Raw genomic sequence first — 115,343 nt, 5'->3', positions numbered from 1 at the left:
GCTATGGCGTTGGGATGATAGCCCATATCCTCTATTGTTTTAATCACCTTTTGCTTGGTTTTATCGGAATAGCCCGTTAATCCATTTAGAACCCTGGAAACAGTGGCGATTGATACATTGGCTTCTCTAGCAACATCTCTGATTGTCGGTATCATAGACCATCCATCTCATTCCATGAAGTATTGCCCCGTCCCTTTTACGTAACCGGTTACCTCAAAGTATATGGCCCTGAAAAACTTTCTGTCAATCGCCTTGAAATAGTAAATTATTTACTTATTTTTTCTAGAGGTTCCACGCGGCCGTAGGATGCTGCTGCTCCGTGTATCGGCGCCGCCCAATTTACGGCATTTTTGATCACGTGAAGAATCTCCGGCTGATGATAAATCGGGAACGTTTCATGGCCCGGACGGAAGTAGAACAGCTTGCCTTTGCCTCTGCGGTAGCAGCAGCCGCTGCGGAATACTTCGCCGCCTTCGAACCAGGAGATGAACACCAGCTCATCCGGCGCCGGAATCTCGAAGCGCTCGCCGTACATCTCTTCCTTCGGAATCTCAATGTATTCGCCAAGTCCGTCCGCAATCGGGTGGCCGTGCTCAATAACCCAAAGCCGCTCCTTCTCGCCGTCATCCCGCCATTTGAGCGCGCCGGTCTTCGTGCCAAGCAGCTTCTCGAACACTTTGGACGCATGGCCCGAGTGGAGCACGATCAGTCCCATGCCCTGAAGCACGCGGTCTCTTACCTTCTCGGCAATATCGTCCCGCACTTCATGATGGGCCAGATGCCCCCACCAGATCAGCACGTCGGTGTTGTTGAGTACGTCGTCCGTGAGACCATGCTCCGGCTCGTCAAGCGTAGCGGTTCCAACCTCAAGGCCTTCAATGGTTTTCAGGTATCCGCCAATGGCATTATGAATGCCTTCAGGATAGATGCCTTTTACATGCTCGTTATGCTTCTCGTGGCGATACTCGTTCCATACGGTTACTTTAATTTGCTTCATGTTTGTTAGTGCCTCCTATTGTTGAATGGTGATCCAGCGTTCTTCGGTAAAAGATTGAATAATCGCGTCTACGGCCAGCTGATTGATATAACCGTCTTCTATCGTGGCGTCCATGCCGTCGCCTTGGCCGCTCAAGAGGCGAAAGAACGCCTGCATTTGACCTGTCCTGCAGTGATCCGGAATGTCGACCGGTCGAAAATGCTCATCGCCCTCCTCCTTGAACTTCACCTGAAGCGAGTCTTCCGCATCCAGGTTATAGACAAGAGCGCCTTTGGAGCCGTAAATCTCGATCCGCTGGTAATTGCCCCGCCCGTAAGCGAAGCGGGAGATCAGCATGGAACCCGATATGCCGCCCTCCATCCGGGAGAGGACATGGCAGAAGTCATCCACGTCTACCTCGCCTTGGCCGGAGCCGTCCAGCAGATCCCGCTGCTTGATAATCGTATCCGCATCGGCAATCACGCGCTGCGTATTGCCAACCAGGAAGCGGGTCAGATCAAGGATATGGCAGCCCAGGTCGCCAAAGGCTCCCGAGCCGGTAACCGACTGCACGAACCGCCATACAAGCGGAATATCCTCATGGATGCCCCAATCCTGCAAGTATTGGCTATAAACATGGCGGATCGGGCCCAGTCTTCCTTCTTCGATAAGCTGCTTGGCGTATCGGGCGGCTGCTTTATAGCGGTAGGAGAAGCAGATCATATGAGGCAGCGGTTTATTCTGCAAAGCCGCCCGCAAGGCGGCCGCTTCCTCCGCGTTCATCCCTACCGGCTTCTCCAATGCAAACGGCTTGCCGTGCTCGATGGCTGCCATTGCAATGGCGAAGTGGCTGACGGTTGGCGTGCCGATGGTGACGGCATCCACCTCCGGATTGCGAAGCAGCCCGGAATAGCTGAGGTAAGCACGATCCTCGGGAATATTCCACTGCGCGCGCCTTGCGGCAAGGCGCTTCTCATCCTCGTCGCAGATCGCCCAAATCTCGGCCTCCCCGCTTGCGAGTATGCCTTCGCTATGAAAGTCGGCAATGCCGCCAAGGCCGATAATACCGATTTTTAATTTACTCATAAGCACCATCCCAACGATTCCCGGATTAAAAACCACACCATCAGATTAGCCTGTGATAGAATGATTGAAAATGGCGGATCGAGACACTTTTTGTACAATAGCGACTTTTAGAAAAAGGGGAATGTTATGCTGGCCGTAAATATGGAGCTTGTCCCTACCGTTACGTTTCTCGGATTCGTGGCTTACACGAGCCCGTGGATTCACTTCAAACGGACCGTCGACGAATATATTCTGTACATCATCAAAAGCGGAGAGCTGCACATCGAGGAGAATGGCGAGCGTTACGTATTGCGCAAAGGGGACGTGTTTATGCTGGAGCCGAATCTGGATCACGAAGGATTCGAGAAGCATGTATGCGACTATTACTACATTCACTTTAAGCATCCGGATATTCAAACGGTTCATATCGGGGATATGGAAAGTTACGCGAGGAGCTTCTTCCTGGAGGATCAGGAACCGGAGGCCGGCTGCAGCCATGGCTTCCCGAAGCATTTTAACCTGGCTAACCTGAACGCGCGAAGTCAAGTGTACAATCACCTGAATGAGATGGGGCAGCTATACCAGCGGAAAAATTATAACCGCAGCATGACGGCCCTCAAGCTGGCGGAGCTGTTCGTCCAGTTGTCCCGCGCTTATCTCGCGGAGCATCTGCAAAGCGCAAGGAAACGGACCACCAAAGGGGAGGCTACCGCTTACGAGCTGCTGGATTACATCCACCAGCATTACCCGGACAAAATAACGGGCTCCGATATCGAAGCCCGCTTTGACTGCAATTTCGATTATTTGAACCGGATCTTTAACAAGATTACCGGCTGCTCTATCACGCATTATGTCAATAAAGTAAGGGTGAACCGGGCCCGGGAGCTGCTGGAGAAAACCCAAATGACCATCGGTGAGGTCGCCGAACTGGTCGGCTTTGGCGATATTTATTATTTCAGCAAAGTGTTCAAGAAATACGTTGGACTCTCCCCTGCTTATTACAAAGGGACAAGGTGAAACGGTTAAGATGTTTCGAGGCAAGCAACGGCTAGGCCTTGTCCCGGTAGATTCTCCGGTATGCGGCTGGCGTCAGGCTCTCGAACTTTTTGAACGTCTTGATAAAATAACCCGCGTCGGCGAAGCCAAGCTCGTCGCTGATCTGATTGACCGACAGCCCGGTTGTCTCGAGCAGCTCCTTTGCCCAGCCGATCTTCAGATGCGGGACAAACACCGAGAAATTCTCGCCCGTTTCCTTCGTAAAGATCCGGCTGAAATAACTCGGGCTGACATGGCATAAGGCAGCCATCTCCTTGAGGTCCGCATTCTCGTGCTTATGGCGGTAAATATAATCAAAAGCCGGCTGCAAAATAGAGTTGCCGGCCTGGTAGACGCCGGATGATTTCTTCAGCTTTTTCTCAATCAGCGTATTGGACAGTTCGCTTTGCAGCGCTTGAATGTGCTCATAAGAAGACTCAATCGTATGAACCGGAGCAGCCGTTAGGTTTTCCCGGGACAAGGAGTCACGGTACATCTGAAGCATGTCGCTCTTGCGGATCGCTTCCTCCACGATATAGTTGCACAGATGGAACAGCATATCCGCGATTTTCTCGACTTCCCCGTAAGACAACACCGGCAGCGACCGGTACTGCTCCCGCAGAGCGTTGAACTTTTTATCCGTCTCCGCATTGGGAGGCCTTGTCACGATCTGTTCAATCGGCACTTCGGGATCGCTCAGCTTCACCTGGCCCGCCATAACCGCGCCAATATATTGGTCATCCACCACAATCGGAATCGCTATATCGAGAATTTGAAAATGGCATTGATAAATATAAGGCTTGTTCGACCGGACTGCCTCAAGTCCCCCGCGCGCGTCGCATTTCTGGCAATAGGACGATAACGCGGGATCCTTTCGCACCTCGCGGCAGAAAGCCTGGCATTCGCTATGCTTGGAGACGGGGATACCCTTGTAATCGACCGTAATAATCGCCATCTTCGTTACAAGAGACATGGAATCCTGAAGCTTATGCCATTTGTCGATATCCATAATTTGTTTCAGATCGTATCTTGCGTTCATGGTGATCGCTCCAAACCTGAAAAGATAACTTTATTATACTAGAACTCCCCGCCAGGACAAAATAGTACAATTCCAGGAAGGATTGAGCATAAAAACACCATCGTAATCTGCTTTATTTTGCGCTTAAGATACAATGCTTCCTCCCTCCCCCTGATTTTATAATGAGAGTAGTCCGTAAGCTAAGGCTTACCATGGCTCATGCTTACGAAGTATGAATTCATTTCAGGAGGTATATCCAAGATGAGAAAAGCATTTATCAGCCCAAGCAAATACGTTCAAGGTGAAAACGAACTGCTTAACCTTGGCTTTTTCGTTCAATCGTACGGTGATTCCGCCCTTCTAATTGCTCATCCCGATGATGTAAAGCGCGTAAAGGACCAGCTGGACTTTACTTCTAATAAATTCCATATTACGCTGGTTGAAAGCGGATTCCGCGGCGAATGCTCCCGCGAGGAAATTGCCAGGCTGAAAGAGCTTGCCCGCGAGAAAAACTGCTCCTGCACGATTGGCCTCGGCGGCGGCAAGGCGATCGATACCGCGAAATGCGTAGCCGAAGGCGAAGCGCTTATTATCGTTCCGACGATTGCCGCGACCGATGCTCCAACAAGCCATTCCGCCGTTATTTACACGAATGACGGGGCTTTCGAGGATTACGCATACTTTAAATCCAGCCCTAGCGTTGTAATGATCGACACGACCGTTATTGCGAATGCCCCTACCCGCTTCCTCGTATCCGGCATGGGCGACGCGCTGTCGACTTACTTTGAAGCTAGAGCGACGTCCCGCTCCTTCTCCAAAGTAAATGCCGGCCTGCCTAACGGCGTGCATGCCGGCGCGGCGCCAATCGCCCGCGGAACCAAAGCGGCGCTTGCGCTTGCGAAGCTCTGCTATGAGACACTCCTCGAGGACGGCGTGCAAGCGAAGTTGGCGTCCGACAGCAACAAGGTGACAACGGCGCTTGAGAATATCATCGAGACCAACATTCTGCTCTCCGGTCTTGGCTTCGAAAGCGGAGGCCTTGCGGCAGCCCATGCGATTCATAACGGACTGACCGTGCTTGAAGGCACGCATCATTATTTCCACGGCGAGAAGGTTGCCTTCAGCACGATTGCGCAGCTCGTTCTGGAGAACGCGCCGAAGGGAGAAGTAAACGAAGTGCTTGCATTCTGCGCTTCGGTTGGACTGCCGGTATGTCTTTCCGACATCGGTGTAGACAGCATTACCGAAGAGGAGCTTGCACAGGTTGCGGCGCTTGCCTGCATCCCGGAAGAATCGATTCATGCTATGCCATTCCCGATTACGGAGGAAGCGGTAGCCGCTGCGATCATCGTTGCCGATCAGCTCGGCCAGGCTTTCAAACAAGGAAGGAAGTCGTAAGATGAAAAAGATCATCAATCAGCCGGAGACGCTTGTCCGCGAGATGTGTAACGGACTTGCGATGGCACATCCGGGTCTCGAATTCAACTCCAAATATAAAGTCATGAAGAAAAAAGACATTAACGCCGCCAAAGTGACGCTGATCAGCGGCGGCGGCAGCGGCCACGAGCCCGCTCATGCCGGCTTTATCGGCAAAGGAATGCTCGATGCGGCGGTCTGCGGCGACGTCTTTGCCTCCCCTTCGCAGATTCAGGTCTATCAGGCGATTAAGTCTACGGCAAGCGAGCAAGGCACGCTGCTTATTATCAAGAACTACAGCGGCGACATGATGAACTTCAAGAATGCCGCTCATCTTGCGGCGGAAGACGGCATTCAGGTTGATTACGTCAAAGTCGACGACGACATTGCCGTTGAGGACAGCCTGTATACGGTTGGACGCCGCGGCGTTGCCGGCACGGTGCTTGTTCACAAGATTGCCGGCGCGGCGGCGGAAGCGGGACGGAGTCTCGCCGAAGTAAAAGCTGCGGCGGAGAATGCGATTGCCAATGTCCGCAGCATCGGGTTTGCTTTTACCTCCTGTACCGTTCCGGCTAAAGGCACGCCAACGTTTGCGATTGGCGGAGACGAAATGGAATACGGCGTTGGCATCCACGGCGAGCCCGGGATTCGCAGAGAGAAGCGGATTTCCGCCGACGAGCTGGCGCGGCGCATGGTTACGGAGCTGCTTGCCAGCCTGGGCATGAGTGCCGGCTCCACCGAGGAAATTGCCGTTCTGGTTAACGGCTTTGGCGGTACTCCGCTTCAGGAGCTGTACCTGCTGAACAATGCCGTTATGCGCGAGCTGCACGAGAAAGGCATTGCCGTTAACAAGGTGTTTGTCGGCAACTACATGACCAGCATCGATATGGCGGGTGCATCCCTGTCCATCATGAAGCTGGACGAGCAGTTGAAGCAGCTGCTGAACGAAGAATGCGATACGCCTGCCTTCATCGTACGCGGCGGTGCCTCGGAAAACGTGTCCTACGTGGCATTGGAGGAACAGGCGACAAATGCAGAGAACGTGTCTTACCGCGTTGAAACCAGCGAAGAGTATGCCGTAGCCCGGAACGGAAAGCTGTCCCTCCGCAATATGACTTACCTCATTGACAAGATGAGCGAGATTATTATCGAGAACGAAGTGCCGTTCTGCGAGCTGGACTCCCATGCCGGCGACGGGGACTTTGGCATGAGCGTGGCAAAAGGCTTCAAGCAGCTGAAAGCGGAATGGAAGGATATCGTGGGCGAGTCCGAGGATATCGGCAGCTTCCTGCATGCCTGCTCCCTGATCATTATGGAGCATTGCGGCGGCGCGTCCGGCCCGATCTGGGGCTCAGCCTTCCGCGCGGGCGGCAAATATGCCGAAGGGAAAACGGAGCTGACTGTTGCCGAAGTAGCTGAGCTTCTGGATGCTGTAGTGAAGGGCATTCAGGCAACCGGCGAAAGATCGTTTGGCCGCGGCGCCGTTGTAGGCGACAAGACGCTTATCGACGCGTTGATTCCTTACGCGGAAAGCTGGAAATCCGCTGCGGAAGCGGGAACCGAGCTGAAGGCTGCCGGCATTGCCGCTGCCGAAGCAGCAGTCGAAGGCGCCAAGCAAACCGAGACGATCGTTGCCCGCATGGGCCGTGCCGGCACCGTCGGCGAACGCAGCATCGGTTATCCCGATGCGGGCGCATACGCGCTTGGGGTTATTTTCACGGGATTGTCGGTTGTGTTGAAATAGTAAGCGAATAATATAAAGCAGCAGCTTGGGATGAAATGCAATTCCCAGGCTGCTGCTTTGTTCAACACATCATTACGGGGCCTCGTAGTTTTTTAACGGTGTCCCTACATATTCCCGGAAAGAGCGGATCCTGTCTTCTTCATACTCAAACACGACCGCAAGCTCATTGAGATAAGGCTTTCCGTTTATAATGCCTTCAGCGCGGAATACAACAATCCCGTTGTCTTCGTTTTCTAGTACAAGGATTGGGGTGAAATATGCTTGCAATACGGAGCGCTCGAACCTAATCAGCTCCTCGAACCTCTCTTTGCCATACTGCTCGCTATTCCATCCCTCCAAAGGAAGTGGAATGCGGAAACAAAAATCCTCCGTTACCTTCTGAAGAAAATGTATGGTCTTTCCTGTTTCGAAAGCATGCTTGAAAGCATCAAATGCATCATACGTCCGGGTTATACGCGTACCTGTGGACTTATGCATGGAAGAGCCCTCCTTCATGTAATTCTTGCTTCACAGCAATTAGCGCGACAAAACCTGCAACTGGCCGGATATCGTTCCTAGGTGAATGGCTTCGTGAATAAGGGCGAAGTTGAATAATTCTCCGGCCGTGTTAAATTGAAACGGTCCAAATACATAAGGAGCTGAAAGCTTCTTTTCCAGCATTTCCGGCGTCAGCTCAGATAGGCGGGAAAACTGTGCCGTTAATAACTCTGCAAGCTCTTCCGCAGACGGAGGAACAATCGTCCAATCCGAAGGTCTTGTTCCAGAGTTAAACAACTCTTGATACGAGCTGGGAATAGACGAGGGGGTACCAAAGCTTAGAGAACAATACTTATCCATCCAATAGATGATATGACCGACATTCCAACGAATGGTATTGTTGAAGCCTTCCGGTTGCCTGTCATAATAGCCTTCCGTTATATCTTGTAGCTTGCCAATCACGATCTGATGAAGCATTTTACCGGTATTGATAATGGATTGTGTCATCGTTAATCGCCTCCTAATAAAGTTGACTTCATGTGGTTCGTTTTCTTATCCCAAGATTACCTCCACACGGAACTTTCCATCAATGCAGCAGGCGTTACCGAAACGTTAAGCATAAGTTAACAACAATATATTGACAGAAGCGGAAGATCGCGTGACACTATTCATTAATCAAATACCCGCATAGCGATGGAAGGCAGGTATGAGCTATGGAGTTCAAACAACTGCAGTATTTTATGGCGATATGCGAAGAGCTTCACTTTACGAGAGCGGCCGAAAAAATGGGAGTCAGCGCCCCCAACATTAGTCAGCAGATAAGGAGATTAGAAGAGGAATTAGGAGTCCTGTTATTCGATCGAATTGGAAAAACGATTGTCCTGACGGAAGCGGGAGCGATTCTCCGTGAACATGGCTCTGTCGTGCTCGGACATCTTCAACAAGCGAGCGACGCTATCGCTGACCTGAAGCAGATGCGAGGAGGATCGTTATCGATTGGGGTTTTGCCCGGTGATGCGGATCTCCTGTTTAACGCTTTGTTGCTAAGCTTCCACCAGACGTATCCAACCATCTCTCTATCTCTACTGGAATCTATGAAGGTAACCGAACAAGTACTGGACAGGAGCATCGATATCGGAGTAACTATTGGGCCTGTTATAGACGAACGGCTCACTTCAATCCCCTTGTTTCACGAAGAATTCTCATTGGCGGTAAGCAGGAATGATCCTCTTGCAACCGAGAGCATTATCCCTTTCAACAAGCTCCAAACCCTGAAGCTGGTCATGTTCCCGCCCGACCATCAATGCCGCATGCTGATCGACCGTTATGCCACGGACAACGGGTTTTCTTTGCAGCCTCATATGGTGACGACAACCTTATCATCCCTCCTCCAGATGGTGCAAAATGGGGTTGGCGCTTGCGTTCTACCGCGATTGCTGCTTGAAAATCTGCATCATCCCGATATTAAAGTCGTGCATTTAAAGAATCCCTCACCTTCCCAGGATATATGTCTCATTTATCGCAGAGACAAATATATTGGATATGCTATGCGCACATTCATCAAAACCGTAAGAGCCTACATCGAAAAAGCAATCGCTCCTCACAAAAAATAAAAGGCCGCGATTATCGCAGCCTTAAGTATAAGGGGCACTAGTCGTGCTTCAGCAAATCCCGCCTGATCGGCGTAAACGTATCCAGAAGCGCGGAAGGCTCCAGCGCCTTCGCGCCATGAAGGGCATTGCTTGGGATATAGACGCTTTCCCCTTGCTTGATCACTGTTACGGTTCCGTCAATCGTGAACTGCATCGTTCCTTTCAGGCAATAGGACATCTGCTCATGCGGATGTTTATGCTCATAACCCTCCGCGCCACGCTCGAAATGAACTTCCATCATCATCAGACTACCTTCGGCGCACAAAATTTTACGCTTCACGCCCGGCTCCGCCGCTTCCCATACTCCTAAGTTGCTCATGAAGTACAAGTCCCTCCTTCCCTCAGATCAATACGCTTTTGGCACTTCAATCATACGCGTTGTGCCGTTCTCGTTCGTGAGATACAAATGAATGCCGTGGTCCTGATCATCTATAAAATAGGAGACGAACCTGTCATCGCCTTTCTTCATCGGCACAAGCAGCGTGACGATACGGTGGCTCGAAGCCTCCTTCGTTTCCGCGCTCAAATGCCAATGATTCGCCAGCCCTTCATACTCCGACGGCTCCACATCCGTAAACCCGTCATGCTGGCTCAGCATCATTTCCCCGGAGGACACATATACAAACCGGCCATCCAGTTCTGCTTTTGTGCCGACAGCCCGGAAAGTCTGGCCTTTCAATTCCATCTGATGGAGCGTATGCATCAGCCAAGACACGCGTCCCGGCCGGTCAAGGTCAACGCTGTCTACGATGACGGCATACGATTCATCTAGCCAATGGACTTCGCGGACAAAACGCTTCAAATAAGGTACCGTCTCCCGGTAAGCCTCCGTTGCGTTCATGCGTACGCTGGCAAAACCGGGCTTCGAGACGACCTCTTCCACAACGCCGCTAGCCTCCTTGCACAGCACTTTGTCCGTACCGGCGTATTGGCCTTTACCATCGATGAGCAGGCTGTTTTTCGAAATGGTTTGTCTTCTCCAATTCCGGTGCATCGTACTTCCGAACGCAATATAATAACCGCTGTCGATGGCGAGCGGTTCACCGTAGGCATGCAGCAGGAATCCGTTCTGATCGCCGTGGCTATGGCTAAGCGATCCATAGGGACTGCTCTTCACGAGCAGCTGGATATGTTCCTCGGGATCGTCCATCCGGCGGTGAAAGGCTACCCAGCCGACATCGCGGAACCACTTGACGGGATCGATGTTTTCCGGCACGGGAACAACAGGCTGAACGGCCGGGTAATCATGAAGGTAGAGCAAATCGTCGAACCTGAAATCCCACCAGCCGTAATTATAAAATTTCGTTTCGGCATCCTTATCCTGCTCTTTTACCTGCTCGAAATACCATTGGTACAACCCGTTGCCTGTTAATCCCGCGAACTGGCGGATATTGTAGGCTGTCTTCAGGCTTGGCGGTTCTCCAAGCGTAGACTGATCCCCAAAACTGGCTCTTATCGTATCCGGGCTGTTTACATAAAGCGGAAAATCCCCCGTACTCTCGAAGAAAGGTCTCTTATACAGATCGATTCCGACATATTGGCGTATCAGATTAAAGGCGTCAATTAAGTAAGCAAGACCGGTCGTCCAATACATCGGGCCTTCCGCCCAGCCGCCGTCCTGCCCGCCCCATGGCGAGTACAGGCATGCGTAATATTCCAAGGTAAAGTCGAGCCACTCCCGTGCTTTCGGCTCCTCGTGCAGCATGGCGATACATGCCGGCACAAGCACGGAAGACAGCGAACGAACGGCATGGCTGTCATAAGGTACGTGGTGAATCCGGGATCTTTCAATAACATGATGGGCAACCTGCTCCGTGCGGGTAAATAAATTCGCTCGAACCGCTGCCCGCTCCTCATCCGATAAAATGCCGTACAGCCAGTCGTAACCCCATGCTACGGCACCAACAATCCGGAACGCAGCTTCATCGTTATAATCCCTTGAAGTTGTGCCCCTTGGATCCCAGGACACGACATGCAGCAGCCAGCGTTTTGCCTGTTTCAGAATATCGGCGTCCTCGAGCAGCACGCCCGCCACGCTCAGATGGCGAATAGCATACAGCGTTTCCTGGCAGTCCATATACATTTTACGCCATAGCTTCGCAACGCGTTTATTGTCCGGATACCGCTCCGGCTCCGCAATAAGCTCCTTTTCCATCCATGGCCTAACCGATTTCTCGTAGAAAACATCCCAGCCGCAGACGGAGGCATCCTCAAGAATACGATCCCTGAACGCTGAGACCCGATCGGGTTTCAGCCATAGCCGGGGATGCGAGACGCCCGTCCCCTCATATCTCGTCTCCCTCGCAGGCAGCGGTGTTGACGGCAGCTGTTCCGGTACAAGGAATGATCTAACCTGGCTCCAGCCGGATAACGCCCCCGTTTCATCCGTTAATGCGTAGCGCCAATAATACGTCCCCGGCTCAAATACATGACTTGGCGTAAAAAAGTTATATGGAAGCGGTCCAACCTGCTCCGTCAAATCCTCTTCAAATTCGGAGGAAGAAGAAATCTGCAGGATGTACCGGTCATCTTCGGGCTTTGCCGGCATCCAGGTGAATCTCGGCGGATTCTCCCTCAGCGCGGTGTTTCCGTTTGGTTCATAAGGTACGGTCAACAATCCGCTGACCGGTTCGAATAGCTTCCCCATCGCAATCCCCTCACTTTGCTCGTCAAAAATGGCTTCTATCGGTCGAACGGTTATCGCATAAACATACCGCCGTTTACTTCAATCGTTTCCCCGGTCAAATAGGCCGATAAATCTGAGACTAGGAACAGCGCCACCCCTGCCACATCTTCAGGCGTTCCTTCTCTGCCAAGCGGAATACCTTTAACCGTCGCTTCTCTCGCTGCCGCTGATGTAAAGGTGGCATGGAACGCCGTATTTCCAATAAATCCGGGCGATATGGCATTAACGCGAATGCCGCTTACCGCTTGCTCCTTGGCGAGCCCTTTCGTATACGCGATCACCGCGGCTTTACTCGCTGCATAGATAGAGGCGCCTGGTCCGCCCCCGTTATGGGCGGCGACAGACGTCAGGTTCACAATACAGCCTCCACCGGCTGCTTTCATGCCTGGAATTACCGCCTTCGAGACAAATACGGCGCTCTTCAGATTCACGTCCATAATACGGCTATAATGCTCTTCGGTCATTTCCTCGTTTGGTATCCGCTGCACAAGATGACCCGCATTATTGACGAGCAGTTCAACGGGACGGCCGAACGCCCGCTCCGCCTCGGAGACAAGCAGCTCCGCTTCCCCAGCTTTGGATACGTCGGCTTGAATCGCGACCGCTTCTCCTCCGTTTTGCCGAATTGATTCCACCGCCTCTTCGGCTGCTTCACGGCTATTCAAATAGTTAACAATAACCTTCGCCCCGGATGCAGCTAGAGCGGCTGCGATGGCTCGGCCAATTCCGCCGCTTGCTCCCGTCACGAGCGCAACTTTCCCTGTCAGATCAAAAGACATGCCTATCGCCTTCCCCTCATGTTTTTACGCGTTCATAAGCTCGAGCTCCGCCTTTGCTTGCGGAAGAACCTCGCTTGGCATTCTCAGAACAATCAATGTGCCGTTGCCAGGCGAGCTTTCGACACTAAGTCCAAATTCGTCGCCAAATACCATCTGAATCCGGCGGTGAACATTCACAAGTCCAATTCCTCTGCGCCGTCCATGAACCGTCGTCTCCTCTTCAACAAGCCGGTTGCGGTCCAGTCTTTTTCTTAATTTCGCGAGCCTTTCTTCCATCATGCCTACTCCGTTGTCCTCCACGATAACAAGCAGCTCGCCGTCTTCCAGGCGGGTATCGATCCTGATGTAATGCCAGGCTTCGAACCCGTCCGCAAACGCGTGCTGAAAGATGTTTTCGACGATAGGCTGAAGCGTTAGTCTAACCATTCTTGACAGTAGCAGCGAAGGCGGGGTAAGAACTTCGATCTCAAACTCGTGTCCGATCCGGTGTTTCTGGATCATCATGTAATGGCGTACATGATTCAACTCGTTCGCCAAAGTCACTTCTTCGAGGTTGGTCTGTATCGAGTAACGAAGCATAAAAGCCATTGCCTCGACCATCTCCGATATTTCGTTCGAATCTTGTACGATTGCATAACAATTGATAGTTTCCAGTGTGTTGTACAGAAAATGCGGATTAATTTGCAGCTGCAGCGCCTGAAACTCCGCCCTTTGCCTTTCCAGCTCGATGGCTTGCAGCTGAAGCTTCGTTTTCTGGCTGGTCAGCTCCGTGTTGTACACCTGCTCGATCATATCCGACAGCCGGCTCACCATGAGATTGTAGCTGTGAATCAATCCGCCAATCTCGTCGCTGCGCCGGTTATTCTCTATACGGGCCCAGTTGCCCTTCTCGGTCTGACGCATCCCGTTTTTAAGAGTCCGAATCGGGCCCACAATCGAGTTGCCAAACCGGAAAGCAAGAAATAAAGCAATCGCAAGCGTCGCGAGTCCAACGGTTATGGTCGTGGACCGGATGCCGGAGATAGGTTCCCGCAGTTCGTCTAAAGGCAAAGCCACAGCAAGACTCCAATCGGAGTAAGACGACTTATGAGAGACGATCAGTGAGTCCTTCCCGTTCACTTTCTCGATCAAGCGCGTATTCCCGCCTTTTGCAATCCGCTGCCCAAGTCCGGTGCTTTCCACTTCGCTCCTTGTGCTGCGGTCGGGCGTATATACGACCGAGCCTTCGGCGTCCAGAATGAAAAAGAAGCCGTTCTCGCCAAGATCCACATTGTTCCACAACGACGATAGCTCGCTTTCGTTAAGCTCAATGGCAAGAATGCCTTTCACTGCATAGGAGGTGTAGCCCCTAATTTTGCGGGCAATGGTCACGACGCGTTCATTGTTCATCAGCGCCGTGTTTAATATCGCGATTTCGCCGTTGTCCGGTGTCTTTGCTTTTAGCTCTTCGTACCTGGGCGACGGATCAACCGTCATGGAAGAGAAGCTTTGGTTCTGGTCGAAAATCGACAAGCCATGGTCGCCTAAAATATAGATCATGTGGATCTGAGTCGGATAGGTAATGAAAATTTTCTGAAAGACGTCCTGACGTATTGTTTTCGTAAAATAGTAATACTCGTAGCTATCCTTCGGATCCATATCCAGAAACTGTTTCACCGACTGCTGGGACAAGATTGAGTTGCTCACCCGTTCGAACGTTTCGAGTTGACGGTCTGTTTGCGTACCTGCGTTCTCGATAACCGTGGAGATATACTTTTCTACCTGCTTGTCGATCGCTGCAGATGATTTCAAATAAGTAAAGATTCCGACCGTGGACAAAGAGAGTAGAATGACGATCAGAAAATACAGAAACAGCTTCCTGGAGAGACTGGGCTTCATCATCCTTTAATCCCCAATGATTCCCGGTATTCAGAGGGCGTCAGCCCGTTGTACTTTTTAAACGTCTTCGTAAAATGCGGGTGATCGGCAAAGCCGACTTCCGCGGAGACATCCGTAATTTTATGATGAGGTATCGAGAGCAGCAGCTTTGCTTTCTCCATCCGCCGCTTTGTCCGGTATTGGACAAACGTTTCGCCCGTCATGTGCTTGAACAGCTGACTGAAATACGAAGGGCTGAGACCAAGCTTCTCCGCTACTTCCTCCAATGACAATTCACGGTTCAAATGCTTCTCGATATAGACCTTGGCCTCTTCAACCGGTTCTTTCAAGTTCCCTTTTCGCTTAATCCGCAATTGCTCCATCAGCCCCGCCGCGGTTTCGATTAGAGAGGAGAAAGGAGCGTTATCCCGCTTCGCCTGCCTTTGCGGAGCTTCGAAGGGATATACCTGACGCGCGTTTAAACGGTCCAACAGTTTGCTCGCCAAATCCTGCGACAATTCGCTGATCATTCGAACATCCAGCTTGCTAGCCATGCAGTACCGCTCCATGCCGGCTATTGCCGTCTTGATCGACTCGGGCCGTAGATGCCAAATCCCGTCCTGCAGTTGATTCAACCACTCTTCCGTCTTGGACAGCGGGATAAAAGCCGCTTGCCTCCGGGATTCCAGCCCGCTAATCAGCTTCGACACGGCTTTGTTCACCGCGGCCTTGGTTACCGGCTTAAGCAAATATTCTTTCACGCCAAACGACATGCATTGCCTGGCGTATTCGAAATCGCCATAACCCGAAATGACAACAATGGGCAAATCGGGATAACGCTCATTTATTTGCCGGCATAACTCGAGACCGTCCATCTTAGGCATTTTCATATCGGTAAATAGAAGATCGGGACAGCTCGCGGCGATTTTCTCCAGCGCGTCTACCCCGTTGTCCGCCGTCTCTGCATGGCAAATTGAGTGATCGGACTCGCCAATCAGCTTCTGCAGTCCCTTGCGGATCATCGGTTCATCGTCGACAACTAAAATGCGGTACATGGATTTGTCCTCCTCGTTTGCAGGCGGAAGCGATCACCGCTTCAGATGCAAATCGTTAATGGAGCAAGATGCTCTCCCGCCCGCAGGTATTCCCGGCAAGGAGAGCATCCCAATCTCTTACTGTCATTCTAGTCCATGCCGGCTGTTCTAGCGAGCATTATTCGAAAGCGCTTTCTTTGCTGTTATAACGAGCTGTTGCCTCTTCAATCACTTCATTCCCGCCCTTGGATAAGTACTCCTCGAGCACCTTGTCGTAGTTGTCAATCGGCTCTTTGCCGTACACCATTTTGAGCACATGCTCGAGTACGAGCGGCGGAAGCTGATCGGATTGAGGGCTCAGGTCCGGGTAGCTCACAAACGCTTCAAGTCGAGGATCAAACTCAATGCCGCCGCGGCCCTCCTTCGTCAACAGATTATCGAACGCATCGACCATTTGTTTGCCTGAATCCGTCAGCTCCGCAATACGCTTGTTGTAAGTCGTATCCTGCACCATCCACAGCCAGTAGTTCAGGAAGCGCTGCTTGTTTGTTCCTGCCTCGTCCGTAGGAGGAGTATAGGAGATCGTACCGCCGTTATTTTGATAGTCTTCGCCTTCGATTCCATAGCTGAAGAACAGCTCGGCTTGTTCGCTGAGCATCCAGTCGAAGAACTTCACAATTTCGGCCGCTTTGTCTTTAGCGTTTACGTTGATAAAGTATGAGCGCGTCACTGGATTGTAGTAGGCATAACCGCCTTTGCCGTCATCGCCTACGGGGGACGGAATAAGCGCAACCTTCGCGCCTGGAACATTCGCCATCAGCTGCGTGCCCCAGATCGGAAGCTCATTGGCGTTCATCGACCACATTCCGGCTTTGCCGCTCGTAATGATGCTTTTGAAGTCGGCGCTTTCGATCGTGGCAAATTCCTTGCTGATCAAGCCTTCGTCAAACATTGTTTTGTAAGTTCCGATTGCTTTTTTCATAGCGTCGGCATCAAAGAAACTTGGTTTTACCTTGCCGTCCGGGAATGCCTTGAATTGGTTCAAATAGCCAAAGACATCGTAGGAGCCGAAAAACGTGTCCGCGTATTTGAAGTTTTTGCGGCCCATATAAGGATTCTCGACACCTAGCTCCTTGAACGCGCGCAGCACGTCGAGGGTTTCCTCTACCGTTGTCGGGATTTGCTTGCCCGCTTTTTCAAGCAGGTCGGTCCTGATCCAGGTGGCGCGTCTAGACGGATTGCTGAGCACTTCGGGAATGCCGTAAATATTGCCGTTCTCATCGGTCAGCCGGTCCCATGCTGCTTTCGGCAGACGCTTCAGCAGGTTCTGCCCGTATTGCTCCAGCAGATCGTTCAGCGGCAGGAATACGCCGCTTTGCACGGCACCCGCCAGCTCCTGTCCGCTAATGCCTCCGCTTCCCTGGACAACGTCCGGAATATCGTTTGTCGCGAACATTTGAATCATTTTATCCTGGTATTCGTTGTGCGGAATAAGCCGGATATCCAGATCGGTATTCGTCATTTTTTCGAGCGCCTGCACGTACTTGTCTTTGTTAATGTCCGGATTCTGCTCCACGTAAGCCACGTTAAGCGTCCGCATGGAAATCGAGAATTTGGTTGTCTTGGCTTCTTCAGGCTTATTGCTGGCGTCCGCCGTGTTGGCCGGAGCGTTTGTCGCCTTGGACGGTTCGTTGTTGTTCTTGGAGCAGCCGGAAATCATCGAGACGGATAATGCGGCAATCGTGGCGAGTACGAACAGTTTTTTCATAAATCCCCTCATCCCCTCAAATCGTTCTATAAAGCGCTTTCAAAAACCTAGCCTCAGTATAGATAAACACGCAACACGGCCACAATGGAGTTTGTTTGGCTCCGCTTGTCATTTTTTTATATGGCGGACTTAAGATTTGATCGAACCGATCAGCATGCCTTTAATAAAATAACGCTGCATAAATGGGTACAGCATAATGATCGGAATCGTAGCCACCAGAATAACAGCCATCTGAACCCCTTGCACTGATTGCGAAGCGATGTCAAACGGCAAATTGCCTGTATCAACAAGATCGTCGTTAATGAGCAGCTCGCGCAGCTTTACCTGCAGCGGATAAAGCCTGCGGTCATTCAAGTAATACAAGGCGTCCATATATTTGTTCCAGTTGGTCACCGAGTAAAAGATACCGATTGTCGCAAGCGCGGGCTTGGACAACGGAAGCATCAGACTCCATAGTATCCTAAGCTCGCCGCAGCCGTCCATTCTCGCGCTGTCGATAAGCTCCGTCGGGATTTGAACGAAAAAGGAGCGTAGCACGATCAGGTTAAACGCGCTGATTGCCGTCGGAATCATAAGTGCCCATAGCGTGTTAATCAGATGGATTTCCCTCATCAGAATGAACTGGGGGATCAGCGGCGCAGTAAAGATCATAGTCAATAAAATAAACAGCAGCACGTATTTGCGCCCTACATATTCCGTTCTCGAGAGCGGATAAGCAAGGGACGAGGTAGCGGCCAAGTTAATAAGCGTGCCCAGCACCGTGATATACACCGTAACCCCAAACGCCCGCCAAATGGAGACATCGTCAAATACGTACCGGTAATAATTGAACGTAAAGTCAACGGGCCAGAACATGACATCTCCCCGGTCAATTGCCGCCGAACCGCTGAGAGACTGCGCGATTACATTCAAGAACGGCAGCAGCATCGTTAGCGACAAACCTGTCAGAAACAAATAATTGGCGATAAGAAAAAGCTTCCTGCTCCAATGCTCGCGCCTTATCACGGCCACCCCTCCTAAAATGAATGATCACCACAATGACCGTACTGCGATTATCGTAATGATTCATACTTCTAAAGCGTTCACCTAATACAACGATTCTCCGGTTGATTTGCGGCTTAATGTATTGGCGATCATGAGCAGGACCAAGCCAACGACGGATTTGAACAGGCCCATCGCGGTAGCATAGCTGTACTGCATCTGCTTTAATCCGGCCTTGTAGATATATGTGTCCAGAATTTCGCTGTTCGTAATGTTCAGCGGGTTCTGGAAGACAAATACGCGTTCGAAGCCGTAATCCATGAAGTCGCCGATTTTCAGAAGAAACAGTACCGTAATGACGGGCAGAAGCGATGGAATCGTAATCCTAAGCGTCTGTTTCCAGCGTCCGGCGCCGTCAATCTCGGATGCCTCGTACAGCTCGGGATTAATGCCGGTCAAGGCGGCCAAGTAGATAATCGTTCCCCAGCCGACATCGCGCCACAAGCCGGAGCCTACCAATATGCTGCGGATATAAGAGTTTTCGCCTAAGAAGTAGATTGGCTCGATGCCAAACCAGCCGAGGATAACGTTCACGATTCCCGAAGAAGGAGACAACATGCCTGTAAAAATCCCGCTGACAATCACCCACGACAGAAAATGTGGCGCGTATACAACCGTTTGAACGATTTTTTTATACAACACAAGCCGAACCTCGTTCAGAAGCAAAGCCAGAATGATAGGAGCCGTGTAAGCGATAAGAATGTCGAGCAGACCAAGTACAAGCGTATTTTTCAAGATGCGGATAAAATCGTAATGCTGGAACATTCGCTCGAAATGCGCAAAGCCCACCCACGGGCTGCCGCCAAAGCCGGCAAAGAGGTTGTAGTTCTGGAACGCTATAACCGATCCTAGGAGCGGCAGGTACTTGAAAACGATGAAATAGAGAATACCTGGAATTGAAATAAAATATAACGTCCGGTACTTCCAAATGAAACCGAACAAGCGCTTTCCCTCCTTCGCGATGAGCTTCCTTACTTACTCTCATCCTAGCCGTTAACGGGGGATACCCACAATGGAATCGCTTTCTTATCGCTTGTGTTTTTTTAAGGTCATACAAAAAGTTCGCTCACCGCACGTTGGGGTTCCTCCACAGAATGCAGGCTAAAATCTCATTACGCTGCTTGAAATCCAAGAAAGGGCGGCCCCGTAGTCATTTAATGACTTCGGGGCCGCCCTTCCAGCATGCAATATCTCATTTTTTATTTTTCTTTGAAGCCATCCAAAAGACGAGAATGACGACGGGAATAAAGATAAACCAAGGAATATGAATCGTGCTTTGGGTAATCACGGCGAGCACCAGCAAGCCTAATGCGCCAATAATAAGCCAGAGGCAACCTCTGCCGAACGTCTCCATGCCTACGAATCCTCCTCCCTCTTCGACTGCCTTCTTTAAGCCCATTGTATTAATCGGAACCCGATAATAAAACGGCGAAGGCAACAAAAAGCCGGAAGAAGGAAATGGTTATAGACGTTGCTTATTGGCTTTGTTTATTTTCAAGCTCGAGCTCCAAATACCATTCGTACCGGCCGTATCCGGGAATAACCGAGGTTTCTCCCTCGTCCCAGGCTGCGGACGCATCGTCGAGGAAGCCGGTTGCAGGCTCCAGCGCGACATGATACTGATTCAAATAACCGCCGTAATTCGCCCATACCGCCAAATAAGGTACCTGCTCCTTCGGGAATGTCATCGTAAGCATCTCCCCGCTGGCGGGATTATACAGGGAAGCCCGACCATCCGGCAGAGGCCCGTCAAAATAAAACTTCTCCGCGGTTTCCGCATCAGCCGCTTGCGCGATATTCAAGCTAATGTCCGGCAGCGGCCTTGGCCATGGCAGAAGCGTTCCCTTATCGCCTAGTCTGCGAATATGGGAGTAGGACACCGCGATTCGTTCCAGCCTTGCGGGTACGATAATTTCCATTCCTGCTTCGACTTGAAACAAGGGATGAGCCGCCCATAGAAACGGGAGAGGTTCGGCGCCTAGATTATGGGCGATATAATCGATCCTCAAACGGCCTTCTTCCGTAAACGAGCAGATCTTCTCCAACCGGTAGGGCAATCTGCGGCCTTCCACTTCGCAATGAAGCCGATCGTCCCGCAGGCCGCATTCCCAGGCCAGCGACCACACCTCGCCGTGATCGGGCAATTCAATGCCCACCCACGGCGATTGCCGCAGACGGCAAGAATCGACGGTCGGGAACATTTCGTCCCAGCCGCTGCCGTCGGCTTCCGCGAAAGAACTGGCATACCCCGCGTTGCCAAGCGGAAGCGTTGTGCGGGACAACCATTCCCGGCTGGCGGCAGCGTCCTTGAGCGATACGACCTTGCTGCCCAGCGACGGAATAAGCGTCAGCTCCAGCATGGAAGAACGGCCTCTCCATGCCTCGCAGCCCTCGAACAACACTTTCTCCCAATACATGCTAGTCATTGTCTTCAAGCACCTCCCGTTCTTAATGTAAAGCAGCTTCCGCGAATAAGGGAGCGCTGCGCAGTCCCGTCAGGACTGCACCCCGCTCCCGCGAAATTATGAAATATGCTCCACGGCCGAAGCCGGCAAGCTACGATGAATAGCGGCACCCTGATGGGTTGGCTCAAGCTCCAGCACCTCGCGGAAATGCTCTTCGGCGGCTGCCGCCTGCCCTAAGCCTAATTGACCAAGCGCTATCATGTAATGGCAATGAATGCGGTTCTTTTTGTCCAGATCCTCGTCGAAGACCAGGAAATCCGGAAGCGATACCGCAAAGTAATCGATCTTCTGCGGCTGGAACAAATGCTGCTCGCCGTAGTCGACCAGCTTGTTGAACCGGCTGCGGGCTTCCCGCACGCGTCCCAGCTCGCGCAGCGCCACGCCTTGGTAATAAATCATGTGAGGCGGCTGGTCGTTGTAGAACATGGCGCTGGTTGGTTCGTCCAGCCCTTCCGAAGCCAGCGACCAGAAGGCCTCAGCCTGCTCCGCGTCGCCGAGAATCCGGTACGCCATGCCGAGATAGTAATTGATATTGTTCTCTTGCGCGCCTTCAAGCTTGCCTTCGTTAATGGACAACGGATATTGCTTAGCCGCTTCCAGCTGTATGATGGCTTCGCCGGCTTGCCCTTGCTCCAGAAGCTGCTTAGCCAGCTCTACGCGGGCCAGTACGTATTGGGCCGGCACCTTTCCTTCTCCGCCTTCCCAAGGATGGAAGTTGCGGGCGAAGATGAGCTCCAGCGCTTCTTCATGACGGCCAAGCGAGTTGTGAAGCGTTACGTACTCGAGATACAAATCATCGCGAAGCTCTACCAGCTCCTTGTTCCGCTCCAAGACGGTCAGGCGCTGCTCCGCCGTGTAGGCCAGCTTCTTGTACAGCTGATCCAGCTCGTAGAAAATGCGGGCGTCGTCCGGCGCCAAGGCATGCGCTTTCTCAAGCGAAGCCAAGGCTGCTTCCGGCTTGTTCTGTTTATTGTAATAAGCAAGCGCGAGATTTCGGTGCACGGTTGCGTAATTGCCGTCGATGGCCGCCGAAGCTTCCCAGCTTGCCGCGGCTTCCGCATGGCGTTTCTTGTCATACAACAGATTGCCGAGATAATAGAACGCTCTTGCGTCATCGGCGCGTACCCGGGCCGCGCGAGTCAGAACATCGTAATCCGCAAGCGTATTCGGGAAGCAGTAAGCCGGATTCGCCTCTTGGCCAAGCGAGTAGCAATAGTTGCCTGCGGATTGGTCTCCCGCCTTATGATGGTAGTACCCCTGGTAATAATGGACCATCGGATAGACGCTGCCCGCCGTCCGTTCCTCGATCCGCCCCAGTACGTCTTGCGCTTCGGCGTACAATCCCGCATCCGCGTAATCTTGCGCCAGCGAGATGTAATTGTGGGCGTCGTCCCGCATAAGGCCGGCGAGAGCTTCCAAAGCTGCCGAAGCTTGCTCTTCCCTTCCTTCCAGCTCATGAATGCGAATCCATTCGTTGCGCGAGCCGAAGTCGATCGGATCATACTCGGATGTTTCCGCCGCCACCCGCCCCGCTTCTTCCAGGCGTCCCAATCTGCGCAGCAGAGCCGTTTTTAACAGCCGGGCCTTGCGGTTGCGATACTGCGCATCGATGGAACGATCGATTAACTCCAGCGCTTCCTCATATTTGCCGCTGCCCGAGGCCAGCTGGGCAAGGGCAAAGTATCCCGCGGCCTGCCAAGCTCCGGACCAGACCGATTTATAGAAGGCGGCGAACGCTTCCTCGTGACGTCCCTGCCACTTCAGCACCTTGCCCAAATGGAAGAACGGCTCCGCGTCGTATGGCCGCGCGTTATGCCGCGTCAGCGTCTCGATCGCGCGGCGGAAGTACGTCTCGCTCTCCGCGAATTGGCCGCGGCGCAGCAGCAGCAAGCCGTAAGCATTGTTCAGACGGATATCCCCCGGATCGCGCTTAAGTCCTTCCAAGTAGTAAGGATCAGGCTCGTAAGTTGCATGCCGGTACTGCTCCAGATGCTGCGCTGCGAGGAATAACGCCTCCGTACTGCGTAGCTCTTCCGGCTCGCCAATCGCTTTTGCCGGATCCGGCGTCTTCTCCAGCTGCTTCCGCTGGGGACGATAGCTGACCAGCTCTTTGCCGTTGTCCGCGAATACCGCAAGCTTCAGATTCTCCTCCAGCTCCCCTTCTTCAAGAACCACTGTTGCGGCAAAAACCTGGGATGGCGATAAATCCGCCGTTTGATCGATATAGGTGCGGGCTGCCCCCTTTAATACGATGCGGGCATTTGCGTAGACCGAAGTTGCGTACGCATTTACGCTAGCCTGCCGGCCTTCGACTTCCAGATTAACCGCGGCGTCGATCGTAGCGTTTTTCACCATGCCAACTTCCTTGTAAGGCATGAAGTATTGCTTGAAACTCTTCTCCTCGTAAGGCTGCAGCCAGGTGAAGTCCGGCTGGTTATCCGTATAAACGCCCGTCATCAGCTCGATGTATGGCCCATCCTCGTCCGTCAGGTTCCGGTCCCAGGCCTGGCCGAATTCGCCATGTCCCCAGGTCCATTGTTTTTTGCCGGGAGACACATGCTTGTTGGCAATATGAAGAATGCCCGCTTTCACATTGTGGTCATAGCCGCCGACAAAATCGTAATCCGACCGGTACGCCATATACGAGGTTGGCACCGGAATGTTGCGGTAACGGGAAATGTCGACTCCTTCGGAATAGTCCATTTTGTAGTACGTGCCGGTTGCGATCGGGAATTTGGATACATCCCGCTTGCCATGGTCAAAGACGGCGTGAACGTCGGGCGGAAATACGGACTGCGTATGGTCGTTGACCGCAACCGCCGGATTCGCCCACCACAGGAACGTCTGAGGTTCGGAGGTCCGGTTGTACAGCTGCGCGCTTATTTCCAGATAAGCCTTTCCTGGGAACAGGGTGAAGCCTGTCGTCACCTTGGTTCCGTACATCCGGTCGATTTCTCCGACCCATACCGTCTTGCTGCCGTCTGCATTCTCCCGAATATCGCATTCCACCGGTCCGTAGGTGTTCGGACGGTGATGCTGCGGCCAGTTGAACTCAATGCCGCCGGAGATCCAAGGACCGGCAAGTCCAACCAGAGCCGGCTTGATGACCTGATTATGATAGACGAAATCATAATTATTCGTCTTATCCACCGCCCGGTAGATCCGGCCTCCAAGCTCGGGCATCAGTTGAATTTGCACAAATTCATTTTCCAAAAAAACGATCCGGTAAGGCTTCATCACCTTCTCGTCGTAAATCTTGTCGATAACGGGATGCGGGTAAACCCGTCCCGAGCTCCCTTGATAGACGCGTTTCTCCAGAAACATCGGATTAGGGTCCGGTTTCCCGACTTCATAAGTGGGCAGCTCCACCGTCTGCTCCCATACTTTTACTTCTGCAGCCATTCTCGATTCATCCTCCCCGAGGTACGATAGTTATGGATTAATCGTACGCAATCGCGGCTAGGACCGCCATTGACAATCAAATGATTATAATGGACAATATGATGATTATTAGAGCATGCGAAGACCGATCTACAGGCATGATTGGAGGATATCCCGAGGCATGGATAGATTATTAAAGGAAGATGGCTTCCCTTCACAGAGACTGATCGTGCTTCCCGATCACATATTGGCCGAATATGCCGCCCATCCTCTTATCCGGCCCCTTCATATTACGGATATCGGCTGCTTCCCTTACGCGCGGCATCACTACCGCCGCCGTCCGGAAGGAAGCGAGGCCTATATTGTCATGTACTGCACGGACGGCTGCGGATGGGTCAAGCTGGACGACGAGCGGCGCCATGAGGTACGCAAAGGCGAGCTTGCCGTTATTCCCGCCGGTACGCCCCATGAATACGGATCGTCGGAAGAGGAGCCATGGACCATCTATTGGATCCATCTCAAGGGCGAGCTTGCGTTCTCCTTCTTCGGCGAGCAGGGGAAAGCAGCCCCGGTGCCCATCCCGTTGGAGCGTTCCTCGGCGATCATCGGGCTGTTCGACGAATGCTACGAAATGCTGCTGAAAGGCTATACGCTGGATCATGTCGCCTACGTCTCGCAGCTCGCCTGTCATCTGGCGGGCATGATCCGGTTAATTCATGCGCATCGCCAGGCTGCTCCAAGCCCGCGCAGGCAGCTCGACATCGAGAAGGCGATTCACTATATGACGGAGCATCTGGAGGATAACGTGTCGCTGGCGGAGCTGGCGGCGGAAGCGGCGCTGTCCGTGCCCCATTTTACCCAATTGTTCAAAAAAAAGACCGGCTATTCGCCGATCGATTATTACTTGCGTCTGAAGATTCAGCTGGCCAGCCAATACCTCGATCTGACGGATCAAAGCGTCAAGGCCGTTGGCATTCGCGTCGGCTTCCAGGACCCCTATTACTTCTCGCGGCTGTTCAAAAAAATAATGGGGAAGTCGCCTTCCGCGTACCGCAGCACGCATAAAGGATAACTTCCCCGTCGGAATACGATTATTGTTGTTCCCGAATATGGTACATCAGGCTGTCGAAGTCGCCTCTCAGCGGCAGCTCCACGCCGATCCGCATGAGCGACCGACCGCTGAATACGCCTTCGATACCTTTAATAGCGTACCGCTTGTCCGGGTTAAGGCCCTGCAAAAGCAAACGCGGGAAATGGTCCCCAAGCTTCTGGGAATGCAGGAAGGCGAACAGCACGCTTTCTTCTTCCCCGCTTTCGCCGATGCCGACGTATTGCACCGCTTCCACGCCTTTATGCTTCAGCGCGCGGAGTCGATACTGCCGGCCTTCTTGAACGAGCGGACGGATCGTTTTGTATTGCGCGACCAAAGCGCCCGCTTCCGCAAGCTGCTCCTCGCTCCAATGATTCAGGTTGGCCCCGATGCCAAGCGTGCCCGTCATAGCACTATGGAAGCGATACGGGATGGAAGTCACGCGTTTGTTCATTCCGCTTACCTCTTCCGTCACCCAGCAGGTCATCAGCTTCGGCGCGTACGCATAGGAGAAGCCTTCTTGAATGCTCAGCCGGTCGAAAGCATCCGTGTTGTCGCTTGGCCAGGCTTGCTCCGCATAACGCAGCATGCCGAAGTCGATGCGGGAACCGCCGCCCGCGCAAGTCTCAAACGCGACATGAGGGAATTTCTCCCGCAGCTCCGCCCAGATCTCGTACAAGCTTCGCACATGGCGGACCCACAGCTCCTTCTGCCGGTTTAGCGGATGGTTCATCATGCCCGGCTCGGTAATCGTCCGGTTCATGTCCCATTTCACGAAGGAGATATGATGACGTTCCAGCAGATCGGACATAAAGCCGATAATGTAGCGTTTTACTTCCGGCATGGAAATGTTGAGGACAAGCTGGTTTCTCAGCTCCGTCCGCGAGCGTGTCGGGAAATGGTAGACCCAATCCGGGTGCTGCCGGTACAGGTCGCTGTCCGGATTAACGGCTTCCGGCTCTACCCAAATGCCGAACTCCATGCCAAGTCCGCGAACCTTGTCAATCAGCTCGCCGAGTCCGTTCGGGAATTTCTCCGGATTAACGATCCAATCCCCAAGGCCCGCGCGGTCATGGTTGCGCTGCCCGAACCAGCCGTCGTCAATGACGAACAGCTCTACGCCAAGCTTCGCCGCACGCTCGGCAAGGGCCGTCTGGTCCTGAACGTTGACGTCAAAGTACGTCGCTTCCCACGAATTATACAGCACCTTGCGCAGACTCCTGCCCGGCGCTACGACTTCATACTGATACCGATGCAGCATTCGGCTCATCGAACCAAAGCCGCCGGAAGCGTAGCCTCCGACAAATACGGGCGTCTCGAAGCTTTCTCCGGGAGCAAGCGTCCATTCGCTGTCGAAGTCATTGATGCCGCCCGTTACCCGCACAAGGTCAAACGCCGTTTTCTCCGCTACGATCTTCCAGTTGCCGCTCCAGGCGAGCGCGCCAAACCATACTTCTCCGGATTCCTCCGTTGCTCTGCCGTTGTCGACCGCAAACCAAGGATTCGCGTGGGCGTCGGTAAAGCCGCGGCGGGACTCCAGCACCTTCTTCCCTTCCGACAGCACCGTCTCCCTCAGTTGAAACTCGCCGGCCCATTTGCCCGTTACATGCGTCAACCGGTAATTCTCGAGCGTTGGCATCGTCCAAGCTGCCGATTGGGCATTTTCCAGCACGATATTCTCGCTGCCCGTATTCACGATAACCGCGGACCGCTCAATCAAATCAAGCCCGGGCACTACCGTATAGATCAGACGGGCTTCAATCGGGTACGTCTCGTCCTTCAGCGTAACGGTCAGCGTCTCTTTGCCGCCCGCTGCTTCCGTTTGATATCCGTCATAGACAAGGCGCAGATCGCGCACGCCATCGTGCAAGCGAACCTTCAGCGTGGGCTCCATGTACGATAACCCGCCCCAGAAAGCGAATTCTTCCGCCTCGCGGTCAAGCGCGGCGTCAAACGAGCTATGCGAACGGGAACCCAGGAGGAGCCCGCAATCGGCTGCTTCAACGGGAGCTCCCCAATACAAATGCTGCAGGATTCCTTTATCGTTTAATCCAAACACGTAGGAGCTGTTTGCCGTCGAGATCGAAAATAACCGCAAATCGGAGTCAAATTGTATGTTCAAGAGAATCACCTCATGTATTTGATGCGCTTATCGTACGAAAAAACGAAGCCCGAATCCATAAACGATATACGGATTATGATGGACGATATGATGATTCAGCCAAGCAGGCAATCAAAACGATAAAAATCCAACCGCTATGCCAATGGCCTCTTCCCCGCAAGGCGGTATAATAAAGTCGCGGAAGATAATACCAGTCATTTGTCCTCCGGCGAATAGCCGTAATCCCGGTACTCCTGCGGAGTGACGCCTACCAGCTTCTTGAACAGGTAAGTAAAATACGCGGTTGTCTGAATGCCCACCTGTTCGGCAACCTCGTAAACTTTAATATTGGGATCCTGGAGCAGCTTCCTGGCCCGCTCAATGCGGGTATCCTGAACAAACTCGGAGATCGTCCGGCCCATTTCCCGCTTGAACAGTACGCTGAGATAGCTGGCGTTCAGGTTGAAATGCTCTGCCAATTGCTTCACCGTCCAATGCTCGTGAAGCCGCTCCTCGATGAACAGGGATACTCGCCGGATCAGGTTATGCTGCTGGTTCAATTGCGCCTTCTGCTCGGTATCCATGTACCGCTGCACGTAACCGGCCAGCAGCTCCGCCAGCTGCAGGGCGCTCCCGCAATCGAGCATTTGCCGCCACAGCAGAATGTTGGCTTCGCTCTCCGGCTCGTTCTTCCACTTCAAATGGCGGATCAGCTCTCCCAGGAAGCTCATGGCGAAGGCTTGCGCATAGGAGAAGGAAGCATTGCCGGTCGAGAGCAGCGCATCCTTGATCTTGTTCATGTATGCCGAGACCTGTTCCGCATCGCCGGAATCCAGCCGCTTAAGCAAGCCAGGGATAAATTCGTCATGCATCCGGTAGGCAGCAAAATCGCCCGGCTCTAATTCGCTCCCGCGTACGATCTGCCCGTCGGCGATCAGCCTCGCCTTGGTCATGCTGAACCGAATTTCCCGGTAGAGAAGCGGCGCGTCTTCCCATTCGGTGCCCTCGCGGCTGCAGCCGATTGTCACGCTTGCCCCGTACTGCTCGCTCATGATGGATTGAATAAACTGATATTGCTTCTCTCCCTTCGCGCGCGCTGCCGGCGACGGATTGACGTGGAGCGCGACAAATTCGTCAAACGAAGTCTGCGCAAGCCAGATGGAATCGTCTTGGGCGAAGGCGATTTCCACCGTTTTCTTAAAGCTGCTGCCGAGCAGCATCCGCTGCTTCGCCTCCTGCCCGGAGGAAGGATTACGGTCCAGGCTTAGCACGATAATCTGGTACCCGTGATCCAGTTCAGGCAGCGTCAACAGACCGTCCCACGAAGCAAGAAGCTCATCGACGGGAAGAGATTCGGCAATCAGGTCGTCCACGAATCTCTCTTTGACAAGCTTAACGCTGCCCGATACTTTTTTCTCCAGCTCCCGGGTCTGCTCTACGACTTCCTTCCTCATCTCGATGGCACTCCGGAAGCTCTGCAGCCGAGAAGTCACCTCTTCCGTCTTAAGCGGCTTCAGCACATAAGCCTGGGCGCCGACATGGATGGCATCCTGGACGAATTCGAATTCGTTATAGCCGCTAATCATTAGAATCTGAATATGGGGATGAAGCCGCTTCGCCTCCGCGGCAAGCTCGATTCCCGTCATGCCGGGCATGGAAACATCCGAGATCAGCACGTCAAATTCGGAGCCTTGAAGCAGCTCTACGGCTTCCTCTCCCGATTCCGCCGTCGACGGGGCCGCGTAGCCAAGCTTCTCCCATTCGATAAACCGGACGAGTCCCTGCACATGCGATATTTCGTCATCCACAATAAGTACGTTCAGCATCTCTATCGCCCCTTCTTAATGACTGGCTGCACCCGGCAGGCCGGAAAATCAATCGTAACCAGCGTCCATGCTCCCAAAGCGCTTTCTATCGTATAACGGGCATCGCCGCCAAAATACAGCGCCAGCCGCTCCTTAATATTCGTGGAGCCAAAACCGTTCCCTTTCCCTTCGTACACGCCATCGGCTAGCTGCCTGATCGTATCCCCGGAAATGCCCTGCCCGTTGTCGAACACCGACATCATGACCCGGTCATCCCTTCTATGAATGGAAATACGGATGAAAGCGTCCGGCTTGCGGACAATAGCGCCATGCTGGTAGCAGTTCTCCACAATCGGCTGCAGCACCGTCTTGATCGTATACAGGTCAAGCGCTGATTCGTCGATATCCCACACAAGCCGGACTTTGCCCGGATAGCGGAATTCGCAGATTTCCAGGTATGCCTTCACATGCTCTACCTCTTCCCTGATTCGGATAACGCTAATCTGATTGTTCAGCGTCAGCCGGTAGAAGGTCGTCAGCGCGTCGATAATCTGAATTTGCTCCTGATCCCTCGCATCCATGGCGCGCCAGCGGAGCAGTCCCAGCGAATTATAAATAAAATGCGGATTGATTTGGGCTTGCAATGCCCTGAATGCCTGCTCCTTCTCCTGCAAGCCGGCTTGCGTGATGTCTTCGACGAGTTTGCCTAGACGTTCGGACATCAGGTTAAACCTATTTTCCAGGTCGCCTAGTTCATCCTGCTCGCTGTAGCGGATGGCCGCTTCGAATTCTCCCCGGGAAAGATCGCCCATTCGGTTGCCAAGCTTTCGGATCCGCCGAACGATGTTCTGCACGACGGTCATCATCAAAGATACGGACAGCAGCAGAAAGAAGATCGTAATCCCGGCAATAAGAAGCAGGATCATGCGGTCCTGCGTGCTCAACTGCTTCATCGCGGTGGACGAGACAACGCTCCAACCGGAAGACAGCGGCTTAACGATGAGCAGCTCTTTGCTGTGCGTGAGATCCAGCCAATGAGCTTTATCGTTGATGTTGTCCTCCTGGAATTCCTCTTGCCACTCGCTTAGCGCAAGCCTTTTCCCGATCTGCTCCCGGTCGGTTGCCGCCAGGATGCTCCTGTTGTTATCCACGATGAACAAGCTTCCCTTATCGTTAAACGGACGGTCGACCCGCTCCCCGAATACAGCGTCATAGTCCAGCAATATATAAACGAGACCCAGCGGAGTCCCCGTCCTGTCTACAATCTTGTGCGTGATGACGACACGATCAGGGCTCCCCGGCACGCTGCTCCATTTAAGAGGCTCTGCGGCCGCCATGGTATCCCGATACCACGCGCTTTCCTTCTGGCCCGCAATGCTTCTCGATTCCGGGCGCCATAACAGCTGGCCGTCCTGCACAAGCGTATCGTTCGTATGATAAATGCGAAAATCCAAAATGCCGGGCAAATATTTGCCCGTAAGCAGGAAGGTGCGATCTACGTAATTGACGGTATCCACCACTTCCGTCATATCGTCGTAATGCCTGGAGAGACGGGAGATCAATTCCCCGTCGGTTGCCGTTCGGACGGCTAATAAATCATAGTTTCGTTTGCTGAAATCCGCAATCTGCGCGGTCTGAAGAACCGTCTCATCCACGGCGGACAAATAGCTGTTATGGAAGCCCCGGGCGACCAGATACGCGGAACCGCTCCCCAATAACAGCGTGGGCAGCAGCAGGATGAGCACGTATAGGGACAAAATTTTGCCGCGGAGACTCATGCCGCGGGTAAATCGGATAATCCATCGAGAGAGAGGAACACGCAAGACACCCCGCTCCTTTCCTGAAAATGCCCGGCCGCAGCCGACGGAAGGGAAGCCGGCATCCCGGCTTCCCTTCTCTCACGGCTTGAGCTGCGCCGTATCTATGTTTTTTATGCTCCCGGGAATTGCTTGGACAGCAGCTGATGCCATTCATCCTTCAGCTCGCTCCAGTGCGCGCGCTTCTCAAGCGCCGACTGGAATTCGGTCCATGCCGCTTCGAAGGCCTTGTCGTCCTTGGCCATCATCAGCTTGGCCTTGTATTCTTTTCTTACGTTTTCCAGCTCGGGCGAATATTTCTCCCACAGGCTGCCCGGTTCCGATTTGACCAGGTCATAAGGCTGAGCGACCCGAATGGCTCCCATTTTGCTGATTGCGTTGGTGAAATCGATCGTCTTCTGTCGTCCCGCTACGCTGTCGGTTGCCTCGTAGTTCCACCATGGATACCACTCGTTGCTGTACGAGGACGTTGCGTAAAGCTCAGGCGTTGTGCTAGCTTTTTTCGCCGCATCGCCGGAATCGTGAAGAGCCGTGTAATTCTCGTCGATATAATGCCATTTGCCGAGCGGCTTATCCACCCAATCCCAGAAGGTTCCCGCAGGTCCTTCATTAACGACTTGCTGCATTTCCGGCTTAGGCGTAAGCGTGTAATCGAAGAATTTGAGTATGGCGTCGAGATTTTTCGTGTTTTTGCTGATATACACGTCATCGCCCGGATTCGGATTAATGATGGTGTTGATGCCGACTTTGTCTACGCCGGCCACTTTAGGATACGGAATAGTCTGTAAATACCAAGCTGGTGCCGTCGGTCCATTGAGAGTTTCCCAGAGCGAGGCGTCCATGTTGAAGAATCCGCCAGCGTTCATCGCAATGCGTCCGGACTGATTTTTTTCCTTGTAGCGCTCTTTTTTGTCCGTGATCGCTTCTTTGTCGATTAGACCTTCATTGTACATTTTGTTCATCCATTTGTAAGCTTCCTTGTATTGCGGATTGTCATAGATGAACTCGTAGTCGTCGCCCTTCTTCTCCACCGGTACGACGCCGCCGCCGCTGGTCGATACGCCGAACGTGTTCAGAATGACGTTCTCGTCATTGGCATCCGACAGGAAGCCAAGCGGGATAAGCTTGTTGCCTGAGGCGTCCGTCTGCTGGCTTGCCGCCTTCAAGTATTGCTCCACGCCTTCAATCGTAGCCAAATCTTCTTTCTTCATGCCCGCTTTCTCCAGGACGTCCTCGCGCACGAACCACCCAAGAGATGCCCAGCCCGGCCATGGATCTTGCGGATTCTGGTCAAACCACGTCGGAATGGACCAGATATGTCCGTCCTTGTCCTTCATCGCATCCAGATATTGCTTCGGAATCGAAGCGAGTCCCGGATATTTGTCCGGCATGTCGAAGTATTGCTCAAGCGGCTGTATCGTGCCGGAGCGAACCATGGACGTATTGATAACGTCGCTCCGCCCGAAGATGGCGGCATCGTCGAAGCCGCCCGTATTCAGCTTCAGGTTCAGCGCGGTGGATGCATCGCCTTGCGTGGACTCGATCTGTACATCGACAAATGGTTCATTCTCTCTCCAATATTTTTGAACCATGCTGTCGTTGTTGACGGTGGTCGTCCATCCGAGCCACAGATCAAACTTTCCGCCTTGCTTGCCTCCCTCGGCCGTCTGCCCGGTCTGTTCGGGATCCTTCGATGGCGAGTTCGTCGAATTGCCGCCTCCGCCCGAGCAGGCGGTTAATGCCAGCATAAGCGCGGCCAGCGCGCCGGCCGTGGTAGACTTCGCGTAAAATGCGCGACTTTTCATGTTTTTTCCCCTCTCTGTCTAGCTATTTGGTATATGTGTTTAATCCTAATACCCTGCGATAACCTGCAACAAGATCGGAATGTCTTATCCTTTGACCGAACCGATTAGTACGCCTTTGACAAAAAACCGCTGAAGGAACGGATACACGCACAGAATCGGAATGGCGCTTACCATAACGGTTGCCATCTTGACGGACATCAGCGTCACTTGAGCCAAGTTTTGGCTGCCCCGCGCGAGCGCCTCCACGCTATTGTTGGAGCCCATCACCACCGAGATATCCTGGGCGGAGAGCAGCTGCTGCAGGAACGTTTGGACCGGAATCAGATTCTGGTCCGAGACGAAGAAGGCGCCGGCGAACCAGTCGTTCCAGTGCATAACGCCCGTGAAGAGACCAAGCGCGGCGAGCATCGGCTTGGATAACGGAATGATAATCGAGAACAGGACTCTTGGCGGCTTGGCGCCATCCATCTCAGCCGATTCGATCAAGGCTTCCGGTATACCCTGGATAAACTTCAGCATGACGAACATGTTCCAGGCCGAAAAGGCGCTTGGCAGAATGTATACCCAGAACGTGTTGATCAGCGACAGATTAAACAGCTGGATATAGAACGGAATGAGTCCGCCGCTGAACAGCATCGTGATCAGCACGATCGCGAGCAGCGCCTTTCTCGCCGGCATCTGCCTGTAAGACAAGGCGAACGCGGCAAGCAGAGTCACCAGAAGACCGCTTACTGTGCCAATGATCGTTCGCAGAATCGTAATCAGGTAAGAGTGCTGAATGACCTTGTTGCCAAGCACGATATGGAAGTTGGACCACGTGAATTGCCTCGGCCACAAATATACGCCTCCTTTGGCGGCGTCGCTTCCCGTGTTCAGGGAAATCGCCAGCATGTAAACGAAGGGATAGAGGACCGTCAGGCAGAGCAGCAGCAGGAGCAGGGTAATAACCGCCTGTCCGAACTTTTCGCCGGTTGAACGTTTCATCGGTTACCAGAGCCCCTCTCCGTTGATTCTTCGGGATATCTGGTTCGTGCTGAGAACCAGCAGCAGACTGATAACCGAGGACAACAAGCCTACTGCCGTCGCGCTGCCGAAATAGCCTTGCTGCAGACCGCTTCGGAGAATATAAGTATCCAGAACATCCGCAACCGGTTGGTTGGCTGGGTTCATCAGCGGATAAATCTGATCCATGCCGACCGCAATCAAACTTGGCATGCTGAGGATCAGGACGATGGAAATCGTCGGCAGGATACCCGGGAACGTGATGTGCCGGATTTGCGCCAGACGGCCCGCTCCTTCCACCTTGGCTGCTTCGTACAGCTGCGGATCGATGGACGTGATCGCGGCCAGATACAGAATCGTGTTCCAGCCAACCTCCTTCCACAATCCGCTGGCTACGATCATCGGCCGGAACCACTCGGTCGAGCCCAGGAAAAATACCGGATCACCGCCGAGAGACACGATCAGCTGATTCACTAGACCGTTGTCCAGAGTAAGCAGCGATTGCAGAATGTAAGCGACTACAATCCACGAGAAAAAGTGGGGCAGATAACTGACCGATTGAACGAATCGTTTGAAGCCCCCGTGGCTTACTTCGTTGATCATCAAAGCCAGAATGATTGGAGCGGGAAAACCGAATACGAATTTGAGCAACGCGATGTACACGGTGTTCTTCACCACCAGCCAGAATTGGCTGTCCTGAAGGAATGCGAAATTTTCGAAGCCGGTCCATGGGCTGTTCCAAATCGTATAGCCGATATGGAAGTCCTTGAACGCGACCTGTATACCGGCCATCGGCACGTAGCTGAACAGCAGAAGCAGCACGACGGCCGGCATGATCATGAGATATTGCCATTTGTATTTAAGTATGGCAGACATCGTATCACCTCTTTCTAGCTTAATTGTACGGCAGCGCCGGACTTTCGAACTACGCAACAACGATTGGTTTTCTATCGCTATGTTTGTCAATTTCAATTGGCTGCCCGAAGAGAAAGGACACACGCAAGAGGCTATTGCCGGACGTGTGTCCTCCTAATCCATGAAGAGCTCTATTCAAAAGTATCGTATAAGCTTGTAACAACTAGCTGCTCGCGGAACGCAGCCAGGCTAAGCGGCTCGGACAAGCCGTCCTTCGGTACCGTCACAACGGCCGGACGATCGGCAGAAAGAGCAAATACGTTGTTGCTCCAGCGGGCGTCGGCATGGCTCAGCTCCAGCAATACGAACGGCGCAAACGCCTGGCTGTCCAGCGTAACGACAAAACGGTCGTCTTCCTCCACAACCTCAGCGCGGATTTCCGGATTCAGCAGCTCAAAATGCTTCGGCTTCACGAACAGAGCCGTACCCTCGCTGATCGTCTCTTCGCCCCTGACAAATTCGTAGGCGAGATAGCTTTGGCTGAGCAGCTGCTTGGTCGTCAGCGTCTCCGAGAAATCAAGCGAGACGATCTCTTCCGAAGCGAGAGCGTCCAGCGTTACTTCGGTTTCGCCGAATTGGATCGTCTCCGACTTGCGGTCCAGCAGTCTCCAGCGGAGCTGCCCTTTGACCGTCTGCAGCGTTTCGTTGGTCACGTGAAGCGATACCGTCGTCCCTTCCTCTAGAGCGGATGCAAGCACCGGCGCAAAGAAACGCTTGGCGGCATGATGCGTTGCCTTCCATCTGCCGAAGTAATCCAGACTCGACCAGGACGCGCCAGGCCAGATGTCGTTAAGCTGCCAGTAGACCGCCCCCATGCATCTGCCGCGGTTGCGTCTCCAATGCTCCACGCCAACCCGCATGCCTTCGGACTGAATGAGCTGGGAAACATACAGGAGCTTCTCGAAGTTTCTCGGATATTTGAAATATTCGCTGATGTAATACATGATCTTTTCGTTGCCGGTGCCGTTCTTCTGATGAGCCTCCATCACCCGCGAGAAAATATTGCGGTCTTCGGGAAGCGTAAACGTCTCCACCGTCTTGATGGAAGGGAACGACTGCAAGCCGAACTCGGACATAAAGCGCGGATGCAGCGTCCGGTATTCCGTTATCGGCTTCCGTCCGTGCCAGACATCCCAATAATGCATGTCGCCGATATCTTCGTTATTCGGATCTTCGATACCGCCCTTGGAGGATGGCGAGGATACCAAATAAGAGGTGTTTGGATCAAGCGACTGCGACAGCACCGGCAGGAACTCTTCGAACTGCTTCAGGTAATCGTCGCGCTGCTTCTCGCCGTAACGCTCCGTCCAGCCCCAATACGCCCATGCATATTCCAGCTCGTTATTTCCGCTCCAGAGGCCCAGCGAGGCATGGTGACGAAGCCGCTTCATATTGTCGATCGTCTCGAGGCGGATATTTTCCTTAAACTCGTCGTTGAAATCGTAAGCTCCGCAAGCGTATAAGTGATCCTGCCACACGATCAGGCCGTGCCGGTCGCATAGGTCATAGAAATAATCGTCCGCGTAGTACCCGCCGCCCCAGACGCGGATGCAGTTGTAGTTAGCCTCGACGCAGCTTTGGATCAGCTGCTCCGTCCGCTTGTTGCTGCGCCGCCCAAAGATGTTGTCCTCCGGAATAAAATTGGCCCCCATCGCGAAGATCTGATGACCGTTAATTTCAAACGCAAACGATTCGCCCCATTGATCCGGCTGACGGGCGACATGCAGCGTCCGGAGTCCGATGCTCAGCGAGCGTTCGTCCAGAATCCGGTCTCCGCTCCGAAGTTCGACCCGCAGCCCATATAAAGGCTGGCTTCCGAGATTGTTCGGCCACCATAGCTCGGGATTCTGAACATCGATCACGAGGTTCGAGATGTCGCCAGCTTCGCTCACCGACGCCTCCAGCGTCCTTACATCCGGTGTCTCGATCGTAGCGTAAAGAGCAAGCGACTCGTCAGAGGACCAGCGCTGCAATTTCGCGGCGATATTCACCTTAACGTTATTGTCGCCATGCTGCTGCGTGATGTAGATATCATCGATTCGGCCCATATTGAAGCCGCATAGCGTTATATCCCGCCAAATGCCCATATCCGGCAGCTGCGGACCCCAATCCCAGCCAAACATGCTATGCGCTTTGCGCAAATGCGAGATGCCCGGTACGGCGTCGGCGCAGCTCGTCAGAAAAAGCTCCTTATCCTTCGCAAGCACGAAGTTCGTGGCCGAGCGGATAATAACATGAATGTCATTGCTGCCTTCGGTGAGCAGCCCCTTCACATCGGCTTCGTAGGTCCGGTGCATATTGTCCGTATTTAATACGGCTTGTCCGTTTACGTAAACCTCGCAGAGCGTATCCAGCCCTTCGCAGCGGAGCAGCACGCGGTCCATCCGCAGCAGCTCCCCGTCGACGAGGAAGCTCCGCCGGTATTCGTAATCGAACTTCGTCAGCTCCAATATATCGTATTCGTTATCGCGGTAATACGGATCTTCCATCTTGCCCGCAGTCATTAGATCATGGAATACGGAGCCCGGAACAATCGCATTGTTCCATTCCGCTTCATCCGTTCTTTTCATCGTCCAATTGCCGTTTAGCGTTACTGAGCGCATGCTTATCAACCTGCTTTCAAATGTATGGATTGTGCTGGAATGATGCCATTCCTTCGACATTAGGTTAGGAAGGATGCATGATTCGGCCCTATCGTAGCACTCGAAGCCATTTAACGTCTTGTTATGCAAATGCTTTTTTTGTGCTATATTAACATCACTATTTAAATCCAACGACGACAAGGAGGACGGCCTCCATGAACGTTAACATGCTGTACGCCGCGGCGCTGATCGATCCGCTGGTACAATCCAACTTCCACATCGTGCATTCGGTGAGACATGCTTATCCTCTGCACGGACACGACTTCTACGAAATCTTTATCGTCATTTCCGGCCAATGCACGCATTTGATCAACGGTGACGTCCAATTGCTGAAGGAGGGGGACATGGTATTCATTCGTCCCGACGATACGCACGGATACGATTTGCTGGAGGGAAAAGACTGTCAGTTCTTGAACGTCAACTTTTATAAAGAGGTTGTGGAGGGCGCTTTCGATTACATCGGACACGCGGCGTTTGCCCAGGCGCTCCGGAGTCCGCAGCTTCCGCCCGTCATCCAGCTGCCCGGAACGGACATGGAAGCTCTCATGAGAAAAAGCGAGCAGATTCAACTGTTTAACTCGACCGATAAGCAAAAGGCAAGAACGATGGCCCGCAGCTTCCTAAACGATGCCTTAACCCATTTCTTCCTCCACTTCCGCAATGACGGCACGCAGGCGCTGCCGCAATGGTTCGACCAGCTGCTCGCGCAGCTGCAGCGAAAAGAAAATTTCAGCGCCGGACTGCCGAGGTTGCGGGAATTAACGGACCGGAGCGACGGCCATCTTAACCGCGTATTCAAGCAATATCTCCGCATGACGCCAACGGCTTATTTGAACCACCTGCGGCTAGGCCATGCCAAAAACCTGCTGCTCACCACGCAGCTGCCCATCGTCGATATCGCTTACGACGCCGGGTTCGATAATTTAAGCCATTTCTACCATCTCTTTAAAGACGCCTACGGGATTGCACCGGGCAAAATCCGCAACTGGCAATAGCGGCAGGCTATACAAATAAAAGAGGCTGTCTCAAACTTAGATTGAGATAGCCTCTTTGCTTAGACCAGTAGGTTAAATTGCAAACTGCGCATTCGATGTTCTTCCGATCGCCATTGCTCGGGGATTCCCTTACATTCGTACGACTTGGGGGAAGAGGTCCTCTTGGTTCTGCTATTGGGATAGCTGAACTATTCTTGTGACGAAAAAAGCGGTGCAGGATTAGTCCTGCACCGCTTTGGGTCATTAAGTTATATTAACCGCGCGCGAAACCGCGCTCGTATTGTCTTGGAGGATTGATTTCTTTGTGGAGAACGGTCGCTGCTTCGAGGGCCCAATAAGGATTGCGAAGCATGCCTCGGCCGACGGCTACAAGGTCCGCATCTTCGTTGCCGATCACGGAGTTGGCAAGCGCTGGATCGTCTAGTCTGCCGACTGCGATAACCGGGATATCCAGTGCTTCTCTGATCGCTCTCGCGAGAGGCACCTGGTAACCCGCATGCGTACCCGGTCTGCCGGCAGCCGCGATCTGACCTTCGCCGCCCGCGCTGATATGGAAGAGGTCGACGCCAGCTTCTTTGAATTCTTTCGCGAAAGCAATGCTTTCGTTAATGCCATAGCCGCCTTCTACATATTCGCGTGCGGAAATCCGCATAATTAACGGCATATGATCCGGCATTTCGCTTTTTGCGGCTTTAATTACTTCTTTGCCGAATAGCGTCCGGTCTTGACCATATTTATCGTTTCTTTTGTTCGTCAGCGGGGACACAAACTGGTGAATCAGGTAGCCGTGGGCACCGTGAATCTCAATCGTATCTACGCCAGCCTGTACGGCACGGCGCACGGCAAGTCTAAATTTCTCCACCATTTGCTCTACTTCTTCGGTAGTCAAAGCGCGGGGCGTTTTGGAATTTTCGTCAAACGGAATAGCCGACGGGGCTACCGGCAGCTCCGCGTCTTCAGCTTTACGGCCGGCATGGGCAATCTGAATGCCTATCTTGGCCCCATGCTGATGGACGGCATCAACGATGCGGGCCAGCGCCGGAATATGATCATCCGACCACAATCCCAGATCATAATCGGTAATCCGGCCGTCCGGCTCGACGTCCGTCATTTCGATAATAATTAATCCCGCACCGCCAACCGCGCGGCTGACGTAATGCGCGTAATGCCAATCGTTTGCGATGCCGTCTTTGGCCGTTACCGAGTATTGGCACATCGGCGGCATAACGACGCGGTTTTTCAAGGACAAGCTTTTCATTTCGTACGGAGTAAATAAGTGCTTCAAAATACGATCTCTCCTCTATTCTATAGTTTCACGGTTCCAATTCGGTTACATCATAATGTACCCCGTTTCGGACAACTCATGAACAGGCATTTGTAAAGAAATGTTACAGAGCCCATTATACCCTTGTTCCGACAATAAAACTAATTATATAAATTGCATTAAATCATAAAAATATTTATAATTTGGTTTTACTTATGAACGATAGAGGATGAGGAATAAGATGGTCGATTTTGAATGGTACCGAAGCTTTATTGCTATCTACAAGCATCACTCCGTCTCCGAGGCCGCCAAGACCAGGATGATGACGCAGCCCGCTATGAGCCAGCATTTAGCCGCTTGAGGCCGAGGTTGGCGAAGCTTTATTCACGCGAGTATCGAGAAGACTTGTCGTAACCGAACGGGGGAAGGAGCTCTACTCCCGGGTTGCGCTGTTAGTCGAGTCCCTGGAGGAAACAACGGCCGGGCTGAAATCCACGTCCCTGCCGAACAATAAAGTGTTCCGCATCGGCTTGTCCCTGGAGTATTTCCAGGAGCTGTTTCTTCCCAAGGTAACGAATTCCGGCATGTGCAGCGTCTCTTACTTCGGGACCGCCGACCAATTGCTCGAGCTGTTAAAAGAAGATCAAGTGGAGCTCATTATTACTCCAAAGAAATTTATCGTGCCCGGCATTGAGTATGAACTGCTAATGGAAGAGACGTTTACGATCATAACGCCGGCTTCGCTCGAGATCCCCGATCTTCACCATCCCAAAGAAATCGAGGAATGGTTGTCCGCGCAGCGATGGATTTCCTACGGGCTCGAGCTCCCGATAATCAGACGTCTTTGGAGAGAGCATTTCAAGAGACGTCCTCTAATTAAGCCCAAGCACGTAATCCCTAATCTGCATGCGGTCATTAGAGCCGTAGAGATGGGAGCCGGAATCAGCGTGATCCCGACGTATCTGCTCGAGAATTCGAAGGCCGGTATCCGCACCTGCTTCGACAATCTGACTGTCACCAATGACCTGTTGATTGGTTATAAGAGCAAGAATAAGCATCTTCCCGAGCTGCAGGAGATAATCTCTATTATCCGGATATAATAAAAAAACCGCTTAAATGGCGGCTTTTTTGCTTATGCTAGCTGGTGAGAGAAAATAAAGTTCTTTATCGAAGTTCCAGTAAAATCAAGAGTTTTCAGGGGTTAAAAATCCACGACTAGTAATTTAAAGTTGTTTAACGAGATGAGATTCAACCAACAGTACGGCTGAAAATGTGAAAATAAAGTTGTTTACTCAGGACCAGTAATAAACCCTCATCTAAAAATAAAGTTGTTAAATGCTAAAAAACATCTTGAACTTCATGCTGACCAAAAAAACAAAAGTGCCTAACCTTGCAGTATTGCAAGGTTGGGCACTTTTTAAACTAGTGCGGTTATGACTATGCCGTATTTTTACTTTTTTCTAGTCATAATTGACTTCTAAAAAAAAATGGTTGAGCAGCTTTACGTTCTCTGCTCAACCATTTTTAATTAAATGCATCCGCTGCGCAGCGGAATCCAAGGTTCCCTGTCGAGCTATCTGGTGTATTCTGACTCCTTGCCGCTACCCGATACCGGTTGCAATATGACTTGTGACACAAATAAGATCCACCACGCATTACTCGGCTTGAACCAAAGGCCGGCCCAGTCGGATTATTAAGAATCCCCTTCCCAGCAGGCCTGGAGCTAAACCAATCGGAACACCATTCCCACACGTTTCCTACCATATTATAGAGCCCGTAGCCGTTTGGCGGATACGATTGTGCCGGGGCTGTGCCCTCGTAACCATCCGAAGCATTGTTTTTCAAAGGAAATTTCCCCTGCCAAATATTGCAGAGATGTTGACCATCCGGCTTTAATAGATCGCCCCATGGATACCGTTTCTGTACCAATCCGCCACGAGCCGCATATTCCCACTCTGCCTCCGTTAGCAGGCGTTTCCCGGCCCACTTCGCATATTGCGCCGCATCATTCCACGATACATGAATAACGGGATGATCCAGTCTTTTTTCTACCGAAGAGCCTTCACCTTCTGGACGATGCCAGGATGCACCGTTTACAGCGAGCCACCAAGGTGCTCCCGGCACCTGCCGCGCATTAATCTTCTTCACATTGTCGGATACGAATAAATGAAAAACAAAAGACCAGCCGAACTTCTCCGCTTCGGTTACATAACCCGTTGCCCTAATAAAATCAGCGTACTCGGCGTTCGTAACAGTACAAGGATCGATATAAAATGGCGACAATTGTACCGGACGAATCGGTCCTTCTCCATCCGCTGGAAAGCCTTCTCCATCATTGGTACCCATTAGAAATTCTCCACCGGGCAGATAAATCATCCCGGCAGGTCTTTCCTTATTCGACTTCTTTGGCTTGTATAATGCCTCAATATGTACAAACTGAGATTTTGTCCTGCTCTCTGAACGCTGATTTACACTACAGCAAGAGGGTTGTTGTTTCTGTTCGATTGTCATCTATCCGTTCCCCTTCCAAATTTATCAACGTCTAGGAATACATTTTATCAATACGAGGATAATCTGTTTCTGTTCGTATCGTCCAATTCAACAACCTTTCTAACAATTCGGAGACGACTTCCTTATTCTCAGACAGATGGGCTACGTCTCTGAGCTCTAGCGGATCATGAAGCAAGTCATACAATTCCTTGATTCCGTTAATACGGTAGACTAGCTTCCAGCGTCTGGTTCGGATCATTTTCGCCCGATAGATGGTCCATGGATATTCGACGATGAGCTGCTGCTTCCAATGATAATTAGGCTGTCGCTTCTTGTGATCCTCGCTGTCCAGCATAACTGTACGTGTCAATGCTGATTCTTCTACTCCGCCCTCGCAGAACACTTCCTCTTTGTGGCTGTCCGTCTCGCCCATAAGAAGCTTGTAAAGTGATTTACCCTGCATCCAATCCTGTGCATCCAAGCCGCATAATTCCAATAACGTAGGAGCAAGATCAATATTTTCCGTCATAGCATCGGTTCGACCTGCAGCAATCACCCCTGGCCAGCGAATGATTAACGGAACTCTCACCAAACAATCGTAGAACATGGTATCCCACTTCTCTACCCCCACATGCTCACCGGCAAAATCACCATGGTCTGAGGTAAGGATTAGAACGGTGTCCTCTGCGATTTGAGCGTTATCTATTGATTTAACCATTTTCTCTATCTGATCATCCACATAAGAGACCATACTATAATAGGCTTCAACTACCTTCCGCCAATCTTCATCCTTCAAATGTTCTAGATCATAAACTTCCCGATAAACCTGCAAGATTTGAGGTGCTGAGTTTATATCCGCTCTAACAGGCAATTTAATATTCCGTTCACGAATAATAGATATATACGGTTCAATATCCGCATAGGGCGGATGAGGGAAGAGATAATTCAATAGTAAAAAAAATGGCTGATCTTCTTGACTCCGTCGTTCAATAAAGTCTATTGCATCTCGTGTGGATAAAGTATCCGCCATCTCATCTATTTCACTGAATTCGCCACGGTAAAAAGCTCTGAACAAGGAATCATCCGTTTCGAATTCTCGACGATCTCTAGGCACGCCTTTCCCCCAACGAATACCTTTTTCGTCAAAGCACTCCGATAAAAATTCGCCTTCCAGCGTATGATTTTTACCAAAAATGCCTGTCGTATATCCAGCCTTCTTGAGTTCAAGTACCAGATTATTCTCACCTTTGCGCACTTCAAAACCAGGTAAAGTACGATGGCCTTCCACATGCGGATAGCGGCCAGTCATCAAAGCGGCCCTAGATGGCACGCACTTGGGAAATGTAACGTAAGCATGTTCGAACTGCCTCCCCTGTGAAGCAAGCCGATCTATATGAGGAGTATAAGCGTCCGTATTCCCATAACTCCCCAAGACATTCCACTTGCATTCATCCATTATAATCATTACGATATTAGGTCTCTTATTTGTTCCCAATGGAGTTCTCCCCTCCTTCATATTGATTGGTCATAAACAGCCTCATCTGGTATTGTGTTGCTGACATGCCATAGTATTTGCTGAATGCGCGGGAAAAAGAATATAAGTCTGGGTAGCCGACTGCTAGAGCAATCTCTGTCATGCTCAATTCCCTTAATTTGAGCAGTTCCACGCTTTTATTCATGCGGAGCTGAACCAAATATTGCATCGGGCTAAGTCCAATGACATTGCTGCATTCCTGATAAACCTGCGAACGGTGAACACCTGCTACCTCAACGACGTCGCTTACCGTGATTCCCTCCATGTAATGCTTTTCCATAAATTGAATACAGCGCTGCAGCCTGTTCGTACCCTCCCGCTTCAGCTGTTGTCCATCGGACTTACGGGACAACGAATCAAAGAGTTGATATAACTTAGATTGCATTAACATTTCATCATAACCATTAATGTTGCGCAGCAGATCTTGTATTTGAATCATAATCGACTCATGGCCTAACGCCCAACGATTGAATAAAAACGGCTGCTCTTTGCTGAATCCGATCCGCTCCAGCAAAGTTTCAGCATGATTTCCTTGGAAGACTAACCAGCACAGTCGAAGAACGGTATCTTCCTCAACCATCTGATAGCTGTAACGATGAGCAGGATAAGCGCAAAAAAGATCCCCCTCATGCAATAACACGGATTTGCTATCGTAATTTAAAACGATGCTTCCACTTCTTACTGCATGTACTGAGTAATATTCCACTACTCTAGGCCCAACCTGGTAGTGGAGTTTCGCTTTGCTCTGCCCGGCTCGAATTACCCAAAGTCCTCCGTTTTTTTCAAAATCAGATGGCTTATGTTCTAAATACTCGGCAACTAAATTCCCATATTTTTTCATAGACTCCCCCTCTTTGCCAAAGAGCTGGATTAGTTTAAATACGCAAAAAAAATAGACGTATCCCTAAATGCGCGCACATGGAATGACGTCTCCGGATTTCCGGTTGACTCAACAAAATATTTAATTAAATAATTCCAATCAGCTTACTCGGTTAATGAACATCTATAATTTTACCTTAGCTCCCTGTTTTTGTCAACGAATCCGTCCTCAGTATTCCAGTTGCCTGCTATCCACTCAGAAACTCGTTTCCTCACGGTAGAATCGTTTGGGACTCTGTTTCCTGTGATGATAGGTGCATTGCGATCAAGATAGGATGGAGAGGGGGCATCAAATAATAAGGTTTGTTGCAAAGCATGACGGCAGCGCGTGATGTGTTCCTCATAATCGGGATCATCGATTAGGTTATTTAACTCAAGCGGGTCATTCTGAAGATCGAAAAAGACGCATTTGGAATGATCTCTCGTCAAGATCAGCTTGTATCGCTCCGAACGAACCATATATTGCCGTCCTCTCGAATCTTCTCCTATGATAAATTCCCTCCCTTGCTCCTCGCTGCTCATCAAATTTATGCCTACCATCGATTTATCCTTGTTCACTCCGGCAGCAGCCAATATTGTAGTTGATATATCGATATTGTTGATAAGCTGATCCGAGCATTCGCCAGCGTTCACACCTCCCGGATATTTAACAAGCAGAGGGACTTTGGCAAGCGGCTCATACATGTAATTCGACTTTAGCAGCATATGATGATAACCCATATATTCGCCATGATCACTTGTATAAATGACCAACGTGTTATCATATATCCCTTTTCTCTTCAAAGCTTCCACGAATTGACCTGTCATATGATCAATGTGGCTGATCGCTCCATAATAATGGGTCATCGTACGCCGCAATTTCTCTTCAGTCAATCGTGTATGCTCGAAAAATCCCGGATGCATCCGTAAATCTCGTTCCAATGGTTGATCCGTCCAGCCTGGAAGCAGATGAAGCTCGGCCGGATTATACATCGAGCTCCATGGAACAGGCGGATCAAACGGGTGATGGGGTTTAATGAAGCTGACCATCAGCATCTCATTGTGCGTGCCCCAGTTTTCGATTGCAGTCAGAGCCTGATTCCCGATCCATGTCGTCGAATGATGCTCCTCGCTTAAATTGGATGCCTCTGTACCAAAGGTATCCCAATAGGACGGCGGAGCTTTCTCCCTATATTCCTTGACCTGATCCATCAGATCTAAGCGATCGAGCAGCCCTTGTTCCATCAAATAACGGTGATAGTCATCTTCATAACGTCCGTCGCCATTTTGTTCCGCTAGAATCATATCGTCAAAGCCGACATCCAGATAAGTCGGAGTCAAATGCATCTTGCCGACGGCCTTTGTCCTATAACCCGCTAGCTGCAACAGCTTCGGAAAAGTGGCGATGCCAGAAGGAATCGTGCTCAAATTTCCCCAACCTAAATGTTGGTGCGGGTAAAGCCCTGTAAGAAGCGAATAGCGGGAAGGCGTGCAAAAAGGCGAGCTGCAAAAGCTATTCTTATAAGTCACGCCGTCTTCGCTGAGCGCATCGAGGTACGGCGTCCGAATGTCCGGGTTACCATAAGCCCCCATGCAGTCATAGCGATGCTGATCCGAGACGATGAGCAGAATATTAGGCTTGTTCTGCTGATTAATAGGCATCATAATTCGTCTCCCACATATCCATCCGGCCGAAACCAACTGCTTTGCCCCACTGGGTCATATACTGAATATCCGATTTCTTCAAAGCAAGCTGCTCTCTTATCTGCTCTTGATTCCAATCCGCCTTCAACTTTTTCAAGAGTTCTTCCCTAACAGCATAATAGGCATTTTGTTCAAATAAATTTTGCTGCTCTAGCGGATCATGGTCCAGATCAAAGAGCTGGGGAGGAAAGCCATCATAATAGTTCAGCTTATATTGACCGGAACGGATCATACGGCTGCTTTGCCATTCACAGAATACAGGCCGACTGGTCCATTTTTGTTCTTGTTCGGGGTATTCTTCAGGATTTAATAAAGAGCTTAAATCCCAACCATCCAATCCAGGCATCTCTGGGGCTCCTGACAATTGAACGAGGGTTGGAGCAAGATCGACAAGGCTAACCGGCACGTCGACGGTTCTGCCTTGGGCAATCAGAGATTTAGAACCTTCGGTCAACGGGTACCAAATCATCGGTACGGCTGAGGAGCCCTCATAAAAACTTTGCTTCCAAAACATGCCATGATCGCCAGCCATTTCGCCATGATCGCTGACATATACGATAACAGTCTCGCCCGGCAGGGAGCGGGCAGCTTCCAGCACACGCCCAATGTAGGAATCTAGTCGTTGAACTAGCCCTGCGTAGCTGGCGCGAACCGTATGCAACCGTTCAGCGGTGACATCGTCGATCTTCAATCTTCTGAACCAATCGGCAACCCAAGGATGGAGTGGCTCCTCATCTCGTGGAATTCCTTGAATATCTCTCAGCGCAGCCGATGTTTGTTCATACACATCAGGCGGACATATAAAAGTGGGGTGAGGTCCATAAAAGCCAACCGTCAAAAACAAGCGCTGACTCGTTTCTTGCAAGTGGCGCTTAGCAAGAAACTGCTCGCAAGCTGTTATGACCGATTCATCATAACGAAGGACCGGGCTGTCTCCAGGGCCAGACAGCTCCAACGAATTTTTTCCTTGTCCTGCTGTCCCCTTGAGCCTTCCGTAGGGAGTAGTCGGCCCACCATTATAGGTCGGTGTAATGTCCCCCACGAGCCGCTGCCCATAGCCGTGACGTTGATCGGGTCCTTTGAAATGCATGCGGCCGCATAATACCGTTTCGTACCCGGCAATCCCAAGCGCGTGGGCAAAGGTAGGCATATCCGAAGAAAGAATATGCTCATTGTTATAAACGCCCGTTCTTGACGGGTAACGTCCTGTCATCATGGACATTCGCGACGGAACGCAAAAGGGCGAATTGCAGTAGGCTTCCGTAAAACGGACGCCGCCCTCCGCTAACCGGTCCAAGTTAGGGGTCTGCAGATAAGAAGCCCCCGCATTTCCCATCCAATCGGCGCGATGCTGATCAGACACAATCATAATGATGTTCGGCTGATTCATGAGTTACCTCCTCCTGATCGAACGGTTATAAGAAACGTCTTGATTTCAAAAGGCTGGAACCAGGATTGAAACTGGTGAGATTCGAACGTCTGAGGAGCATTCTCCCGCTCCAGCAGATTTACTTCCGCGACATGCTCTAAGGTAAATAAGCTTTCAAAAGAGACATTTCCTCGTTTGCCGGCATATTCATAGCACCGCACAATCCATGCATCGGAATCCTCGGCTCGTTTGATCGTGTCGACCACCACATGATCACTCCTACAGCTGAAGAAGCTTGTTTTCTCTGGCAGGCTGCCATGCTGTACATTTAAAAACTCCTTAGCTTCAGGCAATTCTACCACGTGAACGGGAGAGTTCAGCCTCTGAGCATGAATCAAGGTAGAAGCTGCAAACCAATCTCCTTCATGAGGGAGCAAGGAATACGTAAACGTATGAAGCCCTTGATCAGCTAATGGATCAGGTGCAATCGATGATTTGAGTAACGTCAGACGCATGACGTTATCTTTGACTTCATGACCATATTTGCAATCATTTAATAGGCTTATGCCAGCTCCGCGTTCCGACAGATTGATCCACTTCTGCGCACAAGTCTCGAATCTGGCGTAATCCCAGCTTGTATTCCAATGCGTCGGACGCTTCACATGACCATACTGAATTTCATACGTTGCCTCGACAGCACGGATTTGCAGAGGAAAGGCAACTTTAAGAAGCTGCGAACGCTCCTGCCAGTCTACTTTCGTCACGAAATCGATACGTGGATGATCCGGATACACGACCAGATCGTGCTCAATAACCGTCTCTCCATGCTTCCATTCAAATCGGATAACCGTTCTGAGCTCTCCTGATTCGATCAACTCGATTCGCTGGAGTCCTGTAATGGTCTCCGACTTTTCGTAATAAAACAGATCAATATCCCATGCATCGTTACGCAGCGGCTTATCTTCATGCAGGTCAAACCTGTTAGCCGCTTCGCCCGGCTCAATAAACTCCCGCTTTATTCGTTTGTCGTACAAACGAATAAGTTGCCCGAATTCGTTCCATCGAATCTCATAATAAGGCGTGTTCAGCCCATCGCTTTGAACTTCAATAAGCGGCTGCGGCTTCGCAGCAGCAAGCGTCTTGGAAGTTTCCACCTCATAACAAGATACCGTTGTATAACCAAATGCCGGAATATGCGGGACGAGCAATAACAGCTTCTCCTCGCCTGATCGAACACTTTTCTGCGAAATCAGGTCATTCCCTTGACTATCTTTCCATGCCACATCCGAATATGATGGGTGCCACGGAAGCTCAATTATTTCTGTACGTTCCCATTGAATCGTATTAAATATAAGATAACCTTCATGGTCGCAACTTGAACGCACAATCTGGCTTGCGATGCTGCTAACCCCTCGAGTAAGCGCATCTTGAGCTAATTGCTCCGCACGGTCGTAATCGGAATGACAATCCTCATACACCTCAGCGATGGAGGATCCCGGCAAAATATCATGGAACTGATTACGCAATACAATAATCCAGCTTTCATGCAGCGATTGGGAAGGATATTGCTTGAATCCCCGTAAAGCTGCGTTAATCGAATTGGCCAGCTCGGCGTCATGAAGCAATCCTTCCATCCGCCGATTCATTGTTTTCACATAAGCTTGTGAAGTGAACGTACCCCGATGGCGTTCGAGATACAACTCGCCGTCCCAGGTGTGGACATATCGGTCCGTTTCCCGTACCCGCTTATCCAGTTCATGAAAATAGCGGTCTGCCCGTCCTGTCACCACCTTTGGCATGCCAGGCATCTGCTCAAATCTGCGACGCATCTCTAGCATGTCGCGCGTTGGTCCGCCTCCTCCGTCCCCATGTCCGAAAGCAAGCAGAAACTCATCATTTATCTCTTTATCCTGATATTGCTCCCATGTGACAGCGAGTGTACGAGCGGCAATCTGTCCACTATAGCTATACTGGTAGCCCTGCAGATTCGGTGTTGTTATAAAATGTGTCAACAGCTTTGTTCCATCGATTCCCTTCCAATAAAAAGTATCATGAGGAAACCGGTTGTATTGGCTCCAGTTGATTTTTGTTGTCATGAAGGCACGAATGCCCGCTTTGCACAAAATTTGCGGTAATGCCCAGCTGTATCCGAATACGTCTGGCAACCACAGGTAAGTGCAGGATAACCCGAATTTTTCCTCGAAATAACGAATGCCATACAACAGTTGACGGGTTAATGACTCGCCAGAAGGAATATTGCAATCCGCTTCCAGCCACATCGCTCCTCCTGCTTCCCACTGCCCGGAGGCCACTCGGCATTGAATCTGCTCGAACAACGCTGGATAATCCCGTTCCAAATCCTCATACAGATGCGGCATCGTTTGCAAATAAACGTATTCCGGGTATCTCTCCATATAACGCAATACGGTCGAAAAAGTCCGCGCCGCCTTCTCCCGCGTATGCCTCAGCCTCCATAACCAAGCCACATCAAGATGAGAGTGACCGATAGCGTGAATCGTAATCGGATTGCTGCCAGCAGGTATCGCTTCCATTTCATGTTTCAAGCTGGTATTTGCCCGCAGCACACTTTCGTAGAAATCAACACTGCCCGGATGGCTCCAATCGATTTGTATAAAGGCACGATCCAGCGCCTTAATAAGTGCATTACGCTCCCAACGATCCTCTTTCAAATACATGAACGTTTGATAGACGGCGAGGCTGCTGTAATAGAAATCATCCGTTTCTTCCTGAAGCAAAGCTATCTCAGAGGTTTGAATCTGATGCTCTAGTTCCACCCGTTTCCCTGAATGCCCGTTTAATCCCGTCCATAATTTGAATAACAATTGAACTGTCGTACCCGCTGCACCACTGGGCAGGAAAACTTCACGGTGATTACCCCCTACCCCTTGATAAGGAACACCATTGACATAGAGCAGAGATTCGAAGCCGGAAGTATGTCCAGGTCCTGTTTTGCCAAAATCAAATAAGCCAATGATTGTCCGGCCCTGCCACTCCAGCGGAATGTGAACTTCGGTCTTCAACCAGACGATCGTATCCCAGCCTTGCCATCTATCACCGATTCCAATCGTTCCCCACTCGGCATTGTCCGGCGGCAGCACGCCAATCTCCGCTGTTGTATCTATCCAGAACTGATAGGTTGGAATTCGCCTTCTGTCCATATAGCGCCAAGACTCTACCTCTTGAATTCGCTTCTCCAGCTTACGTTCGGTTAAAAACATCACAATCCCCCTTATGACTCCTCTGGCGTCTTCGCCTCATCGTCTCCCTTTCCTCGCTTCAAGATGGTAGGGATCATAAGAAGAATATTGCCGGTTTCTTGGTGTTGGCACTTCCGATAATGGCACTTGACGGAGCTGCTGTCCGTCCTCCGACAACCCGCCCTTGTAGTCTTCCTGTTGGAAAAACTCCAGTAAGGCTGTTCGTAAAGTCTGCTTTGTTTCAGAATGAGACTCATCATTTTCGAGAGGAACCAACTCATCCGGATCAATCTCCAGATCAAACAACGCTTCCCTGCCTCCGTTTGGTGAATAGATATATTTCCACTTTTTTGTGGCCGCCATATAAATCGAGGAGATATTGACCACTTCTTCCCTTGGTATAACGCCGTATGGATTGGTAATAAGCTCCCCAAAAGTTATTTCGCGGGGCGTATCGTGGGATGACCTTAGCAGGCTGTGACCATCTAATACGATCTGCTCATCCAGAAGATTAGCTGCATCCAGCAGTGTTGGTGCAATATCACGGTGACCAACAAGCTGATCGCTTACCACTCCCTGCGGTAAGCTGCCAGGACAAGAGAGGATAAACGGAATTCTAGCTGAACCGTTATAGAAAGATCTCTTTCCCCACTGATAGTGGTCTCCTAGCATCTCGCCATGGTCGGAAGTAAATAATATAACCGTTTCTTCCCGCAGCCCTTGCCGCTCTAGCTCGTCTACAATTCTTCCAATCTGAACATCTATCTGAGAAATGCTGGCATAATAAGCCGCTTTGATGAGACGAGTCAGCGTATCGCCGGGCTGTTCCATCCACTTGGCGTAATTTTGCGCTTGCTGCAGCGGCCAGATTTCGTCCCTATCTCGTTCATTACGAACAGGAGACGGCAGCACTTCCGAATCATATAGATTTAAGTATGGGGTTGTCGGATCAAAAGGCGGATGAGGTTTGACAAAAGATGCAGTAATAAACCACGGCTTATCCTCCACCGATAATCGTTTGATCGTATCAACCGTCCGATCGCCAACCCAGGTCGTTTGATGGATCCGATCAGGTAATTGCGAGACCTGGGGGATATAGTAATATTCATGCCGGACGCCCATCGTTTCATAGACCCAATCAAAGCCTGAATCACGGACGTACCGGTTATAGTCATCCTGATCGGGATGCCCCATTTCCTCCGAGCGATAGATATCCTGGAAGCCCCAAGTATTATCCTTGGGGATGGCATGCATCTTCCCGATGTAAGTTGTCTGATAACCCTCATCATTCAACTTATAAACAAAAGTAGAGGACAGAGGATTCGTAAATCCGTTCCCCATATTCCCTGTGCGGTGCCCCCATTGGCCGCTGAACATTACCGCACGTGCGGGACAACATTCCGGCATTTCGCTATACGCATTCGAATAAAGCGTGCCGGTCTCACATAACCGATCCAAATTCGGCGTTTGAATATAGGCGTTGCCCGCTCTCGCTATCGTATCCGCACGTTGCTGGTCCGTTATGATCAGAAGCAGGTTTTTCCGTTGTCCCATAGGGATCACTTCGCTTTCAGCAACCAAGCGCTGCTGCCAAAGTGTAAGCAGAGCGCCCAGTCGCAATCTCATCATTTCATTAATGCGGGATTTCTATCGTTGTCTGACCTCTCTTAAACAACGTGCCGATGTTATTGCCAGGAATATTGTAATTCGAGCCGCCGTAAAACTCCTTGACGTAGTTCCAGCCGGAGCTGCCTCCGTTGTTTTTGCCCATATTGGCAATCGTAATATTGGTGTTGTCGTTCGCGCTGCTGGCTGTGTCATTCAACTTGAAAATCTCTCGGCCCGTCAATGGCTTCAGTACTCCCGAGTTGCCAATGATATTAATATTGTTCGAATGATTGATAACAAGAGCACTTGAGAACTGGTTATCCGGATTATTCGTTGTGCTTTCGAACTTCGCCGAGAAAATCGTAACATTGGAGCTGTCTTCAATAATGGCCTGTGGATTGTTATTTCCGGTTCGTGCATATTGCGAATGGAACATATAGAAGATCAAGGGCTGCGTAGTTCCTTCTACGCTTTGGATTCTAAAATTGTTATCCTTTGGTCCATATCTGCCGATGGCGAGGAGGTTATACCATTTCCCTCCGCCATTCCCTTCAACAACGACCCATTTCAAAGAAGGGTTATGCGGAGCATCCGCTTGAATATCGGCCGGTTTGACCCATATATCCTTCACAATGGAGTTCTTGCCTGCCTTCCAATCAATCGCGTAATAAAGCTGGTCTTGAATAGGAAGCTCCAGCTTCACATTTGCTAGTACCGGAGAGGCATTCGCATCATTCACAGTCGTAATGATCGGGGTATCCGCAGCAGGCTTGCTTGTTGGGCTTACCGCAATGACCGAAGCCGTCTTCGATACGCCAAACAACTGAGAAGTGCTTTTCAGTATCAATGAACTGCTAATGATGTATTTACCTTTAGGAAGAAATACTTTACCTCCCGTATTCAGTGCGCTTTGGATGGCTGCTGTATCATCTGTCGTCCCATCGCCTTGCGCGTTATAAGGTGCGTCTTTGACATTGATAACTCCCGTCTGGTCAAATGCCGTGAACTTCTCGCCGCCTGCCCACACATGCCTGGAGATCAGGTCAGAAGGAAGCCCCCCTGAACGGGTGTAATACGGACCGCTCACCGGATAAGTATGTCCGGTTAGATAACTGCCATCGACCAGCTTGGTCTGATTCGGCGTATAGCCCTTGTCGTAAGCATATTCGCCAATGTTGATCCAAGCATTCTGATCACCTGACGCTACAGCCAAGTCCGAGGATGGATCAGTGGAGTGACGGATAATATAACCTGCATTAATGGCATATACGTTACGCAAATAAACGGAGCGGTCCGTGTTCTGAATAATCGTTGCGTTGGACTGAAGCGTACTTAGCCTTACACTGCCATCGACCAAACTGATATTGCCGCTGCTTTCCGTACCATCGGCCTGTTTGCCTACGGTAATAACCGGTCCGGCAGGTTTCGTGATATGGAAGCCAACGACGGTGAGCGGCGATTTCCCGTTATAAAAAATCGCAGCTTCCGTCTGCTGTTCAAGCTTAATGCCCGTGATGAGCGGCGCTGGCTGCGAATTCTCCGCATAAATGCCGTATTTTCCGCCCTCAACCTCGATATTGGTAATGCTTCCTCCGCTCCCAATAATGTCGAATATACCGGCGAAAGCATTGGCCGCATTGATATAAACATCTTCAATTGCGCTTCCTTCACAGCTTTGATGGCGAAGAGCAACTGCGCCTGGATTCAAGCCCAGATCGAAATCAATACCCCGAATAACATTGTCAAAACTTTCATTCGGCTTCTCTGAACCCAGATCAACATCATCTTCCCGCCAGAAATGAATGACCGGTTTAATATGATGGCTGCCATCCACTGTAGTATAAGGTCCATTGACATCGTCAAAACCTGCGGAGTTGTCCTTCAGCTTAATAATCGGTCGCCCGCTGCCTGTTGTCGCGCCAACAAGGTAGTTGCCAACCCTTGCTTCTGTCATTTGGCCATGAGGAATATAAGCTTCAATGGTGTCAGATACCTTGTAGGTTCCTGCTGGGAAAAAGACCTGCATATTGTACGCGAATCCATCATTTACAGCGCTTTGGATAGCGGCAGTCGCATCGACCACTCCTGTAGGGTCAGCATTGTATGGAGCTGCAGTAACGTCCAGTAATCCGTCTAATGCATACGCATTAGACGGATTGACGCCGGGAGGAAACCCTGCCGCCTCTGCCTTTTCCGGCAGAGGCACTAGAATAATTGACGCCAGAATGACCATGATGAACAATATCGAATACCACTTTTTCACCCTTGCTCACCCCGTTCCCTCTGATTATTTGCTTGCTTTTTCGGTCTCTACAGCTTTATTGATTTCGTCTTCCGCTTGGCTTAGCGCTGTATTAATATCAACCTCACCTTTTTTAATCCCATCGAAAGCTTTGTTGATAATAGGCGAAGCAACATAATCATAGGTGCTTGGCGGGAGATCAGACAGCTTTTGTTTGAATGCGGCTTGCAAGTTTTTCCCTTCGAAGAAGGTTTGGTCAGCTCCAAGCTGAGCTTGAATCTCCGGATTGCTAAGCGGCGACAGGAATCCGTTACGTACCAACGAAGTTTGTACTTCATCTGACAGCAGGTACTGGATGACTTGGAAGGCTTCATCCTTCACTTTGCTGGTAGAAGTAATAGCGAAAGCTACGCCATCTGCCTGAGGATCTGTATTCGGAGCATCGGGGAACGTCGGGAACGTTACGATATCCCAGTTCAAGTCCGGCACTTCTTTGGCACGGTTGATCATGCCGAGCAATCCGCTTGCGAACATAGCTGTTGTCCGATCCTTCAGGAACACATCATAGCCGGAGGTTTCCCCTGTATTGCCAGGAATTTGAACAATGCTTTGAATTGTTCTTGCGATCGTTTGCCATTGCGGCGTTGTAACGACAGCTTTATCGTTGCTGTCAAGAAGAGGCTGGGCAAGCTGCCCGCGCATCAGGTTCAAATTTGTAAAATCCAGGCCGCGATATTGCACGCCGTTATCCTCTCTGGTCACCTTTTTGGCCAATTCAATCACTTGGTCCCAAGTCATGCCGTCAGTCGGATAAGGAACGCCGAACTTATCGAATATATCCTTGTTATAGACAAGGCCGTATAACGTTTTCTTCTCCGGCAAGCCGTATAACTCGCCATTACCGCTCAAATCTTGAATCGATTTCAGCAAAACCGGATCAAATCGTCCAAGGTCAACCTTATATTTCTGTACCAGCTCGTTCAGGTCCGTTTGCAGACCCAGGCGAATCACATTGGACTTGATCTCATCCTTCGGAACAGCCAGCAAATCCGGTGTATCGCCGGAAGCGATCAGCTGATCAAGCGGGGTATTTTTCTTGTCTGCTCCAAGCCTTTCAATCGTAATTTGCGGGTACTTTTTACTAAGCGGATCGGTAATTTGTGTTTTGAATTCGGAGTCCGGCATACCTGCATAGATTTTTAACGTAATTGGTTTAATCTCATCCGCAGGCTGTTCAACTGATTGGTTATCCGTTTGCTCAGGCTGATCGGATTGAACCGCTTGATTCGTCTGCTTATTTGGTTGACTAGTTGCCGTATTGTTATGGTTTGACCCTCCATTGCTGCAAGCGCTTAGGAGTAAAGTGAATAATAATGTGATTGAGAATATCGTTTTTATTTTCCATGCTTTCATTGTTTAACTCTCCCTTTTCTCATTGATTTACTCTGATTAATACTCATAATGACTCGTCACTCCAATCCAACACCCTATCCCCTTGCCTTAATCCACATCACCCACCTTCAAGCGCAGCCGCTCGAGTTCGGTCTTAAGCGCTGCGACAATAGATGAGTATTCATCTAAGGCATATACATTGTTTAATTCATGGGGATCTTTAACAAGATCGAACAATTCCCATTCCTTTGGCGTGGAAATATCCGTCGTCCCGCTTGCACCTAACGCCTCGCCGTAATAATAAATGAGCTTATACTTATCCGTTCGAACACCATAGTGGCTATAGACGCCATGCACGGGGTCAAGATGCATCCAATAACGGTAATAAACCGATGTTTGCCAATCCTGCGGTACGTGACCTCTCACAACTTCACGAATGCTGTCGCCTTGCAACGGTTCCGGAATGGGAATACCCGCGTAATCCAGGAAAGTCGGGGCCAAATCCACATTCATCACGAATGCATCTGAATCCACTCCCGCCGGGATTTCCTTTGGGTAACGCATGAGGAACGGCATCCGCAGTGACTCCTCGTACATGAACCGTTTATCATACCAGCCGTGATCACCTAGATAAAACCCTTGGTCGGAGGTGTAGATAACAATCGTGTCCTCTTCCAATCCCTCTTCCTTCAAGTAATCCAGCATTCGTCCCACATTCTCATCAATGGAAGTGACGCAGCGCAAATAATCTTTGATGAAATGCTGATACTGCCATTTCTTTGCTTCTTCTGGCGATAGCTCCTGCGGAGCTGTATACTTCGGAATCCGCTTTGGCAAATCCCGGTCAATTCTCATTTTGGCTGCTGCCGCCGCGCTTGCCCGATTGCTGTAATCGTCATAAAACGTAATCGGCACGGGAATATCTACGTCTTCGTAAAGCTCCGCATGCTTTTCATCCGGCTGCCAAGGACCATGAGGTGCTTTATAATGGCACATTAAGAGGAAGGGCCTGCTATTATCCCTGTCTTGCAGCCATTGCAAAGACAAATCGGTCGTTACGGTCGTGACATACCCCGGTATAGTGCGCTTCAAACCCATCTCAATAAACTCAGGATCACGATAAATACCTTGACCAGGCAAGATGTTCCAATAATCAAATCCTGTCGGGTCATGATCGCCCCCGTGTCCCAAATGCCATTTCCCAATCATTGCGGTTTGATAGCCGGATGCTTGCAGAAGTTTGGGAAAAGTCATCTGCCGTCCATCGAACGAGTCTTTCAATGTCTTTACTCCATTCACATGGCTGTACGCCCCGGAAAGAATAACCGCCCGGCTTGGTGCGCAAATGGAATTTGTGCAAAAACAATTGTTCAACCGAATGCCCTCATTCGCGATTCGATCCAAATTCGGTGTCTCGTTGATTCGGCTGCCGTAACAGCTCATCGCTTGATAGCCGTGATCATCGCTCATGATGAATAATATGTTCGGTCTCTTCGCGCTCACTATTCACCTCTACCTCCTCATTCCCAGATTGTGCAGCTTGCAACCGCAGCTTGAGTTGCGCAACCATCTTTGCTGTCCGTTCGTGATGTACGGAAGCTACATTGCAGAACTCCTGCGGGTCATTCTCCAGATCAAATAATTCAATTAATCCGTTCACATGTTGAATGAGCTTGAACTGTTTATCGCGCAGGCATTGAAACTGTTTGCCCGTACTCATAATGAACGAGCGATGTTCATTTGTTTCACCTTTCAGCAAGCCGGAGAAAGATATGGCATCAAGCCCTTTCGGTGTAGACAAACCTGCTAAATCGCTGACCGTCGGATTGAGGTCGATCAGCTCAATAAGGGCATCACTGACACGACCGCCTTGTATACCCGGTCCCGCTGCAAGCAGCGGAATATGGATGGAAGGCTCATAAGGAAGGTTCTTATTATAAAGCCGATGATCGCCAAGCATTTCCCCATGATCGCTAGTGAAAATGATATACGTATTATCCTCCATCCCTCTTTTCTTAAGGGCGTCCAAAATAAGGCCAATCTGATCATCGATAACCTCAACCGCTGCGCAATACTGACGCCGTGAAGCAGTGATTTGCTCCTCTGTGATATTCTTTTCTTGCCTCCGGCGTATCCATTCCGGTTTGGAACTTTCAACCGCTGAATCGAATGCCGCAGGCGGCATCGGCTCAAAGCGGTAACGATCCGCATATTGCGTAGGAGGGTCGAAGGGAGCATGCGGGCCAACGAAACTTACGAATGAAAACCAAGGATAATCATCGGGGACCGTTTCGATCCACTCAGCCGCTCTCCGTCCGATATAGCAATCTTCGAAAGCCTCCGTTGGCAGAGCAGAATCCCGGTACCAGTTCTCGTAGCTTTGTTTCTTATCCCGATTACGATAATCCTCATAAAAGGATTGCAGAAGATTAAGTTCCTCCAGATAGTTCGTATACGGTCCAATAGGTGTCCGTGAAGATCCGGCATGTGCCTTCCCTTCACACTGCTCGGGATGAGTGAAACCCCATCGGTAAGCATCCGGTCGATCTCCGTAACGTCCGTTGTAATGATTTGATTTGTTTAAATCCAGTTTGCCGACGCAATGTACCCGGTAGCCATTATCTCGAAATCGTTGATAAAGCGTAGGCAGCTGTGGGTCTAGCACATGCGAGTTATCGACCAGCCCAAGTCTTGCAGGCTGCAACCCCGTTGCTAGCGCGATACGAGCGGGTACACATAATGGAGCGTTAGTGAAGCCGTTCGTAAATCTGACGCCTTTTTCAGCTAAACGATCCAGGTTAGGAGTCCTGACAAAGCTGGCCCCCATGCTTCCCAAATAATCGAACCGGTGCTGGTCATCCATAATAAATAACACATTGGGTTTATCGATAGATGCTTTCAAAGACTGGCACCTCCATCCTTATTCGATTAATCCAGTACGTTCCACACTTTCGATAAACCATCTCTGCGTAAACAAATAGAGCAGCAATGGCGGCACAATAATCAGGAACGATCCTGCCATCTTGACGGGTTCATCAAAGATCGACGGACCCATCTCCAAAGCCTGTTCATTTAACTGCGAGGTGATTTGTGAGAGGCCAAGCGAGAGCGGCACTTCGGTTGCGCCGATCAAATAAGCACCAGGGGTATAATAGTCATTCCAAGTCCAAACAAATGAAAACAAAAAGACGACCAGGATCGCAGGTTTGGCAAGCGGAAGCATAACTCGGAAGAAGGTTCGCAGCAGTCCAGCCCCGTCCATACGAGCGGCTTCCTCCAGTTCCTTCGGCTGCGTAGCGAAAAACTGCCTATAGATAATGACGAATAAAGCTCCTTTCAGCCCATGCCCGAACAAGGCCGGAGCAATGATCGGCACGTAGGTCCTCATCAGGTCAATCTGGTTCGCCACAATAAGCTCCGGCAAAATAATAACCTGCTGCGGCACGACAAACGAAAGCAGTAAGCAGGCAAACCAGAACCTTTTAAACGGAAAATCAAGTCTTGCGAATGCATAACCCGCTACTGCACAAGAGAACGTCTGCAGGATAGATACGGCAAGCGATAGGGAGAGACTAATTCGGAAAGCTGCCGGAAAGTTGATCTTGTGCCAAGCATCCGACAGCGTTCCTGTAAATAGGGTATGAGGCACCCAGATGACCGCAGGATCAAGCAAATCTGCAGCATTTTTCACCATAGTCGTGATCATGTAGAGGACCGGACTCAAATAGATGAAAGCAATATCACTAAGCAGCAAGTAAATAAACAGCCGGAATAACAGACCTTTATCCGCCTCTTTGCCCAATAGCAGATGTCGAGTAACGGTCAGTCTCTTTCTTGGCCGAAGCCACTTAGTTAGATGATGAACCTCAACTTTGGGCACGAGTTATCCCTCCTTTCCTTACACATCGGATACCCGCGATTGACGGGACAAACGGTTAAATAACCAGAAAATAAGGCCAAGGAATAAGAAGATAATTGCAAAATAAATCCAAGCAAGCGCGCTCGATTTCCCGTAGTCTTTGATATTGACCTGCGTCAGAATCGGGTTAGACGGAAAAGTAAACAAATCGACCGTTGTATAAATAAAGTTGAGCAAAACAAACGGAATCATCGCTGGAAGGGTAATCTTCCAAAAGGTATCCCATGGGTTAGCTCCGTCAATGCGAGCCGCTTCATAGACCGAAGGAGAAATCGTCTGACGGCCTGCAAGAAAGATCAGAATCTGCACCCCGGAATACCACAAAATAAGGACGAAGGAATCCAGGATATTCGTAATCGGTCCCGCCCATGATGCCGGCAAATAGGTATTCGCCAAATCGGATAGATGATAGCTGGTTAGAAAGTCGATATTCCCTTGTCCCTGCCCAATTAATTCCGTCACCACTTGCCCGGTCGTAAAGATGACGGGAAGGAAAAAGACGGCACGGAAAAACGTCCTTCCCCAAAACTTCTGATTGAGCATAATTGCCACAAGTAATGAGAATACAACGATTACCGGCAGCATAAACAAAGCTTCGCGAAGAAAAGGGATCAGTTGATCATAGAGCAGACCGGCATTTTCGAATAAAATAAAGTTGTAATAGTAAAGACCTTTATACGTCGTATGAATCCCCGTCGCCGTAATCTTGACCTGATGGAAACTCATATAGAACGAATAGAGTAACGGAAGCGCCATGAATAGAACGAAGCCGATTATCCAAGGAGCGATAAACAAAGTACCTCCAAGCTTGCGGTACGTTGAATAGTGAAATCTCTTCATTCATTCGTACCTCCTTTGACAATGGCATACCCGCCAGGCGGAACAGTCACATCCCCGTGGGTATAGGCAATCGTTCCGTAGTTAACGACAATACGTTTGCCTCCTGAATAGGTGGTTTCCCTCACTTGATCGCTCAAGATTCGGTGGCCGACTATGAATTGATCCTGTACATCGCCAAGTGCCTCATTCCATTCCTTATACTCCTGCGCGGCCGTTTGCCCCCAGACTCGATACGCTGGACTAAATAGATGAAGATGCTCGGCATCTTTCCATTCCTCGGAAGCGGTATAGGTAAAGGTATAGGAAGGGTTGGCTCCATATTCAAGATCATGTAAAAACTCCAAATGAAATTGATCCCTGTCATTCGATGCCACGGAAGTATAAGGTACTAGTCCATGCAGCGCGATCTGCAGGAATGGAATTGCCGCATTCGAGAACAAATCATAGGAATAATCCTCGTTTAATCTAGCTATCCCATCCAGCCAAGGGAGGGCATAGAGATTACTTTCGTATCCAATGACTTTCCCGACGGAGTCTTTTAGCTTCTTGATCATATCCTGCTGCATGATGAGATTCTCCGCTCGGGTAGAGCCGTATTTGGAGTTATAGTCACTGGATAGAAACTGGCCGATTCCATCCAGTTCAACTCCGTCTATTCCTAAACTCTGGTAGTACTTTATATCCTTGTCGATGATTGTATCGTTCACAAACTTCAGGCTTGCAAGGTCCCCAATCGTAGTCCCTCCGTAGTCCCTTACTCCTTGTCTTCGTGAAGTAAATCCGCCAGCCCCGGTTGTGTTCTGCGAATAGTCAGCAGTCAAGTAGACCGGCACATGAATCGAGTGAGCATAATTAATGAATTGCTTCATTCCTTTATCGCCGCCTAGGCGTTGATCGACCTTGGCCAACCCTCCACTTGCCCCGATTCCGCCCTTTTGCCAGCCCCGGTACAATACTTGCATATGTTCGATGCCTAGCTGATACAATTGCTTCGTTATCTCCATAGCCTGATTGGTCGTTGTACCTTTGATATAACGATCCCACAGCAGCCCCGGCGCTTTATCGCCCCCCACGAGGACGATATTCATCGGAACTTTATCCGCGGCAGTTTTTATAGGCTCAAGATGCTCGGTTTCCATTAAATATTGACGGTAGCGTTCGGCCATACCAACGTAATCCGCTTTCGTGCTTTCAAGCAGCAAGTATCTCGTAATACGATCACCGTGGAACCGATTGTCCTTGTCATAAGTGATATAAAACTTTCCTTTGTCGCGGTTCGTTACCTGCTGATAGGAGCTCCGGTAATCCGCTTGGGAGGTGGCCCAGTTGTAGCTGCTTAACGCCCCGGCAGGCGAAGCCAGCACTTCGCTATATTCGGAGCCGCCCTCTAGCACCGCTAGAAAGGAGGTTTGGTTGTTCTTGATCCCGTAGACTGGCGTTGCTACACGTTGGCGAGAATCATAAGAGCTGTTCACGGTATAGGCAGGATCTGCTCCGTATACCGGTTCTCGATAAATTTGAGTGCCGCTGGTGCGGTAAGGATCGAAGTTGATCAGTGCACCTGAGCCATCCGGAATAAACAAATAGCCGTCTTGGCCAACGGATCTCTCCGCTCCGAAAAACGGGTATAATCGAATCCACAGCAAGCTAAGACTGCCTTCCTGTAATTCAGAATCGATAATACGAGTCGTAACGGAATCGTTCTCCAGCTTAACTTCGATCGGAATCGCGATTTGCTTCGATGGCATTGTGAAGGTAAGCCGAAACCCTCCGTCAATCTTATGAAGATTTGAGATCTTGCTATCCTCGTCGAGAAAATTCGAATCCTTTGGCTGAGCTTTGCTCGCATTCAGATCAATATATTGGAACATGACAGGTGATCGCAGATTCGTCCTCCAACTTCCCATTGTTGTCTCATCCGCCCATTGAGTTGGATCAGGATAAGATCGCCAGATTCGGCCGTCCCTTTTGTCCTCTACTAGGAAATGAGCCGTTTCCGGATCCAGCTTGAGACGATAATGTTCGTTTTCGCTGACCGTTTGGAAGTTTGCTTCAATCGGAAGCTCTTCTTGACCCTTCCCAGCTTTAACTGCGCGGGGCTTAGCTTCCGCTTGGACAGTTGGTTCCTCCCGGTCGAGTGTTTGAACTTGAAGGTGAGTAACGATAAAGGCAGCAAGGCCAACCACCAGAAGCAGTTGCAGCCATATTCGGAGTGGCATATGTTGCAGCAGCCGCTTCATCGGAACCTCACCTCCTCATAGATTTCATTCAAGAACGATACGAGATCACCGCTTAGACCGTATAAGATGAAGATTAGTAAAGCAGCCAGCAGAAAAGCCGCCGCTGTTGCTCCGATATTGACCATTGTCTCGCCGAACGTGTAATTTTGAATGGACTGGATATTCCAGATGACAAGTAATACGATCCAGATCACCATGCCGTTAAAGAGAAATGAATAAATCGGTTTCTCCGATAACGTCATGCCATTGGAGAGAATCGCAAGCGGAATGCCAACAATGGCCAAGGGCAGCAATACGTAACTGGAAGCAATAAATACGTCCTTGAATCTTCCCTCCCCTTGCAAAATCGAACTAACGAAATAGTGGCATAATACCCAGCCCAACCATATGGACGCAAATTCTGTGAATAGTAATATAAGATTAAGGCGCTGTGGATTCACAGGATTAAACAAATAACTGGAATAAAGTCCAAAAATCATGACAGCGCCAAATGCTAACGACAATAAGAAGAAGGCACTGAGATAACTTCCTTTTCGCTCATGCCGAATGGCAGTAAAACCATCGATAGGATGACGGATAATCGTAAAGATATGTCTTAGTTGAACACGAACAGAGTGAGTAGATTTGGGCCGGCTTCGCCATGCCTTCCCCCACCTGGTGTAAAGGGTTAAACGGTTGATCAAAATCCATGCAGTCGCCGCGATCAGCGCCGAAGTCGCAAGTGTGGAGAAATGGGCTTGAAACCAGGCATATCGGATTTGCCAGAAAGCGTTGGAGTAACCCTTTTTGCTGCCGCCTTCGTAGAAATAGGTTTTAGCCTGTTCATAATTCCCTTGCTGGTAAGCCGCTTTCCCGAGCCCTCGCAAAGCTGGAGCAAAAAAGACATTGATTCGCAGAACCTCTTGCCACGCGCTTTCGCTTTCTGCATAACGTCCTTGCAAGGTCATGGCGTTTGCTTTATTCACTAGAGCACCAAATTCCGTAAGACGGAATTGTTGAATAATTCCTTCCTGATCGTCCAGAACAAAGAGATCGCCGTTCGAACTCGAAGCAATTGCAATCGGGCTTTTCATCAGCCCAAGCTGAGTGGCAGAATCCGCCGAGAGTCCGCCCCAGAAGTAGAGGAGATCCCCATTGGCATCATATTGGCTTAGTACCTTGTACTGCTTATCGATGACCGTAATATTGCCGAACCGATCGACGGTTAGATCGGCAAGCTGAGGCTTTATGAAGCCTTTTCCTCCTGACTCATTCCGCTCGAAATGACTTACCTCGCCAAACACTTTGTTTCCGCTTTTTCCTGCCGAACCACCCTTTAGCAAATTGTCACCGCGGAAATTCAGTTTTTTGACTTGATTTCTCGAAATATCGCCGCTCGAAGTCGTATACAGGAGTCCGTTCGCGTCCATCGTTACGCTGCTGATCGAGACAGGCAGCTTGCTGACCTCGTTGTCGTACATCTGTTTCGTATAGAGCAGCCTCTTCACTTTATCGAGAACGCCAAGCCGGGTTTGATTAGAGCCAAAAAAGCTTTGAACCTTACCGTCCGGAGCCAGCTCCAGCAAACCTTGATAACCACCTAGTGTTACGATATAGAGATATCCCCTCTTGTCGACCGCCAATTTAACCGGATCGTAAATGTAAGTACTTGGTATGATAGGAGAATCCGGCTTCTTATACTCTTGCAACAGCTTTCCTTCGCTCGTTAACCTTACGACACGTTTGTTACCCGTATCCGCTACGTAGATATCGCCTTGTGCCGTGACGAATATTCCTTCCGGCTTGTTTAACGGACTATCCGGTACCGTAATGAAACGCTGCAGCTTGCCTTCCGGATCAAATTCGGCGATTCGGTTATTGCCCGTATCCGCTACATACATCACATCATGTTCGTCGATAAATAGATCTTTCGGATTCAGCATTGGAGAGGCTACTTTATTCCCCGGCTTATCTTTATCCGGCACCGTTAATCCCGAGCCTACAATACGGACGGGTTTATAGGCCGGTTGTGTCCATATCAAATCTCCGTTGCTGTCTTTGGAGTTCGTCATATACGGAACTTCCGCCGATGCTTCGTGAGGAGATAACGCCAGCATCACCATGACGAGCATTAAGGAGAGATATAATCGTTGTTTTTTCATGCTAGCCATGCTGAGTGCCTCCTTTCGTTTACTTAATTCCGGAGTGAGCCATCGTTGCAATGACTTTCCGCTGAAACAACAAGAAGATGATGAAGTTAGGCAAAAATAAGATAAGCGTTGCTGCCGCAGCAGCTCCTTGACGGGCAATATTGTTCGCAAGACCATTTGTTAATGTGGATAGAAAAAACGGAAAGGTCCTCATCGATTCCTCTTGCATGAAAAAGGAGGAGCTCTCTACATTTGCCCAGCTGTTCTGAAAGGATAGAATGGCAATCGTCGCCACCGCAGGCATGCATAATGGCATTAAGACACGCGAAAATAATGTCCATTCGCTTGCCCCATCTATTTTCCCCGCTTCAAGCAACTCATTTGGCACCTGATCGAAAAACTGTTTCATTAAGAAAACACTCACCGGTGCCGCAAGATGAGGCAAGATATGCCCCCAATACGTATTCATCAAATGCAGCCTTACAACGACTAGATAACGCGGGATAACAACCGTCTCCGGTGCGAACATAAGTGACAGCAAAATGATGGCAAAAAATAATCGATGCCCCGGGAATTTATGTTTGGATAACGGATAAGCGCATAACGAACTGACCATGATCATCCCCATTACGACGACTACCGCAACAAAGATGCTGTTGAATACATAACGTGACACCGGTACAAGTGAAGAATTAGAAATAAGGAATAGCTCCCTGAAATTCTGGAACGTTGGATGTTGTACAAAAATCGCAGGAGGGTAGGCAAACAGCTCGCTGTAAGGCTTCAAGGAATGGTTGAAAATATACACGATCGGAAGCAGCATGAAGAGTGAGAATAGAGTCAGAATGAGATACAACATCCACTGAAAACCGTCCGTGCGATTCATTCCGCTGCTCCTCCCGTATGAATGTAATCGCTTCTTCTCGATGGATATCCCTGCCATCATTCATCCCCCTTGTTGCCAAACAGCTTGAACCCTAAACGATTACAAACATACATTAATAGAAGCAAAAATACGGAAACAGCCGATGCATAGCCCATCTCAAACCGAATGGAGCCATAGTCGTCAATATGGTTAATGAGCAGCGTTCCCGCATATTGCGGAGTCGGGTTCTGGCCGGATAATTCGACGCCGATATGTCCTGCTTTGAACGTACCAACGATCGCCATGACCGCACCAAATAACATCTGCGGCTTCATGGAAGGAATGGTGATATACCATATCTCCTGCAGTCTGCTGCGGATGCCGTCCAATTTGCCTGCTTCATACAGCTCCTGGTTTACGCCAAGCAAGCCAGCGAGCATCGCCAGAAATCCAACTCCCATACTCGACCAGATTGTGACGGCCATCATTGAGTTCATCAAATACTTCTGGTCGCTCACCCAAAGAATAGGCTCGCTGATGAATCCAAGCTTTAGCAAAAAATTGTTCAAATACCCGATCCGATCTCCGCTTAATAATGGCAGCCAGATGACGCTCATGGATATTCCCGCCGTTAATGACGGGGTGTAGATGGCAAGAGCATACCATTTCCGGGCAAATGCCGGGAGCTGAACGATCAGCCAGGCAAGCAGGAAAGCCGCAATATAGCCGCTAGGACCAACGATAATCGCGAACTTGATTGTATTAGGCAGCGCATATTTCAAGAACACAAGATCCTGCGAGAACAAATACTGAAAGTTATGCCAGCCGATAAACCGCGGGCGTTCTATCGCATTGAAATACGTAAAACTAAGCAGGATCGCGAGTACAACAGGCACAAAAATAAACGCTGTAAAACATAAGGCAAACGGAGCTAGAAACAAATACGACAAACGATGTTTCCATATCTTCGTTATTGCTCTTGTCAGAAGCGGGAAGGGCGTCGCCTTCTTTGACTGTGGCCAGCTTGCTGTCAATTGTGCATCATTGCGGGACATACCGGTTCACTCCTTCCCATGGCGCTGTGATGAAAGGCACAGGCAACGTATGCTGCACCGCTCCTTTACTATCAACGAATCCGAACTCCTGCTCTTTCCGCATGATTTCTCGATTAATATTCGTTATCGCTTCTTCTAGTGACTCCCTATCGTTCATTCCTTCAATAACGGTACGATTCCATGCGTTGGTCAACTCTCTCTGTACCATATAGGAGCCTGGAAGATTCGGCGCTTCCTTCATCCATCTCCATTGATCCAAAATCACTTTCAGATCTTCTTTCTTCCATGGCAGCCGGCTGAACGCTTCGACGTTGGCCGTATTCCAGCGAAATGCTGTACCGTTGAAGGACTCTAGCTCTGATCCGTACAGCTCCTGAACGTCCGCTGACATTAACCATTTCAAAAACGTCCAAGCTTCTTGCGGATGTTTACTGTTTTTATAGATAAAACTCGACGTCTGACCGCCACCTGTCCATCGAACAACTGATCCATCCGCTTGTTTCGTTCCAGGAATCGGCGCGATTCCCCACCATCCTGTAAGCTCAGGAGCAGCAACCAGCATCTGAACGTACATGTTGTAATCCGCTATACCGATCGGCATATCTCCTTTCCGGAAATGCTGAAAGAAGCTAGGTACCGATTTCTCTATACCGTATATTGAAAACAAATCGGTCCATTGCTTGAAGCCCTTGAAGCCTTCCGGCGTATCCAGCGCTGATTTCATCCCGTCTTTCGTAAACAATTCCGACCCATTTTGATAAAAAAACGTTAGAAAATCACCCGGAGGCATATAAAAGTTATAACTGTTCTGAAGTAAGGTTGGCATCAAATCATAAACGTCATCCCATGTGTCCGGCACCTTAAGTCCAAGCTGCTGCAAAATATCTTTACGGTAAAAAAGCACTTTAAAAGACTGGGTTTCCGGCAACGCGTAATATCCGCCGTTGTACGCGTAAGGGAGCAGCGCTCCCGGTGCAAATTGATCCGCCTCTTGCTGGAAATCAGGGAAAGCATGAAGATCAAGCAGCGCATTTCTCATTGCAAAATCAGACGGTTTATCCTGTGGCTGCCCTAGCGCAACGTCTGGAGAAAGGCCTGCAGCATTGGATAGGACAAGCAGGTTCTCATTTTGCAACAGATTTACTTTAACTTTGATTCCCGTTTCCGGAGTGAATGAATGATTGGCAAGCTCTTGAAGAAGATCAACGTAATCTCTTCCCCTGTTCACCCATACATTCAACGTGTCTTCATCCACCTCATTGGTGTCCCGATGACGAGTGAAGCTATATACAAAGTTGTTGAACGTACCGGTAACTTTCTGCCCCCAATTCGCCTCCATAGAAGGAAGCTTCTTGCCAGCCGGTACGATATAGAATTGGTCCAGTTGAAGCGGCGATTTGACAAGTGTCTCTCTCATTCCGCCTATCTGCTCAATAATGTCCGTTAATTCGTCCATATGGTATGGAATGGTATTCGGATTTTTCAAATAACTGTTTAGTTCCTGTGCTGTCGTCTGGAGCATTTGCGTTGTGTTATCTGATCCATGGTTGGCAGCCTGCATGGCGTCCGACATTTGCAGCAGCTGCGTCCTCGCTAGCCCAAGCGTTTGCGGCAATTCTGGAAATTCATCAACGATATTCCATGACCGATTTTTATCCACCAGTCCACCAGTCATCGCGCGAATCTCCTGATCCGCTTTGCGAATCGTATTGGCCGCTTGCTCGCTAAGCGCAATCACCGATTGATACGGAGCTATACTTGCTGTTAAGGAAAGCGTATGAGTGCCTTTTTCCAAGTAAAATTCGTAATTCTCGCCAGATGAGCTGGTAAGCACCGTGCCTTTCCATTTGGAGAAGTAGGGAAAACGGTAGCTTAATAGTTCGCGGAACGGAACTTTGCCATCAATAGCAATCGTTCGGAATACCGATAAGTTAGAATTGAACCCTTGATAGGAACGCATGGCAATCCGATAAAGTCCGCTTTCTGGTACTTGGAATGTCCACGCCGCCGTCTGACCGCCGTTTTGCCACCGAATGCCGCCAAGCGTGTTGAGCGTTTGGTATCCGTTTGCTTTCGGTATCGTCAACGGATCTTGATCAACACTAAGCTGAATGGCAGGATCGTTTTTCCACACGGAAGCTTCGGCCTGAACAATCTGAGTTGCCGAGGAGCTTATTTCCTTCGTTTGCGGATAATGAGAAGCGACACTAGCATAATCAGGGATAGATGTCGGCGGCTGAAGCTTCAACTCTCCAATGACGATCGGATCGGCTCCCGAGAATCGCAGCGTATGTATGCCTTTCGTGAAATGCCATTGGAAGGGTTCATCATAGCTCCCCGAAGAATCGGTTAATGTCTCATTCAGCCATTCATTCTTCTCATTCGAACGTGGACGAATGTCGTCACCATATTCATTGGTTTTCATGGGCATTTCATCTTGAAATTTGCGCCATAAGGTTAGAGAACGTGCCTCCCGAAATGGGATCACTCCATCAATTTGCAAAGACAACACGGTAGGACGACGGCTGGCAGTTGTGGAAGATGTAGTAGAATTCGAATAGGAATGATAGGAAACATTCAGCTCATATAGGCCATCCGAAGGTATAGTCACCTCATATTCAATCCAATTGTCCTGCCCGCTTTTCCAAATAAGCACCCCGGATTCGCCTTCATAGTTTCCAGAAATGGACAAATTCTTATCGGACTTGCCTGATAAGTTTGCTCCCGGAAGCAAGACCGTTTCCGTAGCAGGCTTCAGCCCCTTCGCCTCCCAGTCCTTATACACGTTCAAATAAAAAGGGCCTGGATCATTTGCTGCTGGAGCTGACGGAATGTTAGACAGTTGCTGAGCATCCTGATCGGTATGTACGGATGTGGGGACGGACTCACCTTTGAATCTTGTAAAGATTAGGCTAGCGACAGCCAAAATAAGGATACAAGCAATCACTGCTCGCTTGTTTCTCATAAACGGTATTCCTCCTGCAGGCCGGTTAGTCTAGTAGCAAACACCTGAATCCACGTCGAAAAATAACGCTTTGCTCATGTTAATGGTTACTTGAATTGGAGTGTCCTCTTCATAACGATGAAAGGGATTAACCCGGACGATAAGATTATTCTTGCTTCCTATATTGAGGTGCAAGTATCGGTCGGCCCCCATTAATTCACTGTGCAACAAGGTACCGGTAACGCTCGATGAGGGAAAGCTATCTGGATTGGGCTGCTCTATACTTATATTTTCCGGACGGACACCAAGCTCTATAACCTTATTCACCCGATTGTTCGAACGCATCGTATCTTCTTGTTCACGAGACAGCTCAAGCATAAACCGTTTCGTCCGAAACTGAAGCCTCCCATTCTCCTCAACCACCCTGCCCTCTATAAAATTCATCGGGGGTGAACCGATAAATCCCGCGACAAACTTGTTAGCCGGTTTATTATAGATCTCTTCTGGTGTTGCGACTTGCTGAATCAGTCCATCCTTCATAACAACAATTCGGCTTCCCATCGTCATCGCTTCTGTCTGGTCATGCGTTACGTAGACCATCGTTACCCCGAGCTGCTTCTGCAGCTTTACAATTTCACTGCGCATATGTACACGTAATTGGGCATCCAAATTAGAGAGTGGCTCATCCATCAGGAACACTTGTGGTTCACGTACGATGGCTCGCCCAAGCGCTACCCTTTGGCGTTGCCCCCCGGACAATTGCTTGGGTTTGCGGCCTAGATAGGATTCAATTCCCAGAACTCTGGAGATCTTCTTCACACCTAAATCGATTTCATGCTTTGGGGTCTTCCGCAGCCTGAGACCAAAGGCGATATTCTCGTAAACGGACATATTAGGATAAAGAGCATAATTTTGGAAAACCATTGCGATATCACGGTCCTTAGGCGATAAATGATTGATAAGCCGATCACCTATATGTATCTCGCCTTGGCTAATATCTTCTAAACCTGCAATCATCCGAAGCGTCGTCGATTTGCCGCAGCCTGAAGGACCAACAAATACAACAAACTCGCTTGATTCAATTTCAAGATTGAAATCCGTTACGACCTGATGTTTGCCATAATATTTGAATACATGCTTGAAAGATATGCGGGACATCAGTTATACCCTCTTTCTTGTCATTCCCACTGTTTCCGCCCTTTTTTTATTCTTACTAAAAAGGTCGGGATTGTATTTTCATTTTATACGAAGTCATTTTGAGGGTAAATGTAGATATGTAGAGCTCAATTGTCATTTTGTCTAGTTGTTGTTCAGCATGGCATAACAAAAAAATCACCCACCTTCTTGATCCCACCAGCTGAACTGTAACCCGAAAGATGGACACTTTAAAAAGTGTCCATCTTTCGGGTTTTTGTGTTTTAATGAAAAATACTACAGTGAATGAGGGAACTACATCATGTCAAAACGTCTTTTCACAACGCAAATGAAAATGTTAGAGTCTAATCCTAATGTTGTTCAATTATCTGAAAAAGCAATAACATACAATCCTGAGTTTAAAGTACAAGCTGTTAAGCTATACATAGACGGTCATACGCCCCTGCAAATATAAAAAGCTCGATGCTCTCGAAGGCAGGCGAAGCGAAGGAAACTGTTGGGATAATGCCCCAATGGAATCCTTCTTTGGTCATATGAAGGATGAACTGGAGTAGAAAGATTGTCAATCCATTCAAGAGCTACGACAAAGAGTCAACGAATACATCCTTATGTACAATACGGAGCGATACCAATGGGGACTAAAAAAAATGACTTCCTGATGAATACAGGAGCCATCTTCTCACAGCCTAATATCTTTTTATTACGTGTCCAAAAATGGGATTACAGTTCAAACTTTAATAAAGAACTTTATTTGATCCACAATAATGACACAATAATGATGATTAAAGAACTTTATTTTCAATTAAAGAATTTTATTTTCCCACATCAGGCTAGCTAGATTGTCGAGAACCCCAGGATCATTTGTAATCTTCCTGTAATATTTCGCTCAGGTTCCTTTCATCATCGGCTCCTATAATAAGGGACATGACCCCCCTTTATATATTCTCTATTGTTGCCTGCGGCTGATTGCCGCAGGCTTTTTGTTGCTTCTTGCGCCTTATTCCCCTCAGTCTGCGACCTTAGCGCTTACCTTGATATCGTCAAAGTAAAGAGTAGTCAGCCCTTCAAAGCCTGAATCGGAGCCAATAAGAATAAAGATCTGGCCTTTGGCGTTAGCCGTCACCTTGGCGTTGTAGTCAAACGCAACACGCTGATACCCTTCCTTGTCCACATCCGGTTTAGCCGCATTGCCGATGACCTTGACATCCTTGCCGCCGGTTCCTTGGCTGCCGATGTCCACGTTCATTCTGTAATATTCTTCACCCGAAGAGGAGGTTGGCACGGACAACGGTTCATTGGACAGGATACCAGCCTTTAAGAAGATAGACTCCGCAGGCGAGCCGCCTATACCAATCGATCCTCCTCCCGCTTCGGTGTACATCGCAAATTTCAAATTAACGTTGTAAGAGGTATTGGGTTTGAAGCCTTCAATACCTTTGGAAAGATACATAAACAAATCATCGCTGCGATTATGCCCGGAAAGCTTCAAGCCGTAATTAGAAGTATTGTTCGGCACCGGAATCAAGCTGCGCGCAAAGTCGAGCTCGTAAATCTCTTTGTTATAGTTGGTCGGCATATCGGCAAAGCCGCCCTTCCATCCTTCCGTATCCTTCGTAAACGAATAATTGGAGTCCAGACTGGCAGGAGTATTCGCCTGACTGGTGAGAGTAACCGTATGGGCTGCAGGCTCCCATTGCAGGCGAGCCCCCAAAAGAGCCGCCAACGACCGGGCCGGAACAAATACAGTTCCCTTGGCCTGGCGAACCTGCTCGGGCAGCTTGATTTTCTCTCCCTTCGCATTTACCGCATAGGAAGAGTTCAAGGTGAATTTAATCGTTCCGAAGGCTTTCCCCGACAAGGTAATCATTCGGTCCTTGTTATTCCAGCTTATCGATGCGCCGAGAGATTCGGCAGCGGCTCTAACGGGAACCATCGTGCTTCCGTTACGAACATAAGGCGCTGCGAGCAAGCTATGCTTGCCCGTGTTATTGCTATAAAGAACATCGTTGATTTTGAAAGTAACCGCAGAAGCCGCGGCAGTTGCAGATTGGCTTTCTGCTCCGTGTGCTAGTGAAGCGCTGCCTGCCGAAATCGCGGTTGCGACAAGAAGACTGGACAGCATGAGATTTTTTTTACGCATATTCATATTCTTCCTTTCTGCTCAGATGTACTTTCTAGACGCAACGATGAAATTAAAGGTTACAGCCTTTACAATTCGGCAATTATTGGAACAAAAAAAGTGCCTAACCCTAATAGCAGTAAGGTTAAGCACTTTGGATGACGCTTAGGAATGCAATCCTAATTTTTTAAGCTGCTGAGATAATCCCGGAAATGCTTCTTCGTAATGGTCACGGGTCTATCGCCATTCGGAACGAGAGATTGATCATTCACCTCAACCGAACCGTAATAAAGCGCATTAGCGTCCGTAATCACCTGACGTTTATCCTGAGTTACGCTAAAGTATTGCCGAATGAATTCATCCATCGGAATCTGATCCGGACCTGCAACGTCAACAATGCCGTTAGCCGGCGCCTCAAGCGTAAAATCAGCTACCGCGGTTGCAACGTCATCCGAGGAAATAGGCTGCATCAGGGCGGAAGGCAAACGCACGGTATCCGCCTTTGTAGCCACATCGGCAATGCCGCCGACAAATTCGAAAAACTGCGTAGCGCGGACTATCGTATACGGGATTTCGGCATTCTCGATTAGCTCTTCTTGCGCTTTTTTAGCACGGAAATATCCGCTTTGGAGCAGGCGCTCGGTTCCAACGACAGACAACGCTACATGATGGCTTACGCCGGCATTCGCTTCGGCAGCGAGGAGATTCCGAGTCGACTTTTCAAAGAACTCCATAACCGCCTGATCCTCCCACGACGGCGCATTGGATACGTCAACAACAACTTGCGCGCCGCTAAGCGCGTTAGCGAGTCCTTCACCCGTGATGGTATTGACACCCAAGGATGGTGATGCCGGAACAACCTCATGACCGCGATTACGAAGGTTGCTTACAACTTTTTTCCCAATCAATCCACTGCCGCCAATCACAACAATCTTCATGTTAATCCTCCTGTTATTTACTGCTTTTATCTTTAACGACCTTACGTTAGATTAGACAATTGGCGGTAGTTATCTGTGACATGAAAATTTAGGCATGTTTCGAATTTTTCCCTATGTTGATCCTTTGTTATGCATGGGAATTAAAGGGTATAAACTCAACCGACATCAATCATACTAGGAGCATATTTCTTGTTATAAGACAGGCGGTGAAAATTATGATTCCCAATTTACTTCATGATTTGAAAGAAAGCACGAAGTCGGTTGATTTGCTGCAAACAAGCCTAATCATAAATAATAATCGCATCTATATGACTTATTTCGGTACGCTCATCAATCAAGAAAAACTTCACCATGACGTACTTTCATTCATTCAGCTTTCGAGAAACGAACTGGACCGTGTGCAAGATCTTCAAGCCCTAATTCCTCTTGAAGGGATGAAGATTTCGAATGATTTGGACGAGGTATTAAAAAGCGTGGTACGCGGTTCCATCTTTCTTCAATTGGATCCCCATTTACACGAAGGTCTAATCGTTGATATATCAGATCAAAAAACAGGGCATCGCGATCACAATGATACTGAAAATGAATTTAGCGTCATTGGTCCGAAGGTTGGTTTTGTCGAGAGTCTGGAGATCAATTTGACCTTGCTTCGAAGAGGGCTCGTTACCGAAAAACTCACCTTTGAAGAACTATCCATCGGTAAAATGTCCGAGACGAGAATCGTCATTGCTTATTTAGATGGCATTACGAATCCCGAGTACGTAAACACAGCCAGGCAAAGGCTTTCGGATCTTGATTTCGACATCGTGTTCGAAAGCTCTCTTCTGGAACAACTTATCACGGACAATTCGAATTCTCCGTTTCCGTTATTTCTGTCCAGTGAACGTCTGGACAGAATCATGTACTCGATGTTAAACGGAGAGGTAGCCATTCTTTGCGACGGTTCCCCTTTTGTGCTCACGGGGCCCACAAGCCTTTTCAGCTTTTTCGTTTCTCCCGAAGATTACTACTTGCCTTGGATTCTGGGATCGTGTTTTCGTCTTATTCGTTATTTCGGCGTTGCGTTTTCGATTCTTGCTTCTTCCTTTTACGTAGCTATTCTTACCTTTCATTACATCGTCATTCCCCGGGAGCTTTTAGGACCGATTATCGAATCGAGATCCAACGTGCCTTTCCCGCCTGTATTGGAAGTGCTTTTTTTGGAAATAACGATCGAGCTGCTTCGCGAGGCCGGGTCAAGACTGCCTTCTAAGGTCAGTCAAACCTTGGGTATAGTAGGAGGTATTATCCTTGGACAGGCTGCGGTGGCTGCCGGTTTAACCAGTAATATCTTGCTCATCATCGTGTCGCTTTCGGCATTGGCTTCTTTTACCACGCCAATCTTTAAAATCTCGAATACGATTCGATTTTTGCGTTTTCCATTGATTGTTCTAGCATCGTTATGGGGCGGATTTGGCATCATGATTGGATTGATGCTTATTCTAGGACATTTATTGCGTTTAAAATCGCTTGGCGCACCGTATATAGTGCCGATTTTCCCTTTCCGAAGCAATAGCTTCAGCGATAGCTTTATCCGCTCTTCTTTTACCCATTTGAATAATCGATTTTTCACGACTCGTCCGCTGTCAACGAAAAGATTCAACGTGAAAAAAAACAAGGATATCGGCGACGACTACAATAACGAATGATTAGAAAAGGCGGGGGAAATTGAAATCATGAAAAGGCATGCGGTAGTTCTCCTCTGCTGTTGCATCTTGCTGTCCGGCTGCGCCCAAGAACGGGTCGTCGACCAAATCAATATTCTCCAATACATGGGGGTGGATCTGGAAGAAGAGAAATTTAAACTAAACGCTTCGTATCCCGAATATATCAAAGCTTCGGGAGGGCAATCCCTTGTAACTACGGAGTCTAATGTGATCTATGGGGTCTACACGGCCCTGACCAGCAAATCTTCTCAACCCGTTGAAATGGGACAGATGCGTACGTTAGTCCTAAACGAAAATTTCGCGAGAAAATACATTGCCGAAATTGCCGATATCATCAACCGGCAATTCACGAAAAGCACCAAAGCTTCCATTGTGTTAACGGACCAAAGCACTTACACGATTATTGCCGAGGCTTCCAAAAAACCGCCTTTCTTCTTGTCCGAGCTGATCGATCAAAACATGGTTCACGGAAATACGCCAAATACGAATTATCATACTTTCATCAATCAATATTACGGAGAAGGCCAAGACATTTACTTGCCGGTTATCCGTGTAAATAAAGGCTTGTTTCAAATGGATGGCGTATCCGTCTTTAGGGGAGACGACTTAAAGCTGAGGCTGAATGCCAATGAAGGTTTGTATCTTAAACTACTCAAAGATAAAAAGCTGGCGGGCGAATACGATTTCATTGCCGGCGCCCACTCCATGTACTCTTTTATTATTTTGCACGGCAAGACCAAAATTAACGTTAAGGAATATGGCAGACAAGCAGCGATATCCCTTGCCTTATCTATTCAACTTAGAGAAACTCCGAAACAAATGAACATACAAAGCCAAGGCGATTTAAATGAAATGAAGAAGCAAATTGAAGAGAAGTTATCATCGGAGATTACGGCGTTGTTGATCCGTCTTAAGCAAAACAGGGTCGATCCGATCGGTTTTGGCGAGAAATACAGGAGGCAGCATCAAGCATTCAAAGAGAAAGAGTATTACGAGAAAATCTACCCGCATCTCCTTTTTGAAGTCAAGACGGACGTACATATATTACACGCAGGGGTTGGGCAATAATGCAACATCGGATAAAAGAAAATTACGCGATTTCCGGATACTTTGTATTTTTCTTAATTGCTGTTACCCAAGCTGCCGCGACGATATTTAATTTCCAGAGCCTTGTGCTTATGAATGCCGGCCAGGATGCTTGGATATCGATCATTCTGATGGGTGTGAGCCTTCATCTCATCCTCTGGATGATCTATAAAATGCTCGGTAATCCAGCCAAAGATGTTATTGACGTCCATCAATCGGTATTCGGCAAATTCATTGGCAATGCTCTTTCTTTAATCGTTGTTGGATACTACTTCTTAATGGCTCTATTCTTTCTCCGTTCTTACATGGAAATCATTCAGGTATGGGTATTTCCTTCGCTCCGCACATGGGTGATTGCAGGTTTATTTATCTGCGTAATCTACTATGTCGTTTCCGGCGGGTTTCGGATTGTTGCCGGGTTCAGTTTTTTTTATTTAGCGCTGATTCCCTTGCTTTTCTGGTTGTATTTGCCTGCCCGGCAAGGTGATGCCGGATTATTGCTGCCTGTTCTAAATCATTCTTTACTCGATGTAATAAAAAGCTCAAAGTCATCGTGCATCTTCTTCTTCGGGCTTGAACCTCTGCTTATCTACTTGCCCTTCTTAAAATCTGCTCAAAAGAATGCAAAATGGGCCCATTTCGCCTTAATGTTTTCTACTCTCAAATATGCTGCAATTATTATTGTAACCTTGATGTTTTTCAGTCAAGGTCTATTAAGGCATACATTATGGCCAACCATGTCCATGACGCAAATCATTGAGTTTTCTTTCATTGCACGATTCGAATACGTTTTTATATTTTTGTGGCAGTTGATTATTATTCCGACGGTTTGTATTCCCATTTGGTGCTGCACAAGAATTATGAAAAGAGTTTGTTCGGTTAAACCCGGGCTATCTTTACCGTTTGTGTTGGCAGCGCTTTTGATTGCTGCGCTAATCTTAAATGAACGAGCACAAATTAGCGCATTCGGCGCATTCATTAATGAATGCGCGATCTATTTCCATTTTGCTTATATTCCGCTGCTGTTCATCATCACTTTGTTTGCAAATCGTTTAAAGGGTTAGCGAAAATAACATCCGTTTAAAATTAAAATACCCAACCTTGCAATAAGCAAAGTTAGGTACCCTCGGATCGCGTGACAGCACCAGCCATAGCGGCTGTTGCGCCAAACCTTTTATGCCCCAACGTAATACTGAGCCTGCGCATTCCACAGCTCCGCGTATTTCCCGTCCCGGTCGGTTAGAAGCTTGTCATGGGAACCGCGTTGAATAAGCCGGCCCTCGTGAAACACGGCGATATCATGACAGAATCGGCAGGACGAGAGCCGGTGCGAGACGAAGATCGCCGTTTTACCGCCGATTAATTCATTAAATCGGGAATAGATCTCGAACTCCGCGATCGGGTCCAGTGCCGCCGTAGGTTCGTCTAATATCACGAAAGGCGCGTTCTTGTAAAGCGCCCTTGCAAGTGCCACCTTCTGCGCTTCCCCTCCTGAAATCTCCACGCCGTCGTCAGAGAAATCCTTATGAAGGTAAGTATGAAGCCCTTCCGGCATGTTCCTTACCTTTTCGCTCAGCCCCGCCATAATAAGCGACTCCTCCGCCAATGCCGCGTCATAACTCTCGGATGCGGCAACGTTATGGCCAAGGGAGAACGAATACAGTTTAAAATCTTGAAACACAACGCTGAATACGCCCATATATGCCGAATAGTCGTACTCTCTGATGTCGATGCCGTTTAACGTGACAACGCCCTCCGTAGGCTCGTAAAGCCGGCATAGCAGCTTAATCATCGTCGTCTTGCCGCTGCCATTCAACCCCACGACGGCAAGCCGCTCGCCGATATTGAATTTCATGCTAAGGTTCTTAATGGCGTAATGGTCGGAACCAGGATATTTGAATGAGACGTTACGAAACTCAAATTCTAGTCCTTCTTGCGGGATTTGTCTGCTGCTGGCGCTATTTTGCATGTTGTCCGGCAGGTCAAGATACTCGAACACAAGGCTCAGATAAGGGTTGTTTGTTATAAAATTGCCCACAACGGAGACCAGCTTGGCGAGCGCGCCTACAACGCCGGTCACTGCGCCGATGTACTGCACCACGCTGCCTAAAGGATACATGCCATATAGCGCCCTCAGGCCGATAAAGAGATAGACGCAGCCGCCTAGTACGGCATTCATAGCCGCTGCCAATGCGTTGTTTTTTCCGACCAGGTTAAAAATGCGGTACCAGTACTCCGCTCCAACCGATTTATTGTAATGATCCTCTATCGCCGGCGCCTGTTTATAGAGTCGAATGTCCTTGGCGGCATTCTTTGCCTGCATGTATTCGTTGAAGAAATCCACATAGGTATTTGCCTTCGGGTTATCCTCGAACACCTTCTTCTGAATTCTCTCCTCCCTCTTTTTGATTAAATAAGTGAAGGGAATCATGGATAGGATGAGGAGAATCAGCAAAACGGTAGCATACGGTGAGGTTATAAACGTCTGCTCGTAGGAAGAAGCCGACGTGAACATCCCGATAACCAATATGATAGATAAAATCAGTTCAAAAAGAGGCTGCAATAGTTCCGGCAGACTGTAATGCAGGCGCAGAAGGCCAAGCCCGTTTCCGTTCGACTTCGCTTCAATTTCCGCTAACCTCTCATTATTCATCGTATCTTCCACTTGATCGTAGTTCAGCTGCATGTACCGGTTACCCAGGAAGAAGTAGAAACGCGCCCACAACGTGCTGTTTAAGGTCGTGATCCGGCGGTTAACCGCGGCATGGATAGCCGAACCGGCAAAAGCAAGTCCTACTGCGAGTACGGCATACAGCGTAATGAGCCCGGTGTCGTGCTCGCCGGCCAGCTCGTTGATGATCTGGGCGGAGAGGAAGAGCCCCATTAAGGGCTGGACCGCTTTAATAAAGGAGGAGGCGACGGTAAGCGGAATGTAGGTTGGCGTTAAGCGATTTACGATGCCGTATCCTCGGACCAGGTTACGCCAGATGGAACGCTCCTTCATGATCGGTCACCTCCCCATCCTTATAATAATGAGACTGCACGTTAAACATCTCGGCATATTTCCCGCCATATCTCATGAGCTCATCGTGCGTGCCGCACTCGGCGATGCCGCCGCCGTCGATTAATAGAATCCTGTCACAGAAGCGCGTGCTTGCCAGCCTATGAGAGATGTAAATCGATGTTCGCCCTGCAGTCAGTTCGGCGTATCGCTGGTAAATCTCGCTTTCCGCGATCGGGTCAAGCGCTGCGGTAGGTTCATCCAAGATGATAACCGGCGCGTCTTTGTACAGCGCGCGCGCAAGCGCAAGCTTCTGCTTCTCGCCGCCCGAGAGTTCGATAGCGTCAGCATGCACCCGGCGTACTAGAAGCGTGGATTCCCCTTTCTCAAGCCCTCTAACCTTATCCATAAGCCCGGACATGACGAGACATTCCTCTACCTTCCCGTAGTCCGTCTCTTCCGGGGACTGCTGCGAGATATTGCCGGCAATATCACAGCAGAAGAGATGAATATCCTGAAATACCGTTGAAAAAAGCGAAAAATATTCGTCTCTGTTATAACGCGTGATATCGACGCCGCCGAGCGTAATCTCCCCGCATGTCGGCTGGTAAAGTCCGCATAATAACTTAATAAGCGTCGTCTTGCCCGCTCCGTTCGCCCCGACAATGGCGATGCGCTCCCCAGGCTTGATCTCGAAATCGATACTTGAAAGGGTTGGCTCTTTTGCATCCGGATAGGTGTATCCGACGTTTTTTAATGTAATCGTAGGAGGAAGAAGATCGCAGGAAGGCAGCGCATGGCCGGGGCCGGTATTCGAAAGATCAGGAACATCCAGATAATCTCGTATGTCCGACAGCTCGCTTAAGGCACGAATTAGCTCGCTTGCGCTGGTCAATATACCCGACAACCACCCCGCAAACGCTCCAATGGCGGCGAATACGAGGACAAAGCTGCCCAATTTCATTTCGCCGTTCAACAGCAAATAAATTAGAAACGCGTACGAAGCACCGTCACGAATGAGACTAAGTGCCGCATCCGATAACTGAGCCTTCATATCGCCAGTCGCTACCTTTTGCTCCTTTTCGGTTGAGGAACCGAGTACGTTCTGAAAAATACCGCGGATTAAGCTGCCAAGATCATAGAGACGTACGTCTTTGCCGCCGGACGGCTCCTTCGATACCTTCTGAAGATACCAGAGTTTGCCTTGAAGCTTTGACCGTTCTTCCCGCGTGTCCCTCTCAACCTTACGGGCACGGGAGAGCGCAAGCCAATTGATTCCGGCAGAAATGGCCAGCAAGAGAATAATTAGGGGATGTACCGAGACGATAACCGTTCCGTATACAAGAAAACCCAATACGTTCATTAGAAACTGCGATAGGTTTCTCGGTATGTTGGAGGCGGGAGAGTGATTGCTCTGCATGGCCCGCCACGCCTTCTCGCCGCGTTTGGCGTATCCGGGGCTTTCCAGCACCTCGTAGTCCATATTTAGATGCTTATGCATGACGGTTTGGAGATGCTTCAATATGCTGATGGTACCTACGGATTCATGGGTGATGAGATCGGCATAGCTTTTAGCGCTGTTAAGCGCGGCCAGGAGAAGCGCCATGAGGCCTACCGACAGTATAAACTCGCTTGGCGTAACTCCCGCAGTGATATTGTCGATGACAATTTTAGGCATGTAGATGCTAACAAAAGGCACGCCGACGCCAACAAGCGCCGAGACCGCACAGCAAGTGAGCGTAAGCGGCCTCGCCCGCCAATGCAGCTGCATAGAGTACCTGATGTTTGACCACGCGGAGTACGCAGCTTTTTTCTCTGTTGACACTCTAAAACCTCCTAAAAAGAATTGTTTGAAGAGTACTTTTGAAATCAGCATTGCACACGCATGGATATCAACCTATTTCAAGCAGTAGAAGGTCATCAAATACCGCCAGCCAAAATCTTTTTTATGCTTATTAATTGAACGCATACGCATAACACTTTAATCGCTAACTCGAGTTCCTGAATTGAAGGGAAAGTTGGCGCTATTCGAATATTCCGATCTCTCGGATCTTTTCCATAAGGATATGTAGCACCTGCGTTCGTTAATGTGACCCCGATTTGGGCTGCCATATTTACAACTTCTTTTGCACAACCGTCCAACGTGTTAAGACTAATGAAATAGCCGCCATTGGGCTTATTCCATTCGGCAATATTTTTCCCGCCTAAATCCACCTCAAGCTGATGTAAAACCAAATCAAATTTAGGTTTAATAATAGCAGCCTGCTTTTTCATATGAACATTCAAATTATCCAGACTTCGCAAGAAACGAACGTGCTGAAGTTGGTTTATCTTATCCGGACCAATGGTTTGGATTCCAAGTTGTTTTTTTATTGCATTCACATTTTCTTCGCTGGATGCTATCATCGCAACGCCTGAGCCAGGAAACGTAATTTTGGAAGTAGAGCTAAACATATAAACGCGGTTCGGATATCCTGCAGTTTTGCAAGCAGCGAGGATATTTTTTAACTGATCGGGTTTATCGGTTAAATGGTGAACTGTATATGCATCATCCCAAAATATGCGAAAATCCCTAGCTTTTGTCTTCATGCAGGCGAGCCTATCAACTATCTTAGCGGAGTAAGTGATTCCATCAGGATTACTATACTTGGGAGCGCACCAAATACCTTTAATGGAATCGTCGTCACTTACAAGCCTTTCAATGGTATCCATATCCGGGCCATCCTGTTTCATATCTATGGTTATCATCTCAATATTTAAGAGTTCGCAGATTGCGAAATGCCTGTCGTAACCGGGACTCGGGCAAAGAAATTTAACTTTCGGGAGTTTCCCCCATGGCATTTCGCCTTCGCTGACTCCGAATAGCATCGCTCTGGATAGAGCATCGTACATCATATTCAGGCTGGAATTCCCACCGATAATGATTTCTTTGGTACTCACCTCAAGCATTTGAGCAAATAATTCCTTCGCTTCGTGTATTCCATCAACTCCCCCATAATTGCGGCAGTCCGTACCATCCATAGCTTTTATTTGATCATCAGATTTCAATATATCAAGCATTTCCATGGAAAGCTCAAGCTGTTCAGGACAAGGCTTCCCTCTGGACATATCCAATTTCAGATTCTGATTCTTGTACTCGTTGTATTTTCCCTGTAACTCATGATAGAGATCCTTTAATTCATCTGTACCTAATTTCGAAAAATCGGTTCCAAGATTCATTTCCCCACTCTCCCACACATGCGTTTTGAAAATTATACCATATTTATTAAAGATAACTGCCCTAGGGTTCAATAAAAAGGAGCAGTTGCTGCGTTTAGCAAACTGCTCCTGAATTTGAACTAACGTTCCCTTTAATGTGACTTGGTATTAGCTATAGATATGTTAGCCATGGTGGTCCTGAACCGTACAAGTCATCAATTGCTTCGATTATTGGTTTTTCAGTGGCGTCGTATGCAGCGGCGATGTTTCCAATTTGATGATCAACCTCGATTTGTCGGGTTACTCGGTACGGCTTCATGTTGTTATGAGCGGCGGGTAATTCAAATTCATGTTTCCATAGCGGCCCTTCAATGCTGCCCACGCACAAGACATCGGCATCGAATTTACCTCGAGTGAATGTTAATTTGACTTGATGGTGATTATTGGTTACCTTCGTTATCGTATAGACACCACCATTGCTATACTTTGTGTTGAATGTAAAACCTCGCTTTTTAAATTCGGCTGTGATCGCCTTTTTAACCGATAACGGCTCAGAGACATGTTCCCCTAATAATAGTGGTTCTAGCTTATAGGGATAATCAACGCCAAATAGATTACCATTTTCGTAGAACTGATTTACGATTCTTTCACCAGTCATCATTTTCTCGTAAATGTCTGCTTCTTCTTCCTCATTTGATGGGGCCGCAAATATGCGCTCATGATAAATTTCACCGATTGATTCAAGCAATTGGCGCTCCGATTCATTTAGTTCCAACTGCGGAATGCCGTCCGCGAGATCACCTAGTTCCACAATCGCATCCATAAAGTTATTCCTTCCGGATATCCACCAATCACTCTGAAGACGAATACATGGTGAAGGATAATCACTCCAGCCTGTTACACTCGGTGTAAAAAGCTTTGGAGAATGAAGACGGCCCTTTACAATGAAAGGTACTGGTTCTACCATAGAACAGTTTGGGATTCGACTAAGCATGGGGAGACGATCAAATATAAACGTAAGTTTATTGAGCGGATATCTGCGTGGGACTCCGCGTATAATCTCAATCGCATCGTCAATCTCAATAGATTCAGTGCATCCATTTGGATTTGAACCGTCCCAGCCAACAGCTAGATTTGTGAGTCTTTGTTCACTACCATGTGATGTCTCAACCGTGTGAAGATATGGAGTAAGCGCGGGATATTGTTTTAGGAGGCGATTAATGCCTGATACACCGTGCATCGAATCGTTTACGAAAAATTTTATATCATTTAGGTCAGTAGCCAAAGCGAAGAAAGCTTGTTTGATTCGTTCAGTAATCGCTAAAGGAGTATCATTTTTAGCTAAACGATAAATGATGCGTTTATATAGCTTCATGGTGCACTCCTTATTTTTACTATTGAATACTATAAGACTTTAACAGAAGCAACTTCCTTCCCAGCCCATAATTTAAACATATATCCACTGACAAGAAGATGCCAAGGTGCATCATCAACTAAAAAGCGTACATCTGCATATGTATCCCGAGTGCCTTCAATTAAACTTGTAATTCTAACAGGTACGGTCCAGGCTTCACCGGTTAAATGTTTACCCTCTAGGCTTCCAAAGTGCACGATAATATCTGGCAGCCAGGTATTACAGGGATATTTGCTTGGATCTATGTGCCAACGAATTAGGGCTTTCACAAAACGAATGTCTCCCATGTTGACCTCCCTGCAGAAAAGTTAAACTAAATTTCCTCGTTAGCTCAATTCGCTCTCTATCCTCAGGTGGACATATTCTATTCATCAAAGCTCATTTTTGCTAAGGTGACATCTTTATTCTGGATTTTGGTTTCATATAGCTTAAAGACTTTTTTCTGGAAATCAAACCTATAAAAATCGTGTACGGTAAATACCGCGTTTGGGTGCGAAAATGCAAAGACCCAACTCACAGTGTCTATTTGGCACCCGATGTTTTCGTAATGAACAATATATTCTGAGATAGGATCCGTCTGGAAAACCATACTTTTTAATTGTTCTTGGGTAAAATGCGAATTGGACATGTCTAGTTTACCAGATAAACGAGTTGCGTTATCAAAAAATCCAATTTGGTTTTTGCCTAAAAATTTGCTGGAGAACCGCTGAACTTCATTTGTGAATGTCTCTGGATCGCCGAAAATACGTGTCCACTGATTCTCTATCATACTGAAGACTGAGAGTCTCATTGCACCAGAGCTTCCGACTGAATATTCATATAAGAAAACTTCAGGGAGGTGAGCATCATCTACATCTCCGACCATTATTCTGCTATTCCAATATATCCCGCGCAAAACAATTTTACCATCAATTTTCAACATAAGATCCTGAGAAAACTTGGTGTCGGGAGCCCATAATTCAGCATTATGTAACCCTACGTGATCATTATTTGAATCCAGTTCTTTAATATAGGGCGAGGAAAATTGAATTTTCTGTATCAAATTCTCCGCTGTCTTCATTTGAGGATGTGCATAACCAGTTTGTAATCCATAAACAAAAAATAAGACATTCATGATCATTATCATTTTTTTCAATCTCACCTTCTCCTTTAAATCTCAGCAACTTAAGGTTCGATTTGGTTATTTTACCCACAGACAAATTTAACTATCCGACCTCTTTTACTTCAACAAAAATGGCAGCTGATATAGAGCTTCTATTTGACAAGGATCCATTCTTATTCACCTTCCCACATCATCTACCAATTCGTATAATACAATTTCTTTGTAGCCTTTACGTTGTCCTGCGAGATCGCTTAAACACAGAAGGAGCAGCTGCCACGGCGGCAAACTGCTCCCTGGAATCATCAAACTAAAGTTCTCCCGTTAGCACAATGCATCCTCAGTTCGGTCTTTCATTGCGCATACCATTTTAATGAAAACATCTTCCCAGTCTAGATGTACATTTTCTATCGTATGGGTTGGGAAATGTAGCGTATCAAGCAACCATAATTCGATTCTCTTGCGGTTCTCCATAAACTTAATATTTTGTTCTGATGCGAAACGGGGTTTTGAACGGATGGATGAAATCCATACTTGCTGGTCGCGCACACTAGGTTGGGTTAAATAAATTAAGATTGGATTCATAGCAGCAATTTGCTGGGCGATTCCTTGAATATGCTGCTCAATTTGGCTATCAGAGGCTTGATAATGTTTTAGCAAATCATGAATTTGATGCTGAAAAAACACCGCTTCAAGTACATAAACGGTATCGGTAAGGCTGGCAACCTCGACAAAACGAGCCCAATGACGTTGAATTAAATATGTAAACTCTGACTGCGCAACTATAGGCATTTCCGCCCAGCATAACTCACGGGATTTCAACTCTGCATTGAGAGCAATTTGTCCGCTGAACTCCTTAACCCCACGATAGGGCAGTAAATAATTGCTACCATCCTTTATAGCCCGTAAACTGATATCGTTAGCTAGGTTCGGATAACGTTCCAGAAATTCATTATATTCCTGTTCTCGAAAGAGAGCATGCCAGTTTAAGCTTGCTGGATGCCCTTCGGCACCTTCATCATAAAAAGCAGACGATTTGCCTTGTTGTACAAGATAGTGATGCAATCGTTCCGCTAACGTTGATTTACCAGTGCCGCACAACCCTTCGACCAAGATTAACTTGCAATCTTTCTGCATGCAATTTCCTCCTAACGACGAAGTTTACTTTGAGACTCTGAAGATTGGAATACTCTTGTCACCCAGATTTTCGCATTTATCTAGCATATATTCATATGAGTCTGATTTTTCATTCAAGCTAATACTCTTACACTGATACACCTTTTTCCCTCTGTCATTCTCTGCACTCATACCATCTCTTGTATTATCAATTGTCCAAGTAATTTCTTTTCCATTTGAACGCACATCATATATCCAGTATCCCCCATCAATAACTGGTGGGATTAACATGAGATAGTCTCCATCACCATTATTATGTCGTTGAACCAACTCATTCAATCTCTTAACATCCTTTTTGTCGAATCGGGTAAGGATAATGTCTTGTGTGTCATTCGTTTTCGAAGAATTATTTTGCGTAAGAGTTAAGGTTAGAATAATAACCAAAACCGCAATAATCCCAATTAAAACTCCGATTGTCAGCCTGGTATTCAATTAGGCCCCCCCTTAATAGCTACATTTTGAATATTGACGCATAATGTTCTTCAAAGTCGCGTTAAAACAAAAGCTGCAGTTGATCCTCCGATCTGCTGCAGCTTTATTTATTGAACTAAAGTTCCTCGTAAGTACAATGGCTTATGTGTAAAGTTACTCAACTCTATACCGTGAAGTGCTTCTCAGTAAGTAATTATTCCATCAAACGCTTAGTCGATTCAAGTAGTTGAGAGTATACTCTGTAATTATCTTCATTTTCTCTTTTCAGATTATCCAAAGTTATAACTTTTTCTTCAATCTTTATTTCAAGATCATTGATTTTAGCTGGACATATGTTTTGACGCATGAAAAAGACTGGCATGGTCCCTACTTTAGTCGCCGCATCATTTAGCGTGAGTAACTCAGCAGCAGATCATTACGAGCAACTGAGTTTTCATTGAGCTAATGTTCTCCGTCTCAATCACTTAGTCTCTTCTAATGGCTGAATTGTTATTACGATACAAAGTCATTCGCATTTATGTTTTTGATTTCTATTCTCGAAAAAACTAAGCCACTATTGAAGTGAGGAGAATCAAAGTAAATGTTTACATCATCCACAACTTTACCATGTTCAATCCGTCCATGAACCCTTACACTATATCCTCCATGACCGTCTGCTCTAATCCCAGTTATCTCGTATGATTCTGAAATGATCTCTCTGAACTTATCTTTTACCGCTCTTTCAATCCTGGTACTTAGCTCAAATAGAAATACTTCATTCATCAAGTTAATGTTCGTTTTTGGTTCAATAAAAGGATCATATGGTGATTTGGGATCAGATTGTGCCTCAGCTACTCCTGAATCGGAACAACCAATTAAAGCCCCAATAAAAATTATAGTGGAAACCAATAATGTCTTCAGCATAATCATAATACACTTCTCTCGATAGTTTATACATATTGTTCCAGACCTTTACGATATTATTCAGTTGACCAGACCTTTAGCGTAATGAATCTTGCCGAATACTCCGAGGTGTAATATGATCTTAAGCAAAGTAGATTCTGACTGTTTTCGTTGAGTTATGACGAAAAAAATAGACCGCCCAAAGTCCAATAAGGATTTTGGGCGGTTTATTCTTCTGCCTATTTCGCTTGAACTGCCTGACTGTTCACGGTCTGCCTGTCTACACGCTGTTCTAAAATACTTTGTAATTATTGGCTTTACTTATTGAGATGCTTGGTTAAGAGCATTTATAAATACCTCTGTTGGTTGTGCCCCGGATATCGCGAATTTTCTATCAATAACAAAGAAAGGTGCTCCTGTTATCCCTAATTGCTTTGCTGTGGCTTCATCTGAACGCACTTCGTTAGCATATTTGGATGGATCATGGAGAACTTCCATTGACTCGTCCCTATTCATTCCAACTGATTCTGCAATATCTGCTAATGTATCATGATCGCTAATTAGCTTGGCGTCCGTGTAATAAGAATAGAACAGCTTCTCTGCTAATTCCTTATCTTTACCAACAGATTTGGCATATTGGGTTAAACGATGAGCATCAAACGTATTGGTGGGCTTCACCTGGTCGATATTATATACGAGACCAATCAATGCCGCTTGTTGTTCAAGTTTAGCATGTGCCTTTTTCGCTTGCTCGATACTCATACCATGTTTCTCAGAGAGCAATTGATGCATATTTTTAACTGAGTAGAATGATTCTTGCGGATTAAGTTCAAAGCTTTTATATTCAATAACCGCTTCATTCTGATGAGCGAATTGCTCCAGTGCTTTCTCTAATCGTCGTTTACCAATATAGCAAAATGGACAAACATAATCCGACCATATCTCGATTTTCATTCTGCATGCTCCTTCACTAAAAATTATTAATAACCTGGGAAGTGAGCTTATTTATTATAAATAATAGGCATTTTTCTAATCAATTGTTTATCACGAGCGGCAGAGTACATGAATTTAGCAACATTTTCCCTAGAAACAGATAATTTAGCCGATTTATCTCCGAATGAATAGTCATAAGATTGCCCTTTGTGTTTAACATTGGGGTTAATAATTCGAACGACTGTCCAATCAAGGTTCGATTGTTTAATAATCCCTTCCATTTTCTTCATTTCTGCATGACCGTTTGGAAGGAACACTTTGGCTAATAAACCTGGAAGTATCGTTGAAATGTTTTTCTTATCGTCATCCGATTGCAACGCTGGCGTCGCAAGTGTAATTAACCTCTTTTTGTCAAGCTTTTTCATCGCTCTAACAATCAGTTCGTGTCCATCGGCAATCGGCGTGCCTTTAAGCTTTCGTGACATGTCAGATGCTGGTCCCAGTGTGCTGGTTACGACATCCGCTTCAGCGACTGCCCTCTCGATGGTTGAAGTATTTGAAAGTTCCCCTTGTACAAGGGTCAAATTGGGATGTTTGAGGCTGATTTTTTTGGGGTTTCTAATATATGCCGTTACGAAATCTCCGTTTTCTAAAGCTAATTGTGTTACAAGCTGTCCAATTGTACCACTTGCACCGAAAATAGTGATATTCACATTTTTACTCCATTAATTATATTTATCTTCAGTTATAAACTCTTCTACCCTGTCTCTTTTGGTGTACATGTCATACCAAATATCAGCGATTTTGTCTTGAACTCCTGAATTCGGTTGCATCCAAATTCCGATCGAAAGGTGACCCGCATAAATACCTTTGTCAGATAATTCGCTGTTCAAATTAAAGATATAATTACGAAGTCCTGAAATTGCAATTCCGACATTACCCATCATCGGTACTGGGTGGATTGCAGCGCCTCCAGTCGTAAATAACAGGGCACCACTTTGCTTATCCAACATTTCCGGCAGCACTTGCCGGACACTCGATAAAGCACCTAAAACATTGAATTGAAATTGGTATAAGGCATTTTCTTCGGTTACATCTAATGCTGGTGCTACTGTATTGATGCTCGGCGTTGGACTGTATTCAAGAACATCAATAAATCCGTATTTCTCTTTAATAACGGTAAATGCCATCTCAATTTGTTCTTTATTTAATATGTCTGCTTGAAATGGAGCAGCTTCGATTCCCAATTGTTCTAATTCACTAACCAGCTGGTTCAGCTTTTCTTTATTTCGGGCAATAAGAGCTACACGAAAGCCATTTTGTCCGAATTTCTTTGCAATGGACATTCCTAATCCATCTCCTGCTCCAACAATCGCTATAGTTTTCATTTAAAATCTCTCCTTTAGTTAGAGTTAATTACCAATAAGATAAATAATGGTCAATGTGTTGTATATTTATCTTGTGTTTATTATGATTAATAAAAGATCAGCATTCAATATTTAAAATTTCTGATTATGAGAGATAAAATGCAGTTTCAGCTCAAATGTCGTATATCTAACAAAAAAATATAAGGGAACGAGTCTTAATGAACAAAAAAACTGATTTGCGTATCATTCGCTCCAAGCATTCGATTAAAAAGGCGTTTATAGAGCTTCTTAATGAGAAGGGATATGAAGGGATTACGATCCAAGATATTGCCGATAAGGCGATGATTAACCGGAATACATTTTACCTTCATTATCAGAACAAGCCCGATTTGTTAAATGCGTCTATGGATGAATTATTAGAAGAACTAAATAGTACACTCAATCTTTGTTCGAGCAGTAAATCTCCTGTTAGTGGCTCTAAGCTTGAGCAATTAATGCAAACCATACTGGAGAAAATTCAGGATAATATCCCCTTTTACAAAGCATTGTTACTTGATGAGAATAGAATTTATGGTTTTCAATCAAAAATGGAGGAAATTATAAAAAATACAGTGGAAGATGGCTTGGATAATACTACCCTGAAGATTTCAAAGGAATTATTACTCCAATATATCGCATCTACTTTTATGGGCATTGTAATATGGTGGGTTAAAAATGATTTTTCTTATACTCCAAAGGAACTCGCTTCTCAATTCGGAAAAATTCTAACTCATGGACACTTAAAAGCCGCAGGTATTTCAATCGATGATTAATAAAAAGAAGCAGCTGCGGATCGCGTGCTGCTTCTTGGTGTGTTGAGCTATTCCTACCCGTTTGTTTAAGACAAAGGGGCCCTACAGACAACTTAATATATCAATTTCTGATGTTAGTATTAGTAAATCAAATCCTTTTCTTTTTTAATTTTTGCGGTAAGAAACCGGCATCTTTACTGAATTGAACATTCAAATATTCAAGCTCATTAAAGGAACTGTCTATTCGCTTGCCATAATCCCGAATTATTGATTTTATCTTTTTAACCTTCCTTTTCATCATAAAGCCTCCTAAAAATAATATTACACCTTATGACTAAAAAAATAATCGGACTGTGCGTTAATCCGATTGACAAAGCATAAATACTATCCCTCTAATAGCAAATTTCATTATTGAGAAACGTCAGCAGCCGGTCAATATTGACCGGCTGCTATAACAATTTAAGCTTTAAATTTTATGCGAGTCAGCTTCTCACTGATTTGCCAAAGTCGCTCCGCGAGGTCCGGATCAATCGCCCAAGGAAATACACCAGTTAGCTTTTGACTCAGCCCTTGTGGAGCTTCTGCCGTAATGACTTCGGCAATATCAACATCTAAACAGTAAACGCCTCCTTTGCCCTCAAGTTGAGGACTGGTCGCGCACCACACGCTAGTAGCTGCACCCTGCTCCGTTGTCTTTAGTTCTCCAGTTGCTGCAGCTCTTTCCTCTTCTGACATAAAACGTACTAAATCAGTCATAATTCTTCCTGGATGTACAGAAAACGCGCGGATACCATGCGATTGGCCACGCTTGTCCAGTGCAACGGCAAATAGCGCGTTAGCAGATTTGGACTGGCCATATGCCTTCCACTTATCGTATTCCTTCTGTTCAAAATTGGGATCTTCAAAATCAACGCCACCGAAGCGGATACCTGTTGAAGAAACAGAAACCACCCGCGCGTTTTTCGCCCTTTTCAGAGCAGGCCATAACAGCAGTGTTAACTGAAAGTGCCCCAAATGATTGGTTGCAAATTGGGATTCGAAACCTCGAGCGTCACGTACTAAGGGAGGAGCCATGATACCGGCATTGTTGATCAGTATATCCAGCGGTCGTCCAGAGTCCAGAAACCTCTGCGTAAATGCCTCGATTGAAGCAGGATTGATCAGGTCCAACTCTTCTAATTCAACTCTTGGGATGCCTGCAACCGAGGTGAGAGCTTTCTCTGGTGTACGTGCAGGTACAATGACTGTTGCTCCTGCCTCAGCTAAGGCGCGGGTTGTTTCAAGTCCGATGCCCGAGTACCCGCCGGTTATGATAACGATTTTTCCATTCAAATCACAGCCTTTTAGTACTTCCCGTGCGGTTGTTTGAGCACCAAAGCCCGAATGGATTGGTTTTTGAGGCGTAACTTGATAGTTGTTATCTTCTTTCATGTTCATTCTCCTCCTAAACTTGCTTTCTTCATTAGGTCCTTAAAATGCTCCAGCTTATAATTTACTAACTCCAATGTTGCCTTTATTTCCACCATTTGCGATTCAATTTCGTGTTTATGCTTATAAAGTACGTCATAACAGCTCTCATAATTTTTGGCGGTTGCCAAGGACATGTAACGTTTAATTTCTCTTAGTGGCATGCCGGTTCGTTTGATACGTGTAATAAAGTTCAGCCGTTCCAGATGGACCGTGCCATATTCCCTCTGCCCGTTTTCCTTACGCTTCGTCGGCGGCAGGAGCCCAATCTTGACATAATACCGTATCGTGTCGTAGCTGAGTCCTGACCTCTCCGAAATCTCTGCGATTGAAAATACAGGCTCCATCTTTTTCCACCTCTCTAACCAGTTAAACTGTTTCGTTTTCAATTGCATCTGTATCTTAAAATATGGAGTTTACTCCATGTCAACAAATTTTACTATTATTTTGGATGAGAGTTTTTCTCGATGATGAGAAGGCAGTTATGAGTCAGAACATCCTATTTTAAGCTCACTATTACTGGATAGTTTATCCGACTAAAATTGAGTTATTCTGCTCGCACTTAAATAAAGGCGGCAGTTGATCCATTGATCAGTTGCCGCAGTATTGTTCTGAACTATCGTTCGCCGTTAGTTGAATGCTTATTTCGAATTATTAAGTTTATTTCCTGATTCTGCACATCAACAATAAATTATGAGCGAAGGGTCCTCCACTAGAGCAGGATCAAAGGCTTTGTTTCTTATACTAAAACCACCTGTACATAATGCGATCCTGAAGGAGTCACACCTACAATAAGCGTTCTTCCGGGATAAATTCTCAAACAAAGCGTGTTGAAGTTTGTTCATCTGCATCTGCTCCTCTCGAATAAACACAAAGAGGTAAGGGGAATCCCCCTTACCTCAGCCCAGGCGTACGGCTCTAACTTATATGCCTCCTCATGGATCTCCATGCTTCGCCAGTTACATATAACTTTACCTGTTTTTACAACTTAAATTTGATCGAGCTAATAGCTCAAGCCATATTCGTACGATCGTGCTAAAGTAAAAAGCGTTTAACTCAACAAGCTATTATAGGTTAGGGCGTTTTTTAACTAATCAAACGCGGTTAGCAATTAGTACGTATGCATAAAAAGTATTTATATACATTTAATCCCAAACCATAGTAAAATGAACGAAAACATTTTACCTACTTTACGGTTTTTTAGAGTAAAAAAGAGGAGGTGTGCATTTCGTTGAACCTGCAAATTATGCAGCAACGGAGGAACGGAATCGCTTATTTAGTGGCGGTTATATTAATTGTTTCTCTGTTAATAGGAGGGCTGTCTGCTTCTCCGTTGGTGACAAGTGCTGCCGATGTTCAACCTGCGGGAATAGAGATTGAGCTGAAGCTGGGCAGCGATATGGCTTTAGTAAATGGCAAAGAAATAAAAGTTCAAGGTATGTACGAAACAAAAGGCGTCACAATGATACCCGTTAGAGTGTTAATGAATGCTTTCGAGCTAAACATTCAATTTTTTAATAGTGCCCATGAAAAGTCTTTCTCATTGAATAGTAAATCGTATCGGGATTACAGTGCTTTGGTAAAACTTGGCGCACTGGAAGCTCAAGTGGGCGGCCAAGTTGTAAAACTTCCTCAGCCGGCGGTAGAGAAGCAAGGCTCACTTATGGTTCCGTTGCGGGTTTTTGCCGAGTCCCTTGAAGCCGTAGTCAAGCTTGACAGGAAGAATAAGACGATTCGTATTACGAGAGCGGCTGATATTCTCGTCGACGGTAAGCATCGTATAGGCAGCAGTAAGGATAGCTGGTCGATCGCGGCACCGCTTTATAACCCGAGCGAACCGACCGCCACAAGCTGGTTTGGATTCGAGCCCCATCCGGGAGCCTGGAACTGGAGTGGATCGCTAAATGCGAATCCGAACGCTAGTTTCACTGTTACGATATGGACGGATGACGGCGGGAAGCCATTGATGGAGAACGAGGCGTTGGAGCAACTGAAGAAGCAAATCCATACTTCCTGGTTTACGGTTCAGAAGCGGACGTTGAAGACAAGCGACGGTAGTTTCTTCGGTTTTGTGGCCGGCCATAATGAACCGTTCTCCGTCACGTACTCTCAATTCTGGATCCTACGGTTGCCGGAGAAGACATACTATATCGAGATCTTTATTGGCAATGGTTCAGTGGAAAAGCATACATGGGTAGCGGATCAGCTGCTCCCGACTTTCCGCGCATCTTTCGATGATAAGGATGCCAACAGTAAGGATGTTACCTTGATCAAGCAACACGCAACGAATTAAAGAACACCTTCCAGTAAGCCGTGATGCGCTCCGTAATTCGTATTAGGTACTTCAACAACAAGCCTGCAATGGATCTCTGATCTGCTGCCGGCTTGTTGTTTTCAATTAATGTTTTAATTGTCAGGTCAGGAACTTGATTAAACAGTCTGCTTCCCGCTGCTAATCCCCCTCGCCAATATGAGTCTCTTGAATCATCAGCCCGGTGACAACGGAAAAATAGGCATCAACGCTTTGAATTGTTCAAGCGGGGTTCCGGGAAGAAAAGGAACGTTCCGAATCGAAGTTTCTCGCTCAATCACTTATAATATTACCGCTTCATTCTGCAATCTTGTGATAATTTCATCAACGGTTTTTTCAGGAGTTAATTCAGATGAGTCTAACCACAGACCAATTCGAGGTGTTTCATTTCGTAGCACACTATCTAACCCTTCTACGGTCCAAACACCATAACCTTTCTTTGAACGTATAGATTCCCTTACCGTAACAACCGACGAGTGCGGGCAGAGCACCACCACATGTAGAGGGCGGCTTTCGATATAAGAGATAAAATCATACAACAACGGTCCAATGACGACATCTTGAACGATAACCGTAAACCCTGCTTCGTGATACGTCTCCGCGGATTGTGCAGCCAACCGATATCGTAGGCGTAGCTGATCCAATTCTTCACTTCCCGCGTCTGGACGGACTTCTTTACGATTATGCACTATCATTCTTCGGAAAATATCTCCCCGCAAATGCACCGATTTCTCAAATCGTTCCGAGAGTAGCTGCGCCACTGTTGATTTTCCACTTGCCATTATCCCGGTAATTAAAATAATGCTGGGATCTTCCGACAACATAGGAGCATCCTCCTTTTCTTTTTACCTGAATTGTACAGGAAAAAATAACTGATCAAAGGGCGAATTTCACCATAATTGATTTATTCCGCTTTTCTAACTTCCAAATCCGGTTTAAATATCGCGTTTAGAATAAGGTTTCCGATAAAGAAGACCGAAAACAAGGCTAAAAATCTAATTCCTATTCGCTTCAAGAAGTAGCCTCCATAAGGTAGTTGAACAAATTGTTATGATAATCTAGAGTCTGAGATGTCATCATTTTCAATGCAAAATATGAAATAACGGGCTGCGGGAAGCCAAATAACTCAAAATGAGCCGGGAGTGCCCCAAAGCTGACTTTCGGTCATTCCTGTTGCTTCTTTCATCAGCTTCCAAAATGAGTCAGTTGATTGGTAAGCTTCTTTTTCTTGAAATTGAACATAACGGCAACCCCCAGCCTCCACATTCGCTGTAAATAATTGATTTCCATCTTCATAAAAAGCCAAATCATAAGATATGCCAAAATCGGCAGGACAATGAATAATGGCATCTTTGGGTACAACTTTTAAGTTTAACAAGGATTCGTATATTGAGGTTACCATTTCCATCGTATCTACTTGATACTCAGCAGGAGGCTGATGCGTTATCGATTGCAGTTTTCCCTTCCGCTCAATAACTATTTTAGTTGGATGATAGTTCTCCATCTTTTGTATCTTGTCTTCATTTAAGCAAGCCCCCAGAACCAAAAAACATATGAATAATAGAATGAATTTGACCTTCATTACACACCACCTCTCAACTTAATAATGTAGACGTTTCAATATGTGTAATGTTGCGGTAACCTGCCCTTCGTTTACCACTAACTCAATTTTCCGCTTTACCACTATTTGTGATATGGTGCCCACTCACTACTAGACGAGCCATTTTCCATCACGCATCCCTAAAATCCCAATATTTACTGACCAAAAAGAGCCCTCTCGCGAACAACCAGTATTCTATCGTTTTCTTTTGCGACAACAACACCTTCTTAATAATTTCAACGCTCATCAAAAATTAAAGAGCCGTAGGGATGCTTTCCCATACGGCTCTCATGTACGCGCAAGTTGTCTATCTTCAGGGTAATGCCATCAAAGAAGAAGTGTTGCCTTTTTAATGCCTATCCACTAATGACCAGACTAGCGGTTGCTCAGGCATGATTAAGGATAATACATCCTTGTGCTATCCATATAATTGAATGATGTAATAGCCCAATCATTAGCCTTCTTAGTCATCTCCGCTTCAATTCCGTAGCTATAGTCATAATCGCCAACAATCCCATGTGAACTAAAGACCGCTTTAAATTTAGTAAGACTTTTATTCCATTGAATATACTCTGACTCAGGAAGACCTATTTCTGCGTTATTTTTATGATATTGAATCCATTGTTTCTTCTTGGACATCGCATTTGTTGCAAGAGTCAATGCTTGAATATCTGTCAGTGGACGAGCATAAACCGTAATGTGCTCAGAGCTTCCTGTCAAAGTAGATGTATCCCATTTAATATAATCGTTCGGATAGAAGAAGTTACTTAGAGCTTTAAATTGTACATACACCGTGTCATTTTTCAACAATACTCCATTACCAACAGTAGCAGTAAAAGTCTTCCCGCCTTTAGTTAGTGAAGCAGTTTTTGTCTTCTGATTCCAATTTATTTTCACTTCAAGATATTTATCAAGCTTTTCATCGTATTGGAATAGATTATTCGTCGCCATACTACGGAGAGGGGCATATAATCTACCCTCAGAAAGCAAACCGTTTACTCCGCCATATGCATCATAATCATCGTTTGCGGCATAAGAGCTCATTGGACCCATCATTAAAGCGCCACTCATTACACTTACACATACTAATACTGTTTTCTTCATTTCAACCTCCATAATTTTTCATTTAAGCGGAAAATTAATTGATTCATGAATATTAACACCTATACTTACAGATTAGAAGCCAAAAACTGTAAGTCTGGATTGACATAGACTCAGCGAACCTTGTTCTTTATCATTTACATGGTCCTGCTTTCTTCATAATCATACTCGCCTAATCTTCTCGATTCCTTATAACTAGGATTCTTGATTAATAAACATTATGCAGGTTCAAATAATATATAAAAAGTGAAAAAACGGTAAATTAATTTCACCTTTTTTTATTGAGCCGTCTTTGTTTTACTGCATTTCTGGCAGCATATTTGTTTTTATTTTTTATATTTCGCGTTAAAAAGGATCCGCCACTGCGATCCTTTTACTGGTAACGGATCTGATTCCAAGTTGTTATTGCCCCGACTCCAACAGCTGCGGCTCTCAAAGGTATAAACACTCGATTATCAACCATCTACCCCTTTAGAGATACGGTCTCTTTTGCATGAGCAGCCAATGGGCTAAGTAATAAGGCAGATGATACGACTCCAGTCATAATCTTGTTCTTCGTATCCAAGAAATCATACTGTGCATTTTTGTAGTAAGAACCCGGAACATCAATATTCACGCTCCATGAATAACTAGCCGGAGCAGCGACTTTAGCACCTTTGTTGTTGACCAAGAATTCGTAGATGGCCGAATCAATGGCATTCCCGTTGATTTGCCGAACAACGCCGCCCATCGTCATGTGATATTCTTGCTGCAAGGTTTTTACTTGAACGCCAGCTATTATCAGCGGCAAAGTGTCTACCGTTACTGCACCATCCATATAATTAACCTTACAGTTGAAGGTTTCTGCGATAAAGCGCAGCGGGACATAGATTCGGTTATTCTTCACATACGGCTGGACATCCAGCTGGATGGTCGCATCGTTCTTCGTAGCTGCGCTATTGTTTGATTTCATTGTTACATTAATATTGTCTTTTTTAATCGTCACGGCCGACTTCGACCAATCGACGGCAGCTCTCAGATTCTCGCTGACGACGCGCAGAGGAACCATCGCATGGCTATTCCTTACTTCAGGCTTTGCATCGGATACGACGGAAACACCGTCTATGCGAATGGAATGGTTGTCTCCTGCATAAGCAGTCACCGCGGAAGCGGATAAGCTTACCGCAAGCACTAAGCTGGACATAACCTTAATCTTATTCATTTACACACTCCTTCTTTCATCGTAATCAGACCAGCCTAATCGAATTGTAAAGGTTTAAAAAAACAGTAAAAAGTGAATACTGCGGTCAATTGGTTTCACCTTTTTTATTGAGCCGTCTTTGTTTATAATGATCATCTCTGATTATCGTTCCTCACCGGCTTGCTATTACCAATTTTTAGAGGTGATAATTTGTTATGAAGCTAATGGATTATTATGAAAAGCTGCGTGACCGATTCGGCGCTATCGCTGACTTCCAAGCTTTCCCGGTACCTTTGGAAGAGATTGCGGAAGCGCTCGATTGCACCACCGAAATACGACGCTCGTCCTGCAGCGAATGTCGGCCGAGCATCTCATTGACTGGAAACCCGGAAGAGGCCGCGGGAATCAATCGGAGCTCAAATTTCTCTTGGCAAGACAAGAGCTTACTGAGCGCAAGATTCACGAGTTGATTGGAAAGGAAAGCATTCAGGAAGCCTGGCAATTAATCGCCTCTTTGGATGAGATCCAGCAACAGAAATTTATGAGAGGGATTAACCTCCATTTCGGTATTCAATCCAATGAAGAGGAACTCGATATATTAAGGCTTCCATACTCTCGGCAGGTTTCTGTACTAGATCCTGCAAAGGTGTTGCGCAGCTCGGATTTGAACTGGCTTAGGCAATTGATGAACAAACTTGTCGGATATTCTACCAAGGAGAAGAGATTGGTTCCGAGTCTCGCGCATCATTGGGAGTCTGATGCAACGTTCAAGAAATGGACGTTCTATCTGCGCAAAGGGGTTCGTTTTCATGATGGTCATCTCTTCTCTCCCTGCGATGTCATCCATTCGTTTAAGCGCATGCTCGTTAGCTCTCCCTCTGATTGGATGAATGATTTCATAGCGGATATCTATGAATCCAGCAAACATAGCGTTACCTTTGAGCTTACTGAACCGATAGCCGCATTTCCTAATATACTCAGCACGGATCGCTGTTATATTGTTCCAAACGGCTGGGATGAAGAGCCTTCCGACATGCCTAACGGAACTGGACCATACCGCATCGTGAAGAACAATTCTTCGATGCTAGTTTTAGAAGCCCATGAACAATATTTCGAGGGTCGCCCGCATCTAGACCGCATTGAGATCTGGATATGGCCGAATTATCAAGGATCAGCTCTGGAAACAGCTTCGAAGGAGAATACGCATATGCTGTACTACGATCCGCAACCGAATGAAGCTGTAGCTAACCAAGAACTGAATACCCTGCAGGAACTTGAGCAAGGATGTAACTACCTGATCTTTAATCAAATCAAACGGGGGCCTCTGCAGGATATCCGGCTGCGGGAGGCGATTCACTTAGGCCTTGACCGGTGGGGAATCATCGGCAGCTTGAACGGATCTCGGGTGATGCCAGCTAACGGATTTATCTTCACGGAGGAGAATGAAAGCGAAATGCAGCGCGAGAAAGCATCTTACAATCCTTCCAAAGCAATGGAGCTTCTAGCAGCATCCGCTTATAATGGAGAGACTTTACATCTATATACGTATGATAATCCCTTCAATAGAGAAAACGCCGCATGGATACAAAGCTCTTGCGAAAAACTGGGTATCCAAATTGATATTCAAGTAGTCCCAGTTGAGCAATTAGTTGAAATGGAAGTCATGATACAGGCCGACATGATATCGGTTGGGGAAGTACTTGGCGAGCAGGTTGATATTACGCTGATCGATACATTCCGTGCTGGCAGCAGCTTGATTCGGAATCTTCTCCCGCCCGAGTGGAAACAAACCATAGATAATCGGATAACGGATTGTTTACGTGCACCCGATCAATCGGAACGGCTTTCCATTCTTCGAGAGCTTAAAGATGAGCTTAAAGATGAGTATTACCTTCTTTTCCTGCATCATCATATCCGAGCGGTCAGCCATCAAACTTCGCTAAACGGCATCAGCATGAATGTCTGGGGCAAAGTAGACTTCAAGGATATATGGCGCCGCCCGCAGATTTAATTCATGTATACAACAGCAGCCGATCAATATTGATCGGCTGCTGCACTGTTTTTGTTGAACTATAGTCTCCCGTGGAAATGGACACTTTATCTTCCGATGGTAAAGCCATCGTAACTGATGGGGGATTATACATTCAAGTTGATAATTCAAGCATCTGCTAATTTAATTCAAGGAAACTTTACAAGTATGCCTTATATCAAAGAACACTTCAGCTCTTATCTTAATAGTGGTATTTTCTTAAATACAGATGTTTGTGTGAATCAAAATATTATAACCAGCAAGGGATTCGCTCACTATGAATTGATGATGGCTGTTTTAGAGAAGCTGGGTATCACAAAAGAGGACCCTGTAATAGAAAAAATCGCACTCAAATTATCAATCAATCAGCAGAAAAAAATATGAAGTAATAATCGCAATGAGAACATCATTGCGTTTTTCTTTTTTTGATTTTCTCCTCTCGCCGACTCGAATTAGTCGGCTGCCTCATGTGCTTATTCTATCGTTCCCCGTCCCATCCATGCATCACTTTTCTGCACCACAGAGCATCAAAGATAATCCGTTCTTTCATGGTAGTTGAACGATTTTTAATTTACATCGCTCTTATACGGGTTTGCATACAAATCAATATCAAACTCAGCTTTTATACTATTTGCAAATTCAATCAGTTCGTTATCAAGGTGCAAACCTGGTGTATAACCATGTTCCATAATTATCACAATAGAGAACTGGCACTCCAGGTTATACTTCGTTTTTAAACGATTTATAATAGCTGATTTATTTTTCAATGGACTTAGTATCTCGTTCAATTGTTCAGTAACATCATAGGATTCTTGATAATCTGTACTAAGTACCCAAGCGGTTTCTTTTCTATATTTGACAGTAGTATTAACCACATTGTTATTCTTCGGTCTGACGATAACGTCACCTTTGTTATATGTATTTGTTGGTTCGATATTAAGTAATTGCGTGACTTCATTTATAGGAAAGGCATCCCCATAGATACCGAAGTATGCCTTGACTCGGGTATTATCCAATATAAATCACTCCAGTAATTTATTAGAATTCCTCCTATTAACAATAGTATCACTAACTAAGCAAAACTGCCCATAAGTTCAGCAAAAAGCAGCCTAGCTATATATGCCGGCTGCTGTCGTGTTGTTGAGCTCCCTCGGTACGATTCATTTTCTCACAAATGCTCGCTTATTCGCAGGATTTCACCCTTGCCAGAATTACAGAATGAAAGTAAGAGAGCCATTATAGTAGACCCGAACAACATGAAGGCGTGATGAAATAGAGGGGAGGTTTGTTGCCCCATAATATTCCATATGCTGCACGCATTCTCCACGCCGCCCCTGGTGGTTTTCACTCCCATGTCTCAACGGGTCTTTGCCCTCTCATTCCTTCGTTACGCCTGTCCAAGGGGTGGAGGCCGGTCTTGCTATAGTTACGGGTCGGTGCCCTTTGGTTCAATACATCCGGTACCCCGTGCTTTCTTTTGAAATCCTGCGAATAAGCCAACATTCGTACAACGAAACGGTTAAATTATTGCTTAAGCTGCTAGTTGAATCGGCATTGTCTTATGTGGATTGTACGCTTCATTGCTGCGTGCCATTCCAACGAGTATTCGAGCTAATTTACCACACAGTTTCATAAGCGATCTCATCTTCTTCATCTTTTTCACTTGTACATTGTACGTATGCATTGCTTTGAATTCGGGATTATTCCCAACCAAACTCATGGCCATCATGTAAATAAACCGTCGGAGGCGAGATCGTCCACGCTTACTAATCTTCATCTGTCCCGTCCACTTGCCCGAGCTGGCTTCTGCAAGGTTGAGACCTGCGTGCCGAAGCAATGCATTACCATGCGCAAAGCCGCTTAAATCCCCGGCCTCTCCTAGAATGCCCGCTAGTGAAATCGCGTTAATCCCTTTGACAGCAAGCATTGCTTTAGCAAAAGGAATACGGTCTAGCACAGCAATAATCTCTGCCTCAACTACTTGCAGTTGTTGGCAAGCAAGGTCGTATTCAGCTAGGAGTTGCTTTAAATGAAGCTTGTACGCAGACGTAGCTTGTTTCGATCCAACTGAATGACGAGCAAGAGTAATAAGAGCTTGGGCCTTTCTTTCACCAGGCTGACGCTGCATAAGGGATTTCCAACCGCTCACCACATCGTGAGCCTGCAATTCCCCCAGTTCTTCGGGTGTCGGGAAAAGACGGAGCGTGGCCAATGCCCCCTTGCACATAAGGCCTTTAAAGACTTGCCGCAGTTCTGGGAACACCACATCTACCCAACGATGGATTTGATTTTTCGCACTAACGAGTCTCGTTACAACTGAGTCCCGATTTGAGAGAAAGACTCGAAGTTCTTCAAAAGCTTCAGGTGTGTTGCGGATAAAGGCATAGTAGCCATTCTTAACCATGTCCGCAATGACTAGGGCATCTTTTTTGTCACTCTTCGATGGCGTATTGTCGCGGTTTTCCTTATTCTTTTTCACCAGATGTGGGTTGACCAGAACAACTTCAATTTGGTGCTTCGAAAGCCATCTAGAGATATTAAGCCAGTAATGACCGGTAGGTTCCATGCCAACAATGGCCGAGTTAAGATTATGAGCTGCTTGCAAGGAATGAACCCATTGAAGAAGAACTTGAAAGCCTTCTTCATCATTTGAAAAGGATAGTGGATGACCAATGACGATTCCACGGAAGTTAACTGCACGCGCAACATGTGTTTGTTGAGCGATGTCGACCCCGATAACCAGATGCTGAGGGGTAATTTTTTCAATGAGTTGATTTTGTTTGTCTTGGGCTTTAAACTTCATAGTAGAGCGTCCTCCTGGATGATGGGATTTTAAGGGCTATGACCCGTTGCGTACTCCCATCGTACCCGAGGCGCTCTTCTTTTTGCAAAGCTGATAATTAACGCTTTACAGGAATGCTATAGTTTCCCGTTAGCCTTCCATGCATCTGATATTTGCACCACAGAGCATGAAAGTAAATTCGTTCTTTCATGGTAGTTTATTCCCGAAATGCCTAATCAGGCTTCATAGATTAACCGACTCACTTAGAATTTAATTGGTTCAAGTGGTACCCAGGTTAAATCATTTATTCTTGTTAACATTAAGGAAATTCTAACTATTGATGACTGAGGCAATTTGGGATAAATGAACTGATATTCAACTGTTTGATTAGCCTTTACAGATTCAGGTCCAATAACTATCGGAGACTGGTTATTAAAATCAAATTCTTTCTTTATGTCTTCAAGTTCGAAATAAAAATATGGTTTAAAATAATATTCTTGTTGAGAGTCATTTTTAATTTGAACAGTAAGCCTAGCAACATTTTCATTACCTTGATAAGTTGCATGCTCCATATCTTTAATTAATACCGAAACATTATTTGCTACTTTTAGAGATTTCCCTAAAGCAACATAATCAGTTATTTGAGCATCCTTATAAGGAATTTCATCTCGTTCTGGTTTAGTTTGAATTGATATCAAGTTGTTCTTACTGTCATTAATGACTTCAGAATTAAATGCCTTTGCAACATCTCTGACTGGCACATATGTCGAATTATTATAAACTATTGGTTTACTTATATATACTTTTTCATTTAAACCGATAGTTAAATCTGTATTTATATACGCTTTGATTTGTTTTAAGGAACTAGAAGCATTGACTGTAGATGTGAAGGTCAACAATAAGACAAAAATAATTAATATTTTTTTTCGTTTCATTAAGTTAATCTCCTTCAATATCAATTTACACTCCGATCTTTCTTAACGTCTTTTTTCATGTTTCCTAAATTTTACATGACTTAAGTTATTCGTGATATGTTTCAACTATCCTGCCCGTTTAATGTCTTGCCATATGATCATGCCAAAAAACTCCTGAAACTTTTCAGGAATTCTTGTGATTTTTCTATGTTTTTAACTCATTGTACATTGCTGGCTGAAGCCAAACATTAAAGAACTTTATTTTCTCACACCAAGTGGCGAATGGACGGATCAAGCAGAACTTGTAACCTTCCTGTAATATTCCGCTCAGGTTCCTTTCATTATCGGCTACTATAATAAGAGACAAGACCCCCCTTTATATATTCTCTATTGTTGCCTGCGGCTGATTGCCGCAGGCTTTTTGTTTGCCTAGCAAGAAGCCCCCGCAGGAGTATTCCCGCGGGGGCTGCGTACATTAAAGCTCCAACACCATAACGCCGTATGCCGGCATTGCTACATCGTTTTCCAGTGCTGTCCCTGTCAGGAGGTCCGTTACGCGCTGCTTCACTTGAACCGTTACCGGCTTATCCGAATAGTTCAGCAGGAAGGCGTATGAAGCATCCTTCGATGCGCGAATTCCGATCTCGACTTCGGCGGGCGCGGAGATCCGGTCTACGAGAGGCGAGCTTAAACCAAGCTCATCCAAAATTCCGTCGACTACGGGTTCGCTATAAGCAGCTCCTAAGTACCAGACCTGGCCTTCCCCAACGTTCCTGCGGGTTAAAGCCGGCTCCCCTTGATAATATTCGGATGAGTAACGGGCGACAACTTCCGCATCCGGATTCTGAACGCTAAGCACTTCGTTGAAGCCTACCGCCTTCGTGCCTTCGGACAGTCTGCCTTCCCATTGCAGCTCCGCCGCGCTCACTTTACCTTTGACAAGCGTAAAGTCATCAACCATAATGCCGCATAGTCCGGCAACCGGACCCGGGAATGGACGCATGTAGCATTGTCCGTTCAAATCCTTGTACCCCGTACGGGCACCCAAGAACAGCTTGCCGCCCTGCTCCACATAGCGGGTCAGAAGCTCTGCCGTCTCATCGGTCATAATCGCCGAATGCGGATAGACGATGACTTTGTACTTGGCTAAATCCTCGAGTGTTGTATTGGAACGCAAGAAAAGAGTGTCTGCCGGAATATGCCGGTATTGCAGCTGTTTGAACCAGGAACGCATGCTCTGCCACTGCAGAGGGCCATGCCATACATCCATCTCCCCATCCCAGTTATTGTTGTAATCCTGCATAAAAGCTACTTCCGCTTGATAGGCAGTCCCTGCAATAAGAGAGCCGATCTTCGCGAACTCGCCGCCTACCTGTGCCACCTCCCTGACTCTCCGGTTAGGCTGGTTGTGGTAGTCATTGATGCCATGCCAATAAATTTCGGTACCGAACGTTGCCGTGCGCCAGCGGAAATAGACAAGCAGATCGGTCCCGTGAAGTACCGATTGATACGACCATAAACGGATTTGACCCGGTCTTGGCGTTCCCATCTCAATCCGGTCAACCCAGCCGCCGGGGCCGGACTGCTGCTCCATGACGCAGAAGTTCTGCGAGATGGACCTGACGTTAGTCAGGTTAATGCTCCATTGACGGTCTAGCAGCGGCTTGGTTTCATTCTCGTTGTAGTAAACGCTGCTGAACTGCGGATACGAATCATACGAGAAGAAATCGAGCAGTTCATCCGTCATCTTATGATTATCGAGATGGCCGAATAGTCCGTTAGTCGTTACCCAATGCTGCGGCGCCAGCTCGCGGATAATATCAGCCTGCAGCTTGGCGAACGAAATGACGTTATCCGAAATGAACCTCTTCTCATCCAATGCCAAATGCGGGTTCGGCGAATCCGTCTGCGACAAGTGTAACTGCTCCCAATCCGTATAAGTCTGGCTCCAGAATACCGTGCCCCAAGCTTTATTGAGATTGTCTAACGTCCCATACTTTTCTTTAAGCCATACCCGGAATGCGGCATGGTCGGCTTCGGCATAAAACACGTTTTTCTCGCAGTTAAATTCGTTATCGATCTGCCACCCTATAACCGCAGGATGGTCTTTGTAAGCGTTCACCATATTGCGCACGATTCGCTGGGAAAGCTCCCGGTATTTCGAGCTGGAATAATTGTAATGGCGGCGCATGCCGTGTTTAATCAATACGCCTTCCTTCGTTGCATTCAGCACCTCGGGATATTTATGCGTCAGCCAAGCCGGCGGCGTTGCGGTAGGCGTACCCAGTATGACTCTCAGACCGAAACGGTGCGCCAGATCCATCACCCGCGTGAAAAAGCTGAAGTCAAACACCCCTTCCTGCGGCTCGAGCATCGCCCATGAAAATTCCGCCATCCGGATCACCGAGATATTCATCTCCCTCATGCGCCGGAAATCATCCTCCCACAGCCCCTCCGGCCAATGCTCCGGATAATAACAGACTCCTAATGTTAACTCGTCCATTTGGATCGATTTTGCCATAGCGACATCCTCCTTAGCGTATCTTGCTTCTACCTCCATTTTAGTGGACGCCCGGGCAGAAGGATATGACAAAAAGATGCGAACTATATTAAAATATTGTCATATGATTTTTTTGATAATGACTGTTTTATCTCCTGATAATACCTATCGTATAAAAATATTGCGTTATTCTGAGGTGATTAAAATGAAAGAACATATCTTCCTTCCCAAGCCGATTTTCCCCCGTCATATCTGCTTTCCCGACTTCATCGGCGGCTATAGCGACTTCCCAGAGCATGCCGTCAATCGTGAATTTGCCACAACCGAAAACAACCTGGACCGTTATTACAACTTGCACATTGTGCTAGGCGGCAAAGGTTATCTGCACACGGACAACATGACCTACGAGCTGACGCAAGGACAAGGCTTCCTATACGGCCCCGGCATTAGACAGACGTATCATTCGGATGTCCGGGAGCCCTGGAGTATCCGGTGGGTCCATTTTTATGGCGTAAGGCCGGAGGAGTTTTTGGACGGAAAAGGTCTCGATGAGCCTTGGCTCTTTCATTTGCCCGATCTTGCCCCTGCTCAAGCCTTGATGGAGCGACTCCTTGAGCTTGGCAGAAGCTACGAAGTAGATGACGAATACACGGCTGCTTCCACGCTGTACGAGCTGCTCAGCAGAATTCAGACTACCGCCAGCCAGCTTAACGTGTCCGTTCATCAAGCCGCGGACAAAATCCGGGCAGCTGCCAATTACGTGCGCGCCCATTGCAATCAGCCTTTCACCCTGGAGCAGGCGGCCGCGATTGCCGGGTACAGCACCCATTATTTCAGCCGGAAATTTAATCAAACCTTTGGCAAGTCCTTCTCCGACTTTCTGACCGAAGCACGTATACTCCGGGCGAAGCAGCTTCTTGCCTCAACCGCCCTATCTGTGAAGCTTATTGCGCTCGAAACCGGCTTTTCGCAAACCAGCTATTTCAGCAAATGCTTTCGCGATCAGGAAGGCATGACCCCGCTTCAATTCAGGGAAAGGCATAAGGCGTAAAATTATTTCTAAATACCACTTGACTTGTCGGAATTATGGGGTTAATATCTATCCATAATCCTTCAACGTTCATTCTTTTAACGTTGAACTAATTTCATAAAGCCGATTGGATAACCAAAGGCCCAACTCACGTACCCGATCACGGGACGTCTGTTGCGGTCTTTTTTGTTTTCTTCGGATTATGCTTTCGAAGCAAGAATCATCACGAGTGGCCCTGTATCAGGCACTTTAGGTGAACATTCTTTTAGGAGGTAACGCGAGAACAACATGGAAGACTTCATAACCCAGATGGAAGAAAACGATTGGCTGTTCAGGAGAATGGTCCGCAGATTCGTTAAGGAACGCGACAAAATCTCCGTGGAGGACATTGCCCTACCCGGCTTCCTAATTCTCCGGAGCATTCAGCTGGGCGGCGCGCAAAAGCTTGGAGATCTGGCGGAGCAGCTTGATCTGACCTCCGGTGCAATCACGGCTCTATGCGACAAGCTGGAAGCGAAAGGCTTCGCTGAGCGGCAGCGCCTGCAAGGCGACCGCAGGAACGTATGGCTGGACATTACGGAGGAAGGCCGGCAGCTGCTAGACCGGTACCCTGAGCTTGGCAAGCGGGGAGTAAGTCTCCTGTTCGGCAGCTTTAACGGGGAGGAGCTCGCCTGCCAGAAGGAAATTTTCGAGCGTATTTATGCCAATCTGGAAGGCTTCTCGGAGCGCTACATGGCGATGGTCAAGGAATACGAAGAGCAAAAGGCGGAAGAGAAAACGGAAGAAAAACCAAAAAATAAGCCAGCAGCTAAACCCAATCAAAATTATTTTCTGAATTATTAATTTAACCATCACAATTCATTTAAGGAGTGTTGAGCATGGGACATCCCACTATTTATCCAACCGGAGCAACGGTTTATTTGCCCGAGAAGGCATGGAGCGGTTATACGATTTTCCAGGCGGCCAACGTTGGCGCCCTGCTGATTGATATGAGCGGCAAAGAGGTTCATTTGTGGAAAGGCCTGCGCGGCTTCCCGAACAAAATTTTGCCGGGCGGTTACGTAGTAGGCAGCACCAAGGAACGCGATCCGAAATACGGCTTCCAGGACGAAGCCGATCTGGTGCAGGTGGATTGGAACGGCAATATCGTATGGAAATTCAACCGCCTCGAATACATAGAGGATCCGGGCTACGAGCCGGAGTGGATGGCGCGCGCGCATCATGATTACCAGCGCGAAGGCAATCCGGTTGGCTACTATGCTCCGGGACAGGAGCCGCAGACAAACGGCGGACGCACCCTCATTCTCGCTCACCGCAACGTAACCAAGCCGGAGATCTCCGATAAGCTGCTGCTCGACGACGTTATTCTCGAAGTGGACTGGGAAGGCAATATCCTGTGGCAATGGGCGGTAAGCGATCATTTCGAAGAGCTTGGCTTTGACGAAGCGGCGAAAAACGTGCTGTTCCGCGATCCTAACGGACGTCACTTCGGCGGCAATACGGGCGGCGACTGGATGCATATCAACTCCGCGTCTTGGGTAGGTCCCAATAAATTTTACGATGCCGGCGACGAACGCTTCCATCCGGACAACATTATCTGGGATGCCAGGGAATCCAATATTATCGCCATTACGGACCGCCAAACCGGCAAAATCGTCTGGCAGCTTGGCCCGGACTACTCGAAGCCGGAAGTGAGGCATTTGGGCTGGATTATCGGCCAGCATCACGCCCATATCATTCCGCAGGGCTTGCCTGGCGAAGGCAATCTGCTTGTATTCGATAACGGCGGCTGGGGCGGTTACGGTCTTCCGAACCCCGCATCTCCTTACGGCATCAAAAATGCCGTCCGAGATCATTCCCGTATTCTCGAGATCAATCCGGTCACTCTCGAGATTGAATGGCAGTATACGCCAACGGAAGCCGGCTTTATGGCTCCGCTCGATTCTTATCGTTTCTACAGCCCGTACATCAGCTCCGCGCAGCGCCTGCCTAACGGCAATACGCTGATTACCGAAGGCGCCGACGGCCGGATTTTCGAGGTGACGAGCGAGCATGAACTGGTATGGGAGTACATCTCCCCTTACAAGAACAAAATTAACGCCAACATGGTTTACCGTGCTTACCGCGTCCCTTACGAGTGGGTGCCTCAGCTCGAGAAGCCTGTTGAAGAAGCGATTGTTCCGCTCGACGTTGCCGACTACCGGGTGCCGGGCGCAGCGGCAAAAGGAACCGATTCGGTTGTGGAGGTCGTAGGCACCGGAGAGTACGGCGAAGGCGCATTCTGCGTCGCGACCGTCGAAGAAAATCCAAGCACGGCCGAATCCGGAGAAGAAAGCTGAGGCGAAGTTAGATGAAAAAGTTCGGTATTCTCGCAACGGTTCTGGCCGTTACCTTCACCCTTGCCGCATGCGGCGGCAAGGATAATAATAAGCCGGCAGCGGCTGAAGCGAATTCGACGAACAGCCAGCAGGCTGAAGCAGCTGCTGACCCGATTAAGATTAAAATCGCGGACACCGCAACCAACCCCGTGCTCCGCGTGGCGAAGAGCAAAGGCTTCCTCGAGAAATACGGCATTGATGCCGACATCATTACCTTCGCTACTCCTGCGGAGGGTATTAACTCCTTGTTCATCAAGCAGGCGGATATCGGCTGGGGCGCGGACTTCCCGTCGCTGAACGCTGTAAGCAAAGGCGACTTCTCGATTATTGCCGCGACTGGCACGGACACCGAGGCATCGGCTGCCCAATGGAAGCTGTTTGTCCGGGATGAAATCCAGTCCCCTGCCGATCTAAAGGGTAAAAAGCTAAGCACCCTTCGCGGCACGTTCCTCCCTTACTTGTGGGATGTTTATTTGAAGGATAACGGCGTAGCGGTAGGCGATACGAAGGAGATCGGGCAAGGCGGCTTCGACGAGGCTTACGTTGCGCTCAAAAAGGGCGAAATCGACGCCAGCTGGGTCATAGGCGCTACGCTGATCGATAAGTTCAAGGCGATTGAAGGCGTTCACGAGCTGACCGATATGTCCAAAACATCGGTGCGGATCGGCGGCACCATTATCGCCCCTAACTCCTTGATCAAGGACCATCCGCAGGCGGTCGCCAACTTCCTGAAGGCCTTGGATGAGACCTCCAAGTATATTACGGCTAATCCGGACGAAACGGCCGACATCCTTTTTGCGGAAACCAAGCAGCCGAAGGAAGCAACTATCCGGGATTTGGCCACGAACAACTGGAACGTTGGCTTTACCCAGCAATCCTTCGACAGCCTTACGAATCAGAAGAATTACATGGTGGGAGCCGGCATTATTAAGAACGACTTCAACCTCGCCGATAAGCTGAGTCTGGACAGCGTGCAGCAGGCGGTACCCGATCAGTTCACCTATAAGAAATAAGGAGAGATGACAAATGTTGAATACGAGCCCATCTCCAAATACGATTACGATCGAACGGCTCAACAAGAGTTACTCGGAGGTTAAGCCAGGCTCGGGCGGCTCCGTTCACTACATCATCAAAGATATCGATCTGGTCGTAAAGGGCGGGGAATTCTTCGTTCTTCTGGGTCCAAGCGGCTGCGGCAAATCCACGCTGCTCAATATGATCGCGGGCTTTGTCTCCAAGACCGGAGGCAGCCTGCGCGTCGGGAACGATGAAGTCGACAAGCCCGGCAAGGAAAGAGCGGTTGTCTTCCAGCAGGCGGACTCCTCCCTCTTCCCTTGGCTGACGGTCCGGCAAAACGTTGAGTTCGGCCTGAAAATGAAAAAGATGCCAAAGGACCAGCGCAAGGAAATATCGGACCGCTATATCCGGCTTGTCGGATTGTACGGCCATGAGAACAAATTCCCGCGCGAATTGTCCGGCGGCATGAAGCAGCGCGTTCAGCTTGCCCGCGTATTAGCCAATGATCCGGCGATTCTGCTGATGGATGAACCGTTTGGCGCCTTGGACGCCATGACGAGACGGATCATGCAGAAGGAATTAAGCCAGATCTGGCGGGAAACCGGCAAGACGGTGATTTTCGTCACTCACGATATTCAGGAAGCGCTGCTGCTGGGACAACGGATCGCCGTTATGTCTACAGGACCTAATGCCAGGATCTCCAGCATCTATCAGGTTCCGCTCGGCTATCCGCGCGATCCGGCCTCCCCGGAGCTGAACGAGCTTCAGCGCCATATCCAGTCCCACTTTGACGCCGAGCTGGAAGGAGGCATGTACCCGTGAAGGTTTTGCAAAAGAAATGGGTAACGATTCCGCTGCTGTGGGTCATCACATTCATCGTTTGGCAGGTTGGCGCATGGATTTACGGTCCGGAGATTATTCCGGGTCCTGCCGCTACCTGGCAAGGAGCGCGGGAGCTACTCAGTGACGGTTCATTAATGAAATATATCGGCATCAGCTTCTACCGGGTATTCGCCGGCTGGGCGCTTGGCAGCCTTCTTGCCATTCCGATTGGACTTACCATCGGCAAAGTAACCGCCATCCGCGTCTTTGCGGAGCCGTTCCTGAACTTTGTCCGGTTTATCCCTCCTATCGCGTTTATTACGCTGTTCCTTGTATGGTTCGGCATTGGCGAGCAGTCCAAGATTGCCCTCATTATGTACGCAACCCTATTTATCGTCATTATTAATACATTAACCGGCGTTCTCGCTATTGAAGAGGACCGGATCCGCTCGGCCCGCAGCATGGGCGCTTCCGAATGGCAAATTTTGCTCCATGTCGTCATTCCGGCCACCACGCCTTATATTTTCACCGGCATCCGGCTTGCTATGGGTACCTCGTACATGGCGATCATAGGCGCCGAGATGATTGCCGCGAACGAAGGCGTAGGCTTCCTCATCTGGAACTCCAGACTTTACTTCCGTACGGACTGGATCTTTGTCGGATTGATCAGCCTTGGCCTGATGGGCTTCCTGACCGACCGTATCGTCGGCTGGCTGGGCAGCAAGCTGCTGTTCCGGTACGGCGTTATTAACACGACGGCCCTTCGCCGCCGCTGAGAAAACTTCTATCGAAGCCTCTCAATGATGATATTACGGTAACAAAAGAGCTGTCTCCAGGCCGGCCGTAACCGGAATCTGGAGACAGCTCTTATTCATGATCGTACGGCACCGCAGCTCTGCCGCACGATCAGCTCCGGTGCAACCATAACCGAGCTCGACTGCAGCTGGCCGTTCATCAGGTCATACAGCATTAGAGCCGCCAGAAGTCCAATCTTCTCCTTATCTTGTCTTACGGTTGTCAGCGGAGGAGTGACGTATTGGCATGCCTCGATATCGTCACAGCCGATAACGGCAACATCCCCCGGGACGTTCAGCCCCTTCTCCCTGATTGCCCGAATCGCCCCAATCGCAAGCAGATCGGAAGCCGCGAATACCGCGCGCGGGACTTGCCCCGCTTCAATCATCCCCAGCATCGCCTCATAACCGGAATGCTCGAAAAAGTCGCTCCCGTTCCGGAAGAACGCCTCCGTGACAGGCAAGCCGTAACGCTGCAAGGCCTCCCTGTACGATTGCTCCCGGAACTGCGAGATCCGGCTTGTCCCCGAGCAGCCGATAAAGCCAAATTCCTTGTATCCCTGCAGGTAAAAGTGCTCCACGGCCCGGTTCGAAATATGGCTGTTGTCCGACATGACGTAACCGGACCGGTTGCCGGTCAGCTCAAGATCGATTCCGATGCACGGAATTTCGCTTTGATCGAGCTCTCCGATGCCCGAATCAATCTCGTCGCCGGAAATAATAATGCATCCGTCCACCTGATAATGCCGGCAGCGGGACAAATAGTCCCCTTCCGAATCATCCAGTCTCTCATTCGAGAAGAAGAGCAGGTCGTACCCTAACAGACCGATTCTTTTCTTGAAGGCGTTGATTACATCCACAAAGAAAAGGTGATTGAACTCGGCATTTATTTTACCCGCGTACACAACGCCGACCAGCTGCGATTTGCGTTTCGGAGCCTTCGACGCATTGGAGGCCGCATACCCGTGCTCCTCCATAATCCGCAGCACGCGCTCTCTCGTTTCGGTGCCGACATCATCGTAGTTGTTAACGATTTTAGAGACGGTCGACACGGATACCCCCGCCAGCTCGGCGATTGTCTTAATCGTTATTTTCACCGTAATCTCTCACTTCCGTGGGCAAATCTGCCCTTCATCTCTTCTTTTATCCATCCTATCATACCTGTCATTTTTCGGAAATACCATAGTTTTGTGTTTGTGATATTACGAAAATTTTCGTAGATAAAAGCAGGATTTAAGCCCTATTTTTGTAAAATCACCCACTTCCCTCTTTACAAATGAACGAATCGCGACCATAATCAAGATGAAATCACGAAAATTTTTCGAAAATCGCAATACCACACTCCTCTTTGTTTCGCTTCGTACACACATCAATCGCAATCACTTCCGTATTGCCCTCATCTTAGACATCTAAACAGAATCTATCTCATGCTGTAAACGACAGAAGACGGTTCCGCAATCACTGGATTATGGAGAATAGGTCTTCTTTTTTGTCGTCCTTAACCTACGAAGGGAGGCGATGATGCCTGACCGGGGAGTCGGGTACGGATTCATGGCAGCGGTGAAGAATGCAGAACACAGACCTTTTTTTGAGGAGGAGCTTGATGAAGAAGGATATGAAATGGACCAAATGGATGATATTAACCGCATTATTTGCATTCACTATACTAGGCTCGTTTACTTCGCCGGCAGCCGCAGCCACGATTGCGGTAGGCGCGGGAAGCTATACGAACAGCCTGCCTGCAGGACAGACGGGACCTCCCGCAACGATCTACAAAACCTCTAATGTGACCGGGGCCATGCCAACCAATGACTGGTGGAGCTCCCTCGCCTGGAAAGCCTACTCGGACGTGATGTTCCCTCACCCGCTTGCCGTTCAGGCGAA

At 48.1% G+C, this 115,343-nt stretch carries 93 protein-coding genes, 1 pseudogene and 1 riboswitch (2 of these 95 running past the window's edge); of the genes and pseudogenes, 25 read left to right on the top strand and 69 right to left on the bottom strand.

The window, feature by feature from the left end; all coding sequences use genetic code 11:
* From CFI03_RS26785 to CFI03_RS26775, 3 genes are all read right to left on the bottom strand, one after another.
* Positions 1–155, bottom strand: the 5' end (the start) of a protein-coding gene (locus tag CFI03_RS26785) for a LacI family DNA-binding transcriptional regulator (protein WP_248761415.1). Its footprint begins 853 nt before the window's first position; 155 of the gene's 1,008 nt are visible here — the first part of the coding sequence; the start codon lies at positions 153–155; its stop codon lies off the left edge, out of view.
* 110 nt (positions 156–265) lie between these two features.
* The gene (locus CFI03_RS26780) at positions 266–997 is read right to left on the bottom strand and encodes a ThuA domain-containing protein (protein WP_248761412.1); all 732 of its coding nucleotides are present in this window, start codon (positions 995–997) and stop codon (positions 266–268) included.
* Between the two features lie 15 nt (positions 998–1,012).
* Positions 1,013–2,062: a Gfo/Idh/MocA family protein gene (locus CFI03_RS26775; RefSeq protein WP_248761410.1), complete on the bottom strand. Its 1,050-nt coding sequence runs from the start codon at positions 2,060–2,062 to the stop codon at positions 1,013–1,015.
* 126 nt (positions 2,063–2,188) lie between these two features.
* On the opposite strand from CFI03_RS26775, the gene CFI03_RS26770 reads away from it, so the two are divergent.
* A complete protein-coding gene (locus CFI03_RS26770) occupies positions 2,189–3,058 on the top strand; it encodes a helix-turn-helix transcriptional regulator (protein WP_248761403.1) in 870 nt (289 codons plus the stop codon).
* 31 nt (positions 3,059–3,089) lie between these two features.
* Here the strand turns inward: CFI03_RS26770 and CFI03_RS26765 are convergent, their stop codons facing one another.
* Entirely contained in the window at positions 3,090–4,115 is a 1,026-nt protein-coding gene (locus tag CFI03_RS26765) for a PocR ligand-binding domain-containing protein (RefSeq protein WP_248761401.1), read from the bottom strand.
* Positions 4,116–4,355: 240 nt separating this feature from the next.
* On the opposite strand from CFI03_RS26765, the gene CFI03_RS26760 reads away from it, so the two are divergent.
* Together CFI03_RS26760 and dhaK are read left to right on the top strand one after the other, a co-directional pair.
* The gene (locus CFI03_RS26760) at positions 4,356–5,492 is read left to right on the top strand and encodes a glycerol dehydrogenase (protein ID WP_248761393.1); all 1,137 of its coding nucleotides are present in this window, start codon (positions 4,356–4,358) and stop codon (positions 5,490–5,492) included.
* 1 nt (position 5,493) lies between these two features.
* Positions 5,494–7,254, top strand: coding sequence for a dihydroxyacetone kinase subunit DhaK (gene dhaK / locus CFI03_RS26755; protein WP_248761391.1), 1,761 nt, complete (start codon positions 5,494–5,496; stop codon positions 7,252–7,254).
* A gap of 72 nt (positions 7,255–7,326) precedes the next feature.
* Here the strand turns inward: dhaK and CFI03_RS26750 are convergent, their stop codons facing one another.
* Together CFI03_RS26750 and CFI03_RS26745 are read right to left on the bottom strand one after the other, a co-directional pair.
* A complete protein-coding gene (locus CFI03_RS26750; protein ID WP_248761390.1) occupies positions 7,327–7,731 on the bottom strand; it encodes a nuclear transport factor 2 family protein in 405 nt (134 codons plus the stop codon).
* Positions 7,732–7,770: 39 nt separating this feature from the next.
* Positions 7,771–8,238 (bottom strand): DinB family protein, encoded by a 468-nt coding sequence (locus tag CFI03_RS26745; protein WP_248761387.1) that lies wholly within the window; start codon positions 8,236–8,238, stop codon positions 7,771–7,773.
* 206 nt (positions 8,239–8,444) lie between these two features.
* Between CFI03_RS26745 and CFI03_RS26740 the strand changes: the two genes are divergently transcribed.
* A complete protein-coding gene (locus tag CFI03_RS26740; protein WP_248761385.1) occupies positions 8,445–9,344 on the top strand; it encodes a LysR family transcriptional regulator in 900 nt (299 codons plus the stop codon).
* A gap of 37 nt (positions 9,345–9,381) precedes the next feature.
* On the opposite strand, the gene CFI03_RS26735 is transcribed toward CFI03_RS26740, so the two are convergent.
* From CFI03_RS26735 to CFI03_RS26685, 11 genes are all read right to left on the bottom strand, one after another.
* The gene (locus CFI03_RS26735) at positions 9,382–9,702 is read right to left on the bottom strand and encodes a cupin domain-containing protein (protein ID WP_248761383.1); all 321 of its coding nucleotides are present in this window, start codon (positions 9,700–9,702) and stop codon (positions 9,382–9,384) included.
* A gap of 27 nt (positions 9,703–9,729) precedes the next feature.
* Entirely contained in the window at positions 9,730–12,030 is a 2,301-nt protein-coding gene (locus CFI03_RS26730) for a DUF4962 domain-containing protein (protein WP_248761369.1), read from the bottom strand.
* A gap of 50 nt (positions 12,031–12,080) precedes the next feature.
* A complete protein-coding gene (locus CFI03_RS26725) occupies positions 12,081–12,848 on the bottom strand; it encodes an SDR family NAD(P)-dependent oxidoreductase (RefSeq protein WP_248761360.1) in 768 nt (255 codons plus the stop codon).
* 24 nt (positions 12,849–12,872) lie between these two features.
* Entirely contained in the window at positions 12,873–14,729 is a 1,857-nt protein-coding gene (locus CFI03_RS26720; protein ID WP_248761358.1) for a cache domain-containing sensor histidine kinase, read from the bottom strand.
* Positions 14,726–15,760 carry a response regulator transcription factor gene (locus CFI03_RS26715; RefSeq protein ID WP_248761355.1) on the bottom strand — a complete coding sequence of 345 codons (1,035 nt, stop codon included), beginning with the start codon at positions 15,758–15,760 and terminating at the stop codon, positions 14,726–14,728. Before CFI03_RS26715 ends, CFI03_RS26720 begins: the two co-directional genes overlap by 4 nt.
* Before the next feature lie 157 nt (positions 15,761–15,917).
* The gene (locus CFI03_RS26710) at positions 15,918–17,507 is read right to left on the bottom strand and encodes an extracellular solute-binding protein (protein ID WP_248761352.1); all 1,590 of its coding nucleotides are present in this window, start codon (positions 17,505–17,507) and stop codon (positions 15,918–15,920) included.
* Between the two features lie 129 nt (positions 17,508–17,636).
* The gene (locus CFI03_RS26705; RefSeq protein WP_248761350.1) at positions 17,637–18,512 is read right to left on the bottom strand and encodes a carbohydrate ABC transporter permease; all 876 of its coding nucleotides are present in this window, start codon (positions 18,510–18,512) and stop codon (positions 17,637–17,639) included.
* A gap of 81 nt (positions 18,513–18,593) precedes the next feature.
* Entirely contained in the window at positions 18,594–19,490 is an 897-nt protein-coding gene (locus tag CFI03_RS26700) for an ABC transporter permease (RefSeq protein ID WP_283094703.1), read from the bottom strand.
* Positions 19,491–19,740: 250 nt separating this feature from the next.
* The gene (locus CFI03_RS26695; RefSeq protein WP_201009108.1) at positions 19,741–19,902 is read right to left on the bottom strand and encodes a hypothetical protein; all 162 of its coding nucleotides are present in this window, start codon (positions 19,900–19,902) and stop codon (positions 19,741–19,743) included.
* Positions 19,903–20,023: 121 nt separating this feature from the next.
* Positions 20,024–20,974 (bottom strand): DUF4432 family protein, encoded by a 951-nt coding sequence (locus tag CFI03_RS26690; RefSeq protein ID WP_248761348.1) that lies wholly within the window; start codon positions 20,972–20,974, stop codon positions 20,024–20,026.
* Positions 20,975–21,070: 96 nt separating this feature from the next.
* Positions 21,071–24,415, bottom strand: coding sequence for a DUF5107 domain-containing protein (locus tag CFI03_RS26685; protein ID WP_248761346.1), 3,345 nt, complete (start codon positions 24,413–24,415; stop codon positions 21,071–21,073).
* A 160-nt stretch (positions 24,416–24,575) separates the two neighbouring features.
* Here CFI03_RS26685 and CFI03_RS26680 point away from each other — a divergent pair, with 160 nt between their 5' ends.
* Positions 24,576–25,466 carry an AraC family transcriptional regulator gene (locus CFI03_RS26680; protein ID WP_248761344.1) on the top strand — a complete coding sequence of 297 codons (891 nt, stop codon included), beginning with the start codon at positions 24,576–24,578 and terminating at the stop codon, positions 25,464–25,466.
* A gap of 19 nt (positions 25,467–25,485) precedes the next feature.
* Here CFI03_RS26680 and CFI03_RS26675 read toward each other — a convergent pair whose 3' ends face one another.
* From CFI03_RS26675 to CFI03_RS26645, 7 genes are all read right to left on the bottom strand, one after another.
* Positions 25,486–27,606 (bottom strand): alpha-galactosidase, encoded by a 2,121-nt coding sequence (locus CFI03_RS26675; RefSeq protein WP_248761341.1) that lies wholly within the window; start codon positions 27,604–27,606, stop codon positions 25,486–25,488.
* Between the two features lie 194 nt (positions 27,607–27,800).
* Complete coding sequence (locus CFI03_RS26670) at positions 27,801–29,411, bottom strand: response regulator (RefSeq protein ID WP_248761332.1); 1,611 nt, start codon at positions 29,409–29,411, stop codon at positions 27,801–27,803.
* A 2-nt stretch (positions 29,412–29,413) separates the two neighbouring features.
* Positions 29,414–31,213, bottom strand: coding sequence for a cache domain-containing sensor histidine kinase (locus CFI03_RS26665; RefSeq protein WP_248761330.1), 1,800 nt, complete (start codon positions 31,211–31,213; stop codon positions 29,414–29,416).
* Positions 31,214–31,320: 107 nt separating this feature from the next.
* On the bottom strand, positions 31,321–33,012 hold the full coding sequence (locus CFI03_RS26660) for a type 2 periplasmic-binding domain-containing protein (protein ID WP_127491674.1): 1,692 nt from the start codon (positions 33,010–33,012) through the stop codon (positions 31,321–31,323).
* Positions 33,013–33,096: 84 nt separating this feature from the next.
* Entirely contained in the window at positions 33,097–33,996 is a 900-nt protein-coding gene (locus CFI03_RS26655) for a carbohydrate ABC transporter permease (RefSeq protein ID WP_248761328.1), read from the bottom strand.
* 3 nt (positions 33,997–33,999) lie between these two features.
* A complete protein-coding gene (locus CFI03_RS26650) occupies positions 34,000–34,890 on the bottom strand; it encodes an ABC transporter permease (RefSeq protein ID WP_127491678.1) in 891 nt (296 codons plus the stop codon).
* A 170-nt stretch (positions 34,891–35,060) separates the two neighbouring features.
* Positions 35,061–37,532 (bottom strand): beta-mannosidase, encoded by a 2,472-nt coding sequence (locus CFI03_RS26645; RefSeq protein ID WP_248761326.1) that lies wholly within the window; start codon positions 37,530–37,532, stop codon positions 35,061–35,063.
* A 194-nt stretch (positions 37,533–37,726) separates the two neighbouring features.
* Between CFI03_RS26645 and CFI03_RS26640 the strand changes: the two genes are divergently transcribed.
* Complete coding sequence (locus CFI03_RS26640; RefSeq protein ID WP_248761318.1) at positions 37,727–38,566, top strand: AraC family transcriptional regulator; 840 nt, start codon at positions 37,727–37,729, stop codon at positions 38,564–38,566.
* Positions 38,567–38,819: 253 nt separating this feature from the next.
* On the opposite strand, the gene CFI03_RS26635 is transcribed toward CFI03_RS26640, so the two are convergent.
* A complete protein-coding gene (locus CFI03_RS26635; RefSeq protein ID WP_201009092.1) occupies positions 38,820–39,851 on the bottom strand; it encodes an NADH:flavin oxidoreductase/NADH oxidase in 1,032 nt (343 codons plus the stop codon).
* 220 nt (positions 39,852–40,071) lie between these two features.
* Between CFI03_RS26635 and CFI03_RS26630 the strand changes: the two genes are divergently transcribed.
* Together CFI03_RS26630 and CFI03_RS26625 are read left to right on the top strand one after the other, a co-directional pair.
* A complete protein-coding gene (locus tag CFI03_RS26630) occupies positions 40,072–40,191 on the top strand; it encodes a helix-turn-helix domain-containing protein (RefSeq protein WP_248761309.1) in 120 nt (39 codons plus the stop codon).
* Between the two features lie 154 nt (positions 40,192–40,345).
* Positions 40,346–40,930 (top strand): LysR substrate-binding domain-containing protein, encoded by a 585-nt coding sequence (locus CFI03_RS26625; protein WP_248761307.1) that lies wholly within the window; start codon positions 40,346–40,348, stop codon positions 40,928–40,930.
* A gap of 424 nt (positions 40,931–41,354) precedes the next feature.
* On the opposite strand, the gene CFI03_RS26620 is transcribed toward CFI03_RS26625, so the two are convergent.
* From CFI03_RS26620 to CFI03_RS26530, 19 genes are all read right to left on the bottom strand, one after another.
* Entirely contained in the window at positions 41,355–42,341 is a 987-nt protein-coding gene (locus CFI03_RS26620) for a formylglycine-generating enzyme family protein (protein ID WP_248761298.1), read from the bottom strand.
* Between the two features lie 31 nt (positions 42,342–42,372).
* Positions 42,373–43,815, bottom strand: coding sequence for a sulfatase-like hydrolase/transferase (locus CFI03_RS26615; protein ID WP_248761295.1), 1,443 nt, complete (start codon positions 43,813–43,815; stop codon positions 42,373–42,375).
* Entirely contained in the window at positions 43,802–44,695 is an 894-nt protein-coding gene (locus CFI03_RS26610; protein WP_248761292.1) for a helix-turn-helix transcriptional regulator, read from the bottom strand. The genes CFI03_RS26615 and CFI03_RS26610 overlap by 14 nt, the downstream gene beginning before the upstream one ends.
* Before the next feature lie 170 nt (positions 44,696–44,865).
* Positions 44,866–46,377: a sulfatase family protein gene (locus tag CFI03_RS26605; protein ID WP_248761290.1), complete on the bottom strand. Its 1,512-nt coding sequence runs from the start codon at positions 46,375–46,377 to the stop codon at positions 44,866–44,868.
* Complete coding sequence (locus tag CFI03_RS26600; RefSeq protein WP_248761287.1) at positions 46,364–47,806, bottom strand: sulfatase-like hydrolase/transferase; 1,443 nt, start codon at positions 47,804–47,806, stop codon at positions 46,364–46,366. Before CFI03_RS26600 ends, CFI03_RS26605 begins: the two co-directional genes overlap by 14 nt.
* On the bottom strand, positions 47,803–51,024 hold the full coding sequence (locus CFI03_RS26595) for an alpha-mannosidase (protein WP_248761285.1): 3,222 nt from the start codon (positions 51,022–51,024) through the stop codon (positions 47,803–47,805). The genes CFI03_RS26600 and CFI03_RS26595 overlap by 4 nt, the downstream gene beginning before the upstream one ends.
* 36 nt (positions 51,025–51,060) lie before the next feature.
* On the bottom strand, positions 51,061–52,557 hold the full coding sequence (locus tag CFI03_RS26590; RefSeq protein ID WP_248761283.1) for a sulfatase-like hydrolase/transferase: 1,497 nt from the start codon (positions 52,555–52,557) through the stop codon (positions 51,061–51,063).
* A gap of 79 nt (positions 52,558–52,636) precedes the next feature.
* Complete coding sequence (locus tag CFI03_RS26585; RefSeq protein WP_248761281.1) at positions 52,637–54,874, bottom strand: glycoside hydrolase family 55 protein; 2,238 nt, start codon at positions 54,872–54,874, stop codon at positions 52,637–52,639.
* A 24-nt stretch (positions 54,875–54,898) separates the two neighbouring features.
* Positions 54,899–56,266 (bottom strand): ABC transporter substrate-binding protein, encoded by a 1,368-nt coding sequence (locus CFI03_RS26580; protein WP_248761279.1) that lies wholly within the window; start codon positions 56,264–56,266, stop codon positions 54,899–54,901.
* Between the two features lie 87 nt (positions 56,267–56,353).
* On the bottom strand, positions 56,354–57,748 hold the full coding sequence (locus tag CFI03_RS26575; RefSeq protein ID WP_248761277.1) for a sulfatase family protein: 1,395 nt from the start codon (positions 57,746–57,748) through the stop codon (positions 56,354–56,356).
* Positions 57,705–59,147, bottom strand: a complete 1,443-nt coding sequence (locus CFI03_RS26570; RefSeq protein ID WP_248761275.1) for a sulfatase family protein — start codon at positions 59,145–59,147, stop codon at positions 57,705–57,707. The genes CFI03_RS26575 and CFI03_RS26570 overlap by 44 nt, the downstream gene beginning before the upstream one ends.
* 18 nt (positions 59,148–59,165) lie before the next feature.
* Complete coding sequence (locus CFI03_RS26565; protein ID WP_481857714.1) at positions 59,166–60,125, bottom strand: carbohydrate ABC transporter permease; 960 nt, start codon at positions 60,123–60,125, stop codon at positions 59,166–59,168.
* Between the two features lie 18 nt (positions 60,126–60,143).
* Positions 60,144–61,004 (bottom strand): carbohydrate ABC transporter permease, encoded by an 861-nt coding sequence (locus tag CFI03_RS26560; protein ID WP_248761273.1) that lies wholly within the window; start codon positions 61,002–61,004, stop codon positions 60,144–60,146.
* Positions 61,001–63,244 (bottom strand): DUF5696 domain-containing protein, encoded by a 2,244-nt coding sequence (locus CFI03_RS26555; RefSeq protein WP_248761271.1) that lies wholly within the window; start codon positions 63,242–63,244, stop codon positions 61,001–61,003. The genes CFI03_RS26560 and CFI03_RS26555 overlap by 4 nt, the downstream gene beginning before the upstream one ends.
* The gene (locus CFI03_RS26550) at positions 63,241–65,394 is read right to left on the bottom strand and encodes a YIP1 family protein (protein WP_248761269.1); all 2,154 of its coding nucleotides are present in this window, start codon (positions 65,392–65,394) and stop codon (positions 63,241–63,243) included. The genes CFI03_RS26555 and CFI03_RS26550 overlap by 4 nt, the downstream gene beginning before the upstream one ends.
* A 19-nt stretch (positions 65,395–65,413) precedes the next feature.
* A complete protein-coding gene (locus tag CFI03_RS26545) occupies positions 65,414–66,259 on the bottom strand; it encodes a carbohydrate ABC transporter permease (RefSeq protein ID WP_349292499.1) in 846 nt (281 codons plus the stop codon).
* Between the two features lie 56 nt (positions 66,260–66,315).
* Positions 66,316–67,293 (bottom strand): carbohydrate ABC transporter permease, encoded by a 978-nt coding sequence (locus CFI03_RS26540; RefSeq protein WP_248761266.1) that lies wholly within the window; start codon positions 67,291–67,293, stop codon positions 66,316–66,318.
* The gene (locus CFI03_RS26535; RefSeq protein WP_248761257.1) at positions 67,280–70,258 is read right to left on the bottom strand and encodes an extracellular solute-binding protein; all 2,979 of its coding nucleotides are present in this window, start codon (positions 70,256–70,258) and stop codon (positions 67,280–67,282) included. The genes CFI03_RS26540 and CFI03_RS26535 overlap by 14 nt, the downstream gene beginning before the upstream one ends.
* Positions 70,259–70,288: 30 nt before the next feature.
* Positions 70,289–71,395 (bottom strand): ABC transporter ATP-binding protein, encoded by a 1,107-nt coding sequence (locus CFI03_RS26530; protein WP_248761255.1) that lies wholly within the window; start codon positions 71,393–71,395, stop codon positions 70,289–70,291.
* 298 nt (positions 71,396–71,693) lie between these two features.
* Between CFI03_RS26530 and CFI03_RS26525 the strand changes: the two genes are divergently transcribed.
* Positions 71,694–71,846, top strand: coding sequence for a hypothetical protein (locus CFI03_RS26525; RefSeq protein ID WP_248761248.1), 153 nt, complete (start codon positions 71,694–71,696; stop codon positions 71,844–71,846).
* Between the two features lie 34 nt (positions 71,847–71,880).
* Positions 71,881–72,082, top strand: a pseudogene (locus CFI03_RS26520) (IS3 family transposase); the annotation flags it as partial.
* Between the two features lie 316 nt (positions 72,083–72,398).
* Here the strand turns inward: CFI03_RS26520 and CFI03_RS26515 are convergent.
* Together CFI03_RS26515 and CFI03_RS26510 are read right to left on the bottom strand one after the other, a co-directional pair.
* Positions 72,399–73,532, bottom strand: a complete 1,134-nt coding sequence (locus CFI03_RS26515) for a copper amine oxidase N-terminal domain-containing protein (protein WP_248761246.1) — start codon at positions 73,530–73,532, stop codon at positions 72,399–72,401.
* Between the two features lie 158 nt (positions 73,533–73,690).
* Positions 73,691–74,449: an SDR family oxidoreductase gene (locus CFI03_RS26510; protein ID WP_248761244.1), complete on the bottom strand. Its 759-nt coding sequence runs from the start codon at positions 74,447–74,449 to the stop codon at positions 73,691–73,693.
* A gap of 215 nt (positions 74,450–74,664) precedes the next feature.
* Here CFI03_RS26510 and CFI03_RS26505 point away from each other — a divergent pair, with 215 nt between their 5' ends.
* From CFI03_RS26505 to CFI03_RS26495, 3 genes are read left to right on the top strand one after another with little or no spacing between them, the layout of a single operon-like run.
* Complete coding sequence (locus tag CFI03_RS26505; protein ID WP_283094702.1) at positions 74,665–76,137, top strand: spore germination protein; 1,473 nt, start codon at positions 74,665–74,667, stop codon at positions 76,135–76,137.
* A gap of 27 nt (positions 76,138–76,164) precedes the next feature.
* Complete coding sequence (locus tag CFI03_RS26500) at positions 76,165–77,223, top strand: Ger(x)C family spore germination protein (RefSeq protein WP_248761242.1); 1,059 nt, start codon at positions 76,165–76,167, stop codon at positions 77,221–77,223.
* Entirely contained in the window at positions 77,223–78,305 is a 1,083-nt protein-coding gene (locus CFI03_RS26495; RefSeq protein WP_248761240.1) for a GerAB/ArcD/ProY family transporter, read from the top strand. The genes CFI03_RS26500 and CFI03_RS26495 overlap by 1 nt, the downstream gene beginning before the upstream one ends.
* 110 nt (positions 78,306–78,415) lie before the next feature.
* Here the strand turns inward: CFI03_RS26495 and CFI03_RS26490 are convergent, their stop codons facing one another.
* The 8 genes from CFI03_RS26490 to CFI03_RS26455 form a co-directional block, all read right to left on the bottom strand.
* Positions 78,416–80,245, bottom strand: a complete 1,830-nt coding sequence (locus CFI03_RS26490) for an ABC transporter ATP-binding protein (protein ID WP_248761224.1) — start codon at positions 80,243–80,245, stop codon at positions 78,416–78,418.
* Positions 80,220–82,067, bottom strand: a complete 1,848-nt coding sequence (locus tag CFI03_RS31380) for an ABC transporter ATP-binding protein (RefSeq protein ID WP_248761222.1) — start codon at positions 82,065–82,067, stop codon at positions 80,220–80,222. Before CFI03_RS31380 ends, CFI03_RS26490 begins: the two co-directional genes overlap by 26 nt.
* Positions 82,068–82,162: 95 nt before the next feature.
* Positions 82,163–83,461 (bottom strand): aspartate aminotransferase type Ic, encoded by a 1,299-nt coding sequence (locus CFI03_RS26480; protein WP_248761220.1) that lies wholly within the window; start codon positions 83,459–83,461, stop codon positions 82,163–82,165.
* A 151-nt stretch (positions 83,462–83,612) separates the two neighbouring features.
* The gene (locus CFI03_RS26475; protein WP_248761205.1) at positions 83,613–84,815 is read right to left on the bottom strand and encodes a hypothetical protein; all 1,203 of its coding nucleotides are present in this window, start codon (positions 84,813–84,815) and stop codon (positions 83,613–83,615) included.
* Positions 84,816–84,844: 29 nt separating this feature from the next.
* Positions 84,845–85,141: a hypothetical protein gene (locus CFI03_RS26470; RefSeq protein ID WP_248761202.1), complete on the bottom strand. Its 297-nt coding sequence runs from the start codon at positions 85,139–85,141 to the stop codon at positions 84,845–84,847.
* 77 nt (positions 85,142–85,218) lie between these two features.
* Positions 85,219–85,989: a hypothetical protein gene (locus tag CFI03_RS26465; protein WP_248761200.1), complete on the bottom strand. Its 771-nt coding sequence runs from the start codon at positions 85,987–85,989 to the stop codon at positions 85,219–85,221.
* Positions 85,990–86,277: 288 nt separating this feature from the next.
* Positions 86,278–87,090, bottom strand: coding sequence for a P-loop NTPase family protein (locus CFI03_RS26460; RefSeq protein WP_248761198.1), 813 nt, complete (start codon positions 87,088–87,090; stop codon positions 86,278–86,280).
* Between the two features lie 24 nt (positions 87,091–87,114).
* Entirely contained in the window at positions 87,115–87,561 is a 447-nt protein-coding gene (locus CFI03_RS26455) for a DUF4362 domain-containing protein (protein WP_248761195.1), read from the bottom strand.
* 226 nt (positions 87,562–87,787) lie between these two features.
* Here CFI03_RS26455 and CFI03_RS31475 point away from each other — a divergent pair, with 226 nt between their 5' ends.
* A complete protein-coding gene (locus CFI03_RS31475) occupies positions 87,788–87,952 on the top strand; it encodes a DUF4275 family protein (RefSeq protein ID WP_481857712.1) in 165 nt (54 codons plus the stop codon).
* Between the two features lie 101 nt (positions 87,953–88,053).
* Here the strand turns inward: CFI03_RS31475 and CFI03_RS26450 are convergent, their stop codons facing one another.
* The 4 genes from CFI03_RS26450 to CFI03_RS26435 all read right to left on the bottom strand — a co-directional run bounded on the left by CFI03_RS26450 (position 88,054) and on the right by CFI03_RS26435 (position 90,764).
* Positions 88,054–88,470: a hypothetical protein gene (locus CFI03_RS26450; RefSeq protein ID WP_248761193.1), complete on the bottom strand. Its 417-nt coding sequence runs from the start codon at positions 88,468–88,470 to the stop codon at positions 88,054–88,056.
* A gap of 294 nt (positions 88,471–88,764) precedes the next feature.
* A complete protein-coding gene (locus CFI03_RS26445) occupies positions 88,765–89,397 on the bottom strand; it encodes a DsbA family oxidoreductase (RefSeq protein ID WP_248761191.1) in 633 nt (210 codons plus the stop codon).
* A 47-nt stretch (positions 89,398–89,444) separates the two neighbouring features.
* The gene (locus CFI03_RS26440; protein ID WP_248761189.1) at positions 89,445–90,089 is read right to left on the bottom strand and encodes an NAD(P)-dependent oxidoreductase; all 645 of its coding nucleotides are present in this window, start codon (positions 90,087–90,089) and stop codon (positions 89,445–89,447) included.
* Between the two features lie 12 nt (positions 90,090–90,101).
* Positions 90,102–90,764, bottom strand: a complete 663-nt coding sequence (locus CFI03_RS26435) for an SDR family NAD(P)-dependent oxidoreductase (protein ID WP_248761187.1) — start codon at positions 90,762–90,764, stop codon at positions 90,102–90,104.
* Between the two features lie 197 nt (positions 90,765–90,961).
* Here CFI03_RS26435 and CFI03_RS26430 point away from each other — a divergent pair, with 197 nt between their 5' ends.
* Entirely contained in the window at positions 90,962–91,555 is a 594-nt protein-coding gene (locus CFI03_RS26430) for a TetR/AcrR family transcriptional regulator (RefSeq protein WP_248761185.1), read from the top strand.
* A 438-nt stretch (positions 91,556–91,993) separates the two neighbouring features.
* Here the strand turns inward: CFI03_RS26430 and CFI03_RS26425 are convergent, their stop codons facing one another.
* Together CFI03_RS26425 and CFI03_RS26420 are read right to left on the bottom strand one after the other, a co-directional pair.
* A complete protein-coding gene (locus tag CFI03_RS26425) occupies positions 91,994–92,965 on the bottom strand; it encodes an oxidoreductase (protein WP_248761176.1) in 972 nt (323 codons plus the stop codon).
* Positions 92,966–92,967: 2 nt separating this feature from the next.
* Positions 92,968–93,348, bottom strand: a complete 381-nt coding sequence (locus CFI03_RS26420) for a MerR family transcriptional regulator (protein ID WP_248761174.1) — start codon at positions 93,346–93,348, stop codon at positions 92,968–92,970.
* A 548-nt stretch (positions 93,349–93,896) separates the two neighbouring features.
* Positions 93,897–93,974, bottom strand: a riboswitch (ZMP/ZTP riboswitch).
* Positions 93,975–94,232: 258 nt separating this feature from the next.
* Here CFI03_RS26420 and CFI03_RS26415 point away from each other — a divergent pair.
* Positions 94,233–95,294, top strand: coding sequence for a stalk domain-containing protein (locus tag CFI03_RS26415; RefSeq protein WP_248761172.1), 1,062 nt, complete (start codon positions 94,233–94,235; stop codon positions 95,292–95,294).
* Between the two features lie 299 nt (positions 95,295–95,593).
* On the opposite strand, the gene CFI03_RS26410 is transcribed toward CFI03_RS26415, so the two are convergent.
* From CFI03_RS26410 to CFI03_RS26395, 4 genes are all read right to left on the bottom strand, one after another.
* Entirely contained in the window at positions 95,594–96,136 is a 543-nt protein-coding gene (locus CFI03_RS26410) for an AAA family ATPase (protein WP_248761169.1), read from the bottom strand.
* A 302-nt stretch (positions 96,137–96,438) separates the two neighbouring features.
* The gene (locus tag CFI03_RS26405) at positions 96,439–96,894 is read right to left on the bottom strand and encodes a hypothetical protein (protein ID WP_248761166.1); all 456 of its coding nucleotides are present in this window, start codon (positions 96,892–96,894) and stop codon (positions 96,439–96,441) included.
* A 414-nt stretch (positions 96,895–97,308) separates the two neighbouring features.
* The gene (locus CFI03_RS26400; RefSeq protein ID WP_248761164.1) at positions 97,309–98,016 is read right to left on the bottom strand and encodes a copper amine oxidase N-terminal domain-containing protein; all 708 of its coding nucleotides are present in this window, start codon (positions 98,014–98,016) and stop codon (positions 97,309–97,311) included.
* Positions 98,017–98,476: 460 nt separating this feature from the next.
* Entirely contained in the window at positions 98,477–99,214 is a 738-nt protein-coding gene (locus CFI03_RS26395) for a copper amine oxidase N-terminal domain-containing protein (protein WP_248761162.1), read from the bottom strand.
* Positions 99,215–99,512: 298 nt separating this feature from the next.
* Between CFI03_RS26395 and CFI03_RS26390 the strand changes: the two genes are divergently transcribed.
* Complete coding sequence (locus tag CFI03_RS26390) at positions 99,513–101,204, top strand: ABC transporter substrate-binding protein (RefSeq protein ID WP_283094701.1); 1,692 nt, start codon at positions 99,513–99,515, stop codon at positions 101,202–101,204.
* A 138-nt stretch (positions 101,205–101,342) separates the two neighbouring features.
* Positions 101,343–101,606 (top strand): hypothetical protein, encoded by a 264-nt coding sequence (locus CFI03_RS26385; protein ID WP_248761160.1) that lies wholly within the window; start codon positions 101,343–101,345, stop codon positions 101,604–101,606.
* 182 nt (positions 101,607–101,788) lie between these two features.
* Here the strand turns inward: CFI03_RS26385 and CFI03_RS26380 are convergent, their stop codons facing one another.
* The 4 genes from CFI03_RS26380 to CFI03_RS26365 all read right to left on the bottom strand — a co-directional run bounded on the left by CFI03_RS26380 (position 101,789) and on the right by CFI03_RS26365 (position 107,439).
* The gene (locus CFI03_RS26380) at positions 101,789–102,238 is read right to left on the bottom strand and encodes a DUF4279 domain-containing protein (RefSeq protein ID WP_248761159.1); all 450 of its coding nucleotides are present in this window, start codon (positions 102,236–102,238) and stop codon (positions 101,789–101,791) included.
* Positions 102,239–102,753: 515 nt separating this feature from the next.
* Positions 102,754–104,025: an IS110 family RNA-guided transposase gene (locus CFI03_RS26375; RefSeq protein ID WP_248761158.1), complete on the bottom strand. Its 1,272-nt coding sequence runs from the start codon at positions 104,023–104,025 to the stop codon at positions 102,754–102,756.
* A 242-nt stretch (positions 104,026–104,267) separates the two neighbouring features.
* Positions 104,268–104,939, bottom strand: a complete 672-nt coding sequence (locus CFI03_RS26370; protein WP_248761157.1) for a stalk domain-containing protein — start codon at positions 104,937–104,939, stop codon at positions 104,268–104,270.
* Positions 104,940–105,393: 454 nt separating this feature from the next.
* Positions 105,394–107,439, bottom strand: coding sequence for a beta-galactosidase (locus CFI03_RS26365; protein WP_248761156.1), 2,046 nt, complete (start codon positions 107,437–107,439; stop codon positions 105,394–105,396).
* Between the two features lie 184 nt (positions 107,440–107,623).
* On the opposite strand from CFI03_RS26365, the gene CFI03_RS26360 reads away from it, so the two are divergent.
* From CFI03_RS26360 to CFI03_RS26335, 6 genes are all read left to right on the top strand, one after another.
* The gene (locus CFI03_RS26360; RefSeq protein ID WP_248761155.1) at positions 107,624–108,469 is read left to right on the top strand and encodes a helix-turn-helix domain-containing protein; all 846 of its coding nucleotides are present in this window, start codon (positions 107,624–107,626) and stop codon (positions 108,467–108,469) included.
* A gap of 267 nt (positions 108,470–108,736) precedes the next feature.
* The gene (locus CFI03_RS26355) at positions 108,737–109,291 is read left to right on the top strand and encodes a MarR family winged helix-turn-helix transcriptional regulator (protein WP_248761154.1); all 555 of its coding nucleotides are present in this window, start codon (positions 108,737–108,739) and stop codon (positions 109,289–109,291) included.
* Between the two features lie 35 nt (positions 109,292–109,326).
* On the top strand, positions 109,327–110,787 hold the full coding sequence (locus CFI03_RS26350) for an aryl-sulfate sulfotransferase (protein WP_248761153.1): 1,461 nt from the start codon (positions 109,327–109,329) through the stop codon (positions 110,785–110,787).
* Between the two features lie 11 nt (positions 110,788–110,798).
* Positions 110,799–111,839 (top strand): ABC transporter substrate-binding protein, encoded by a 1,041-nt coding sequence (locus CFI03_RS26345; RefSeq protein ID WP_248761152.1) that lies wholly within the window; start codon positions 110,799–110,801, stop codon positions 111,837–111,839.
* 13 nt (positions 111,840–111,852) lie between these two features.
* Positions 111,853–112,665: an ABC transporter ATP-binding protein gene (locus CFI03_RS26340; protein ID WP_248761150.1), complete on the top strand. Its 813-nt coding sequence runs from the start codon at positions 111,853–111,855 to the stop codon at positions 112,663–112,665.
* Positions 112,662–113,441 carry an ABC transporter permease gene (locus CFI03_RS26335; protein WP_248761148.1) on the top strand — a complete coding sequence of 260 codons (780 nt, stop codon included), beginning with the start codon at positions 112,662–112,664 and terminating at the stop codon, positions 113,439–113,441. The genes CFI03_RS26340 and CFI03_RS26335 overlap by 4 nt, the downstream gene beginning before the upstream one ends.
* 95 nt (positions 113,442–113,536) lie before the next feature.
* On the opposite strand, the gene CFI03_RS26330 is transcribed toward CFI03_RS26335, so the two are convergent.
* On the bottom strand, positions 113,537–114,550 hold the full coding sequence (locus CFI03_RS26330; protein WP_248762445.1) for a LacI family DNA-binding transcriptional regulator: 1,014 nt from the start codon (positions 114,548–114,550) through the stop codon (positions 113,537–113,539).
* A 512-nt stretch (positions 114,551–115,062) separates the two neighbouring features.
* Between CFI03_RS26330 and CFI03_RS26325 the strand changes: the two genes are divergently transcribed.
* A protein-coding gene (locus CFI03_RS26325) for a glycosyl hydrolase (protein ID WP_248761140.1) crosses the window boundary here: on the top strand, positions 115,063–115,343 show its start. The gene runs 2,731 nt beyond the window's last position; the window shows 281 of its 3,012 coding nt (coding positions 1–281); it begins with the start codon at positions 115,063–115,065; the stop codon falls past the right edge of the window.

Source organism: Paenibacillus sp. ATY16 (genome assembly GCF_003399985.2).
Classification (GTDB): Bacteria; Bacillota; Bacilli; order Paenibacillales; family Paenibacillaceae; genus Pristimantibacillus; species Pristimantibacillus glycanilyticus.
Note: the sequence above shows the minus strand (reverse complement) of the source record. Positions and strands in the feature narration are given on the sequence as shown.

What these genes read in the sequence shown, in the direction of transcription:
- CFI03_RS26760 (WP_248761393.1), top strand. Translation starts at nt 4,356, where the DNA reads ATGAGAAAAGCATTTATCAGCCCAAGCAAATACGTTCAAGGTGAAAAC.
- CFI03_RS26655 (WP_248761328.1), bottom strand. Translation starts at nt 33,996, where the DNA reads ATGAAACGTTCAACCGGCGAAAAGTTCGGACAGGCGGTTATTACCCTG.
- CFI03_RS26530 (WP_248761255.1), bottom strand. Translation starts at nt 71,395, where the DNA reads ATGTCCCGCATATCTTTCAAGCATGTATTCAAATATTATGGCAAACAT.
- CFI03_RS26480 (WP_248761220.1), bottom strand. Translation starts at nt 83,461, where the DNA reads ATGAATCTTGGAACCGATTTTTCGAAATTAGGTACAGATGAATTAAAG.
- CFI03_RS26540 (WP_248761266.1), bottom strand. Translation starts at nt 67,293, where the DNA reads ATGTCCCGCAATGATGCACAATTGACAGCAAGCTGGCCACAGTCAAAG.
- CFI03_RS26425 (WP_248761176.1), bottom strand. Translation starts at nt 92,965, where the DNA reads ATGAAAGAAGATAACAACTATCAAGTTACGCCTCAAAAACCAATCCAT.
- CFI03_RS26405 (WP_248761166.1), bottom strand. Translation starts at nt 96,894, where the DNA reads ATGAAGGTCAAATTCATTCTATTATTCATATGTTTTTTGGTTCTGGGG.
- CFI03_RS26525 (WP_248761248.1), top strand. Translation starts at nt 71,694, where the DNA reads ATGTCAAAACGTCTTTTCACAACGCAAATGAAAATGTTAGAGTCTAAT.
- CFI03_RS26590 (WP_248761283.1), bottom strand. Translation starts at nt 52,557, where the DNA reads ATGGGACAACGGAAAAACCTGCTTCTGATCATAACGGACCAGCAACGT.
- CFI03_RS26490 (WP_248761224.1), bottom strand. Translation starts at nt 80,245, where the DNA reads ATGAAGGAGCGTTCCATCTGGCGTAACCTGGTCCGAGGATACGGCATC.
- CFI03_RS26775 (WP_248761410.1), bottom strand. Translation starts at nt 2,062, where the DNA reads ATGAGTAAATTAAAAATCGGTATTATCGGCCTTGGCGGCATTGCCGAC.
- CFI03_RS26725 (WP_248761360.1), bottom strand. Translation starts at nt 12,848, where the DNA reads ATGTCTTTTGATCTGACAGGGAAAGTTGCGCTCGTGACGGGAGCAAGC.
- CFI03_RS26640 (WP_248761318.1), top strand. Translation starts at nt 37,727, where the DNA reads ATGAACGTTAACATGCTGTACGCCGCGGCGCTGATCGATCCGCTGGTA.
- CFI03_RS26365 (WP_248761156.1), bottom strand. Translation starts at nt 107,439, where the DNA reads ATGGCAAAATCGATCCAAATGGACGAGTTAACATTAGGAGTCTGTTAT.
- CFI03_RS26770 (WP_248761403.1), top strand. Translation starts at nt 2,189, where the DNA reads ATGCTGGCCGTAAATATGGAGCTTGTCCCTACCGTTACGTTTCTCGGA.
- CFI03_RS26695 (WP_201009108.1), bottom strand. Translation starts at nt 19,902, where the DNA reads ATGGAGACGTTCGGCAGAGGTTGCCTCTGGCTTATTATTGGCGCATTA.
- CFI03_RS26460 (WP_248761198.1), bottom strand. Translation starts at nt 87,090, where the DNA reads ATGCAGAAAGATTGCAAGTTAATCTTGGTCGAAGGGTTGTGCGGCACT.
- CFI03_RS26435 (WP_248761187.1), bottom strand. Translation starts at nt 90,764, where the DNA reads ATGAAAACTATAGCGATTGTTGGAGCAGGAGATGGATTAGGAATGTCC.
- CFI03_RS26685 (WP_248761346.1), bottom strand. Translation starts at nt 24,415, where the DNA reads ATGGCTGCAGAAGTAAAAGTATGGGAGCAGACGGTGGAGCTGCCCACT.
- CFI03_RS26780 (WP_248761412.1), bottom strand. Translation starts at nt 997, where the DNA reads ATGAAGCAAATTAAAGTAACCGTATGGAACGAGTATCGCCACGAGAAG.
- CFI03_RS26495 (WP_248761240.1), top strand. Translation starts at nt 77,223, where the DNA reads ATGCAACATCGGATAAAAGAAAATTACGCGATTTCCGGATACTTTGTA.
- CFI03_RS26765 (WP_248761401.1), bottom strand. Translation starts at nt 4,115, where the DNA reads ATGAACGCAAGATACGATCTGAAACAAATTATGGATATCGACAAATGG.
- CFI03_RS26515 (WP_248761246.1), bottom strand. Translation starts at nt 73,532, where the DNA reads ATGCGTAAAAAAAATCTCATGCTGTCCAGTCTTCTTGTCGCAACCGCG.
- CFI03_RS26555 (WP_248761271.1), bottom strand. Translation starts at nt 63,244, where the DNA reads ATGAAGCGGCTGCTGCAACATATGCCACTCCGAATATGGCTGCAACTG.
- CFI03_RS26420 (WP_248761174.1), bottom strand. Translation starts at nt 93,348, where the DNA reads ATGGAGCCTGTATTTTCAATCGCAGAGATTTCGGAGAGGTCAGGACTC.
- CFI03_RS26450 (WP_248761193.1), bottom strand. Translation starts at nt 88,470, where the DNA reads ATGATTATGCTGAAGACATTATTGGTTTCCACTATAATTTTTATTGGG.
- CFI03_RS26610 (WP_248761292.1), bottom strand. Translation starts at nt 44,695, where the DNA reads ATGAAAAAATATGGGAATTTAGTTGCCGAGTATTTAGAACATAAGCCA.
- CFI03_RS26720 (WP_248761358.1), bottom strand. Translation starts at nt 14,729, where the DNA reads ATGATGAAGCCCAGTCTCTCCAGGAAGCTGTTTCTGTATTTTCTGATC.
- CFI03_RS26600 (WP_248761287.1), bottom strand. Translation starts at nt 47,806, where the DNA reads ATGAATCAGCCGAACATCATTATGATTGTGTCTGATCAGCATCGCGCC.
- CFI03_RS26745 (WP_248761387.1), bottom strand. Translation starts at nt 8,238, where the DNA reads ATGACACAATCCATTATCAATACCGGTAAAATGCTTCATCAGATCGTG.
- CFI03_RS26550 (WP_248761269.1), bottom strand. Translation starts at nt 65,394, where the DNA reads ATGGCTAGCATGAAAAAACAACGATTATATCTCTCCTTAATGCTCGTC.
- CFI03_RS26620 (WP_248761298.1), bottom strand. Translation starts at nt 42,341, where the DNA reads ATGACAATCGAACAGAAACAACAACCCTCTTGCTGTAGTGTAAATCAG.
- CFI03_RS26580 (WP_248761279.1), bottom strand. Translation starts at nt 56,266, where the DNA reads ATGAAAGCATGGAAAATAAAAACGATATTCTCAATCACATTATTATTC.
- CFI03_RS26595 (WP_248761285.1), bottom strand. Translation starts at nt 51,024, where the DNA reads ATGTTTTTAACCGAACGTAAGCTGGAGAAGCGAATTCAAGAGGTAGAG.
- CFI03_RS26375 (WP_248761158.1), bottom strand. Translation starts at nt 104,025, where the DNA reads ATGAAGTTTAAAGCCCAAGACAAACAAAATCAACTCATTGAAAAAATT.
- CFI03_RS26630 (WP_248761309.1), top strand. Translation starts at nt 40,072, where the DNA reads ATGGTCGATTTTGAATGGTACCGAAGCTTTATTGCTATCTACAAGCAT.
- CFI03_RS26510 (WP_248761244.1), bottom strand. Translation starts at nt 74,449, where the DNA reads ATGAAGATTGTTGTGATTGGCGGCAGTGGATTGATTGGGAAAAAAGTT.
- CFI03_RS26350 (WP_248761153.1), top strand. Translation starts at nt 109,327, where the DNA reads ATGGGACATCCCACTATTTATCCAACCGGAGCAACGGTTTATTTGCCC.
- CFI03_RS26395 (WP_248761162.1), bottom strand. Translation starts at nt 99,214, where the DNA reads ATGAATAAGATTAAGGTTATGTCCAGCTTAGTGCTTGCGGTAAGCTTA.
- CFI03_RS26340 (WP_248761150.1), top strand. Translation starts at nt 111,853, where the DNA reads ATGTTGAATACGAGCCCATCTCCAAATACGATTACGATCGAACGGCTC.
- CFI03_RS26605 (WP_248761290.1), bottom strand. Translation starts at nt 46,377, where the DNA reads ATGATGCCTATTAATCAGCAGAACAAGCCTAATATTCTGCTCATCGTC.
- dhaK (WP_248761391.1), top strand. Translation starts at nt 5,494, where the DNA reads ATGAAAAAGATCATCAATCAGCCGGAGACGCTTGTCCGCGAGATGTGT.
- CFI03_RS26680 (WP_248761344.1), top strand. Translation starts at nt 24,576, where the DNA reads ATGGATAGATTATTAAAGGAAGATGGCTTCCCTTCACAGAGACTGATC.
- CFI03_RS26735 (WP_248761383.1), bottom strand. Translation starts at nt 9,702, where the DNA reads ATGAGCAACTTAGGAGTATGGGAAGCGGCGGAGCCGGGCGTGAAGCGT.
- CFI03_RS26545 (WP_349292499.1), bottom strand. Translation starts at nt 66,259, where the DNA reads ATGAATCGCACGGACGGTTTTCAGTGGATGTTGTATCTCATTCTGACT.
- CFI03_RS26715 (WP_248761355.1), bottom strand. Translation starts at nt 15,760, where the DNA reads ATGTACCGCATTTTAGTTGTCGACGATGAACCGATGATCCGCAAGGGA.
- CFI03_RS26645 (WP_248761326.1), bottom strand. Translation starts at nt 37,532, where the DNA reads ATGCGCTCAGTAACGCTAAACGGCAATTGGACGATGAAAAGAACGGAT.
- CFI03_RS26560 (WP_248761273.1), bottom strand. Translation starts at nt 61,004, where the DNA reads ATGAAGAGATTTCACTATTCAACGTACCGCAAGCTTGGAGGTACTTTG.
- CFI03_RS26730 (WP_248761369.1), bottom strand. Translation starts at nt 12,030, where the DNA reads ATGGGGAAGCTATTCGAACCGGTCAGCGGATTGTTGACCGTACCTTAT.
- CFI03_RS26710 (WP_248761352.1), bottom strand. Translation starts at nt 17,507, where the DNA reads ATGAAAAAACTGTTCGTACTCGCCACGATTGCCGCATTATCCGTCTCG.
- CFI03_RS26750 (WP_248761390.1), bottom strand. Translation starts at nt 7,731, where the DNA reads ATGCATAAGTCCACAGGTACGCGTATAACCCGGACGTATGATGCATTT.
- CFI03_RS26740 (WP_248761385.1), top strand. Translation starts at nt 8,445, where the DNA reads ATGGAGTTCAAACAACTGCAGTATTTTATGGCGATATGCGAAGAGCTT.
- CFI03_RS26410 (WP_248761169.1), bottom strand. Translation starts at nt 96,136, where the DNA reads ATGTTGTCGGAAGATCCCAGCATTATTTTAATTACCGGGATAATGGCA.
- CFI03_RS26475 (WP_248761205.1), bottom strand. Translation starts at nt 84,815, where the DNA reads ATGAAGCTATATAAACGCATCATTTATCGTTTAGCTAAAAATGATACT.
- CFI03_RS26345 (WP_248761152.1), top strand. Translation starts at nt 110,799, where the DNA reads ATGAAAAAGTTCGGTATTCTCGCAACGGTTCTGGCCGTTACCTTCACC.
- CFI03_RS26500 (WP_248761242.1), top strand. Translation starts at nt 76,165, where the DNA reads ATGAAAAGGCATGCGGTAGTTCTCCTCTGCTGTTGCATCTTGCTGTCC.
- CFI03_RS26690 (WP_248761348.1), bottom strand. Translation starts at nt 20,974, where the DNA reads ATGACTAGCATGTATTGGGAGAAAGTGTTGTTCGAGGGCTGCGAGGCA.
- CFI03_RS26400 (WP_248761164.1), bottom strand. Translation starts at nt 98,016, where the DNA reads ATGAAGAAAACAGTATTAGTATGTGTAAGTGTAATGAGTGGCGCTTTA.
- CFI03_RS26355 (WP_248761154.1), top strand. Translation starts at nt 108,737, where the DNA reads ATGGAAGACTTCATAACCCAGATGGAAGAAAACGATTGGCTGTTCAGG.
- CFI03_RS26650 (WP_127491678.1), bottom strand. Translation starts at nt 34,890, where the DNA reads ATGTCTGCCATACTTAAATACAAATGGCAATATCTCATGATCATGCCG.
- CFI03_RS26535 (WP_248761257.1), bottom strand. Translation starts at nt 70,258, where the DNA reads ATGAGAAACAAGCGAGCAGTGATTGCTTGTATCCTTATTTTGGCTGTC.
- CFI03_RS26445 (WP_248761191.1), bottom strand. Translation starts at nt 89,397, where the DNA reads ATGAAAATCGAGATATGGTCGGATTATGTTTGTCCATTTTGCTATATT.
- CFI03_RS26660 (WP_127491674.1), bottom strand. Translation starts at nt 33,012, where the DNA reads ATGAAAAGTCGCGCATTTTACGCGAAGTCTACCACGGCCGGCGCGCTG.
- CFI03_RS26430 (WP_248761185.1), top strand. Translation starts at nt 90,962, where the DNA reads ATGAACAAAAAAACTGATTTGCGTATCATTCGCTCCAAGCATTCGATT.
- CFI03_RS26370 (WP_248761157.1), bottom strand. Translation starts at nt 104,939, where the DNA reads ATGAAACGAAAAAAAATATTAATTATTTTTGTCTTATTGTTGACCTTC.
- CFI03_RS26470 (WP_248761202.1), bottom strand. Translation starts at nt 85,141, where the DNA reads ATGGGAGACATTCGTTTTGTGAAAGCCCTAATTCGTTGGCACATAGAT.
- CFI03_RS26670 (WP_248761332.1), bottom strand. Translation starts at nt 29,411, where the DNA reads ATGCTGAACGTACTTATTGTGGATGACGAAATATCGCATGTGCAGGGA.
- CFI03_RS26360 (WP_248761155.1), top strand. Translation starts at nt 107,624, where the DNA reads ATGAAAGAACATATCTTCCTTCCCAAGCCGATTTTCCCCCGTCATATC.
- CFI03_RS26505 (WP_283094702.1), top strand. Translation starts at nt 74,665, where the DNA reads ATGATTCCCAATTTACTTCATGATTTGAAAGAAAGCACGAAGTCGGTT.